General features: G+C 69.7%; 104 protein-coding genes, 2 tRNA genes and 1 pseudogene (2 of these 107 cut by a window edge). 57 read left to right on the top strand and 50 right to left on the bottom strand.

Annotation, left to right across the window (positions count from 1 at the left end):
• The 3 genes in view from AC07V5_RS20005 to AC07V5_RS19995 are tightly spaced (at most 7 nt apart) and all read left to right on the top strand, a layout consistent with a single transcriptional unit that may run on beyond the window.
• On the top strand, positions 1-1,617 hold the 3' portion of the coding sequence (locus AC07V5_RS20005) for a hypothetical protein (protein WP_495117464.1). It extends 762 nt beyond the left edge of the window; the window shows 1,617 of its 2,379 coding nt (coding positions 763-2,379); its start codon lies off the left edge, out of view; the stop codon is at positions 1,615-1,617.
• A 7-nt stretch (positions 1,618-1,624) separates the two neighbouring features.
• Positions 1,625-1,942 (top strand): DUF1360 domain-containing protein, encoded by a 318-nt coding sequence (locus AC07V5_RS20000; RefSeq protein WP_495117463.1) that lies wholly within the window; start codon positions 1,625-1,627, stop codon positions 1,940-1,942.
• Position 1,943: 1 nt separating this feature from the next.
• On the top strand, positions 1,944-2,195 hold the full coding sequence (locus AC07V5_RS19995) for a hypothetical protein (RefSeq protein WP_495117462.1): 252 nt from the start codon (positions 1,944-1,946) through the stop codon (positions 2,193-2,195).
• Positions 2,196-2,206: 11 nt separating this feature from the next.
• On the opposite strand, the gene AC07V5_RS19990 is transcribed toward AC07V5_RS19995, so the two are convergent.
• The 6 genes from AC07V5_RS19990 to AC07V5_RS19965 all read right to left on the bottom strand — a co-directional run bounded on the left by AC07V5_RS19990 (position 2,207) and on the right by AC07V5_RS19965 (position 13,289).
• The gene (locus AC07V5_RS19990) at positions 2,207-4,018 is read right to left on the bottom strand and encodes a putative bifunctional diguanylate cyclase/phosphodiesterase (protein ID WP_495117461.1); all 1,812 of its coding nucleotides are present in this window, start codon (positions 4,016-4,018) and stop codon (positions 2,207-2,209) included.
• On the bottom strand, positions 4,015-4,581 hold the full coding sequence (locus AC07V5_RS19985) for a YfiR family protein (RefSeq protein WP_495117460.1): 567 nt from the start codon (positions 4,579-4,581) through the stop codon (positions 4,015-4,017). Before AC07V5_RS19985 ends, AC07V5_RS19990 begins: the two co-directional genes overlap by 4 nt.
• A gap of 8 nt (positions 4,582-4,589) precedes the next feature.
• On the bottom strand, positions 4,590-6,557 hold the full coding sequence (locus AC07V5_RS19980; protein ID WP_495117459.1) for a TonB-dependent receptor plug domain-containing protein: 1,968 nt from the start codon (positions 6,555-6,557) through the stop codon (positions 4,590-4,592).
• Positions 6,558-6,675: 118 nt separating this feature from the next.
• Positions 6,676-9,621, bottom strand: a complete 2,946-nt coding sequence (locus AC07V5_RS19975; RefSeq protein ID WP_495117458.1) for an EAL domain-containing protein — start codon at positions 9,619-9,621, stop codon at positions 6,676-6,678.
• On the bottom strand, positions 9,618-10,229 hold the full coding sequence (locus tag AC07V5_RS19970) for a FecR family protein (protein WP_495117457.1): 612 nt from the start codon (positions 10,227-10,229) through the stop codon (positions 9,618-9,620). The genes AC07V5_RS19975 and AC07V5_RS19970 overlap by 4 nt, the downstream gene beginning before the upstream one ends.
• Positions 10,230-10,238: 9 nt before the next feature.
• A complete protein-coding gene (locus AC07V5_RS19965) occupies positions 10,239-13,289 on the bottom strand; it encodes a CHAT domain-containing protein (protein ID WP_495117456.1) in 3,051 nt (1,016 codons plus the stop codon).
• 135 nt (positions 13,290-13,424) lie between these two features.
• Between AC07V5_RS19965 and AC07V5_RS19960 the strand changes: the two genes are divergently transcribed.
• Positions 13,425-13,697, top strand: coding sequence for a hypothetical protein (locus tag AC07V5_RS19960; RefSeq protein WP_495117455.1), 273 nt, complete (start codon positions 13,425-13,427; stop codon positions 13,695-13,697).
• On the opposite strand, the gene AC07V5_RS19955 is transcribed toward AC07V5_RS19960, so the two are convergent.
• The gene (locus AC07V5_RS19955; RefSeq protein WP_495117454.1) at positions 13,688-14,878 is read right to left on the bottom strand and encodes an MFS transporter; all 1,191 of its coding nucleotides are present in this window, start codon (positions 14,876-14,878) and stop codon (positions 13,688-13,690) included. The two genes, AC07V5_RS19960 and AC07V5_RS19955, sit on opposite strands and share 10 nt — an antisense overlap.
• Entirely contained in the window at positions 14,875-16,254 is a 1,380-nt protein-coding gene (locus AC07V5_RS19950; RefSeq protein WP_495117453.1) for a DNA recombination protein RmuC, read from the bottom strand. Before AC07V5_RS19950 ends, AC07V5_RS19955 begins: the two co-directional genes overlap by 4 nt.
• Before the next feature lie 103 nt (positions 16,255-16,357).
• Between AC07V5_RS19950 and AC07V5_RS19945 the strand changes: the two genes are divergently transcribed.
• Entirely contained in the window at positions 16,358-17,869 is a 1,512-nt protein-coding gene (locus tag AC07V5_RS19945) for an FAD-binding oxidoreductase (protein WP_495117452.1), read from the top strand.
• Here AC07V5_RS19945 and AC07V5_RS19940 read toward each other — a convergent pair.
• The 5 genes from AC07V5_RS19940 to AC07V5_RS19920 are packed head-to-tail and all read right to left on the bottom strand — an operon-like array spanning position 17,866 to position 22,127.
• Entirely contained in the window at positions 17,866-18,666 is an 801-nt protein-coding gene (locus tag AC07V5_RS19940) for a hypothetical protein (protein ID WP_495117451.1), read from the bottom strand. The two genes, AC07V5_RS19945 and AC07V5_RS19940, sit on opposite strands and share 4 nt — an antisense overlap.
• Entirely contained in the window at positions 18,663-19,646 is a 984-nt protein-coding gene (locus tag AC07V5_RS19935) for a 2-hydroxyacid dehydrogenase (RefSeq protein WP_495117450.1), read from the bottom strand. The genes AC07V5_RS19940 and AC07V5_RS19935 overlap by 4 nt, the downstream gene beginning before the upstream one ends.
• Positions 19,634-20,977: a sodium:proton antiporter gene (locus AC07V5_RS19930; RefSeq protein ID WP_495117449.1), complete on the bottom strand. Its 1,344-nt coding sequence runs from the start codon at positions 20,975-20,977 to the stop codon at positions 19,634-19,636. Before AC07V5_RS19930 ends, AC07V5_RS19935 begins: the two co-directional genes overlap by 13 nt.
• A complete protein-coding gene (locus AC07V5_RS19925; protein WP_495117448.1) occupies positions 20,977-21,690 on the bottom strand; it encodes a nitroreductase in 714 nt (237 codons plus the stop codon). The genes AC07V5_RS19930 and AC07V5_RS19925 overlap by 1 nt, the downstream gene beginning before the upstream one ends.
• Positions 21,687-22,127: an acyl-CoA thioesterase gene (locus AC07V5_RS19920; protein WP_495117447.1), complete on the bottom strand. Its 441-nt coding sequence runs from the start codon at positions 22,125-22,127 to the stop codon at positions 21,687-21,689. Before AC07V5_RS19920 ends, AC07V5_RS19925 begins: the two co-directional genes overlap by 4 nt.
• A 134-nt stretch (positions 22,128-22,261) precedes the next feature.
• Here AC07V5_RS19920 and AC07V5_RS19915 point away from each other — a divergent pair, with 134 nt between their 5' ends.
• The gene (locus AC07V5_RS19915; RefSeq protein WP_495117446.1) at positions 22,262-22,732 is read left to right on the top strand and encodes a cache domain-containing protein; all 471 of its coding nucleotides are present in this window, start codon (positions 22,262-22,264) and stop codon (positions 22,730-22,732) included.
• 55 nt (positions 22,733-22,787) lie between these two features.
• Positions 22,788-24,323, top strand: coding sequence for a methyl-accepting chemotaxis protein (locus AC07V5_RS19910; RefSeq protein ID WP_495117445.1), 1,536 nt, complete (start codon positions 22,788-22,790; stop codon positions 24,321-24,323).
• Here AC07V5_RS19910 and AC07V5_RS19905 read toward each other — a convergent pair.
• On the bottom strand, positions 24,301-25,236 hold the full coding sequence (locus AC07V5_RS19905; protein ID WP_495117444.1) for a histone deacetylase family protein: 936 nt from the start codon (positions 25,234-25,236) through the stop codon (positions 24,301-24,303). The genes AC07V5_RS19910 and AC07V5_RS19905 overlap by 23 nt on opposite strands.
• Positions 25,237-25,406: 170 nt before the next feature.
• Here AC07V5_RS19905 and AC07V5_RS19900 point away from each other — a divergent pair, with 170 nt between their 5' ends.
• A complete protein-coding gene (locus AC07V5_RS19900) occupies positions 25,407-25,961 on the top strand; it encodes a phasin family protein (RefSeq protein ID WP_495117443.1) in 555 nt (184 codons plus the stop codon).
• 60 nt (positions 25,962-26,021) lie between these two features.
• On the opposite strand, the gene AC07V5_RS19895 is transcribed toward AC07V5_RS19900, so the two are convergent.
• Positions 26,022-26,903 (bottom strand): NAD(P)/FAD-dependent oxidoreductase, encoded by an 882-nt coding sequence (locus AC07V5_RS19895; RefSeq protein ID WP_495117442.1) that lies wholly within the window; start codon positions 26,901-26,903, stop codon positions 26,022-26,024.
• Positions 26,893-27,354, bottom strand: a complete 462-nt coding sequence (locus tag AC07V5_RS19890; protein WP_495117441.1) for an RrF2 family transcriptional regulator — start codon at positions 27,352-27,354, stop codon at positions 26,893-26,895. The genes AC07V5_RS19895 and AC07V5_RS19890 overlap by 11 nt, the downstream gene beginning before the upstream one ends.
• Positions 27,355-27,553: 199 nt before the next feature.
• On the opposite strand from AC07V5_RS19890, the gene AC07V5_RS19885 reads away from it, so the two are divergent.
• The 5 genes from AC07V5_RS19885 to AC07V5_RS19865 are packed head-to-tail and all read left to right on the top strand — an operon-like array spanning position 27,554 to position 31,877.
• A complete protein-coding gene (locus tag AC07V5_RS19885) occupies positions 27,554-28,267 on the top strand; it encodes a LiaI-LiaF-like domain-containing protein (protein WP_495117440.1) in 714 nt (237 codons plus the stop codon).
• A gap of 12 nt (positions 28,268-28,279) precedes the next feature.
• Entirely contained in the window at positions 28,280-29,341 is a 1,062-nt protein-coding gene (locus AC07V5_RS19880; protein WP_495117439.1) for a sensor histidine kinase, read from the top strand.
• Positions 29,338-30,063: a LytR/AlgR family response regulator transcription factor gene (locus AC07V5_RS19875; RefSeq protein WP_495117438.1), complete on the top strand. Its 726-nt coding sequence runs from the start codon at positions 29,338-29,340 to the stop codon at positions 30,061-30,063. The genes AC07V5_RS19880 and AC07V5_RS19875 overlap by 4 nt, the downstream gene beginning before the upstream one ends.
• Positions 30,064-30,120: 57 nt before the next feature.
• Positions 30,121-31,032 carry a YihY/virulence factor BrkB family protein gene (locus tag AC07V5_RS19870; protein ID WP_495117437.1) on the top strand — a complete coding sequence of 304 codons (912 nt, stop codon included), beginning with the start codon at positions 30,121-30,123 and terminating at the stop codon, positions 31,030-31,032.
• Positions 31,029-31,877 (top strand): alpha/beta hydrolase, encoded by an 849-nt coding sequence (locus tag AC07V5_RS19865; protein WP_495117436.1) that lies wholly within the window; start codon positions 31,029-31,031, stop codon positions 31,875-31,877. Before AC07V5_RS19870 ends, AC07V5_RS19865 begins: the two co-directional genes overlap by 4 nt.
• Here the strand turns inward: AC07V5_RS19865 and AC07V5_RS19860 are convergent.
• The 3 genes from AC07V5_RS19860 to AC07V5_RS19850 are packed head-to-tail and all read right to left on the bottom strand — an operon-like array spanning position 31,855 to position 33,904.
• The gene (locus AC07V5_RS19860; RefSeq protein WP_495117435.1) at positions 31,855-32,490 is read right to left on the bottom strand and encodes an LON peptidase substrate-binding domain-containing protein; all 636 of its coding nucleotides are present in this window, start codon (positions 32,488-32,490) and stop codon (positions 31,855-31,857) included. The two genes, AC07V5_RS19865 and AC07V5_RS19860, sit on opposite strands and share 23 nt — an antisense overlap.
• Before the next feature lie 4 nt (positions 32,491-32,494).
• Positions 32,495-33,427 carry a patatin-like phospholipase family protein gene (locus tag AC07V5_RS19855; protein WP_495117434.1) on the bottom strand — a complete coding sequence of 311 codons (933 nt, stop codon included), beginning with the start codon at positions 33,425-33,427 and terminating at the stop codon, positions 32,495-32,497.
• A gap of 51 nt (positions 33,428-33,478) precedes the next feature.
• Entirely contained in the window at positions 33,479-33,904 is a 426-nt protein-coding gene (locus AC07V5_RS19850; protein ID WP_495117433.1) for an Lrp/AsnC family transcriptional regulator, read from the bottom strand.
• A gap of 134 nt (positions 33,905-34,038) precedes the next feature.
• On the opposite strand from AC07V5_RS19850, the gene ocd reads away from it, so the two are divergent.
• Entirely contained in the window at positions 34,039-35,076 is a 1,038-nt protein-coding gene (gene ocd, locus AC07V5_RS19845; protein WP_495117432.1) for an ornithine cyclodeaminase, read from the top strand.
• A gap of 90 nt (positions 35,077-35,166) precedes the next feature.
• Positions 35,167-36,084 (top strand): DUF4399 domain-containing protein, encoded by a 918-nt coding sequence (locus AC07V5_RS19840; RefSeq protein WP_495117431.1) that lies wholly within the window; start codon positions 35,167-35,169, stop codon positions 36,082-36,084.
• A 3-nt stretch (positions 36,085-36,087) separates the two neighbouring features.
• On the opposite strand, the gene AC07V5_RS19835 is transcribed toward AC07V5_RS19840, so the two are convergent.
• Positions 36,088-39,018, bottom strand: coding sequence for an HD domain-containing phosphohydrolase (locus AC07V5_RS19835; RefSeq protein ID WP_495117430.1), 2,931 nt, complete (start codon positions 39,016-39,018; stop codon positions 36,088-36,090).
• Positions 39,019-39,233: 215 nt separating this feature from the next.
• Here AC07V5_RS19835 and AC07V5_RS19830 point away from each other — a divergent pair, with 215 nt between their 5' ends.
• From AC07V5_RS19830 to AC07V5_RS19745, 18 genes and pseudogenes are all read left to right on the top strand, one after another.
• The gene (locus AC07V5_RS19830) at positions 39,234-39,779 is read left to right on the top strand and encodes an outer membrane beta-barrel protein (RefSeq protein WP_495117429.1); all 546 of its coding nucleotides are present in this window, start codon (positions 39,234-39,236) and stop codon (positions 39,777-39,779) included.
• Between the two features lie 297 nt (positions 39,780-40,076).
• Positions 40,077-40,541, top strand: a pseudogene (locus AC07V5_RS19825) (outer membrane beta-barrel protein); the annotation flags it as partial.
• Positions 40,542-40,602: 61 nt separating this feature from the next.
• Positions 40,603-41,526 (top strand): DNA-binding protein YbiB, encoded by a 924-nt coding sequence (gene ybiB / locus AC07V5_RS19820; RefSeq protein ID WP_495117428.1) that lies wholly within the window; start codon positions 40,603-40,605, stop codon positions 41,524-41,526.
• A gap of 89 nt (positions 41,527-41,615) precedes the next feature.
• Positions 41,616-42,413 carry a sulfite exporter TauE/SafE family protein gene (locus tag AC07V5_RS19815; protein WP_495117427.1) on the top strand — a complete coding sequence of 266 codons (798 nt, stop codon included), beginning with the start codon at positions 41,616-41,618 and terminating at the stop codon, positions 42,411-42,413.
• Between the two features lie 2 nt (positions 42,414-42,415).
• Complete coding sequence (locus AC07V5_RS19810) at positions 42,416-44,131, top strand: nitrite/sulfite reductase (protein WP_495117426.1); 1,716 nt, start codon at positions 42,416-42,418, stop codon at positions 44,129-44,131.
• A 3-nt stretch (positions 44,132-44,134) separates the two neighbouring features.
• Positions 44,135-44,629 (top strand): DUF934 domain-containing protein, encoded by a 495-nt coding sequence (locus AC07V5_RS19805; protein WP_495117425.1) that lies wholly within the window; start codon positions 44,135-44,137, stop codon positions 44,627-44,629.
• A complete protein-coding gene (locus AC07V5_RS19800; protein WP_495117424.1) occupies positions 44,626-45,384 on the top strand; it encodes a phosphoadenylyl-sulfate reductase in 759 nt (252 codons plus the stop codon). The genes AC07V5_RS19805 and AC07V5_RS19800 overlap by 4 nt, the downstream gene beginning before the upstream one ends.
• Positions 45,381-46,346, top strand: a complete 966-nt coding sequence (gene cysD / locus AC07V5_RS19795) for a sulfate adenylyltransferase subunit CysD (protein WP_495117423.1) — start codon at positions 45,381-45,383, stop codon at positions 46,344-46,346. The genes AC07V5_RS19800 and cysD overlap by 4 nt, the downstream gene beginning before the upstream one ends.
• Positions 46,346-47,635 (top strand): sulfate adenylyltransferase subunit 1, encoded by a 1,290-nt coding sequence (locus AC07V5_RS19790; RefSeq protein WP_495117422.1) that lies wholly within the window; start codon positions 46,346-46,348, stop codon positions 47,633-47,635. Before cysD ends, AC07V5_RS19790 begins: the two co-directional genes overlap by 1 nt.
• Positions 47,635-48,426 (top strand): uroporphyrinogen-III C-methyltransferase, encoded by a 792-nt coding sequence (gene cobA, locus AC07V5_RS19785; protein WP_495117421.1) that lies wholly within the window; start codon positions 47,635-47,637, stop codon positions 48,424-48,426. Before AC07V5_RS19790 ends, cobA begins: the two co-directional genes overlap by 1 nt.
• Positions 48,423-48,746, top strand: a complete 324-nt coding sequence (gene fdxA / locus AC07V5_RS19780) for a ferredoxin FdxA (protein ID WP_495117420.1) — start codon at positions 48,423-48,425, stop codon at positions 48,744-48,746. Before cobA ends, fdxA begins: the two co-directional genes overlap by 4 nt.
• Positions 48,747-48,759: 13 nt before the next feature.
• On the top strand, positions 48,760-49,845 hold the full coding sequence (locus AC07V5_RS19775; RefSeq protein ID WP_495117419.1) for an NAD(P)/FAD-dependent oxidoreductase: 1,086 nt from the start codon (positions 48,760-48,762) through the stop codon (positions 49,843-49,845).
• A 252-nt stretch (positions 49,846-50,097) separates the two neighbouring features.
• Positions 50,098-52,224: a TonB-dependent siderophore receptor gene (locus tag AC07V5_RS19770; protein ID WP_495117418.1), complete on the top strand. Its 2,127-nt coding sequence runs from the start codon at positions 50,098-50,100 to the stop codon at positions 52,222-52,224.
• 37 nt (positions 52,225-52,261) lie between these two features.
• A tRNA-Asn gene (locus AC07V5_RS19765) sits at positions 52,262-52,337 on the top strand.
• A gap of 54 nt (positions 52,338-52,391) precedes the next feature.
• A tRNA-Asn gene (locus AC07V5_RS19760) sits at positions 52,392-52,467 on the top strand.
• 96 nt (positions 52,468-52,563) lie between these two features.
• Positions 52,564-53,124, top strand: a complete 561-nt coding sequence (locus tag AC07V5_RS19755) for a hypothetical protein (RefSeq protein WP_495117417.1) — start codon at positions 52,564-52,566, stop codon at positions 53,122-53,124.
• A 231-nt stretch (positions 53,125-53,355) separates the two neighbouring features.
• A complete protein-coding gene (locus AC07V5_RS19750) occupies positions 53,356-53,700 on the top strand; it encodes a zinc ribbon domain-containing protein YjdM (RefSeq protein ID WP_495117416.1) in 345 nt (114 codons plus the stop codon).
• 43 nt (positions 53,701-53,743) lie between these two features.
• Positions 53,744-55,045 carry a leucine-rich repeat-containing protein kinase family protein gene (locus AC07V5_RS19745; RefSeq protein ID WP_495117415.1) on the top strand — a complete coding sequence of 434 codons (1,302 nt, stop codon included), beginning with the start codon at positions 53,744-53,746 and terminating at the stop codon, positions 55,043-55,045.
• Here the strand turns inward: AC07V5_RS19745 and AC07V5_RS19740 are convergent, their stop codons facing one another.
• Entirely contained in the window at positions 55,046-58,285 is a 3,240-nt protein-coding gene (locus AC07V5_RS19740; protein WP_495117414.1) for a di-heme oxidoredictase family protein, read from the bottom strand.
• A gap of 159 nt (positions 58,286-58,444) precedes the next feature.
• Between AC07V5_RS19740 and AC07V5_RS19735 the strand changes: the two genes are divergently transcribed.
• Together AC07V5_RS19735 and AC07V5_RS19730 are read left to right on the top strand one after the other, a co-directional pair.
• Positions 58,445-59,914, top strand: coding sequence for an aminotransferase-like domain-containing protein (locus AC07V5_RS19735; RefSeq protein ID WP_495117413.1), 1,470 nt, complete (start codon positions 58,445-58,447; stop codon positions 59,912-59,914).
• Between the two features lie 58 nt (positions 59,915-59,972).
• Entirely contained in the window at positions 59,973-61,370 is a 1,398-nt protein-coding gene (locus AC07V5_RS19730; RefSeq protein ID WP_495117412.1) for a B12-binding domain-containing radical SAM protein, read from the top strand.
• Here the strand turns inward: AC07V5_RS19730 and AC07V5_RS19725 are convergent.
• Entirely contained in the window at positions 61,360-62,379 is a 1,020-nt protein-coding gene (locus AC07V5_RS19725; protein ID WP_495117411.1) for a phosphoenolpyruvate carboxykinase (ATP), read from the bottom strand. The genes AC07V5_RS19730 and AC07V5_RS19725 overlap by 11 nt on opposite strands.
• An 11-nt stretch (positions 62,380-62,390) precedes the next feature.
• Here AC07V5_RS19725 and AC07V5_RS19720 point away from each other — a divergent pair, with 11 nt between their 5' ends.
• Positions 62,391-63,647 (top strand): nucleotidyltransferase family protein, encoded by a 1,257-nt coding sequence (locus AC07V5_RS19720; RefSeq protein ID WP_495117410.1) that lies wholly within the window; start codon positions 62,391-62,393, stop codon positions 63,645-63,647.
• On the opposite strand, the gene AC07V5_RS19715 is transcribed toward AC07V5_RS19720, so the two are convergent.
• Complete coding sequence (locus tag AC07V5_RS19715; RefSeq protein WP_495117409.1) at positions 63,623-64,723, bottom strand: glycosyltransferase family 4 protein; 1,101 nt, start codon at positions 64,721-64,723, stop codon at positions 63,623-63,625. The genes AC07V5_RS19720 and AC07V5_RS19715 overlap by 25 nt on opposite strands.
• Positions 64,724-64,737: 14 nt before the next feature.
• On the opposite strand from AC07V5_RS19715, the gene AC07V5_RS19710 reads away from it, so the two are divergent.
• Positions 64,738-65,553: a class I SAM-dependent methyltransferase gene (locus tag AC07V5_RS19710; RefSeq protein WP_495117408.1), complete on the top strand. Its 816-nt coding sequence runs from the start codon at positions 64,738-64,740 to the stop codon at positions 65,551-65,553.
• Here AC07V5_RS19710 and AC07V5_RS19705 read toward each other — a convergent pair.
• The 11 genes from AC07V5_RS19705 to AC07V5_RS19655 all read right to left on the bottom strand — a co-directional run bounded on the left by AC07V5_RS19705 (position 65,514) and on the right by AC07V5_RS19655 (position 75,745).
• Entirely contained in the window at positions 65,514-66,929 is a 1,416-nt protein-coding gene (locus AC07V5_RS19705; RefSeq protein ID WP_495117407.1) for an oligosaccharide flippase family protein, read from the bottom strand. The genes AC07V5_RS19710 and AC07V5_RS19705 overlap by 40 nt on opposite strands.
• The gene (locus AC07V5_RS19700) at positions 66,926-68,023 is read right to left on the bottom strand and encodes a glycosyltransferase family 4 protein (protein ID WP_495117406.1); all 1,098 of its coding nucleotides are present in this window, start codon (positions 68,021-68,023) and stop codon (positions 66,926-66,928) included. Before AC07V5_RS19700 ends, AC07V5_RS19705 begins: the two co-directional genes overlap by 4 nt.
• Positions 68,024-68,034: 11 nt before the next feature.
• Entirely contained in the window at positions 68,035-69,210 is a 1,176-nt protein-coding gene (locus tag AC07V5_RS19695) for an amidohydrolase family protein (RefSeq protein ID WP_495117405.1), read from the bottom strand.
• Positions 69,207-70,208 (bottom strand): radical SAM protein, encoded by a 1,002-nt coding sequence (locus tag AC07V5_RS19690; protein WP_495117404.1) that lies wholly within the window; start codon positions 70,206-70,208, stop codon positions 69,207-69,209. The genes AC07V5_RS19695 and AC07V5_RS19690 overlap by 4 nt, the downstream gene beginning before the upstream one ends.
• Complete coding sequence (locus tag AC07V5_RS19685; RefSeq protein ID WP_495117403.1) at positions 70,195-71,277, bottom strand: hypothetical protein; 1,083 nt, start codon at positions 71,275-71,277, stop codon at positions 70,195-70,197. The genes AC07V5_RS19690 and AC07V5_RS19685 overlap by 14 nt, the downstream gene beginning before the upstream one ends.
• Positions 71,274-71,717, bottom strand: a complete 444-nt coding sequence (locus AC07V5_RS19680) for a hypothetical protein (protein WP_495117402.1) — start codon at positions 71,715-71,717, stop codon at positions 71,274-71,276. Before AC07V5_RS19680 ends, AC07V5_RS19685 begins: the two co-directional genes overlap by 4 nt.
• Positions 71,718-71,796: 79 nt before the next feature.
• A complete protein-coding gene (locus AC07V5_RS19675) occupies positions 71,797-72,561 on the bottom strand; it encodes an alpha/beta fold hydrolase (RefSeq protein WP_495117401.1) in 765 nt (254 codons plus the stop codon).
• A gap of 49 nt (positions 72,562-72,610) precedes the next feature.
• Positions 72,611-73,318, bottom strand: coding sequence for a TorF family putative porin (locus AC07V5_RS19670; protein WP_495117400.1), 708 nt, complete (start codon positions 73,316-73,318; stop codon positions 72,611-72,613).
• Entirely contained in the window at positions 73,318-74,520 is a 1,203-nt protein-coding gene (locus AC07V5_RS19665) for a S8 family peptidase (RefSeq protein WP_495117399.1), read from the bottom strand. Before AC07V5_RS19665 ends, AC07V5_RS19670 begins: the two co-directional genes overlap by 1 nt.
• Complete coding sequence (locus AC07V5_RS19660; protein WP_495117398.1) at positions 74,517-75,128, bottom strand: zf-HC2 domain-containing protein; 612 nt, start codon at positions 75,126-75,128, stop codon at positions 74,517-74,519. Before AC07V5_RS19660 ends, AC07V5_RS19665 begins: the two co-directional genes overlap by 4 nt.
• Positions 75,128-75,745: an RNA polymerase sigma factor gene (locus tag AC07V5_RS19655; RefSeq protein WP_495117397.1), complete on the bottom strand. Its 618-nt coding sequence runs from the start codon at positions 75,743-75,745 to the stop codon at positions 75,128-75,130. Before AC07V5_RS19655 ends, AC07V5_RS19660 begins: the two co-directional genes overlap by 1 nt.
• A gap of 82 nt (positions 75,746-75,827) precedes the next feature.
• On the opposite strand from AC07V5_RS19655, the gene AC07V5_RS19650 reads away from it, so the two are divergent.
• Genes AC07V5_RS19650 through AC07V5_RS19630 form a run of 5 tightly spaced genes read left to right on the top strand, consistent with a single transcriptional unit; the run spans position 75,828 to position 80,256 of the window.
• Positions 75,828-77,003, top strand: coding sequence for an MlaE family ABC transporter permease (locus AC07V5_RS19650; protein ID WP_495117396.1), 1,176 nt, complete (start codon positions 75,828-75,830; stop codon positions 77,001-77,003).
• Positions 77,004-77,855 carry an ABC transporter ATP-binding protein gene (locus AC07V5_RS19645; RefSeq protein ID WP_495117395.1) on the top strand — a complete coding sequence of 284 codons (852 nt, stop codon included), beginning with the start codon at positions 77,004-77,006 and terminating at the stop codon, positions 77,853-77,855. It begins immediately after the preceding gene.
• A gap of 5 nt (positions 77,856-77,860) precedes the next feature.
• Positions 77,861-78,826: an MlaD family protein gene (locus AC07V5_RS19640; protein WP_495117394.1), complete on the top strand. Its 966-nt coding sequence runs from the start codon at positions 77,861-77,863 to the stop codon at positions 78,824-78,826.
• Complete coding sequence (locus AC07V5_RS19635) at positions 78,823-79,401, top strand: ABC-type transport auxiliary lipoprotein family protein (protein ID WP_495117393.1); 579 nt, start codon at positions 78,823-78,825, stop codon at positions 79,399-79,401. Before AC07V5_RS19640 ends, AC07V5_RS19635 begins: the two co-directional genes overlap by 4 nt.
• A gap of 33 nt (positions 79,402-79,434) precedes the next feature.
• Positions 79,435-80,256, top strand: a complete 822-nt coding sequence (locus tag AC07V5_RS19630; protein WP_495117392.1) for an alpha/beta hydrolase — start codon at positions 79,435-79,437, stop codon at positions 80,254-80,256.
• Between the two features lies 1 nt (position 80,257).
• Here the strand turns inward: AC07V5_RS19630 and AC07V5_RS19625 are convergent, their stop codons facing one another.
• The 5 genes from AC07V5_RS19625 to AC07V5_RS19605 are packed head-to-tail and all read right to left on the bottom strand — an operon-like array spanning position 80,258 to position 84,300.
• The gene (locus tag AC07V5_RS19625) at positions 80,258-81,016 is read right to left on the bottom strand and encodes a PEP-CTERM sorting domain-containing protein (RefSeq protein ID WP_495117391.1); all 759 of its coding nucleotides are present in this window, start codon (positions 81,014-81,016) and stop codon (positions 80,258-80,260) included.
• A 27-nt stretch (positions 81,017-81,043) separates the two neighbouring features.
• Positions 81,044-82,015: an alpha-ketoacid dehydrogenase subunit beta gene (locus AC07V5_RS19620; protein WP_495117390.1), complete on the bottom strand. Its 972-nt coding sequence runs from the start codon at positions 82,013-82,015 to the stop codon at positions 81,044-81,046.
• An 11-nt stretch (positions 82,016-82,026) separates the two neighbouring features.
• Positions 82,027-82,962: a thiamine pyrophosphate-dependent dehydrogenase E1 component subunit alpha gene (locus AC07V5_RS19615; protein ID WP_495117389.1), complete on the bottom strand. Its 936-nt coding sequence runs from the start codon at positions 82,960-82,962 to the stop codon at positions 82,027-82,029.
• A gap of 10 nt (positions 82,963-82,972) precedes the next feature.
• Positions 82,973-83,173: a hypothetical protein gene (locus AC07V5_RS19610; protein ID WP_495117388.1), complete on the bottom strand. Its 201-nt coding sequence runs from the start codon at positions 83,171-83,173 to the stop codon at positions 82,973-82,975.
• Between the two features lie 11 nt (positions 83,174-83,184).
• The gene (locus AC07V5_RS19605) at positions 83,185-84,300 is read right to left on the bottom strand and encodes a hypothetical protein (protein ID WP_495117387.1); all 1,116 of its coding nucleotides are present in this window, start codon (positions 84,298-84,300) and stop codon (positions 83,185-83,187) included.
• 239 nt (positions 84,301-84,539) lie between these two features.
• On the opposite strand from AC07V5_RS19605, the gene AC07V5_RS19600 reads away from it, so the two are divergent.
• From AC07V5_RS19600 to AC07V5_RS19590, 3 genes are all read left to right on the top strand, one after another.
• The gene (locus AC07V5_RS19600; RefSeq protein WP_495117386.1) at positions 84,540-85,022 is read left to right on the top strand and encodes a hypothetical protein; all 483 of its coding nucleotides are present in this window, start codon (positions 84,540-84,542) and stop codon (positions 85,020-85,022) included.
• Positions 85,019-86,398, top strand: coding sequence for a GAF domain-containing protein (locus AC07V5_RS19595; RefSeq protein ID WP_495117385.1), 1,380 nt, complete (start codon positions 85,019-85,021; stop codon positions 86,396-86,398). The genes AC07V5_RS19600 and AC07V5_RS19595 overlap by 4 nt, the downstream gene beginning before the upstream one ends.
• Positions 86,399-86,473: 75 nt before the next feature.
• Complete coding sequence (locus AC07V5_RS19590; RefSeq protein WP_495117384.1) at positions 86,474-87,220, top strand: substrate-binding periplasmic protein; 747 nt, start codon at positions 86,474-86,476, stop codon at positions 87,218-87,220.
• A 3-nt stretch (positions 87,221-87,223) separates the two neighbouring features.
• Here AC07V5_RS19590 and AC07V5_RS19585 read toward each other — a convergent pair whose 3' ends face one another.
• The 5 genes from AC07V5_RS19585 to AC07V5_RS19565 form a co-directional block, all read right to left on the bottom strand.
• On the bottom strand, positions 87,224-88,318 hold the full coding sequence (locus AC07V5_RS19585) for a zinc metalloprotease (RefSeq protein WP_495117383.1): 1,095 nt from the start codon (positions 88,316-88,318) through the stop codon (positions 87,224-87,226).
• A 124-nt stretch (positions 88,319-88,442) separates the two neighbouring features.
• Entirely contained in the window at positions 88,443-88,829 is a 387-nt protein-coding gene (locus tag AC07V5_RS19580) for a RidA family protein (RefSeq protein WP_495117382.1), read from the bottom strand.
• Positions 88,826-90,775: an amidohydrolase family protein gene (locus tag AC07V5_RS19575; protein WP_495117381.1), complete on the bottom strand. Its 1,950-nt coding sequence runs from the start codon at positions 90,773-90,775 to the stop codon at positions 88,826-88,828. Before AC07V5_RS19575 ends, AC07V5_RS19580 begins: the two co-directional genes overlap by 4 nt.
• Positions 90,772-91,833: a dipeptidase gene (locus AC07V5_RS19570; protein WP_495117380.1), complete on the bottom strand. Its 1,062-nt coding sequence runs from the start codon at positions 91,831-91,833 to the stop codon at positions 90,772-90,774. The genes AC07V5_RS19575 and AC07V5_RS19570 overlap by 4 nt, the downstream gene beginning before the upstream one ends.
• The gene (locus tag AC07V5_RS19565; RefSeq protein ID WP_495117379.1) at positions 91,830-93,107 is read right to left on the bottom strand and encodes an MFS transporter; all 1,278 of its coding nucleotides are present in this window, start codon (positions 93,105-93,107) and stop codon (positions 91,830-91,832) included. The genes AC07V5_RS19570 and AC07V5_RS19565 overlap by 4 nt, the downstream gene beginning before the upstream one ends.
• Before the next feature lie 56 nt (positions 93,108-93,163).
• Between AC07V5_RS19565 and AC07V5_RS19560 the strand changes: the two genes are divergently transcribed.
• Positions 93,164-93,808 carry a TetR/AcrR family transcriptional regulator gene (locus AC07V5_RS19560; protein ID WP_495117378.1) on the top strand — a complete coding sequence of 215 codons (645 nt, stop codon included), beginning with the start codon at positions 93,164-93,166 and terminating at the stop codon, positions 93,806-93,808.
• Between the two features lie 69 nt (positions 93,809-93,877).
• Here the strand turns inward: AC07V5_RS19560 and AC07V5_RS19555 are convergent, their stop codons facing one another.
• On the bottom strand, positions 93,878-94,645 hold the full coding sequence (locus AC07V5_RS19555) for a PEP-CTERM sorting domain-containing protein (protein ID WP_495117377.1): 768 nt from the start codon (positions 94,643-94,645) through the stop codon (positions 93,878-93,880).
• Between the two features lie 215 nt (positions 94,646-94,860).
• Between AC07V5_RS19555 and AC07V5_RS19550 the strand changes: the two genes are divergently transcribed.
• The 6 genes from AC07V5_RS19550 to AC07V5_RS19525 are packed head-to-tail and all read left to right on the top strand — an operon-like array spanning position 94,861 to position 101,522.
• The gene (locus AC07V5_RS19550; protein ID WP_495117376.1) at positions 94,861-95,817 is read left to right on the top strand and encodes a sugar kinase; all 957 of its coding nucleotides are present in this window, start codon (positions 94,861-94,863) and stop codon (positions 95,815-95,817) included.
• Between the two features lie 5 nt (positions 95,818-95,822).
• Positions 95,823-97,145 (top strand): pectate lyase family protein, encoded by a 1,323-nt coding sequence (locus AC07V5_RS19545; protein WP_495117375.1) that lies wholly within the window; start codon positions 95,823-95,825, stop codon positions 97,143-97,145.
• A complete protein-coding gene (locus AC07V5_RS19540) occupies positions 97,142-98,752 on the top strand; it encodes a family 43 glycosylhydrolase (protein ID WP_495117374.1) in 1,611 nt (536 codons plus the stop codon). Before AC07V5_RS19545 ends, AC07V5_RS19540 begins: the two co-directional genes overlap by 4 nt.
• Positions 98,753-98,765: 13 nt before the next feature.
• Positions 98,766-99,725, top strand: coding sequence for a TRAP transporter substrate-binding protein (locus tag AC07V5_RS19535; protein ID WP_495117373.1), 960 nt, complete (start codon positions 98,766-98,768; stop codon positions 99,723-99,725).
• Positions 99,722-100,216 (top strand): TRAP transporter small permease, encoded by a 495-nt coding sequence (locus tag AC07V5_RS19530; RefSeq protein ID WP_495117372.1) that lies wholly within the window; start codon positions 99,722-99,724, stop codon positions 100,214-100,216. Before AC07V5_RS19535 ends, AC07V5_RS19530 begins: the two co-directional genes overlap by 4 nt.
• Before the next feature lie 10 nt (positions 100,217-100,226).
• Entirely contained in the window at positions 100,227-101,522 is a 1,296-nt protein-coding gene (locus AC07V5_RS19525; RefSeq protein WP_495118013.1) for a TRAP transporter large permease, read from the top strand.
• Here AC07V5_RS19525 and AC07V5_RS19520 read toward each other — a convergent pair.
• Positions 101,519-102,286 carry a substrate-binding periplasmic protein gene (locus AC07V5_RS19520; protein WP_495117371.1) on the bottom strand — a complete coding sequence of 256 codons (768 nt, stop codon included), beginning with the start codon at positions 102,284-102,286 and terminating at the stop codon, positions 101,519-101,521. The two genes, AC07V5_RS19525 and AC07V5_RS19520, sit on opposite strands and share 4 nt — an antisense overlap.
• 86 nt (positions 102,287-102,372) lie before the next feature.
• Here AC07V5_RS19520 and AC07V5_RS19515 point away from each other — a divergent pair, with 86 nt between their 5' ends.
• The 5 genes from AC07V5_RS19515 (at position 102,373) to AC07V5_RS19495 (ending at position 105,172) form a co-directional block, all read left to right on the top strand.
• Positions 102,373-103,473 (top strand): dienelactone hydrolase family protein, encoded by a 1,101-nt coding sequence (locus tag AC07V5_RS19515; protein ID WP_495117370.1) that lies wholly within the window; start codon positions 102,373-102,375, stop codon positions 103,471-103,473.
• A 114-nt stretch (positions 103,474-103,587) separates the two neighbouring features.
• Complete coding sequence (locus AC07V5_RS19510; protein ID WP_495117369.1) at positions 103,588-104,004, top strand: hypothetical protein; 417 nt, start codon at positions 103,588-103,590, stop codon at positions 104,002-104,004.
• Positions 104,005-104,101: 97 nt separating this feature from the next.
• Entirely contained in the window at positions 104,102-104,416 is a 315-nt protein-coding gene (locus AC07V5_RS19505) for a hypothetical protein (RefSeq protein WP_495117368.1), read from the top strand.
• An 87-nt stretch (positions 104,417-104,503) separates the two neighbouring features.
• Positions 104,504-104,818 (top strand): divalent-cation tolerance protein CutA, encoded by a 315-nt coding sequence (cutA, locus tag AC07V5_RS19500; RefSeq protein ID WP_495117367.1) that lies wholly within the window; start codon positions 104,504-104,506, stop codon positions 104,816-104,818.
• A 27-nt stretch (positions 104,819-104,845) separates the two neighbouring features.
• Positions 104,846-105,172, top strand: a complete 327-nt coding sequence (locus AC07V5_RS19495) for a cupin domain-containing protein (RefSeq protein WP_495117366.1) — start codon at positions 104,846-104,848, stop codon at positions 105,170-105,172.
• A 1-nt stretch (position 105,173) separates the two neighbouring features.
• Here the strand turns inward: AC07V5_RS19495 and AC07V5_RS19490 are convergent, their stop codons facing one another.
• The 4 genes from AC07V5_RS19490 to AC07V5_RS19475 all read right to left on the bottom strand — a co-directional run.
• The gene (locus AC07V5_RS19490) at positions 105,174-105,926 is read right to left on the bottom strand and encodes a rhamnogalacturonan acetylesterase (protein ID WP_495117365.1); all 753 of its coding nucleotides are present in this window, start codon (positions 105,924-105,926) and stop codon (positions 105,174-105,176) included.
• Complete coding sequence (locus AC07V5_RS19485; protein ID WP_495117364.1) at positions 105,923-107,257, bottom strand: pectate lyase family protein; 1,335 nt, start codon at positions 107,255-107,257, stop codon at positions 105,923-105,925. The genes AC07V5_RS19490 and AC07V5_RS19485 overlap by 4 nt, the downstream gene beginning before the upstream one ends.
• Positions 107,258-107,259: 2 nt before the next feature.
• Complete coding sequence (locus AC07V5_RS19480) at positions 107,260-110,157, bottom strand: TonB-dependent receptor domain-containing protein (protein WP_495117363.1); 2,898 nt, start codon at positions 110,155-110,157, stop codon at positions 107,260-107,262.
• A gap of 68 nt (positions 110,158-110,225) precedes the next feature.
• Positions 110,226-110,698: the end of a pectinesterase family protein gene (locus tag AC07V5_RS19475; RefSeq protein ID WP_495117362.1), read on the bottom strand. It continues 2,338 nt past the right edge of the window; the window shows 473 of its 2,811 coding nt (coding positions 2,339-2,811); its start codon lies off the right edge, out of view; it ends in the stop codon at positions 110,226-110,228.

Below are 110,698 nucleotides of genomic sequence, written 5' to 3'. Positions count from 1 at the left end.
TGGTGCCTGTGCGCCATCCGCTTCGGCTGCTGCCTGGCGCGCGCCCGCAACCTGCGCGACGTGTTCCGCTGCCTGCGCAGCTACCGCGCCTGCCTGCGCCGCTGCCAGCGGCCGCTGCACTGCGCGCTCACGGCCCCAAGCGGCTGCGTGCGCGGCGAGACCGACATCCTGCCCGGCCGCATCCTGGAGCCCGTGCATGGCGATGCCGAGGGCAGCAACTTCGGCCACTACCTTATCGAGGTACGCAGCCCCGGCGGCAACCTGCTCAGCGGCTGCGTGGTCTACCCCAACAACCTGGCCCTGCCCGACGTGGCGGCCACCCAGGGCAACTTCTCGGTATCGGGCGGCACGCTGGGCTGGGTGGACACGCGCAAGTGCGCGGTCGATGCCGGCATCGAGCTGCTCACGTCCACCACCTTCACGCTGACGCTGCGCGTCTTCGCCAGCAACGGCGCCGAGTTGCAGCCGCCCTGCACGGGCAGCTTCTCGCTGTCGGTCAACGAGGTCTACATCAAGCGCGTCAGCTCGCCCTGGTCGGTGGACTACACCAACCCCGCCGAGCCGCTGCGCGCCAGCGACAGCGCGGCGGCCGTGCTGTCAACCATCGGCGGCGGCATGCATGTGCGCGGCGCGGCCAACATCTACGGCTGCCTGGGCGAAAAGATCCGCGAGTACACGATCTGGGCCATCCCCGACCCGACGTTCAGCGAGCCCCAGCCCGCACCGTTCACCCCCATCGTGCCCGGCGGCAGCTGGCGCCTCGTGACGCACATCGAGTTCAACCCGATGAGCATCGCCCAGCCCAGCGGCCCGCCCATCAACTACACGGCCGACCAGGTGCGCAGCAGCAACGTGCTGGACGGCGACCCCACGCCCAGCGTGCTCACCAACGTGTGGAGCGCGCGCAGCGAATGCATCTGCGTGCACATCGACTCCATCAACTTCTGCACCTGCTGGAACGTGCCGTCGCTGGCGCCCAGTGCCTTCGACAGCAACAGCCTGCCCAAGCAGGACCCGCCCAACCAGCAGGGTGCCACGGGCAAGTTCAGCTTCCTGCTGCAGGTCATCGACACGGCCGGCAACACCTACTACGACATCCAACGCGCGTGGGTGGACAACGAGCCCATCCAGGCCAACATCGTCGGCATCGGCAACCAGGCGCCCTGCTCGGACATGTACACGCAGACCCCCGAAGGAGTCTTCAAGACCGTCGACATCCGCGGCTACGCCTGGGACCAGTACATCGACCGCGGCGACCTCAGCGCGCCAACGAGCAACAACTTCGACAGCTACCAGGTGCGCTTCGTCAAGCAGGGCGCGGTGTCACCGCTGGTGATGCTGATCAACTCCACCAACACCGTGCCGGCCCGCGCAGCGGTGCTGCCGGCCGAGAGCCTGTCCACCGGCACGCTCACGCCGTGGAACCTGCAGGTGCTGGACGCCGCCAGCAACCCGCTCGGCCTGCCGGGCGACCAGCTGCTCGGCCCGGGCGAAGCCTGCGTCTACAACGTCATCCTGGAGGCCTGGGACAAGACCGTCGTCAACGAGGGCACCGTGCACTACTCGGGCTGGGTGCTGTTCCCGATCAAGATCATCAACGGGCCGGAGCCCGTCTGAGATGAGCATGAGCTGGGACGAGCTGGGCTTCTGGCCGAGGCTGGTTCTGGCCGTGCTCGCGGCCTGGCGGCTGACGCATCTGCTCGCGGCCGAGGACGGGCCCTTTGGCCTGGTGCTGAAGCTGCGAGCACGTCTTGGCAACAGCGTGTGGGGGCAGTTGATGGACTGCCCCTACTGCGTGTCGCTGTGGGTCGCCCTGCCGCTGGCACTGCTGCTGGCCACCGACTGGCTCGGCTGGGCCTTGAGCGTGCTGGCACTGTCGGGCGCCGTCTGCATCATCGAAGCCGGGCTGGACGCCCGCGCCTCGCGGCACAAGGAGAACTGACATGGGATGTTGCGGACAAGGCCGGGCTGCGCTGCGCCAGGCCATGAACACGTCACCAGCGACGGCACGCGCCGCAGCCGGGCCGGCCGAGCGGCGGGTGCTGGTGCATTACCGGGCCAGTGCGCCGGTGGTCGTGCGGGGTGTGGCGAGCGGGCGGCTGTATGAGTTCGATGCGCGCCAGCCGACGCTCTATGTCGCTGAAGGGGATGCGGCGGCGCTGCTGAGGTCGAGGTGGTTTGAGCGGCAGGATTGAGGCCGCGCGAACTACTTCACCACGAGCAATGCCGGCACTTCCTCCGGTGGCACGGGGCGGCAGAAGCCGAAGCCCTGCATGAGGTCGCAGTCCATGGCGATCAGGGCCGCCTCGTCCGCCGGCAGCTCGACACCCTCGGCGACGACGAGCATGTGCATCGCATGCGCCACGCGCACCATCGACTCGACCAGCGTGTACGAGTCAGCATTGCTCGACAGCCCATGCACGAACAGCCGGTCGATCTTGAGCTTGCGGCAGCGGATGCGGCGCAGATAGGCCAGCGAGCTGTAGCCGGTGCCGAAGTCGTCGATGGCCAGGCCGTAGCCCAGGCCCTGCAGCGTGAAGACGAAGGAGTCGGGCTTGTCGATGTCTTCGAAGCCCGCGCTTTCGGTCAGCTCGAACTCGACTTCATCCGGGCCCAGCTGCAGCGTCCTGAGCTGCTGCAGGAAGCGATCGCGATGCTGGGCCTTGCGGCACTGCTCCCAGGACAGGTTGATCGACACGACGGGGTATTTCACACCGAGGTTCTTCCACGCATCCAGGTCACGGCGCAACACGGCCAGCAGCGCCAGGCCAAGGTCGACGATGAGGCCCGAGCTCTCGGCCACGGGAATGAACTCCGCCGGAGACACCCAGCCCCGCACGGGATGCCGCCAGCGCGCCAACGCCTCCATGCCCAGCACGCGGCGCTGAGCGTCGTACTGCGGCTGATAGGCCAGGCAGAACTGGCCCTGCGCCAGGGCCACCAGCATGTCGTGCTCCAGCGCCAGCCGCGAGCGCAGGGATTCGCCGATCTGCGGTGTGAACAGCTGGAAGCTGTCCTTGCCGAGTTGCTTGGCGTGGCGCATCGCCGCGTCGGCGCAGCGCATGGCCTCGCTCGCGTCCTGCGCGTGCTCGGGCAGGGAGGCAGCGCCCACGCAGACATGCAGGGGCAGCCAGTGGCCGTCGTAGGACACCGGCCGGGTCAGCTCGGTCTGCAGCAGCGCGACGTGGGCGCGCAACGCCTCGCCCTCCAGGCGCGGCGTCAGCAGCATCGCGAACTCGTCGGCCGACAGGCGCGCCACCTGGTCCCCCTGCCGGCACAGCAGACGCAGGCGCTGGCTGACCGCCTGCAGGACGGCGTCGCCGGCGGCGTGGCGGTGCTGGTCGTTGATCTGCTTGAAGTCGTCCAGGTCAAGGATCAGCAGCGTGGAAGCCTGCTGATGCTGCAGCGCGCGCTCCAGCAGGCCGCGCATGTGCTCGCGATTGGGCAGGTCGGTCAGCGCGTCGAAGCGGGCGATGTAGCGGGTGCGGCGCTCCACCTCCTTCATCTGCACGCGCAGGCGCTTGGACATCCACCAGGCCAGGCCCGCTGTCGCCAGCAGCGTGCCCAGCGTGGCAGCCAGGAAGCGGCCCAGGTCCATCCACATCGGCAGGCGACTGGCCTCGATGGCCAGCAGGCCGACCTCGCGCCCGTCGGCCATCACCGGCACCTCGACCTTCGCGATGCCCGCCACGTCATGCAGCCACAGGCGGTCGGCCGGCGGGCGGGAGAACTGGGTGAAGGCGCTGCCGTCGTTCTTCAGCAGCCTGGCGTGAACGATGGCCGGACTCTGCTGCAACGCCAGCAGGCTCTCGCTGGCGTCGCTGCGACTGTCGAAGACCATGGCCGCGGACACCGTCTGCGCGACGATGCTGGCCTGCGTGCGCAGGTCCTCGTGCTGGCGATCCAGAAGCCGCCAGTACTGCAACAGGCTCAGCACCAGGGCGAAGGCCAGCAAGGCCGCCAGCGCGATCATGAGTTCGCGCAGGCGGTCGAAGGCGTCGATGTATCTCGGCTTCATGGGGCGGCTGTCTGGTGCCGCACATAGCGGGCCAGCCTCAGCAACTTGGTGCTGACGGTGAGCCCGCCGCGGCGGGCGGCGTCGAGGTCCACGTCGAAGACGATGCGGCCGTCCTCGACCTGCAGGTTGATCATCGCGCCCTGGTCGAACATCAAGGCCACGTCGGACACGACAAGCACGGGCAGGTCGGCGACCTGCTGCCGCAGGCCGGCCAGCGGGGCCGGCAGGTAGAGCAGATGGCAACTGGCCAGCGAGTCGCCACGGCCCAGGTGGCGCACGTCGACGGTGAGCTGCCGGATGGGCCGGCCGGCCAGCCCCTGCAATGCACCCGCCATGCGCCCCTCCCCCAGCGTGCACAGCTGCAGGCCGCGGCCCGGCAGCTCTCGCTCGGCCGGCCAGGTCACGAACATCAGCACACGGTAGACGACCTCTGCCTTCAGCGCCTCGGGGCTGCTGCCCTGCGCAAAGGCCGGCCGGGCAAGCGACAGGCCGGCCGCCAGCGCACAGCCGGCGAGCCATCGCCAGCGCGTGCTGTGGGTCGGGGCTGCCTTCTGCCAGGGCATGCTGTTGCTCAGAGCGTGATGCGCCAGTCCAGGCGCCAGGTACGGGCCGGCTGGGGAATGGCACTCAACGGGGTGTCAGGTGTCGACGGATCGAGGTTGCGGTGGTCCAGCGCGTTGTTCACGTGCAGGGACAGGCTCTGGCGTTCGTCGACGCGGTAGCGGAGGTGGGCGTTGAGGCCGACGGTGGTCGGCACCTCCACCCGGCCCAGGCGCGGGCCGAGCAGATGCCATTCGAGGCCCAACTGCATGCCTTTGTACTGCGGCGACACGAGATGCCCCTTCACCATCCAGGTCGGCGCGTTGCTCAACCTCTCGCCGCTCTCGTTGCGGGCGTCCATCCAGGAGGCGCTGGCGCGCCACAGCCAGCCATCGCTGGCGCGCTGCTCCACGCCCAGGTCCACGCCGCGCAGCCTGACGCGGCCGACGTTGCGGTACTGCACCACCGCGTCAGGCTCGTTCGTCAGCGGCACCAGCTCGATCAATCGGTTCATGCGCGTGTAGTAGGCGTTGGCGCTGAGCGCCTGGCCGCCGTGCAGCAGGTATTCCCAGGCCGCTTCGGCCGAGTTGAGGCGCTCGGGCTTCAGGCTCGTGTTGCTCACCTGGGAGATGCCGCCGTCGTCGTAGAAGCGCTCGTAGAGGTTGGGGGTGCGGAAGGACTGCGCCCACATCAACTTGAAGGACTCGCGCTCGTCCGGGCGAAAGGCCAGCACGGCACGCGGCGATGCAGCGAGCGAAAAACCACCCACGTGATCCAGGCGCAGGCCGGTGGTCAGGTGCAGCGTCGACGACAGCCGCCATTGGTCCTGCGCGTAGACAGCCGCAGAGTGCTGGTTCACGCGGGAATCCAGGCTGACCTGGTAGGGCTCGACGTCGTAGTTGCGCTGCACGCCATAGGGCGAGGTGCGCAACTCCGCGCCCACCATCACCTGATGGTTGAGCAGGCCGCGCCACTGCATGCGGCCTTCCAGCGTCGTCCATTGCGCGTAGGCCACGTCCTTGTTGATGCGCTCGGGAGACGGGCCGAACACATAGCGGCCCCGGAAGTCATAGCCCGCGACGTTGAGCCTGACCGTGCGGCGCACGTCGCCTTGCCAGTCGTCGTCGTAGGCCACTTCGCCAAGGACCAGGCTGTCGCTGTAGTGGGTGCCCGGCGCACCGGCCACCGTGCCGTAAGGGGCGGTGGGGGCGTCCTTGTCGCGGCGCACCGCGTTGAGCGAGACGCGCCAGGCGCCGTTGCGGTACTTGGCGAGCAGCGCGGCCTGTCGCTCGCCGTCCAGGCCGCGCACCCAGCCATCGGGCGTGCCCAGCTCCGGCAGATAGAGGTCGGCGCCCGCGGTGCTTTGCAGATTGACGCCAACGAAGAGATCGCCGCCGGCAGCTGAAGCCGCGCCGTAGTGCATCTCGACGCGGCGCTGGCCCAGCTGCCCCACGCTGCCCTGCGCGGTCAGGCCCCGCGCATCGGCACCGTTCAGCGTGACGACGTTGACAACGCCCAGCAGCGCATTGCTGCCATACACCGAGGAGCCGGGGCCATGGACGAGCTCCACCCGCTTGACCCACTCCGCGACCATCGGCAGCTCCAGCTGCGGCAGCCCCTGGTCATAGATGGCGTCGTTCACCCGCTGGCCATCGATGGCCATCAACACACGCGAGCTGTAGTCGCCCGGGCGATTGAAACCGCGCAGCCCCAGCGAGCTGTAGGTTCGGGAGTTGCCGAGGTAGACGCCCGGCAGGCGGGCCAGTTGATCGCCCACCGTCTGGTGCCCCAGCGCGTCGGATTCCTCACGCTCAAGCACGCTCACCGATGCCGGGGCGTCCATCAGGCTCTGGGCGAAGCGCGAGGGGCCCTGCACTTCCCGTTTCAGAAGCGCTTCGAGCGCCTTGTCATCGGCGGATTCCGGGGCAGGGGCGGCGTGAGCCGCGAGAGTCAGGGCCAGCGAGGTGAACCAGGCTGGCGCAAATATGCGGCTTTTCACGATTTCGGTCGCCGTCGCGGGAAGACGGCCGAGGGGAAACGGAGCGGCCAGCTTAGCTTCGGCGAGCGCCGAAGTCGCTGTCACATGTCACGCTGACCGGGCATTCAACAGCATCGTCTCAGCGCCGCCACGGTGCACTGCGGATCGCTTCCGTCGCCAGCGCCTCTGGCAGCGCTTTCGCGAACAACCACCCCTGCCCGACCTGCACGCCCAGCTGCTCCAGCAGCGCGGCCTGCTTCTCGTCCTCGACGCCTTCGGCCAGCGTCTGCTTGCCCAGCGCCAACGCCAGGCCGACGATGGTGCGCACGATCTCTTGCGCCTCGCGGCCGGCGGCCAGGCGGATGACGAAGCTGCGGTCGACCTTCAGCGTGTCGAACGGGAAGCGGTGCAGATAGGCCAGCGACGAGTAGCCGGTGCCGAAGTCGTCGATGCTGAGCTTGAAGCCCATGCGCGCCAGCTCCTGCAGCACCTCGGCGCTGCGCTGAGGGTTGGCCATGGCCATGCTCTCGGTTACCTCCAGCTTGAGGCGGTGCGTGGGCACATCGCCCAGGGCCGCGAGCGTGGCGCGGGCGTCGGCCAGCAGTTCGAGGTCGCGTTCCAGCTGCACGCCCGACAGGTTGACAGCCACCTCGCCGGTAAAGCCCAGGCGCTGCCAACGCCTCAGCTGGCCCGCGGCCTCCAGCAGCGCCCAGCGGCCGATGGCGCAGATCTGGCCGCTAGCTTCGGCCACCGGGATGAAGTCGCCCGGCATGATCAGCCCACGCTCGGGGTGGCGCCAGCGGATCAGCGCCTCGAAGCCGAGCAGCGCTCGATCTGACAGGCGCACAAAGGGCTGGTAGTGCAGCTCGAACTCGGTGCCGTTGGCCAGGGCCGCGTCGATGGCATCCCGCAGCCAGCGGCGTGACTGCTCGACGAGTTGCTCCGCCGGGTCGAACTCATGCATGTGGCCAGGCCCACCGGCCTTGGCGCGGGCCAGGGCGCCTTCGGCGGCCGTCAGCAGTTCGTCGGCCGTGGCCGGGCCGTGGCGGCGCTGGGACCAGGCAATGCCGGCCGTGAGCTGCAGCATCGGCATGGCGACGTTGAACGGTTGCTGCAGCAGGCCCTGCACGCCACGCGCCAGCTCGGCGGCGCTGTCGCCGCCGGCCAGCAGCAGGGCGAATTGGTCGGGCCCCATGCGGGCGACGAGATGACGCGCACCGAAGGCCGACTTGAGCCGCGCGCCCAGCTCGGTCAGCACCGTGTCGCCCACGACCGGCCCGTGGGTTTCGTTCAGCGCGCGAAAGCCGTCCAGGCCCAGCAGCAGCAGCCCGGTCTCGGGCGCCGGCACACCGGTCAGCAGCTGCGTGAGCTGCTCGCGGAAGAGCACGCGGTTGGCCAGGCCGGTGAGGCGGTCGTGCAGGGCGTCGAAGCTGATCTGGCGCTGCAGGCGCTGGCTCTCGGAGATGTCGGTCAGCGAGCCGGCCATGCGCACCGGCTTGCCGTCTTCACGCACCGCCAGGCCCCGCGCCAGCAACCAGCGCTCCTGCCCGCCCTGGTTGAAATGCAGCACGTAGTGGAACTGCAGGCTTTTGCCCTCGAGGTGGGCCTGCAGCTCGGCGTCGAAGGCAGCGCGCGCGGCGGGCTCCAGCGGCTGGGTCCAGGCCCGGATGGCGTGGCCCGCCTCGGCGGCGGACAGGCTCATCAGCGCCAGCCAGCGCGGCGAGTAGTAGACCTCGCCCGTCGTCAGGTCCCAGTCCCACAGGCCGTCGTTGGCACCCTGGGCCGCGAGGGCATAGCGCTGTTCACTGGCGGCCAGGCGTCGGGCTGCGTCACGGCGCTGGCTCTGCTCGATGCCGGCACGCAGCGCGCTGCCGCCCAGCGTCGCGACGGCCAGGGCCAGCAGCGGCGGCGCCAGCCAGAAGACGAAGTACCGGCTCTCGAAGGCCCACTGCGCGGCACCGAGCAGCGCCAGCACACCCAGGACGATCAGCGCCAGCGCCAAGCCCAGCGGCAGGCGCGCCAGCAGCAGCACCGCCGCCAGCGGCAGCAGCAGCACGGCGGCCAGCTCGGCCGCACCGCCCCAGGCCGGGCGCACGAGGCTGCGGCCGGTGAGCAGGTTGTCGGTGACGGTAGCAATGCGCTCCATGCCGGGCAGGCGGGCGTCGAAGGGCGACGGCAGGTGGTCGCCCGCCGCCAGGGCCGACACGCCGATGACGGCAATGTGGCCGCGCAGGCGGGAGGGGTCGACCTTGCCGCCCAGCAACTCGGCCAGGCCCACGCTCTCGAACGGGCTCTGCGGGCCACCCCGGCCGTAGTAGTTGACGCTGGTGCGGGACAGTTCGTCCAACGGCAGCGCCAGCGCTTCGCCAACGCTGACCTCGGCACCGAAGCGGGCACGGGCCTGACGCCAGTCGGCACCGCGCGCGAAAGCGGCCAGGCGCAGCGGCAGCGAGGGGTAGACCTCGCCGTCCAGGCGCAGCACGGGTAGGTCGCGGCGGATGCTGCCGTCGCTGCCGGGCCGCACGCTGATGTGGCCCAGAGCCGCGGCGGCCTCGGCGAGGCCCGCCTCCGGCGCGATGAGGCGGGCCGGCCGGTAGTAGCCCTCGCTGCGTTCCAGCGCGGCATCGCCCTCGTAGCGCAGCAGCGCCTGGGCCAGCACCGGGGCCGGTACGGCGGTGGCCTTGCCCTCGTCGGGCAGGGAGAAGGGGATCAGCACGCAGGCGCAGGCCTTCATGGCGGCCCCCAGCGCGGCGCTGCTCTCGGGCGTGCCGCCCCCCGGCAGCAGCAGGATGTCCAGCGCCACGGCGCGCGCGCCGCCAGCATGCAGGGCCTGCACGGCGCGAGCCAGGTCGGTGCGGTCGGGCACGCGGCCACCCAGGGCCTCGAAGGCGTCGTCGTCCACCCGCACCAGCAGCAGCGGCAGCTCTCTGCCCGGCGCCAGCGGGCCACGCCACATCGTGCGCCAGTCCTGCAGCCAGTGGTCGGGCCGCTCCAGCGCCGGGATGTCAGCCCGCCAGGCCGCCATGGCCAGGCCCAGCAGCGCCGCCGCCAGCGCGATCAGCAGATAGCCGAGGCGGGACCTCAATCCAGTGACCCCAGTCGCTGCTCGACGCGCTGCACTCTCTCCGCCGTCCAGGCCACGGGGGCGCCGCACTGGCCGGCGTCGCAGCGGGTGCCGTTCAGCCCCTTGGCCAGGCGCACCGGCTGGCGCGGCTTGATGCCGCGGGTCTGCGGGCCGGCGGGCTCGACGTCGACCTCGCCGGTCTTCACGTGCACGGCGGTGGCGCGGTCGTCACCGAACTCGACGCTGAACTCGGTGCCGCGCACGGCCGTCACGGCGTTGGGCGTGCGGACCTTCCAGCTGCCGCCGGCCGCCGGCGTCACGCGCTGGCCGATGAGGCCAAGCTCGAGCAGCAATTCGGCCTCACGCGGCTTGGCCGCTCCGGCGCTGAAGGCTTCAATGCGCAGCTGGCTTTTGTCGGCCAGCACAAGAACGGAGCCGTCAAGGAACTTCAGCCGCACGCGGCCTGAGGCGCCCGTGCGCAGCGTGGCGCCAACGTCGAGCTTGTCGCCCACGGCCAGCGCCGGGCCGTCCACGCGCTGGGCCTCGCCGCTCACGGCCATGACCTCGCAAGCCTGCTGGGCAAAGGTCGCGGAGCTCAACAGGGCAAGGGACAAGACCAGGGACTTCATGACCATCTCCTACCGGCTCGGATCACCAAAGAGCGCGTATCCCGCCCAGTAGAACGGATGCGCCCAGCGCCCGCCACCGAGTTGTCCCTCGATCATCCCTACTTGAGCCATGCGCAGCGCCTCCGCGCGCGGCGCCTTGGCCGAAAAGGTGGCGGCCGTCAGCGCGGCGGCCGACGAAGTCTCGACCGCCCAGTGCGTGGCCAGCACCGAGCGGCTGCCGGCGAAGAAGAAGCCGCGCACCAAGCCCGACATGGCCGCCCCGCCCTGCTCGCCCGCGGCCGTGTTGCAGGCCGACAGCAGCACGGCCTGGGCGTTCAGGCGCAGCGTCAGCACGTCGTCGAGTTCGAGCAGCGGTGACGCGGCTGCATCCTTGCCCGGCGCGAGGGCCAGGGCGGGCTTGGACACGCCAGGCAGCTCGCCTGGCATCAGCCCATGCGTGGCAAAGGCGACGACGCGGCGGTCTTGCAGCGGTGCGGCCAGCACGGCCTCGCGCGTGGCGGCGGCGCCGAGCAGCAGGTCGGCCTGCGCATTGGCACCGAGGGCCTTGGCCAGCGCGTTCAGCTCGGTGCGGGTTTCGGGCAGCGGCGGGATGTCGCCATAGCTGAAGCCCCAGGCAGCGTCGTACTTGGTCGCACCGCTGCCGAGCGCTACGCGGCCGGCCTTGGCGTTGGACTTGAACAGCGGGTCGCCCACGCCGAACAGCGCCTTGGCCGCCAGCGGCTGCGCGGCCGCACGGCGCAGCGCGAACAGCGCACCGGCCGAGGGCAGCTGCGTGACTGCCATGCGGCGCGCGACGAAGGCGCCGGGCTCGGGCGAGGTCAACGCGGCAGCGAAGGGCATGGCCGCGAGCGCGCCGTCGGCCGCAACCAGCAGGCTCTTCACATCGGCACCCGGCTGCAGCGGCGCGACGAGCTCGCGCCAGACCTCGTGTAGGCCGGCAATCACCGGCGCTTGCAGGGTCGGCGCGCGGCCCGTGCTCAGGTCCAGCGCGGTACGAATCTGCGCGACCTTGTCGGCCCAGGCAGCGCGGCCTATTGCCGAGGCAGCAAAGCGCGTCGGCGCGCCGGGCGAGACCCACCAGGCCAGCGTCGCGCCGTCGAGCGGCTGTACGACGAGCAGGGCCTCGCCCGGGCCCAGCAGCTTCTGCAGCGCGGCTGGCGAAGGCAGCGGCGGCGTGACGAGGTCGGCCCACGCCGGGTAGGCCTTGGCCACGCGTTCGCGCTGCGCCGTCAGGGCTTCGCGTGCGGCCTGGGCCTGCTCGCGCTGCTGGCGCACCTGCTCACGCACGGCGGCGAGTTCGTCCGCCAAGGCCTTCTGCCGCTTCTTGCGTTCGGCCTCGGGCAGGGCTTTCAGTTCGGCCTTGATCTCGTCGCTGCTGTTGCGGCGGCGCACGCGGTCTTCGTCAGCGAGCTGAGCGGCCAGCGCGCCGTTGCGGGAGCTGGCTGCGGCGCGCAAGTTGGCCTCGGCGTCCAGCATGTCGCGCAGCGCCGGCGTGGCGGCCAGCACGCGCGCCGTCGCGTCGGTCAGCGCGCGGTGGGCGGCGCCGGTTTGCATGCGGTCGGCCACCTGCATGGCGCGGTCGGTCCATGCCGGCTCCAGTGGGTCGCCACGCAGCGCGCGCACGGCAATCTCGCGCAGGAACTCGTCGAAGGCCAGGCCCAGCACAAAGCCGCGCGCGCCGGACAGGTCCAGGTCCTGCCAGCCACCGGGGTTGTCGAGCACGGCCGCAAACAACGGCTGGTAGTCGCTCCAGGCGCCGGCCATGTCGCCCTTGAGCAGGCGCACCAGCGCGCGCACGCCGGCAGCCTCCTGCGTCTGCGGGTGGGCTTCGCCGTACAGGCGCAGGCGGTAGCGGTGGATGCGCTCGACGATGTCCAGCGCCTCATCGGTGCGGCCGTTCTTGGCCGCCAGCAAGGCGCGCAGCCGCCAGTCGCTGGCGCGCTCGCGGGCCAGGCTGTCGGCCGGCAGGCTGCCAAGGAACTCGTTGTAGAAGGCATCGGCCTCGGGCCAGCGGCGCAGGCCGATCAGCGCCCTCACCTGCTCCTGGCGCGCCAGCCAGCGTGTGTGGCTGGCCGGGCTGGCGCCGGCGCGCTGCAGCATGTCGTCGGCGCGCTGGCCGTTCTCCAGGCCCGCCTCGTACTGGCGCGCCGCCACCTGGGCCTGGCCGAGCCGGTAGCTCCAGCGTGCACCCAGGGCGTCGCTCAACTGACCCGCCCGCCACAGCGCGAGGTTGCCCTGCGCGACCTGGATGGCCTCGGGCGCGCGGCCGTGGCGCACGAGGGCGTAGGTCAGCATGCCCTGGGAACCGTCGTACCAGCCGTAGGCGTCTTGCACGGCGGGATCGCGCGGCGGGCGCTGGCCGCCGCCAGGAAGTTTGCGTGCTTCCTCCACGCCCTTCCGCGCCAGCCGCACGGCCTCGCGCAGCGTGGCCACGGCATCACCCAGCCGCCCCTCCCAACGCTCGATCTCGGAGCGCACCTGCAGATGGTCCACACGCAGCCGCAGCATGGCGGCTGGGTCGCGATCTCCCAGCGACTCCTGCGCCTGCTTCACCAAGCTCTGCGCACGCGACCACATGCGCTCCATCACCGAACGGTCGCGCGCCTGGGCCAGCGCGTAGACATGGCGCAACGCGGCGGCAGCGCGGGTGGGCAGGCTCAGCGTGGTGTCGCTGGCAAAAGCATCAGCTGCGGCCATGGACTTGCCCGAGCTGCCCCAGATGAATTCGGCGCTGAGGTACTGGCGTATCCAGATCTCGCCGCCCGGCTGGTTGCGACCCAGCGTGGCGAGTTCGGCCAGCAACTCGACGTAGCGGCCACGCTGCTCCAGCGCCTGGGCCGCGCGCGCTTGTTGCTGCAGCAACGCGTAGCGCGCAGCGGGCTCGGCGGGCAACGGCTGGGCAAGCAGACGTTCGGCCTCGGCCGCGGGCATGACGACGACGGGCGCATCGCCCGGGTCTTCATCGTCGACCTGAGCGCGCAGCGGCTGAGTCGCCAACAGCGCCAGCAACATCAAGCCCAGCCATGCAGCCGCACGCAACCTGCTTCGTGTGCCCTCCATCCCTGCCCTCCTGGCGTCGATGCTAGGCGGCGCACGCGCGCCGGCGCAAGCACGCAAGCCCGGGGGCCGACCAGGCTCAAGCTCAGGCCGCCAAAGGTCGATAAGCTGAAGGAAAGCCGTTCACACCCACCCGCCATGAGCACCGCCCTGTCCGCCATCGCCTCCGGCTCGTCCGGTGCCTTGCAGGCCGAACTGCAGAAGGCGCAGCGTGAACTGTCGGCCTGCGTGAACTGCGACAGCGCGAAGACTTCGTCGGGCCAGACGCACATCGCGACGCTGCGGGCCCAGGTGCAGGGCATCGAGCAGCGCATGGAAAAGACGGGCCAGGCCGAGGTTCCACAGGCTGCTGCAACGCCGGCCATGCCCGCGCTGTCCCCACTCGGCAACTTCCTCGACGTCTACGCCTGAGAAGCAGGCTCGCGCAACCGCCGCGCCGGCCACTGCGCCAGCAGCAGCAGCGAGGCCATCAGCCACATCGGCGCCACCAGCGCCGTGGCAGCAGCAAGGATGCCGAAGCCGGCTGGCATGGCCACCGTCGCACCGTTGACCGTCAGCATGCGCAGGCCCAAGGCCTGGCCATGGCGGTCGGGCGGCGTCACGTGGTGCAGCATGGCCAGGATCATGGGCTGCACCGAGCCCAGCGCAATGCCCAGCACCGCCGAGCCGCACATCAGGCCGACCGTGCCGGGCAGCCAGGCATAGGCCATGAAGGTCAGCATCGCCACGACCATCGCGGTGCGCAGCGCCTTCACCTCGTCGAGGTCATCGGCAAAGCGCACGATGGCCAGGCGCACGCAGGTGGCCGCGGCCGCGAAGCTGCCCAGCACGATGCCGATGCTGACCGCCGACAGGCCGCGCGAATGGCCCACCACCGGCACGACGAAGCTGTGAGCATCCCAGCAGGCCGACAGCACGAGGTTGACGAGGATGAGGCGGCGGAAGGCCGGCAGCCGGAACAGCTGCCAGGCGGCGCGCTCGCGAAAGCTCTTGGTCAGCGGCTCCGGCAGATGGCGTGGCACCTTTTGCGCCAGCGCCCAGGCCAGCAGCGGCAGCAGGGCGGCGAAGCCGAAGGCGGCCGTCATGCCGATGTGGTCGATCAGCAGGCCCGCGATGACGGGCGCCAGCGCGTTGGACAGCGCCGGCCCGAGGGCCATCCAGCTGAAGATGCGCTTGAGCTCGCCGGGCTCGTCGGCCATCAGCCCGGCCTCGCGCTGCATGGCCACGGCCGCCACCGCAACGGCGCCGCCGCACAGCAGGCAGCCGGTGGCAATGGCCCAGAGCTGCTGCACCGTCAGCGCCAGCAAGGCGCCAACGCCGGCCATGATGACGCCCATGCCGACCGGGCGGTGAAAGCCATGCCGGTCCGCCAGCCGCCCGGCCCACAGCGACAAGCCGATGGGCGCGACGGCGAAGAGGCTCAGCAGCAGGCCCACCGAGGCCTCGCCGTAGCCGCGGTTCAGCACCCAGAGGCTGGCGGTCACGCGCGTGACGGCCATGCAGGCGTGCACGCAGATCAGCGTGGCGATGAGCCACACGAAGGCATGGCGCAGGCTCTTGGGATGGGGCGTGCGCTCGGTCGTTGGGCTCACTCGGCGTCCTCGGCCAGGTCGCCCAGCTTGTCGAGTTGCAGCAGTTGCTTGGCCGCGTCGTCAGGCATCGCCTCCACGCTCTTGAGCTTGCGCGTCATCTGGCGCGTGCGGGTCTCGGCCAGATCGATGGTGTTGCTGGCTTCTTCGAGCTTTTTCTTCGTCTTGGCCAGCACCTCGCCGAACTTGCCGAACTCGGTCTTGACGGCGCCCAGCACCTCCCAGACCTCGGCCGAGCGCTTCTCCAGCGCCAGCGTGCGAAAGCCCATCTGCAGGCTGGTCAGCGTGGCCAGCAGCGTGGTGGGGCCGCAGAGCATGACCTTGTGTTCGCGCTGCAGGCTCTCCACCAGGCCCGGGCGGCGCAGCGCCTCGGCGTAGAGACCCTCGGTCGGCACGAAGAGGATGCCGAAGTCGGTCGTGTGCGGCGGGGCGATGTATTTCTCGCGGATGGTGCGCGCCTCCAGCCGCAGCCGCATCTCGATGGCCTTGGCCGAGGCCTCGGCGGCCACGGGGTCGCCCTTTTCCTGCGCATCGAGCAGGCGCTCGTAGTCTTCACGCGGAAACTTGGCGTCGATGGGCAGCCACAGCGGCTGGCCGTCGTCGCGCTGGCCGGGCAGCTTGATCGCGAACTCCACGCGCTCGGCCGAGCTGGGCAGCGTCGCCACGTTGGCTGCGTACTGCTCGGGCGTGAACACCTGCTCCAGCAGGCCCGCCAGCTGCACCTCGCCGAAGATGCCGCGCGTCTTCACGTTGGTCAGCACGCGGTTGAGCGAGCCCACGTCGCGCGCCAGGTTCTGCATCTCGCCCAAGCCCTTGTGCACCTGCTCCAGGCGCTCGGCCACCTGCTTGAAGCTCTCGCCCAGGCGCTGCTCCAGCGTGGCGTGCAGCTTCTCGTCCACCGTGGCGCGCATCTGCTCGAGCTTCTTCTCGTTGTCCTGCTGGATGCTGGTCAGGCGCAGCTCCACCGTGTGGCGCAGTTCGGCAAAGCGTTGCTCGTTGCCCAGGGACATGGCCTGCAGCTGCTCGCGCATGCCGTCGGCCAGGCGCTGCATGGATTCGGTCAGGTTCTGCGCGCTGCGCTGCGCTGCGGCGTCCTGGGCCTCGCGCGCGGCGAGGGCCTGCTGCGCGAGCGACTGGTTGCTGCCCTGCAGTCCTTGCGTCAGCACCTGCTGGAACTGGGCCAGGCCCTGCAACAGCTCCTGGCGGGTGGAGCTGCCGCTGCGGCCCAGCTCATCGCGCAGTTCGCGCTCCAGCCTTTCGTTGCTCTGCAGCAGCTCCGGCGGCACGCCGGTTTGAGGTTTCTGGCGAGCCCAGATCAACACCAGCAGGACAAGGATCAGGGCCAGCAGGCCCAGCAGCAACACGTCGATCAGGCTCATGTCCGGCATTGTCGCCCGGGGCGGCATTCCCCTTATTGGTATCTCATTGGCATCGCATAAAGTAGGCGTTTGGTCTTTTATTGGTATTAATCGGGAGACATTGATGGACAGACGGCAGTTCCTGGCCCTGGGCGGCGCAAGCGCGCTGGCCGGATGCGGCGGTGGCGGCAGCGCGACGGCCCCTGCCCCTGCCCCGGCCCCCACGCCAGCACCGCCGCCAGCACCGGCCGGCCCCGACTGGAGCGCCCTGTCCCGCCAGATGCAGGGCGAGCTGCTGCTGCCCGCACAGACCGATTTCGACCGCGTGCGCCGCGTCGCCAACGCCCGCTACGACGGCGTGCAGCCGCAAGCCATTGCGCGCTGCGCCAGTGCCGCCGACGTCGCCTCGGCGCTGGGCTTTGCGCAGGCGCAAAAGCTCGCCTTCACGGCGCGCAGCGGCGGCCACAGCTACCTGGGCGCCAGCGGTGGTGCCGGCCTCGTCATCGACGTCGGCGCGATAGACAGCGTGGTGCTGGACGGCGAGCGCGCCACCGTGGGCGCCGGCGCAAAGCTGACGGATGTCTACGACAGCCTCATCACCGCCGGCCGCTGCATCCCCTCGGGCAGCTGCGTCAGCGTGGGCATTGCCGGCATCACGCTGGGCGGCGGCGTGGGCGTGCTGGACCGGGCCTACGGCCTGTCCTGCGACGCGCTGCTGGCGGCCCGCGTCGTCACGGCCGATGGCCAGCAACTGGACTGCAGCGCGACGCAGCGGCCAGACCTGTTCTGGGCGCTGCGCGGCGGCGGTGGTGGCCAGGTCGGCATCGTCACATCGCTGACCTTTCAAACCCACGCGGCCGAGGCGCTGACGCAGTTCGGCGCCAGCTTCACGCTGGCCGAGCTGCCCGCCGTGCTGAGCGCCTGGCAGGCCTGGCCGCAGACCTTGCCGGACCGCATCTGGTCGCAGCTCGCGCTGTCCAGCCAGGGCGCCTATCTGTGGGGCATCGCCATCGGCGACGCAGCCTTTGTGCAGCAGCACTGGCATGCCCTGCTCGCCCGCATCGGCCGCACGCCGCCCGATGCCCTGGCGCTGCAGGCGCGCAGCTACCGCGACGTGATGCTGGGCAGTTGCGCGGCGCTGACCCGCGCGCAATGCCATCTGCCCAGCCAGAACGCCAGCGGCCAGCTCGGGCGCGCCGCGATGGCGGCCAGTTCAGATTTCTTCGACAACCCGCTGGACGCTGCCGGCATCGCTGCGCTCGGCCAGGCCTTGCAGCAGCGCCGTGACAGCGGCCGTGCCGGCGCCGTGCTGTTGAACCTGATGGGCGGCGCGGCAGGCCGCGTGGCGGCGGATGCAACGGCCTTCCCGCATCGCCGTGCCCTCTTCAGCGCGCAATACCTGGCCGAGTACCAGGCCGGCACGGCAGCCGCCACGCTGGACGAGGCCGCCACCTGGACCCACGGCATGCGCACGACGATGCAGCCCTGGAGCAGCGGCGGCGCCTACGTGAACTACCTGGACGGCCTGCTCGACAAGCCGACCGAGGCCTACTACGGCGCCAACCTCGCGCGGCTGCGGCAAGTGAAGCAGGCCTACGACCCTGCGGGGGTCTTCAAGGCGTTGCCGAGCCTTTAGTTGCTGACCAACCCGGCAACCGCCTTGGGCAGCTCGGCCTCGATCAAGGCCTCCAGCGCCTTCACGCGCTGCTCGGCCGTCGTCGCGGCCCAGGGGTTGGCGGCGGCCGCCCGATCCACCGGCAGGCGGGCTGCCACGGCGAGCGACTGCTCGCGCTTGAGCTTGAGGTCGCTGAGGTCGATCAGCGCGACGCGGATGGACACATAGGGCGCGAACACCGGCAAGCCGCCCTGGCCATCGAAGCTGATCTGGCCGCTGGGGCGCTGGTCCAGCACGAAGCCGGGGCCTTCCAGCGTTGCGAGGATGCGGCCCGGCAACGACGCCGCCAGCGCCGGCTCCTGGCGGCTGCGTGTGACGAGCAGCAGCTTGGCCGCGCCGCTCTGGCGCACCGCCTCGCCGAGCTTGCCGGGCAGGCTGAGCCTGCCATCGACGAAGAGGTTGGCCGGGTCGCCGAAGAGGCTGCGCGTCGTCGACGTGTAGAGCTTGACGTCGCGGTCCTTGCCCGACGCCTTGACGGCAGCATCCAGCGCCTGCAGCACCGCGTTGTCCAGGCCACCCGAGGGCGAGGCCGTCCAATCGCCGGACTGCACGGTGTCGCCACGCGCCGGGTTCAGGCTGATGAGCTGCACGTTGTCGCCGAGCAGGGACAGGGCCGCGAACTTGTTGGCGTCACGCGGCGTCTTGTCTTCCACCACAGGCGCGGGCGGCGGCGGTGCGATGCCCTTGTTCTTCTGGCCGAAGGCGAGAGCAGGCAGCAGCGGCAGGAGGGCAAGCAGGCAGATCAGGCGGCGGTTCATGCGGGAATGACTTCGGGGTTCAGCGGCGTGAGGGGCTTCGCGGCGGTCAGTGCGGCGACGAGGTTGTCGGCCGCAAGATGGGCCATGGCCAGGCGGGTGGGCATGGTGGCGCTGGCGATGTGGGGGGTGAGGACGACGTTGGGCAGGGTCAGCAGCGCAGGGTTCACACGCGGTTCGCCCTCGAAGACGTCCAGGCCGGCGGCGGCGATGCGGTTGTCGCGCAGCGCAGCGGCCAGCGCATCCTCGTCGACGATGCCGCCGCGGGCGATGTTGATCAGCGTCGCCGTGGGCTTCATCAGCGCGATCTCGGGTGCGGCGATACAGTGGTGCGATTCGGCGGAATACGGCAGCACGAGGATGAGGTGATCGGCTTGGCGCAGCAGCTCGTCCTTGGAGACATAGCGCGCGCTGAGCTCGGCTTCGGTGTCTGCGGCCAGGCGCGAGCGGTTGTGATAGATCACGTTCATGCCGAAGCCGAAGCGGCCGCGGCGCGCGATGGCCTGCCCGATGCGGCCCATGCCGAGGATGCCCAGCGTGGCGCCATGCACGTCGGAGCCGGCCAGGAAGTCCCAGGCCCAGCTCTTCCAGCGGCCGTCGCGCAGCAGGCGCTCGCCCTCGCTCATGCGCCGCGCCGTGGCCATCAGCAGCGCAAAGCCGAAGTCGGCCGTGGACTCGGTCAGCACGTCGGGCGTGTTGGTGACGAGCACGCGGCGCGCCGTGCAGGCAGCCAGGTCAATGTGGTTGTAGCCCACGCTCATCGTGCAGACGGCGCGCAGGTCGGGGCAGGCGTCCAGCAGTTCGGCCGTGATGCGCTCGGTGCCGGTGATGTAGGCGCCGACCTTGCCCTGCAGCCGCGTGCGCAGCTCGTCGGGGCTCAGCGGGGACTCGCCCTGATGGAAGTCCACATCGAACCGAGCCGAGAGCTTTTGCACCACGTCCGCCGGCGCCCGGCGGGCTATCAAGACTTTCAACGCATCCATATCCACGCCATGACGAAAAGTAGAGGCAGCAGCACCGCGCCGGACCAGAGCAGATAGCCACCGAAGCTCGGCATCTTGACACCTCGCTCCTCGGCGATCGCCTTGACCATGAAATTGGGGGCATTGCCGATGTAGGTCATCGCGCCCATGAAAACGGCGCCGCCGGAGATGGCGGCCAGCACCGGCGCGCCTTCGCTCATCAACTGGGCCGCATTGCCGCCGGCGAGGTTGAAGAAGGCGAGATAGGTGGGCGCGTTGTCCAGCACGGAGGACAGGCCTCCGGTCAGCCAGAAGTAGGCAGCCGGCGAGGGTTGGCCATCAGCGCCCGTCAGCAGCGCCGCCAGCGGCGCGAACACGCCGGCCGGGCCAGCCTTGAGCATGGCGATGACGGGCACCATCGTCAGGAAGATGGCGATGAAGAGCTTGGCCACCTCCAGCATCGGTGCCCAGGAGAACCGGTTCTTCTCGCGCACGCCGGCGGGTGTCAGCCACAGGGATGCGGCCGTCACGCCGACGAGGCCCAGGTCGCGCACCAGGGCCTGCAGCGGCAGTGGCGTGCCCCAGAGGTCGAAAACGATGCCGGGCTTCCAGGTGCCGCTCATCAGCACGAGGCCGACGGCCGCGGCCAGCGGCAGCAGGTTGATGGCGCCTTCCAGGCCGAACCGTGGCGCGTCGGGCGTGGGGTCGGCCGGCGTGATGCCTTCCTTGCGATAGAGCCAGGTGTCGATGGCCCAGAACACAGCCAGCAGGCTGGCAAGCAGGAAGAGCGTCTCAGGCAGCAGATGGCCGGCCGTCCAGAAGAAGCTGACGCCTTGCAGGAAGCCCAGGAAGAGGGGCGGGTCGCCCAGCGGCGTCAGCGAACCGCCGACATTGCTGACGATGAAGATGAAGAAGATGACGACGTGGGCGTTGTGGCGGCGGTTGTCGTTGGCGCGGATCAGCGGGCGGATCAGCAGCATGGACGCGCCCGTCGTGCCCATGACGCTGGCCAGCACGGCGCCGATCAGCATCAGCCCGGCATTCAACGCCGGGCTGCCATGCAGATTGCCGCGGATGAAGATGCCGCCGGCCGCTGTGTACAGCGCGCCAAGCAGGATGGTGAAGGGCAGGTATTCCTCGATCAGCGTGTGCACCAGCACGCCACCCGTGGCCGCTGCACCGAAGGCCAGGGTGAAGGGCAGCAGCAGCACCAGCGTCCAGCCCGCGGCAATCTTGCCGAAGTGGTGATGCCAGAAGGCCGGTGCGGCCAGCGGCATCACGGCGATGGACAGCAGCAGGCCCGCGAAGGGCGCGGCCCAGGCCAGGCCGAGTTCGGCGCCTTGCAGCGCCATCAGTCTTCGAGGAAGCGAGCGAACTCGGCCACCGGCGTGCGCTCGGTGACGAGGCTGTTCTCGACGGCGTTCGGGTCGGCATAGCCCATGGACATGCCGCAAACGACCATCTGCTCGCTGCCCAGCTGCAACTCCTCGGAGATGACGCGGTGGAACTGCGTGAACGCCGCCTGCGGGCAGGTGTGCAGGCCGCGCGCGCGGGCCGCCACCATGATGTTCTGCAGGAACATGCCGTAGTCCAGCCACGAGCCCTGCTGCATGACACGGTCGATGGTGAACATCAAGCCCACAGGCGCGTCGAAGAAGATGAAGTTGCGGCCATGCTGGTGCTGCATGCGCGCCTTGTCGGTCTTGGCGATGCCCAGCAGCCCGTAGAGATCCCAGCCCACCTTGCGGCGGCGGTCGATGTAGGGGCTGCGCCATTCGGTGGGGTAGTAGGCGTACTCCTCCTTGTGGCTGGCGTTCTGCTCGGGGTCGAGGTAGGCGGCCTGGATGCGGCCGGCCACGCGCTTGAGCGCCGCGCCCGTCATCACATGCACCTGCCAGGGCTGGGTGTTCGTGCCCGAGGGCGCCCAGGAGGCGACTTCGAGGATGTCCTCGACGGTCTGGCGCGGCACCGGCGTGGGCAGGAAGGCGCGCAGCGAGTGCCGGGTCTTGATGGCGGCGTCGACCGCGGCGGTCTGCTCGGGCGTCGGCTGGACGAATCGGCTCATGGTGTGAGGGCTTTCAAGGCGTGGAGATAAGCGGCGGGCAACTCGGCCACCGGGCGGCGGTTGTCGCGGTCAACATAGACGTGCACGAAATGACCCCGCGCGGCGCAGGTGGCGGCGCCTTCGGCGAACAGGCCGATCTCGTAGCGCACGCTGGAGCGGCCTTGCTGGGCCACGCGCACACCGGCCTCGATGCGCTGCGGGAAGGCCAGGGACTCGAAGAAGTTGCAGTGCGTCTCCACGACCAGGCCGATGACCTCGCCGCCGTGGATGTCGAGCGCACCGGCCTCGATGAGCAGGCTGTTCACGGCCGTGTCGAAGAGGCTGTAGTACACGACGTTGTTCAGGTGGCCGTAGGCGTCGTTGTCCATCCACCGCGTCGTCAGGGGCACGAAGCGGGGGTAGGCCTCGCGGCCATCGGGCTGGGGGCGGGTCGTCATGGGCGCATTCTCCATGCAGCCCGTTGTGCTCGGGTTTGGGAGCGAATGCGGCATATGCACTTGCACGATCTGTTTTTTGGGAGCGACACTGGGCCGTTAGACAACGATTTCACAACGGCTGGCAAGGAGCTCGCATGAACCGATACCCGGGAAATGGTCTCGTAGGTTTTGCATTTGCACTGGCGGCCGTCTTCGGCACCCAGGCCGCACTGGCCGACAACGCGACCAAGGACGACGCAGTCGCCACCGTCAAGAAGGCCGTGACCTTCATCAAGGCCAACGGCAAGGACAAGGCCTATGCCGCGATCACGGCCAAGGACCCGCAGTTCGTGAAGGCCGACCTCTACATCGTCGTCTACGGCATGGACGGCAAATGCCTGGCCCATGGCGCCAACGAGAAACAGGTCGGCCGCGACCTGATCGACCTCAAGGACATCGACGGCAAGCCCTTCATCCGCGAGCGCGTCGAGCTGGGCAAGTCGAGCCCCAAGGGTTTCTGGCAGGACTACAAGTTCACCAACCCGGCGACGAAGAAGATCGAGCCCAAGCAGATGTATTGCGAGCGCCTGGAAGACACCATCGTGTGCGGCGGCATCTACAAGTAGGGCAGCGCATGGCTGGCCGCCGGCCCGCGCCGGTACAGACTCCTGAAGGGTGCCGATGAAGCTGGCTTCAAAGATGTTGTTGCCGCCGATGGTGGCGTTGGCGGTGGTGCTGGTCATCGGCCTGGGCAGCACGCTGCTGTCGCTGCGCGAGGTGGTCGCGTCCAACGAAGCGGGCCAGCAGCGCAACGAGGTCTTCATGACCATGGTGGCCGTGCAGACCCAGGTGGGCGAGATGCATGGCGGCGTGTTCCGCACCATCGCACTGATCGCCTCGCTGGACGACGCCAAGGTGAAGTCTCTGCGCGGCCAGTTGAAGACCCAGATCGAGGGTGTGTCGCGCACGCTGACGCTCCTGGCCGACATGCCGGGCACGCCGGCCGAGACCGACAGCATCGTCAAGTCCGCCCTGCCCCTGCTGCAGGCCTATCTGAGCAAGGCCGATGGCGCCATCGACCTGGCCTCGGTCGACCCCAACACCGGCATCGCGGCCATGCAGGATGCCGAGGCCCGCTACAAGGAGGTGGCCACGCTGATCGGCAAGGTCGTGCAGAGCATGAGCGTCGAGCAGCAGGCCGCCGCTGAGTCGCAACAAGCCCATGCACGCCAGCGCGCCTGGATCGTTGCGCTGGTCTCGCTGCTGGCGGCCGCTGCCGGCATGGGGCTGCTGCTGATCAACCAGCGCAAGATCGCGGCCGACGTCAACGCGTCGCTGTCGCTGGCTGAAGCCGTTGCCGCCGGCGACCTGACCCAGCGCGCCGCGCCCATGGGCCAGGACGAGCTGGCCGGCCTGATGCGCGCGCTGAACCAGATGTGCGAGCAGCTCGGAACGACGGTCAGCGAGGTCATGTTGGTGGCCGACTCCATCCGCACCGCGTCCGCCGAGATCGCGTCGGGCAACCAGGACCTGAGCCAGCGCACCGAGCAGACGGCCTCCAGCCTCGAGATCACCAGCTCGTCCATGGCGCAGCTGACCGGCACCGTGCGGCAAAGCGCCGACAACGCGCAGACGGCCAACCAGCTCGCGACGACTGCAGCGACCGTGGCTCACCGCGGTGGCAGCGTCGTGCAGCAGGTGGTGGACACGATGAACGACATCGCGTCGTCGTCCAAGCGCATCGCCGACATCATCGGCGTCATCGACGACATCGCCTTCCAGACCAACATCCTGGCGCTGAATGCGGCCGTCGAGGCGGCCCGTGCCGGCGAGCAGGGCCGCGGCTTCGCCGTCGTGGCCGGTGAGGTGCGCAGCTTGGCAGGCCGCAGCGCCGCGGCGGCCAAGGAGATCAAGACACTGATCGGCGCCAGCGTGGAGCGCGTCGAATCGGGCGCCCGCCTCGTGCAGGACGCCGGTTCGACTATGACCGACATCGTCGGCGCCGTGCAGCGCGTGACCGACATCATGGGCGACATCAGCACCAGCGCCGATGCCCAGAGCCGCGGCATCGACGACGTCACGAAGGCGGTGACCCAGGTCGACGACATGACGCAGCAGAACGCCGCCCTCGTCGAGGAAAGCGCGGCGGCCGCGGAGTCGCTGCGCGAGCAGGCCCAGCGGCTGGCCCAGGTGGTCAGCCAGTTCCGCGTTCGCTAGCCCACGCGGCCCAAGACTCGGCCGCCAGGTTCAGCGTGTTGACCTGCACGGCGACCGTCGTCGCCAGGTCACTCCCATAGCCACCGGCCATGCTCAGCGCGACCGGGATCCGCCGCTCGTACAGCGCGTTCAGCACGCGGCGGTCGCGCTCGGCCAGCCCTTCGTAGCTCAGCTTCAGCCGCCCCAGCCGGTCGCCCTCGTGAGGGTCGGCACCGGCGAGATAGAACACGAGCGCCGGCTCGCAACGCTGCCACACCTCGGTCAGCGCCAGGTCCAGCGCCGCCAGGTAGTCGGCGTCGCCACAGCCATCCGGCAGACCCACGTCGAGGTTGCTCTCCTCCTTGCGGAAAGGGAAGTTGCGCGCCCCGTGCATGGAGAAGGTGAATACCGAGTCGTCGTCGCGAAAGATGGCCGCCGTGCCGTTGCCCTGGTGCACGTCCAGGTCGATGACCAGCACCTTGAGCGTGCTGCGGTGCTCGCGGGACCACTCGGCCTGCATCAACCTCGCGGCCACGGCCACGTCGTTGAAGACGCAGTAGCCCGAGCCCTTGTCGGCGTAGGCGTGGTGGGTGCCGCCGGCCATGTTGGCGGCCACGCCCTCCTGCAGCGCCGCGCGCGCGGCTGCGATGCTGGCGCCGACCGACCGCTGCGAGCGCTCGGCCATCGACGGGCTCCACGGGAAACCGATCTCGCGCTGCTCGGCTGCGCTCAGCCGCCCCAGCAGCACCGCGTCGACATAGTCCTGCGTGTGGACCAGCGCCAGCTCGCCCTCGGTCGCGGCCGGCGCCGGCTGCATGCGCAGCAACCCCGGCTCACGCTCGAAATGCTCCCGCAATAAACGGTACTTAGATTGCGGGAAGCGATGCCCCGGCGGCAGAGCCAGGCTGTGGGCGTCGGAGTGAAAGGCCAGCATGGCCGCCACGATAGCTTTGAGGGCTTCCTGACGTCCGACACCCCTAATTTGTTGCACTGCACAAAAAAGTTCTTGCAATTCGCCGCCAGACCCCTATCATTCAGTCCATGTTGCAGTGCAGCAAAAGAAGCACAGCAAACGGTTCAACCACCTGAAATCGGAGTAACACCATGCTGACCGCTGAACAAGTCCTCGCCGCCCACAAGGCCAATGTCGAAACCCTCTTCGGCCTGACGAACAAGGCGTTCGAAGGCGTCGAGAAGCTCGTCGAGCTGAACCTGCAAGTCGCCAAGACCGCGCTGAGCGAAGCTGCCGACACGACCGCCGCTGCGCTGTCCGTCAAGGACGCACAAGAGCTGCTGTCCCTGCAAGCCGCCCTGCTGCAGCCGACCGCCGAGAAGGCCGCTTCCTACAGCCGCCACATCTACGACATCGCCTCCAGCACCGGCGCCGAAGTCGCCAAGGCCGCTGAAGCCCAGTTCGCCGACGTGCAACAGAAGTTCGCTTCTGTCGTCGACAACGCCGCCAAGAACGCCCCGGCCGGCACCGAAAACGCCGTCGCCCTGGTGAAGTCGGCTGTTGCCGCTGCCAACAACGCGTTCGAGTCGGTCCAGAAGGCCACCAAGCAAGCTGTCGAAGTGGCCGAAGCCAACTTCCAAGCTGCCACCACGCAAGCCGTCAAGGCTTCGCAAACGGCTACCCGCGCCTCCAAGCGCGCTGCCTAAGCCCTCAGGCTTCTGCCTCGAAAAGCCCGGTGCACTGCACCGGGCTTTTTTCATTTCGAGTCAGAAACCGGGGATCAGCGAGCGGTGAGCGGCGGCGCCCGTCATCGCCCCGTCGCCGACCACGATAGCCACATTCGCGAACGCCATCGCTGCATCACCGCAGGCAAACACCCCGGGCACCGAGGTTTCCATCATCGTGCGGCGCAGATAGGGCCCGGCCGGCCCCTGCTCGAACTCGCAGCCCAGATGCTCGGCCAGCGGGCTGGCCATGCGCGTGCGCGTTGCCGTGAACAGCCCGGCCAGCGCCACACGGCGCCCGTCCGCCAACTCCACCGTCGCCGCGCCGGTGATGCGCGCAATCGGCACGGCCTCGACCGTGACACCGCGCGCAGCCAGCGCCCGCGTCTGCTCGGCATCGGGCTCGAAAGCACCGTTGAGGAAGAAGGTCGTGGGGCCCCAGTCCGGCAGCATCAGCGCGTGGTGCATCGACAGCGGGCTGCTGGCCAACACGCCGATGGCGCCCTCGTCCAGCTCGTAGCCATGGCAGTAGGGGCAGTGGAAGACGGTCTTGCCCCACCGCTCCGCAAGACCTTCAACCGCGGGCAACTCGTCGACGACACCGGTCGCCAACACCAGGCGGCGCGCCTGCAGCGTGTCGCGGCCGACATCGACCTCGAAGCCTTCGCCCCGCCGGCGCGCTTGGGCAGCCAAACCTTCGTGCCAGCTCACGTTCGGGTAGGCCAGTAGCTGCGCCTTCGCGGCCCCCACGATGTCGCCCGGCGGCCGGCCGTCCTGGCCGAGGAAGCCGTGCGAAGCATCGACAAAGCGGTTGCGCCGCTGGCCAGCATCGACGACGGCGACGCGCCGGCGCGCACGCGCAAGCTGCAGCGCAGCGGACAGGCCGGCAAAACTGCCGCCGATGACGAGGGCATCAAACATCATGGGTCAGGTCCTTGATTGACAGGCCGCGCGCCAACATGCCGCGGTGGAAGTCCTCAGCCAGCACGGACAGCTTCACGCCGTGCAGGCGCGCCACCAGCAGCGCCTCGGCCTCCGCATACGCCGCGCCCAGTGCCGTGTTGACGGCCTGCTCGACGAGGCAGCTTGACTGCTCGTCGCGCAGCCCGGCGGCCAGGAAGGGCGGCGCACCGAGCGCCGCATGCACATCGCCCAGCGTCATTGCCGACAGCGGGCAGCCCAGCACCCAGCCGCCCCCGTGGCCCTTGGCCGACGCGACGAAGCCCGCCTTGCGCAGCCCCGCCATCAGCCGCCGCACGACGACCGGGTTGGTGTTCATCGCCCGCGCCAGCATCTCGGACGTCGCAGGAGCCTGGGTCTCGGCCATGTGCAGCAGCATGTGCAGCACGCCGGAGAGCTTGCCGTCTCGTTTCATGTAACTATATTAGTTCCATGATTCAACATGGCGCACGCCGCCTCCCGTTCACCCCTGAGGCCGCCAGGGCTTTGAACCCCCTGCCCGTTCGCGAATGCCGCCGTCGATTCGTCGGCTGCCTGCGTCGATTCGCCGAATCGGCGCGGCGCAGCGTGCGGCGCGCGTGTCTACTTGCGGCATCGCTTCCCCCGCACCCACCATGAGACACCACTCCATCCACCGCCACGCCGGTCAGCGCATCGTCTTCGGCCTGAGCGTCATCGGCATCGGCACGCTGGCCTTGCTGGACAACCTGGGCCTCTTCGGCATGCCGCTTCTGCGCACCTTCTGGCCGATGGTGCTGGTGCTGTTCGGCCTCAGCCGCATCTTCTGGCACCGCCATGCCGGCGGCTGGCTGTTCGGCGTGGCCCTCGTCATCGCCGGCCTGGCCATGACGGCACACCACCTCGACCTCGTCCACATCCGGCTGCGCGACTGGTGGCCGGTCTTCATCATCCTGGCCGGGCTGTCCATCCTGCTGCGCGGCGTCTTCCCGGGCTACCGTCAACAGGCCGGCCTGCCGGCACCGTCGACGCTGGACCATGGCGACCGCATCGCCATCGACGCCAGCTTCAGCGCCATCAACCAGCAGAACGATTCGCGCAGCTTCAAGGGCGGCCGCATCGACGTGACCTTCGGCGGCGTGGAGCTGGACCTGCGCCAGGCCGTCATCGACGGCCCCGAGGCGGTGCTGGAGATCTCGGCCCGCTTCAGCGGCGTCCAGTTGCGCGTGCCGCGTGAATGGCAGGTGGTGGTCAACATCGCGCCCACGCTGGGCGGCGTCGACGACAAGACCGTGCCGCCGATGAATCCCACCCAGCGCCTGGTACTGCGCGGCGACGCGGTGTTCGGCGGCGTCGAAGTCAAGAACTAAGCCCAGCGCTCGGTGCACCCGCTGCTGACCCACTGGCGCGGCCTGGCCGGCTATCTGGCGGCCGCGCTGCTGGCTGGCCTGGCGCTGGCGGGCGCGCTCGCGGCGCTGGGCCTGGCATCGCTGGGCTGGGCACTCGCCTGGGCGGCGCCCGTCACCGTCGTGCTGGCCTTCCCGGCGCTGTCGGTCTACTACGTCTGCCGCGCCCGCCCTTTCGGGCCGGGCCGCTGGCTGGTGGCCATCGCGTCACGCGCGGCAGCCGTCGTGCTGCTGGCCGGCGCCGCCCTCCCCTTGGCCGCGGCCTGGAACACGGTGGGCCTGGCGCTGGGCCACGAGCCCGGCCTGGTCAGCCTGCCCCCTGCCGCATGGGCCCTGGGCTTCGCCGCCTGCCTGGGCCTCTTCCTGCTGGCCGTGCTCGCGCACGACGTGTTGATCGCCGTCGAGGCCACGCAAGCTGCGGCGCTGCGCGAGGCCGAGGCCCGGCTGCTGGCGCGGGACATGGAGCTGCAACTGCTGCGCCTGCAGATCGACCCGCATTTCCTGTTCAACAGCCTGAACTCCATCAGCGCACTGACCAGCTTCGACCCGGCCGCCGCGCGGCAGATGAGCATCGATCTGGCCCAGTTCTTCCGCCAGACCCTGGCCCTGGCCAGCCGCGAGCGCATCAGCCTGGCGGACGAGCTCGAGCTCATCGGCCACTACCTCGCCATCGAGCGCCAGCGCCTGGGCGACAAGCTGCGCAGCACCATCGACGCGCCGATCGCAGCCCTGCCCGCGCTGCTGCCGCCGCTGACGCTTCAGCCGCTGGTGGAGAACGCGCTCAAGCACGGCCTGCGCTCGCTGGACGACGGCGGCCTGCTGGAGATCCAGGCCCTGGTGCGAGACGGTTGGCTGCACCTGGCCGTGCGCAACCCCGTGCCCGCAGAGCCGGCCCGCGAGCCTGGCCTCGGCCAGGGCCTGCGCCACCTGCGCGAGCGCCTTGCCGCCCAATACCGCGACCGTGCGCGGGTGCACTGGGGTGCCACGCCCGACGGCTTCGCGGTCGAGATCAGCCTGCCTTTCGAAACATCGCCATGACCCTGCGTGCCCTCATTGCCGACGACGAAATCCTGGCCCGCCGCCTGCTGCGCGAGTTCCTCGGCGCCCATGCCGACATCGAGATCTGTGCCGAGGCCGAGAACGGTCTGGACGCCGCTCGCGCGATCACCGAGCTGCAGCCCGACCTCGTCTTCCTCGACATCCAGATGCCACGCCTGACCGGCCTGGAGGTGCTGGAGCTGACCGGCCGGCGCGACGGCGTCGTCTTCACGACGGCGCACGACCAGCACGCCCTGCGCGCCTTCGAGCTGCACGCGGTGGACTACCTGCTCAAGCCCTTCAACCAGGCGCGCTTCGACACGGCGCTGGAACGCGCCCGCCGCCTGCTCGGCCAGGCCCAGCCCGGCCTGGAGACCTTGGTGGCGCCGCAGGCCGCGCTGACCCGCATCCTCGTGCGCGACGGCAACGGCGGCATGCAGGTGCTGGCCGTCGACGCCATCGACCACATCGAGGCCCAGGCCGACAACGTCGCCTTCCACAGCGCCGGCCGCGAGCACCTCAAGGCCCAGCGCATCTCCGAGCTGGAAGCGCGGCTGGACCCGACCCGCTTTGTGCGCGTGCACCGCTCCTTCATCATCAACCTCACCGCGCTGCAGGCGCTGGAAAAGACCGACAGCGACGCCCACGTTGCGCGCATGAAGAACGGCAAGCGCATCCCGGTGAGCCGCAGCGGCTACGACAAGCTGCGCGCCGTTCTGTGAGCGTCTGAGCGCTCCAGTCCTACACGCTCTGCCTGCGCCGGCGGCCAGACTGGCGGCATGCGCTGGCTTGACCCGATCCGACCGCTGGGCCGCGTGCTGCGGCTGACCTTCGACGGCTTCCTGGACAACCGCGGCCCGCGCATGGGCGCGGCGCTGGCCTACTACACGCTGTTCTCGCTGGCGCCACTGCTGCTCATCGTCGTGTCCGTGGCCGGCCTGGTCTGGGGCGGCGAGGCGGTACGCGGCGAACTCTTCGACCAGCTCGCCACGCTGCTCGGCGCCGCGGCCGCGTCGACGGTGGAGAGCATGCTGAAGACGGTGGCCTGGCCGGCCGGCGGCTGGTTCAACACGGTGCTGGGGCTGGGTTTGATGCTGGTCGGCGCGACAACGATGTTCGCCGAGCTGCAGGACGCCCTCGACACCATCTGGCGCGTGCCGGCGCGGCCCATGCAGGGCTGGCTGAACTGGCTGCGCGCGCGGCTGCTGAGCTTCGGCGTCATCCTGGGCCTGAGCTTTCTGGTGCTCGTGTCGCTGCTGCTGGACGCCGTGATGTCGGCCGCCCAGACCTGGTGGCGGCCCTGGTTCGGCGACTGGCTGCGCATCGCCGCCCTCGCCAACACCCTCGTCAGCCAAGGGCTGGTCGTCGCCGTGTTCGCGCTGATCTTCAAGTGGATGCCGCGCGCGCGCATCGCCTGGCGCGACGTGCTGCTCGGCGCCCTCGTCACGACGGGCCTGTTTGCGCTGGGCCGCTACGGCATCGGCGCCTATCTGCAACGCAGCGGTGTGGCCTCGGGCTTTGGCGCGGCGGCCTCGGTGGTGGCGCTGCTGGTGTGGGTGTATTTCTCCGCGCAGATCCTGCTGATCGGCGCCGAGTTCACCTGGGCCTATGCCCGCGTGCTCGGTTCACGACGGGAAGACGAGCAAGCTCGTGCAAACTTGCGGCCCGACTTCCAGCCTCCGACGCGATGACCACCACCACGACAGACGACGGCCTCAAGCTCCATCTCCGCCACTGGCCCGCAACAACGTCAGGGGCGGCGCCCGTGCGCGGCCAGCTGCTCATCGTTCACGGCCTGGGCGAGCACATCGAGCGCTATGCCCACGTCGCCGCGGCGCTGAACACCGCAGGCTGGGACGTGCATGGCTGGGACCACCGCGGCCACGGCCACAGCGAGGGCCGCAAGGGCGACATCCCCGAGCACGACGCGCTGCTGCGGGACACAGCCCGGGTGATTGACGCGGTACGCAAGCCCGCCGGCTCGGGGCAGCGCTTCGTGCTGCTCGGCCACAGCCTGGGCGGCCTCATCGCCGCGCGCTTTGCGGCCGAGGCGCTGACGCCCCAGCCCGCCGCATGGAGCCGGCCGCTCGACGGCCTCGTGCTGTCTTCGCCGGCCCTGGACGCTGGCCTGAGCAGCGCCCAGAAGCTCGCGCTGGCGCTGGCCGAGACGCTGGCGCCCGGCCTGGCCGTCAGCAACGGCCTCAAGCCGGAATGGATCTGCCGCGACCCCGCCGTCGTGAAGGCCTACGCCACCGACCCGCTGGTGCACGACCGCATCACGGCGCGGCTGACACGCTTCATCGTCGATGCCGGTGCCCGCGTCATCGGCGACGCGCCGCGCTGGGCCGTGCCGACGCTGCTGATGTGGGCGGGCGCCGACCGCTGCGTCGCCCCGCGCGGCAGCGAGGCCTTTGCGGCCGCCGCGCCGGCCAACGTCGTCGCCACCAAACTGTGGCCCGGCTTTGCGCACGAGATCTTCAACGAGCCCGAGAAGGCCGACGTACTGACGACGCTCACGAACTGGCTGAACGCCTGATCGCGTCCAGCCTGTCGACGACAAGTTCAAGCCTGAGCAACGGGTTGTCCATCGCCATCAGCCGTTGACGCTCAGCCAGCGGCATGGGCAGCAGGCCCGCCCAGCGGTTGGCCAGCCAGCCGGCATCTTCCCAATGGTGGGGCGGCTGGATGGGCAGATCGGCGGCAGCGGTGCGCTCGGCCCAGCCGGCCAGCAAGTCCTTCAACTGCCGGGCCGCCATGCGCAGATCGTCGGGCACAGGCACCTCGGCATCGTCGGCCAGCAGCTCCATCTGGCCCACCCAGAGGCCGTGGCTGAGGCAGCGCCTTTGCAGCAGCCGAAAACGCTGCGTGCCTCGCGTGCGGATGTGGATCAGCCCCGGCTGCTCGTGCTCGAAATGCTCGATGCGCGCCAGCGTGCCGATGTCGTGAAAACTCTCCCGCTGGAAGCCTTCGCCGTCGCGCCGCCTGACCTCCTCGCCCTCGGTCAGCGCAACAACGCCAAACGGCAGGCCCTGCGCATGGCAGCGCCGCACCATGTCGAGATAGCGCGGCTCGAAGATGTGCAGCGGCAGAACACCGCCGGGGAAGAGCACCGAGCGCAGGGGGAACAGCGGCGTCTCGGTGTTGTCCACGGTGTCAGCGCGTTTTCTCGGCGATGCGCTGCCGCAGGATGGGCAGCATGGCCTGCATCGCCTCGCGGCCGGCCTGCACGGCGCGGCGCCGGGCCGTGAAGTCGGCACTGCCAACGCCGTCCAGCTTGGGCCGGATGACGACGTCCGCCTCTCGCAGCTCGAACATGTTGATGCTGCGCCCCATGATGGAGAAGGTCTGCATCAGCATGCGGAAGGCGTCGCCGGGCGGGTCCTTCTCGGGCGGCGAGGTGATGTCGACGGCGACGACGAACTGCGCGCCCATCTCCTTCGCGAACCGCACCGGCACGGGCGACACGAGGCCGCCGTCGACGAACTCGCGCTGGCCGATGCGCACCGGCTGGAACACGGCCGGCACGGCACTCGATGCACGCACGGCCGTGCCGGTGTCGCCGCTGCGGAACAGGATGGACGACCCGTCGGACAGGTCCGTGGCGATGATGCCCAGCGGCAGCGCCATCTGCTCGATGTTCTTGCCGCCGGTCTTGTCGCGGATGAAGCGCGCCAGCGCCTCGCCACGGATCAGGCCGCGCAGCGGGAACGACCAGTCGGTGATGGCCCCTTCGTCCATCGTCTCCGCCAGCGTCTGCATCTCCTTGCCGCTCTTGCCCGAGGCGTAGAGCGACGCGACCAGGCTGCCGGCCGATGTGCCGGCGACGAGGTCGACCTTGATGCCGTTCTCCTCCAGCACCTGGATGACGCCGATGTGCGCAAAGCCGCGCGCCGCGCCACCGCCCAGGGCCAAGCCGATGCGTGGCGGCTTCGGCGCGGGCTTGATGAAGGGTGGTGGCGGCTCGGGCGGCGTGGGGGCGACGACGACCGGGGGCTGGGGCGGCTGGCTTGGCAGCACGGAGCAACCGGCCAGGGCAACAAGGGAGGCCACGAGCCAGGCGCGGCGGATCAGCAAGGCAGGAGTCATGTCGGAAGCGAAGAAGCGCGGCGCACGATAACCGAGCTGCAGCACGGAGCGTCAGCTCAGCTTGTAGCTTTGCAGATGGATGGAGGTCTCGGTGCCGGCAATGCCCTTGATGAGGCGCACGCGCTCCAGCACGTCGGCCAGTTCCTGCAGGCTGGAGCTGCGGATCTCGGCCAGCAGGTCCCAGCGGCCATTGGTGTCGAAGAGGCCGCTGATGCCGGGCTCGCCCAGCAGGATGGAGACGACCTCGCGCGTGCGGTTGCCCTCCACCGTGATGCTCATCCAGGCGGTGATCTGGTTGGGCACCGAGTCGGGCCGCAGGCGCACCGTGTAGCCGGTGATGACGCCGCCATCCTCCAGCCGTGCGATGCGGTTGGTGACCGTGCCGCGCGACACCTTGAGCTTGGCCGCGAGCGTGGCCACGCTGGCACGGGCATCGGTGCGCAGCAGGGCGAGGAGTTGCTGGTCTAGTGTGTCCATTTTGATCAATATGGCAATTTCTACTGCCATTTTGCCAAATTGCCATGCAATACATGGCAGGAGTTGAGCTTCTGTTTGGCAGGCAGCCCCGAAAGAATCACTCCCAAGCCTTTCAAACACCGCCAGGAGACCTCATGACCACCGTCCTCACCACCCAAGACGTCGCCCGAATCGTTCAGCGCGTGGGACTTCCTGATTTACTTCGCCGCCTCGTCAGCTACCTCGAAGCGGACTACCTGCGCTGGGCCGAATTCGACAAGACGCCCCGCGTCGCCGCCCACTCGCCGGACGGTGTCATCGAGCTGATGCCCATCGCCGACGCCAGCCTGTACAGCTTCAAATACGTCAACGGCCACCCCAAAAACCACCGCTTCGGCCTGCCGACCGTGATGGCCTTTGGCGTGCTCGCCGATGTGGACACCGGCACCCCCGCCCTGCTGTCCGAGCTGACGCTGACCACCGCGATGCGCACCGCCGCCACGTCGGTGATGGTCGCCAAGCGCATGGCCCGCCCCGACAGCCGCGTGATGGCCCTGATCGGCAACGGCGCCCAGAGCGAGTTCCAGGCCCTGGCCTTCCACCACCTGCTGGGCATCAACGAGCTGCGCCTGTTCGACATCGACCCCGCCGCCACGGCCAAGCTCGTGCGCCACCTGCAGGGCACGCCGGGCCTGACGCTGACGGTGTGCGGCAGCACCGCCGAAGCCGTGCGCGGCGCCGACATCATCACCACCGTGACGGCCGACAAGGCCAACGCCACCATCCTGACGCCGGACATGATCGAGCCCGGCCAGCACATCAACGGCGTCGGCGGCGACTGCCCCGGCAAGACCGAGCTGCACCGCGGCGTGCTGGAGATGGCGCGCGTCATCTGCGAGTTCGAGCCGCAGTCGCGCATCGAAGGCGACATGCAGCAGATGCCCGCCGACTTCCCCGTCACCGAGTTCTGGCGCGTGCTGGCCGGGCAGGCGGCGGGCCGCGAGTCGTCGAGCCAGGTCACCGTCTTCGATTCGGTCGGCTTCGCACTGGAAGACTTCTCGGCGCTGCGCCTGCTGCGCGACGTGAGCACGCAGCTGGGCCTGGGCGCCCCGCTGGACCTGATCCCGCAGATGGCCGACCCGAAGGACTTGTTCGGCGAACTGCACCTGAGCCAGCAACTGCAAGCCGCCTGAACGAGGTCAGGGCACGTCACCACTTTTCACGACGTCCCGGGCTTGCGCCCACCCTCACAATCGACTCACATGTCGACGGAGGGGTGGTGCATGGGTTCTTTCACTCATCAAGTCTGTCGCGGCCGCTGGCTGCTCTGGGCCTTCGGCCTTGCTCCAGCCTGGGCCGCCGCCGAGGGCCTGCCCTCCGACCCGCTGGAGCGCCAGTGCTGGCTGGCGCACACGGCCCAGCGCACCGCGGTCGACCTGCGCGAGCCGGTCTCGGTGCACTTCAGCAACCTGAAGAGCGGCTACCGCGTGCGCACACCCTTCTGGGTCGAGTTCGGCATACGCGGCATGGGCGTCATCCCGGCGGGCAACAAGAACGAGAAGGCCGGGCACCACCACATCCTCATCGACACGCCGCTGCCGCGCGACCACACGGCGCCCATCCCCTTCTCCGACACGCACAAGCATTTCGGCAAGGGCCAGACCGGCACCGAGATCAACCTGCCCCCAGGGCGGCACACGCTGCGCCTGCTGTTCGCCGACCACGCCCACAAGCCCTACTTCGTGTTCAGCAACGAGATCTCTGTCGAGGTCACGGGCAAGCGCAGCGAGCCGGGCCCGAAGGTGCTGCCGGGTAACGACTTCCGCGAAAGCTGCGAAGCCTGGTACCAGGACGCCCGCGCCACGCCTCGGGTGGCCGCAGGCAGGGAGGTGTACGTGAAGAACCTGCGCGACGAGGAGCTGGTGTCCAGCCCCTTCACGCTGTCGCTCGGTGTGCTGGGCGCGGGCCTGGGCGTGGCGCCGGCGGGCACCGAGATCAAGGACACCGGCCACCTGCGCCTCGCCTTCAACCAGAAGGGCAACACCGTGCAGCGCCAGACGCTCTCCGACGGCCGCACCGAGGCCATCATCGACCTGCCGCTGGGCGACTATGACGTCGTCGTGTCACTGCACGACGGCGCGGGCAACCAGTTGCTCAAGGGCACGCCCGTCAAGTTCAGCGTGAATCGCCATGACCGTTAGGCTTCATAGGTAAGTCGTCACGTCTTCCACGTCGATCAGCTCCGCCGGCATGAAGCGCCGCGCGTAGGCCATGCAGGTGCCCGAGCGCAGGAAGAGCTCGAACAATTCGGCGTCCAGATGGCCCTCGCGCACCATGCGGCTGAGGATGCCCAACGCCTCGGACAGCGGCTTGCCGGGCTTGTAGGGCCGGTCGTCGGCCGTCAGCGCCTCGAAGACATCGGCAACCGCCATCATGCGAGCCTGCGGGCTCATCTGCTCGCGCGTCAGGCCGCGCGGGTAGCCCTTGCCGTCCATGCGCTCGTGGTGGCCGCCGGCGATCTCGGGCACGTTGCTCAGATGCTTGGGGAATGGCAACTCGGCCAGCATCTTCAGCGTCTGCACGATGTGCTCGTTGATCTTGTAGCGCTCTTCCTCCGTCAGCGTGCCGCGCGACACGACGAGGTTGTGCAGCTCACCGCGGTTGTACAGATGCTCGGGCTGGGCCATGCGGAAGCCCCAACGGTTGCCCTCGCCCAGCTTCTCCTGCGCCGGCCGCGGCACGACGTGCTCGGCCCGGTCGGCCAGCAGGCGCTCGGGTGCCGGCAGCGGCGGGCGCGGCCGCGACAGGCGGCGGGCCTCGTCGACCGACAGGCCCAGGCTGTCGTCCAGCGTGCGCTGCCAGCGCCGCGCGCCGATCCGCTGCAGCCGTTCAACGCGCTCGGGGCTGAGGAACTCGCCGCCCTGGTTGGCCGTGGCCACGAAGGCGTAGTCGGCATCCAGCGCCGCCAGCGCCTCGGCAGCGTCGGCACGGGCCAACGCCGCGCCCTCGGCCCCGAGCCGCTGCTCCAGCTTCTCGATCAGCACGTCGCGCTTGAGCACCTCGAAGCGGGTACGGACCTCGTGGATGCGGTTGTAAAGCGTCTCCAGCTTGGTGGCCTTGTCGACGACGTACTCGGGCGTCGTGACCTTGCCGCAGTCGTGCAGCCAGGCGGCAATGTGCAAGGCCTCCCACTCGTCGGCGTTCATCGCGAAGCCGGCGTAAGGCCCTTCGGTGGCGTTGCAGGCCGCCTCGGCCAGCATGCGGGCCAGCTCGGGCACACGCTGGCAGTGGCCGCCCGTGTAGGGGCTCTTGGCGTCGATCGCGCCGGCAACGAGCTGGATGAAGCTCTCCAGCAGCTCCTTGCGCGCGCGCAGCAGCAGATGGTTGTCGATGGCCAGGGCCGCCGTGCCCGACAGCGCGCGCACGAAGGCCACGCGCGCCGCGCCCAGGGGCTGGGCCTGGCCCTGGGCCGGTAGCGAGAAGCTCAGCGTCAGCGTGCCGATGGTCTCGTCCTGGCGGTTCTTCAGCGGCAGCGACAGCAGCCGCAGCCTGGAGGCGCTGAGGCCCGCGAACAGCGGCTCATAGGCCTTGAGATGGCTCGGGTCGTCCCAGCTCAGGTCGGTCTCGATCGGCCCGTTCGCACGCAGTGCCAGCACCGGCGCGGCAATGCTGTCGGGCGCCTTCAGGTCCCAGGTCAGGCCGGCGCGCGGCGCCGTCTCGCCAAGCAGGCGCGTGGCCGCCGGCTGCAGCTGGCTGCCGTCGGCGGACAGCAGGTGCACCGCGCCGCCACTGGCCCCGGCCACCGCGATGGTCTCGCGCAGGATGCGGTCCAGCAGCGTGTCGAAATCGCGCTCGGCGCTGAGCGCGCCGCTGATGTCGAGGAAGCGCCGCAGCGAATGCTTCATCGCCGTCATCGCCAGTCCCAGGCGGTCCACCTCGCGGATCAGGCTGCGCTTCGGGTCGGGCCAGTCGAACTCGAAATGCCGGATGGCCTCGGCCTGGCGAGCCAGCTGGCGCAGCGGCCGCGAGACGCGGTCTGCCAGCAGGTGCACGACGGGCAGCAGCAACAGCATCAGGCCCAGCGAGATGTAGAAGCCGTGCCGACGGCTCTCGATCTGGAAGGCCTGCAGCTCCTCGCGCGGCGCCGCCATCAAGAGCGTCAGCCCCGCGCCGGCCTCGCCGCTGGCCGCCGCCAGCGGCAGGGCATGGGCCACCCACTCCCGGCCGGCCACCTCCTGCACCGGGGCCAGTCGGCCCTCGGCATCGCGGCGCGCCCACAGCTCGCGCATCACGGGCGACGCGACTTCAACGACCTTGGGCAGCGCCTTGGCCGCCCCCGTCTGGCCCTGGGCCTGGCGGCGCGCCTGGGCGACCAGATCGCCGTTCGCAGTGGCGATCAGCAGCTCGGCGGACGGGCTGATCTGCGGCCGCGCCAGCATGGCGCCCAGGGCCTGCAGGCTGACGTCTGCACCAACGACCGCGCCGCCGCGGGCCTCAGCCAGCGTCACGCCGGGCTCTCCGGTCGTGAAGAAGACGTAGGGCTCGGACTGCACTGCCTGGCCCTCGCCCGCCCGCCGCGCCAGCTCGTACCAGGGCCGGGTGCGCGGATCGAACTCGTAGTCAGGTCGATCCAGCCGCTGCAGCTCGTGCAGGTTGGCGTCGAAGAAGCGGTAGCTGCCGCGCGGCGCGGCGCCGTCGCGGTCCACGCTCTGCAGGCCGTAGACGGCATCGGCCGGTGCGCCCATGCGGCCGCGCGTGGCCGCGTCACTCAGGCGGCGCAGCAGGAAGAAGGAGCCGCGCGCCGTGCCCACGTAAACCGCGGACACCGAGGTGTTGCTGCGCAGTGCCGCCGCGAACTGGGGCAGCGCCGCCAGGCGTTCGGCCTCGCTGCCCACCCGGCCCAGGGCACCCGAGGCCAGCAGCGCCACGCTGACCCGCGCCGGCCGCAGCTCGTTCTCGACCGTGGCGGCCGCCTCGCGCCCGATGCGCTTGGCCGCCGCACCGGCCTGCTGCAGCATCAGCGCGTCGCTGCGCGAGCGCTCGTGCAGCAGCAGGGCGCCGTACACCAACGTCACGAGGCCGATCATCAACACGCTCAGCGTGATGTAGAGCGTCTTGGGCTTGAAGAAGGTCATGCGCACCAGGGTCGGACCGAGTTGCGAGCCAGTATCCCGCGCGGGTTGAAGGAAAACTTGCTTTCAGTTACCCGATCGCGACTCCAGCAAGGCGTCGCACCGGCACGACAAGGCCGTGCGTAACGGCCCAGCCCCACCACTAGCATGTGCGCCGCCCCGCGGGGGCCGACGGGGCGATGGGCCCCGCATCCAGAAAAAGACAAGGGAGAGTTCCTATGAAAAAACAAGCCGTCCTTCTCGCCGCCGGGCTCGCAGCGGCCGCCGCGCAGGCCCAGGTCTACGTCACCGTGGCAGGTGGCACGTCGCAACTGAACATGGACTGCGCCAACACGACCTCGTGCGACTCCAGCGGCAACGGCATGAAGCTGACCGGCGGCTACGACCTGGGCAACGGCTTCAGCCTGGAGGCGGGTTTCATCAGCTTCGGCAAGTTCCGCGCCACGGTCAGCAATGTGGATCTGTCGGCCAAGCCAACCGCCTTCACGCTGGGCGGCGCCTTCGCCTTGCCCCTGACCGGCGCCCTGGGCTTGAACGCCCGCCTTGGCGTTGCGCAGGTGAAGACCAAGCTCGGCGCGGAATCTGGCCCGGCTCGCGCCTCCGACTCCGAGAGCAAGGCCAAGGCCTATGCCGGCGTCGGCTTGACCTATGTGCTCGGCAAGACGGCCAAGTTCGAGTTCGGTGCCGACTCGACGGAATCTGAATTCGCCGGCGAGAAGGGCGCGGTGCGGCTGTTCTCCCTGGGGCTGACCGTCGCTTTCTGAATTTCGCGTTCTGACTGGCGCTCAGACCATCCTCGGCCCGGCCAAGCACCGTCTGACGGCCATATTCACCTGAGCCCGATTCCCATGACAGCGGACCCGGGATGGCACGCATATCGCAGTTAGCATGCGGGCCGCCTCAAGAAGGCGCCGCGGGCCGGCCACACCGGCCGGCCCATCCATCAAGAGAAAACAGGAAAGATTCTCATGAAGAAGCAAGCCATCATCCTGGCCGCACTTCTGGCTGCCACAACAGCCCACGCCGATCAACCCGCCCATGCCTAAGTCGGCGTAGCCGCCGGCTTCACGCACATGGGCATCGACTGCACGGGTTCGACGTCCTGCGACAAGAGCGACACGGGCGGCAAGCTGGTCGGCGGCTACAACTTCGGCAACGGTTTCGGCCTGGAAGCCGGCTATGTCAGCTTCGGCAAGGGCAGCGGCGCCGACGCCACCTCCTCCGCCACGATCAAGCCCACTGCCATCACGCTGGGCGGCGTCTTCTCGCTGCCGCTGAGCAATGAATGGGGGATGAACGTCCGCCTGGGCGCAGCCCGGGTGAAGAGCAAGGTCGACATCCGGTTCGGCGCGGCACGCGCAACGGAATCCCAGACGCGGACCAAGGTCTACGCCGGCGTCGGCCTGACCTACGCCCTCAGCCAGTCGGTCAAGCTGGAGTTGGCCCTGGACTCGACCCAAGGCCAGATCGCCGGCGAGAAGGGCACGCTGCAGCTCGTCACGGTCGGCGCGACCTTCGCGTTCTGATCCCGCGCGACTCAGCGCCAAGGCCGCCTTGTGCGGCCTTGGTCGTTTCTACACTCGCGCCATGAACTACGCACCGTTGATCAAGGAACTGGGCCGCGGCGCTCGGGGGGCGCGCGACCTGAACCGCGAGCAGGCCGAGGCGCTCTTCGGCGAGATGCTGGACGGCCGGGTGCCCGACATGGAGCTGGGCGCCATGCTGATCGCGCTGCGCGTGAAGGGCGAAAGCGCCGACGAGGTGGCCGGCTTCCTGGCCGCCATGCAGGCCCGCACGGCGGCACTGGTTGCGCCCGCAGGGCCGCGCACGGTCCTGCTGCCCAGCTTCAACGGCGCCCGCAAGCAGGCCAACCTGATGCCGCTGGTGGCGCAGTTGCTGGCCCGCGAAGGCGTGCCGGTGCTGATCTTCGGCCGCCATGACTTCGACAGCCGCCACAGCCCCTTCGAGCTGCTGGACGCCCTGGGCCTGCCGGCGAGTGACAGCCTTGCCGATGCCGAACAGCGGCTGGCACGCGACAGATTGGCCGTCCTGCCTTTGCAAATCCTCAACCCTGGCTTGAACGCCTTGATGGCCCTGCGCCCCCGCCTGGGGGTGCGCAACAGCTCGCACAGCCTGGCCAAGCTGCTCGACCCCTTCCCCACCGGCCGCGGCGTGCGCGTCGTCGCCGTGACCCACCCCGAGTACCTCGACAGCATGGGCGCCGCCCTGCCCGGCCTGACAGTGGGCGGCGGCCGGGCCCTGCTGATGCGCGCCAGCGAGGGCGAGGCCTATGCCCATCTGCGCCGCAAGGCCCATCTGATCGGCTTCCAGGACGGCCAGACCGCGCCGTTGCACCCGGCCGACACCACCGACCTGGACTGGCCGCTGTCGCCCGCCTGCGCGCCAGCCGAGAACGCGGCGCTGATCCGCGCCATGCTGGACGGCATGGAAACGGTGCCGCCCCGCATCGCCGAGCAGGTCGCCGCACTGCGCGATCTCGCCACAAACTGAAGTTGCTTATTCGGCCTGGGCATATAGCCCGAAGAATTAAATAGTTCTGCCGCACCGCAACATTCCCTAGAGTCGCGCCCTCGGGTGGCATGGGGCTGCCCCATGGAGTGATTTGGGTGCTGGACGGAATTGCGATTGCTAGCGGATTGGGCGTCGGCCTCATCGTCGGGATCACCGGCGTGGGCGGCGGCTCGCTGATGACGCCGCTGCTGCTGTCCGTCTTCCGCCTGAGCCCGGCCGTGGCCATCGGCACCGACCTGTGGTTTGCCGCGCTGACCAAGATGAGCGGCTCCGTTGCCCACGCCCGCCACGGCCACGTGAACTGGTCCATCGTGCGCCGGCTGCTGGCCGGCTCCATCCCGGCCTCCGTCGCCACCATCGCGCTGATGCACCTGACCGGCATCACCAAGGGCTGGGCCCAGGCGCTGACGCTCACGCTGGGCATTGCGCTGCTGCTGACGGCCGGCGTGGTGGCCTTCAAGCAAAGCTGGCAGGCGCTGGGCCTGAAGCTGGAGCGCTGGATTCCAGAATCGCGCAAGCCGGCACTCACCGTCGCGTCGGGCCTGCTGCTGGGCGTGCTGGTGTCGCTGTCGTCCATCGGCGCCGGCGCCATCGGTGCGACGCTGATCCTGCTGATCTATCCCCGCATGAAGGCCCGCGATATCGTCGGTACCGACATCGCCCACGCCGTTCCGCTGACGCTGGTGGCTGGCATAGGCCACGCCAGCCTTGGCAACGTCAACTGGGAACTGCTCGTGTCCCTGCTCATCGGCTCCCTGCCCGGCATCTGGCTGGGCGCCCAACTGACCCGCCGCCTGCCCGATGGCGTGGTGCGCAGCCTGCTCTGCGCGTCACTGCTGATGGCCGGATGGAAAGTGATCCACTGACTATGTACCGCTACACCGACTTCGACCGCCGCTTCGTCCACGCCCGCGCTGCGCAGTACCGCGACCAGCTCGAGCGCCACCTGAGTGGCCAGCTCGGCACCGACGACTTCCGCGCGCTGCGCCTGCAGAACGGCTGGTACATCCAGCGCCATGCGCCCATGCTGCGCGTGGCCGTGCCGTACGGCGAGCTGTCCTCGCTGCAACTGCGCCAACTCGCCAAGATCGCCCGCGAGTACGACCGCCAGCCCGACGGCCCCTTCGCCGGCCAGGGCGGCTACGGCCACTTCACGACGCGGCAGAACCTGCAATACAACTGGATCCCACTGAAGGACAGCGCCACCGTCATGGAGCTGCTGGCCGACGTGGACATGCACGGCATCCAGACCAGTGGCAACTGCATCCGCAACATCACCAGCGACGCCTTCGCCGGCATCGCGCCCGATGAACTGGTCGACCCGCGCCCCTACGCCGAGATCCTGCGCCAGTGGAGCACGCTGCACCCCGAGTTCGCCCACCTGCCGCGCAAGTTCAAGATCGCCGTCAGCGGCGCCCTGGAAGACCGCGCAGCCATCGGCTGGCATGACATCGGCCTGCAGCTGAAGAAGAACGCAGCCGGCGAAGTCGGCTTCCAGGTGCTGGTGGGTGGCGGCATGGGCCGCACGCCCATCCCGGGCGTCGAGATCAACGCTTTCGTGCCCTGGCAGCAGATCCTCGTCTACATCGAGGCCATCGTGCGCTGCTACAACCTGGCCGGCCGGCGCGACAACCTCTACAAGGCCCGCATCAAGATCCTCGTCAAGGCCGAGGGCCAGAAGTTCTTCGACGCCGTCAACGAGGAATTCAAGCGCATCCTGGCCGACGACCCGGCCGGCCATGAGCAGATCATTCCGCAGGCCGAGCTGGACCGCGTGGCAGCCTGCTTCGTGGACCCGAACGGCGTGAAGCCCGAGGCCGCCGTGTCGCTGGACGAGAGCGACCCGGCCTTCGCCCGCTGGCTCTCGCGCAATGTGCACGGCCACCGCCTGAGCGGCTACCGCGCCGTCACGCTGAGCCTCAAGCGCGTGGGCATCGCCCCCGGCGACACCTCGGCCGACGTGATGGACACCGCCGCCGCGCTGGCCGAGCAGTTCAGCCAGGGCGAGCTGCGCGTCACGCACCGCCAGAACCTGGTGCTGCCCTGGGTGCGTGAGGCCGACCTGGCCGAGCTGTTCCAGGCCGCCCGTGCCGCCGGCTTCGCCACACCCAACGCCGGCCTGCTGACCGACCAGATCGCCTGCCCCGGCGGCGACTTCTGCGCGCTGGCCAACGCCCGCTCGCTGCCGCTGGCCGCCGAGATCGCCGAGCGGTATCAGGATCAGGACGAGCTCGAAGAGCTCGGCGAGATCGACCTGCACATCAGCGGCTGCATCAACTCCTGCGGCCACCACCACAGCGGCCACATCGGCATCCTCGGCGTCGACAAGGACGGCGACGAGTGGTACCAGTTGACGCTGGGCGGCAGCGACGGCTCCACGCTGTCGGGCACCACGGTGCCGGGCAAGGTCATCGGCCCGAGCTTTGCGGCCGACGAGATAGCCGACGCCATCGACGCCGTCATCGAGACCTTCAAGCGCGAGCGCCAGGCGGGCGAGCATTTCATCGACGCCGTCAAGCGCCTGGGCCTCGACCCCTTCAAGACCGCCGCCAACGCCGTGCGGGTTTCGACCGCGAAGGCATAAGCCATGAAGTTCATCAACGCCTCCACCTGCCCCTGGCAGCATGCCGTCGGTGAAGACGGCCCCAAGCCCGATCCGGATCCGGCGCCCAACCGCCTGCTGAGCCTGGAGCAATGGCATGCCGTGAAGACCCGCTGGCCCGCGAACACGCCGGTCGCCATCGAGTTCCCGAACGATGCCGACATCAACCAGCTCGCGCCCGACCTGGGCCGCATCGCCGTCATCGTGCTGGACTTCCCGAAGTGGACCGACGGCCGCGCCTACAGCCAGGCTCACATCCTGCGCATCCGCCACAAGTTCAAGGGCGCCATCCGCGCCCGCGGCGAAGTGCTGGTCGACATGATGCAGCTGCTGGCCCGCACCGGCTTCGACGAAGTCGTGATGCGCGGTGACCAGTCCAAGGCCGCAGCGCAGAAGGCACTGGACCTGTTCGCGGAGGTGGGCTTCTATCAAGGCGACGTGGCTGAGACGCGGCCGTGGTTCCTCAGGAGCGCCGCGTGAGTGACGAAGTCAGCAGCCTGCCCTGGGCCGCCGCGCCCGCGGCCGGCAATGCCATCGGCCTGTACGCGAAGTGGACGCCGGCGCTGGACGCCAAGATCGACGCCGCGCTGCAACGCCTGCGCGACGCCAGCATCGAGCATGGCGACGGCCTCGTGCAGAGCAGCAGCCTGGGCGTGGAAGACATGGTCATCACCGACCTGATCGCCCGCACCCAGTTGCCCATCGCCATCTCGACGCTGGACACCGGCAAGCTGCACGCCGAGACGCTGGCCCTGATCCCGCGCATCGCCGAGCGCTACGGCCGCGAGGTCGAGGTCTTCAAGCCCGCGGCCGACGCCGTCATCCAGTTCGTCCGCAAGGAGGGCGAGGAGGCGATGTACAAGAGCATCGAGCTGCGCAAGGCCTGCTGCGGCCTGCGCAAGATGGAGCCGCTGGGCCGCATGCTCAAAGGCCGCAGCGCCTGGATCACCGGCCTGCGCCGCGAGCAATCGGGCGCACGCGGAGACGTGGCGTTCGACGAAGACGACGGCAACAACCGCCGCAAGATCAGCCCCATCGCCGACTGGACCTGGGCCGAGGTCTGGGCCTATGTCCAGAAATACGACGTCCCCTACAACCCGCTGCATGACCAGTTCATGCCCAGCATCGGCTGCGCGCCGTGCACCCGAGCCATTGCTGTGGGTGAGGACTTCCGCGCCGGACGCTGGTGGTGGGAGGACAGTTCCAAAGAGTGCGGCCTGCACGCGAAATCATGAATGCTGCTGTGAAACCCGAACAACTCATCGCCGACGTCGACCACGCCCACCTGGATGCGCTGGAAGAGGAAGCCATCTTCATCCTGCGCGAGGTGGCGGCCAGCTTCGAGCGCCCCGCCCTGCTCTTCTCCGGCGGCAAGGACAGCTGCGTCGTGCTGCGCCTGGCCGAGAAGGCCTTCAAGATGAAGAACGCGGCGCACCCGAGCGGCTACTCAGGCCACCTGCCCTTCCCGCTGGTGCACATCGACACCGGCCACAACTTCCCCGAGGTCATCACCTTCCGTGACCAGCGCGTGGCGGACATGGGCGAGCGCCTGATCGTCGGCCATCTGGAAGACTCCATCGCCAAGGGCACCATCCGCCTGAGCCACCCGCTGGAAAGCCGCAACGGCCACCAGACGGTGACGCTGCTGGAGACCATCGAGGAGCACAAGTTCGACGTGCTCATCGGTGGCGCCCGCCGCGACGAGGAAAAGGCACGCGCCAAGGAGCGCATCTTCAGCCACCGCGACAGCTTCGGCCAATGGCAGCCCAAGGAGCAGCGCCCCGAGCTGTGGACGCTGTTCAACACGCGCATCCGCCCGGGCGAGCATTTCCGCTGCTTCCCCATCAGCAACTGGACCGAGCTGGACGTGTGGCTCTACATCGCCCGCGAGAACATCCCGCTGCCGCAGATGTACTTCGCGCACGAGCGCCAGGTCATCCGCCGCAAGGGCCTGCTGGTGCCGTTGACCGACGTGACACCGCCCGAACCCGGCGAGATCGTCGAGACAGCTCAGGTGCGCTTCCGCACCGTGGGCGACATGACCTGCACCTGCCCGGTCGAGAGCCCCGCCGCCAACGCAAGCGAGGTCGTGGCCGAGACGCTGACCGTGACCGTGAGTGAGCGCGGCGCCACCCGCATGGACGACCGCACGAGTGAAGCTTCCATGGAGAAGCGCAAGAAGGAAGGGTATTTCTGATGAAGGCGCTGCGATTCCTCACGGCCGGCTCCGTTGACGACGGCAAGAGCACGCTGATCGGCCGCCTGCTGTTCGACGGCCAGGCCATCCTGGCAGACCAGCTCGACACGCTGGAGCGCCGCGCCGCCGGCCGCCCCATCGACCTGAGCCTGCTGACCGATGGCCTGGAGGCCGAGCGCGAGCAAGGCATCACCATCGACGTGGCCTACCGCTACTTCGCCACCAAGACGCGCAAGTTCATCATTGCCGACGCCCCCGGCCATGAGCAGTACACGCGCAACATGGTCACGGCCGCCGCCGGCTCTGACGCCGCCGTCGTGCTGGTGGACATCACCAAGCTGGACCTGACCGAAGCCGAAGTCACGCTGCTGCCGCAGACCCGCCGCCACTCGCTGCTGGCCCAGCTGCTGCGCGTGCCCAGCATCGTCTTCGCCATCAACAAGATCGATGCGCTGGATGACGCCGGTGCGGGCTTTGCAAAGGTCAAGACGGCGCTGGACAAGTTCGCCGCCGCCGCCGGCCTGAACGTAGCGGCCACCGTGCCGGTCAGCGCACTGCGGGGCGACAACGTCACCCAGCCGCTGGACGCACCCTGGTGGAACGGCGAGAGCCTGCTGCAAGTGCTGGAGCGCCTGCCCACGCTGAGCGAGCGCGCCGATGCGCCGCTGAGCCTGCCTGTGCAATACGTGCAGAAGGACGCCTACCAATCCAAGGGCACCGGCGTGCAGCCACGCGTGCTGTGGGGCCGCATCGCCCACGGTGCCGTGAAGGCCGGCGACACCATCGAGGTGCTGCCGTCCAAGCAGACAGCTGTCGTTGCCGAAGTGCGCCTGGCCGGTGAGGCCGTCGCCAGCGCCGAAGCCGGCGACTCGGCCGGCCTGGTGCTGGACCGCCAGCTGGATGTGAGCCGCGGCGACTGGATCGTCACGCCCGGCTCGGCCACGGCCACCAAGACCTTCCCGGCCACGCTGGCCTGGCTGGACACCGAAGCCGCCAAGCCCGGCCGCAAATACTGGGTGCGCCATGGCAACCGCTGGGTGCAGGCCCGCATCTCGGCCATCGACTCGGTGCTGGACATCAACACCCTTCAGCCGCAGGACGCCCACGAGCTGCCCGTCAACACCATCGGCCGCGTGCAGATGGAGGTGCAGCACGAGCTGCCGGTCGAGCCCTTCGTGGACAACCGCGTCGGTGGCGCCCTGATCGTTGTCGACCCCGCCAGCCACCGCACAAGCGGCGCGCTGCTGGTGGACGTGCCAGCCGCCGCGCCGGCGGAAGAGGCCTGGTGATGAGCCAAGGTCGTGTGATCTTCGTCAGCGCCGGCCCCGGCGCCGCCGACCTGATCACGCTGCGCGGCGCCCGTGCGCTGTCGCAAGCCGACATCGTGCTCGCCGACGCGTTGGCCGACCCGGCCCTGCGCGAGCTGGCACCCAACGCCCGCTGGATCTCCGTTGGCAAGCGCGGCTTCGAGCATTCGGCCAAGCAGACCGAGATCAACGCGCTGCTCGTCAAGGCCGCGCAGGAGCATGCCCTCGTCGTGCGCCTGAAGGGCGGCGACGCCAGCGTCTTCGGCCGCCTGGAGGAAGAGCTGATTGCCCTGGCCGAAGCCGGCATCGCCAGCGAAGTCGTCCCCGGCGTTACCGCAGCGCTGGCCGCCGCCGCCCAGGCCCAACGCCCGCTGACCCGGCGCGGCCGCGGCCGCAGCGTGGCGCTGACCACGGCCATGACCGAAGCCGGCGAACTGCGCGCCGCCCTGAGTGCCGACACCGAAGTCTTCTACATGGCCGGCCGCCAGCTTAGCGGCCTGAGCCGCCAGTTGCTGGCCGCCGGCTGGGCGCCAGACACCCCCACCCTCGTCGTCAGCCGCGCCGGCTGCGCCGATGCCATCACCAGCGAGCACACCCTGGCCGACCTTGCTCGCGCGGCCCTGCTGCACCGCAGCCGCCCCACCGTCGTCACCGTCGGGACAGGCGCCAGCGCCGTCTGCGGCCAGGATCAGATGCCGCCGCCGACTAAAATCGCCGATTCGCCCGAAACATTGCCCACCCAGGCGCCCATCACCTCCCCGAGCTGCCCATGACCCACGTCGTCACCGAAGCCTGCATCCGCTGCAAATACACCGACTGCGTCGACGTCTGCCCGGTCGACTGCTTCCGCGAAGGCCCGAACTTCCTGACCATCGACCCGGACGAGTGCATCGACTGCGCGGTCTGCATCCCCGAGTGCCCGGTCAACGCCATCCTGCCGGAGGAAGACGTGCCCGGAGATCAGATCCACATGATCAAGCTCAACGCCGACCTGGCCAAGCACTGGCCCAGCATCACCAAGCGCAAGGCCGCGCTGCCCGATGCCGACGACTGGAAAGACAAGACGGGCAAGCTGCCCGAGCTGATCCGCTGAACCTTCTCGTCTCATGACGGCAGTAGCTATCAGGCCCGACGCCATCGAGACCGACGCCGTCATCGTCGGGGCCGGCCCAGTCGGCCTTTTCCAGGTCTTCGAGCTGGGCCTGCTGGAGATCAAGGCCCACATCATCGACAGCCTGGCCTACCCCGGTGGCCAGTGCATCGAGCTGTACCCGGACAAGCCCATCTACGACATCCCGGCTGTGCCCATGTGCACCGGCAAGGAGTTGACCGACAACCTGCTCAAGCAGATCGAGCCGTTCGGCGCGACCTTCCACCTGGGGCAGGAAGTGACGACGGTGCTGAAGCAGGACGACGCCCGGTTCCTGATCGAGACCAGCAAGGGCACGCAGCTCCTCACCAAGACCGTCTTCATCGCCGGCGGTGTCGGCAGCTTCCAGCCGCGCACGCTGAAGGTCGACGGCGTCGAGAAATACGACGGCGAGCAGATCCACTACCGCGTCAAGAGCCCGAACCAGTTCGCTGGCAAGAACCTGCTCATCATTGGCGGTGGCGACTCGGCACTGGACTGGGCCTTGAACTTCTGCGCCGGCCACGCCGACGGCAACCCGCACAAGGCCGAGAGCGTCATCCTCGTGCACCGCCGCGATGGCTTCCGCGCCGCGCCGGCCAGCGTCGCGAAGATGCGGGAACTCTGCGACGCGATGGAGATGCAATTCATCGTCGGCCAGGCCACCGGCATCGACGAAGAGGACGGCAAGCTCACGGGCTTGAAGATCACCGGCAACGACGGCATCACGCGCGTCGTGCCCTGCGACCAGGTGCTGGCCTTCTTTGGCCTTTCGCCGAAGCTCGGCCCCATCGCCGAATGGGGCCTGGCGCTGGAGCGCAAGCAGGTCGTCGTCGACACCGAGAAGTTCGAAACCAGCGTGCCGGGCATCTTTGCCGTCGGCGACGTGAACACCTACCCAGGCAAGAAGAAGCTCATCCTGAGTGGCTTCCACGAGACCGCGCTGGCGGCTTTCGGCGCCGCGCCCTATGTCTTCCCGGACAAGCGCGTGCATCTGCAATACACGACGACCAGCCCCAAGCTGCACAAGGTCTTGGGTGTGGAGTCACCGGTGTTCGACTGAAGCGCCACACTTGTCTAGACAACGGCCCGCCTCCCGCGGGCCGTTTGCTTTTAAAATGCACCCTACCGCCGGCCTTGGGCCGGCGGCTCTTCGCTAGGGGTGTTGATGGCTGCGGCCACCGACTGAGACAGTCCCTTTGAACCTGACTGAGGTAATCCTCGCGCAGGGAAGCACGCTGAAAGCCCAGGCCGAATCTTCGTCTCCCGCCCCTGGGCTCTGTCGTTTGCCGACCTGCCATCGCTTTGCAATCCGATGGCAACTCACACTTTTTCCCGCTCCACGCTCGGCGCCGCCGCAGCTCTCTTCCTTGCCGGCTTGGCCGGTGCCCAGACATTGCCTCAGGTCAGCGTGACCGGCAAGGCCACCGAGGCTGCGCCCGGCCTCACCGGCTTCAGCGATCCGCCGGCCAAGCTGCCCATGCAGGCCGTCAGCCTGTCGGCCGAGCGCCTGGCAGACCTGGGCATCACGCAGTTCTCGGGCATCACCAAGCTCGATGCATCTGTCTCCGACAGCTACAACGCCGTCGGCTACTGGTCGCAGCTCAAGGTGCGTGGCTTCGATCTCGACAACCGCTTCAACCTGCGCCGCGACGGCCTGCCCATCAGCGGCGAGACCGCGCTGTCGCTGGCCAACAAGGCCGCCGTCGAGGTGCTCAAGGGCAGCTCCGGCATGCAGGCAGGCACCAGTGCACCGGCCGGCCTCGTCAACCTCGTCGTCAAGCGCCCGCTGGCTGAGGACGCGACAACGCTGGTGCTTGGCGCCATCCAGGGCGGCACCGTGCAAGCGAGCGTCGACCACTCGCAGCGCCTGGGCGCGAACCGCGAGTTCGGCCTGCGCGTGAACGTCGCCGCTGCTCACCTCGACCCGACGCTGCGCAGCAGCAAAGGCAACTCGCACACCGCCGCGCTGGCGGCCGACTGGCGCGTGAGCCCCGGCACGCTGGTCGAGGCCGAGATCGAGGTCAACCGCCAGAGCCAGCCCAGCCAGCAGGGCTTCAGCCTGCTGGGCAACCGCCTGCCGGACCCGCACGCCGTCGACCCCAACATCAACCTCAACAACCAGCCCTGGAGCCAGCCGGTCGTGTTCGACAACACGCACGCGTCGCTACGCGTTCAGCACAAGCTGGCCGGCGAATGGCGGGCCCAGGCGGCGCTGGGCATCCAGCGCCTGCGCACAGACGACCGCCTGGCCTACGCCTACGGTTGCAGCGCGGCCGACGGCAGCTACTACGCTGACCGCTTCTGCCCCGATGGCACCTACGACCTCTACGACTTCCGCAGCGAAAACGAGCACCGCGACACGACGGCGCTGGACATCTCCGCCAGCGGGCCCGTGCAGATCGCCGGCCTGCGCCACGACCTGACCGTCGGCGGCCTCACCAGCCAGTTCAAGAGCCGCTTCCAGCGCCAGGCCTACAACTACGCCGGCACCGGCAAGATCGACGGCAGCGCCGTCACCGGCGCCCAGCCCGACCTGACCGACGAGAACACCAACCGCGACGAACGCAGCAACGAGCTCTACCTGCGCGACCGCGTGGCTCTCGGCGCCGACACCAGCGCCTGGCTGGGCCTGCGCCACACGCGCCTGCACCGCGAGAGCGTGCGCACCGATGGCTCGCGTGCGACCGACTATTCGCAAGGCGTCACGACACCCTGGCTGGCGCTCAGCCACGCCATCACCGCCGACTGGCTGGCCTACGCGAGCTGGGGCCAGGGCGTCGAGAGCGAGGTCACGCCCAACCGCTCGCGCTACAAGAACGCCGGCCAGGCCCTGCCCGCACTGAAAAGCCGCCAGATCGAAGCCGGCCTGAAGACGGGCACCCAGCGCGTCGAAGGCGCATTGACCGTCTTCGACATCCGCCGCCCGCTGTGGCGTGACATCGGCAGCTGCGACGTCGCGCTGAGCTGCGAACGCGTCGCCGATGGCTACGCCCGTCATCGCGGCATCGAGGCCAGCGCCGACCTGAAGTGGGGCGGTGGCGGCCTGTTCGCCAGTGCCACACGCCTGCGCGCACGCCGTGAGGGCAGCGCAGACGCCAGCCTCAACGGCCTCGTGCCGCCCAACGTGCCGCAAACCACGCTCAAGGCCCAGCTCCGCCAGGACCTGCTGCCCGGCCTGCAAGCCCAGCTCGGCCTGCTGCACGAAGGCAGCCGCTTCGCAACGCCTGACAACAGCATCCCCGTGCCCGCCTGGACCGTGGCCGACGCCGGCCTGCGCTACACCCAGGGCGTGGGCAACCAGACCTGGATCTGGCGCGCCACGGTCGACAACCTCACCAACCGCCGCGCCTGGCGCGAGTCGCCCTGGCAGTACGAGCACAGCTACCTCTACCCCCTCGCACCGCGGACTTTCCGCACGAGCTTGGAGATCCGTCTGTGAAGCCATCCAAAGAACTGCTATAGTCACGGGCTCTGTTTCCTCGATAGCTCAGTCGGTAGAGCGCCGGACTGTTAATCCGTAGGTCCCTGGTTCGAGCCCAGGTCGGGGAGCCAACAGAAAACCCAAGACGCATGACGCAACCGCTTGTCATGCCGATATAGAACTTTTCCTCGATAGCTCAGTCGGTAGAGCGCCGGACTGTTAATCCGTAGGTCCCTGGTTCGAGCCCAGGTCGGGGAGCCAAATCAAGCCTCATTCGCGAAAGCGGGTGGGGCTTTTTTCTTGCTTGCGCGCCAATTCTGTCGCTAGCCTCTAGCGCGACAATTTGGACATCGCCACATGCTGGAGCGGCAAGAGATGCCCTACGAGATTTCAGATCACAAGCATCGTTACGCAGCCTGGACCGCCGGTAGAGCGTCTTCAACATCGAGCCTATGCAGATTTGAAGTCAATCAAGCGCAGCAAATATTGGAAGAGATTGGGCTACATAAACTGATCGGCGATCTGGATCTTCTCCCGCCAGCCAGCAAAATTGATGATGCGCATCGGGCTTGGCGGACGGCTGCTATCGCTTCAGCCGAGCGTTTGGGCATTCAAGGATTCACGCATGGTGTTGCTGCCAAGCTGATCAACATCTACGTCAAAGGCGCGCTCGTTTGCGCTGGCCACCATTCCCACCCGACGGTGGCTGCTCTTCACCCGCCGATTGATAGCGTTCTACTCGATGAGCTCTACGCGAAGAGCGAAGGTGTCTTGAAGGAGGCCTGGGGCCGGGCGCGGCGCGCAAGGTGGTCCAAGTTCACATCGGAGCAGTACGAGGAAGTTATCGCTGCGGTGCGCCTGAAGATGGGTAACCGCCCGCTATGGGAGATTGAGGAACACTGGCAAGGGTTCCAATAATCAGGTGCCCTTCAAGCGTCGTATGTCGGAGTGGCTGCCATGATCCTCATGCTGCGAGGTGCTACTGCGCTGAATTGATCATGCGCCGCTGGAACACATCTACGGACTCCTGGTTCGACCATGGACTGTTAATCCGTAGGTCCCTGCTTCGAGCCCAGGCCGACGAACTAAATCAAGCCTCATTCGCGGAAGCGGATGGGGATTTTTCTTTACCGCCCAAGCACCGCCGTCATGACCGCCCTGCCCCCTTGCCCCAAGTGCCGGTCCGCCTACACGTACAAGGATGGCGACCAGCTCATCTGCCCCGAGTGCGGCCACGAGTGGCTCGCCCAGAGCGCGGTTGCGGTTGCTGCAGACGAAGCTCGCGTCATCCGTGACGCGGTAGGCAATGTGCTGCAGGACGGCGACACGGTGACCGTCATCAAGGATCTCAAGATCAAGGGCTCGTCCCTCGTGGTCAAGCTCGGCACCAAGGTCAAGAACATCCGCCTGACCGAAGGCGACCACGACATCGACTGCAAGATCGACGGCGTGGGCGCCATGGGCTTGAAGTCGGAGTTCGTGAAGAAGGCGTGATGCGCGCACCCTTCCCACCGAGATCCAGACCGAGAGCCTTGTCTTGAACACCTTGGAGCGACTTCGAGCCGGCGAGCTGCATGGCGCGCGGCGCCTGACCCTGAAGGCTGGCCTGCGCCAGTTGCCGCAAGAGGTCTACGCCCTGGCCGACACGCTGGAAGTGCTGGACCTCTCCGGCAATGAGTTCGACGAACTACCCGACGACCTCGCACGCCTGCATCAACTGCGCATCCTGTTCTGCTCCAACAACCGATTCACACGGCTGCCCGAGACACTGGGCGAGTGCCGTTCGCTGGAGATGGTGGGCTTCAAGGCCAACCGTATCGTCGAGGTGCCGGCAGCCGCGTTACCGGAGCGCCTGCGGTGGCTCATCCTGACGGACAACTGCATCGAGACACTGCCAGACGCACTGGGTAGGCGCCCGACGTTGCAGAAGATGGCTTTGGCGGGCAACCGCCTGCTTGCGCTGCCGGCCAGCATGGCAGCCTGCGAGCGGCTGGAGTTGCTGCGCATCTCGGCCAACCGCTTTGAAGGCCTGCCCGACTGGCTGCTCACGCTACCGCGGCTGACATGGCTGGCCTACGGCGGCAACCCGTTCAGTGCAGCGCAAGAGGCTGGCGCGCTCGCACAGGCGGCGCTGCCCCACGTGCCCTGGGCGGCACTCGACGTGCAGGCCCTGCTCGGCGAAGGCGCGTCCGGCCATATCTACCGGGCTGCACATGTGGATGGGTCCGCGGTTGCGCTGAAGGTGTTCAAAGGCGAGGTCACCAGCGACGGGCTGCCCGCCACCGAGCTGGCCGCTTGCCTGCAGGCGGGCGACCACGCCGCGCTGATCCCAGCCCTCGGCCACCTCGACGGCCACCCCGCAGGTGCCAAGGGCCTGCTGATGCCGCTGGTCGGGCCGGAGTTCCGCCCACTCGCCGGGCCGCCCAGCTTCGTGTCTTGCACGCGGGACGTCTACGACCCCACGCTGCAGCTCACCGCCCACGCTGCACGGTCCATGGCCGCGAGCGTGGCCAGCGCGCTGGCCCACCTGCATGACCGCGGCCTCACGCATGGCGATCTGTACGCCCACAACCTGCTGCACGACGGCCAGGGCCAGGTGCGCCTGGGTGACTTCGGCGCCGCTTCTTTCCTCGGCAGCGTGCCGCCTCAGCAGGCGGCACGGCTTCAGGCGCTGGATGTCCGCGCCGTGGGGTGTCTGCTGGAGGAATTGCAAGCCTGCTGCAACGACCCGACCCATGCGCTGGCCCCGCTAGCCGCGGCCTGCATGAGCGACGACGTGGACAGCCGGCCCAGCGCGCAGGCCGTAGCCCAGGCGCTGGCAGGCTTGCTCCCTGGCTGATCAGAGCGACTTCAAGAACGCCAGCATCGCCTCCCGATCCGCCTTCGGCATCGCCTCGAAGCGCTGCCTCGACTTCTCGCCCTCCCCGCCGTGCCACAGGATGGCCTCGGTCAGGTTGCGGGCGCGGCCGTCGTGCAGGTAGCCCACCTTGGCGCTGTTGCCCATCACCTTGTCGGTGTAGCCGATGCCCCAGAGCGGCGCGGTGCGCCACAGGCTGCCCTTGGCCTGGCCTTCAATGAAGCTGTCCGCCAGGCCCGCACCCATGTCGTGCAGCAGCAGGTCGCTGTAGGGCTTGATGGTCTGGTTGCGCAGTTCGGCGAACAGATGGCCCGGGCCGGTCTTCATGGACGCCGTGTGGCAGGCCGTGCAGCGGGCGTCGCTGAAGAGCCTGGCGCCGGCGCTGACCTGCACCGAGTCGACGCGGTGCTCGTCCAGCGGCGCCACGCCCTTGGGGAAGCCGCTGGCCAGGCTGCGCTGCGCCGGCACGCCGATGAGGGCGAGGTAGCGCGACACGGATTGCAGATCGGCCTCGGAGATGCCGGCATCGACCTTGCCCGATGAGCAGGCCAGAGGCCCGCTGTTGCAGGCGCGGCTCGGGTAGACCGGTGACGTGACGGCCATGTCCTGCAGCAGCGCCGCCGCGGCCTGGTGGCGCAGCGAGACCTTGGACGCCTTCCAGCCGAAGCGGCCCAGGCGCACGGCGCCTGTCTCCGGGTCGAAGACGTAGTTGGGCACGCCCACCACGCCGTCGGCATCCGGCGCGGTGCGGGCGCGGGCCAGGATGTCGGCCTCGGGCACGGCTTCGAGCAGGCCGGTGCCGATCATGGGCTGAGCCGCGCGCAGCGACCACACCGCAGGCACCGGGCCGTCGAAGGCGAGCTTGGGCTTGCGCAGTTCCACCGCGGTGCCGTCTGCCAGCTTGACGGACTGGGCGTCAAAGCCGGCCACGCGAACGCCGGTGCCCCAGTCCTGCGGCGTGCCGGTGGGGCCTTGCGCATTCATCTGGATGGACGTGCCGTAGCGCGAGTGCGGCAGCTGCTGCCCGTTGGCATCCAGCATCGCGGCGCGCACGGACATCGCGTCCAGCTTCTGGTTGACGGCAAACGGCGCCGGGCTGCGGCCGTTGTTGACGTGGCAGGCGATGCAGGCCGACTGGTTGAAGCGCGTGCCTTGCAGGCCGACGGCCGCGGTGTAGCGGTCGTTGCCGGGCTCGTTGTGGTCGCCGGTCGTGAAGTTGGTGTGGATGAGGCGACGGCCCTCGACGAAGCGCTGCATGTTCTGCATGCCGGCGTGGTTGTGCGGCTGCTGGAACATGAAGAGGCCGTTGTCGGAGTAGTTGTACGACACCGAGCCGTCGCCGCCCGACAGCGTGGCTGCCGGCAGCGGTGCGTTCATCAGCCGCGGCTGCACGCCGTAGGACGGGCGCAGGCCCACACCCACCACGTAGGTCCACTCACCCGCGTAGTAGCGGATGCCGCCGTTGTCGCCGATGGCCTGCATGGCCTGGGTCGTCGAGAAGAAGGACGGCGACACCTCGATGACGTCACCGACGACCAGCGCCCGGCCCGGCACGCTCTTGCCGTTGGGCAGGCCGTCTGCACCCAGGTCACCGTGGCCGGGGTAGCCGTTCACGGTCAGGCTGCAGCCGTTGTTCAGCAGGTTGGCGCTCGCCAGCCTGCCGTTGGGCGGGTAGGCCACGGGCGGGCAGATCGTCAGGCTCTTGTCGGCCAGCTCGCCGGGGTTCATCCAGCCATAGCCGGTCACGCCGGGCCGGTCGAAGGCGCGGAACCAGGCCACGCCGCCGGGCAACTGCGGCTGCGTGAAGTACTGGTTGACCTTGAGCGTCGGCTTCGTCACACCGGCCACGCGGCTGTTGTCGATGACCTCGAAGCCCCAGGTGCGGTTCTTGAAGTACTGGGGCACGAAGGTGAGGAAGTTGCCCGGGCCTTGGTCGACCGGGTTGCCGAGGGCGTCCACCGTCTCGTTGGGGCCGTACCCGATCTCGTTCCAGTCCTCGCCGCGCTCGCGGCCATGGCGGGCCAGGCCGCGCACGCCAAAGCGCGTGACGAGGCTGCCATCGGGCAGCGTGAACTGCAGCGACTCGATGGGCTCCGCGCTCGTCGGCAGGGGCACGAGGCCCGTGCCGCTGGCCGGGAATTTGATGGCCGAGGTGGCGACATCGGCCAGCGTGTTGTCACTGCCCGGCGACTTGAACTCGGCCTCGAACAGCGAATAGCCGTACTGGGTCGCGCGCGCCACGCCCTGCAGGCGGAGGTAGCGTGCATTCGCGCCGAGGTTGAAGAACTCCTCGGTGCCGCCGCGCCCGTTGCTGACATGGCGCAACTCGGTCCAGGTCTGGCCGTCGTCGGACACGCGCAGCGAGTACTCCTTGCCGTAGGCGTTCTCCCAGGTCAGCTTCAAATAGCCGACCGCCGTCTTGGCGCCGAAGTCGAACTGGATCCACGCCCCGTCTTCAAACGTGCTGGCCCAACGCGTACCCGGCTTGCCGTCGATGGCCTGCAGGGCGCCGTTGCCAGCGTTTTCCACCGCAGAAGACGTGGCCGTCACCGGCTTGACCGCGACACCCGGCTGGCCGGGAACGGGCGCCGGAGCGGGCGCGGGGCTGGGTGCGGGGGCCGGGGCAGGCGCTGGCGCGGGGGATGGCGCAGGCGCGGGTGCAGGGGCCACGCCCGAGAAGGCCTGGATTTCGAAGATGGAGTAACCGTAGCCCGAAGAGCGCTTGATGCCCTTCATGCGCAGGTAGCGGCCTTGGCCCGACAGGCCTGTCCAGTCCTCGCTGCCGCCCTGGCTGTTGGCGACGGTCTTGATCGTCGTCCAGTTGGCGCCGTCGCCGGACACCTGCAGCTCGTACTGCGTCGCGTGCGCGCGCTCCCAGTCGATGTGCACGCGGCTGATCGTCACCGTGCTGCCGTAGTCCAGCACCAGGAACTGGTCGTCGCTGAAGCCGCTGCTCCAGCGCGAGTTGTCGTCATGGTCGATGGCCTTGGCCGGGCCGAGGTCGTCGCGCTCTGACGAACTCGCCGTCACGTTGACAGGCGTCAGCGCCGCCTCCGATTCGCCCGCGCTTGCGGCCAGGGCCTTGGCCGTCGGACCGGCCTCGTTGCTCTGCGCCGATGGCTGGGCGGTATCGCCCGAACCGCCGCCGCAGGCCGCGACCAGCAGCGTCACGGCAAACGGCAGGCCGAAGGTTGAAAGATTGCGTAATCCGTGTCGCTTCATGGGTCCTCCTCGAGGTTGTTCGATAGAGGCCCGCCTAAGATGACATCGTCGTCATCGACGGCGGCAGGCCCGCGTGAGATGACCCGCATGCTGCCCAGACCCCCTAATTCGGTCGTGGGCCAATTCAGCTGTCACACACCAAACCAATTCGAGTTCCGCTTGCGCCGCGCCGCTGAACATTCCCTGGCCCTGAGCCCTCGCCCTGTCGGCGTCACGCTGCAGCAATGGCTGCACGCGGCCCTTTGCGAAGCGATGCGCGACGGCCGTCTGCCACCAGGCAGCCGGCTGCCAACCAGCCGCAGCCTGGCCCGCGACCACGGCCTGTCGCGCTCCACTGTCACCGCAGTCTTTGAGCGACTTCTTGCTGACGGTTACATCTCAGCCCGCGTCGGCCGCGGCAGCTTTGTCGCGCCCCAGCCCGTGCTGGCGTCTGCTGTAGAAGAAGGCGCGCGCGCCCTCGCCCTCGCGCCAGCGCTGTCACGCCGCGGCCGGCAGATGGCGGCCGCCGGCGCCGAGGTGATGCGCCACAACGGCCCGCTGCCGCGCACCTTCGAGGCCGACCGCATCGACCCCGCCCTCTTCCCCGCTACCACCTGGGCGCGCCTGGCCGCCAAGCGCGCCCGCTGGCATGAACTGCGCATGCCGCAAGGCCCCGAATGGCAAGGCCTGGCACCGCTGCGCGAGGTGCTGGCCCAGCAGCTCGCGCTGACGCGCGGCATCCGTTGCGAGGCCGAGCAGATCGTCGTCGTGCCCGGCGCACGGCAGGCCATCGACCTGCTCGCCCGCCTGCTGCTCAACCCTGGCGAAGAGGCCTGGCTCGAAGACCCCGGCTCCCCCGCCGTGCAGGCCCTGCTCACCGCCGCCGGCGCGCGCACCGTGGCCGTGCCGGTGGACGAGCAAGGCCTGTGCGTCGACGCCGCCATCCGCGCCGCGCCGCGCGCCCGCCTGGCCTGCACGGCGGCCGCCTCGCAGATGCCGCTGGGCCGGCCCCTGTCTGCCGCGCGCCGCCTAGCCCTGCTCGCCTGGGCGCGCTCGGCCGGCGCGTACATCATCGACAAAGACCGCGACGGCGATTTCATCTTCGACGGCGGCGCCACCGAGGCGCTCAAGGCCGCCGACGACGCCGACTGCGTCATCCACCTCGGCAGCCTCGCCTTCAGCCTGGCGCCCTGCCTGCGCCTGGCCTATCTCGTGCTGCCGCGCCGCCTCGTCGAGCCCTTCTGCGCCGCGCTGGCCCTGACCCAGGCGCAGCCCTCGCTGCTGGACCAGGCCGTGCTGCACGACTTCATCGCCGACGGCCACTGGGCCCGCCATCTGCGCCAGCTGCGCAGCGTCTACGGCGCCCGCGCCGAAGCCCTGCGCCATGGCCTGGACAAGCACTTCGGCCGCTGGCTGCAACTGGCGCCCACCCAGCGCGGCCTGAGCGTGACGGCCTGGCTGCCCGCCGCCACGCGCGATGCCGACGTCGCCGCCCGCGCGGCCGCCGCCGGCATCACGGTCGCGCCACTGGCCGCCTACCGGCTGCAGCATCCCGCGCCGCCGGGCCTGCGCCTGGGCTTCGCGGCCTTCTCCGAGGCCAGCATCCGCGGCGGCATCCACAAGCTCGCCGCCGCGCTCGAACGCGCCTGATTGAACCCGCCGGCCGCGGGCCGGCACACACGCCCTGACTCCATGCCTAGGAGAAGGCGTGCTCTCCATCCTGGTCGGCCACAGTTTCTTTTTGCGCTTCGACGCCAAGCAGTTCGAACGCGCCAAGCCCTACCCCCCGCTCGCGACGCTGCAGGTTGCCGCGCTGCTGCGCCGCCTCGGCCATGAGGTCGCCCTCTTCGACGCGATGTTGGCCGCCGGCACGCAGGACTTCGACGCCAGCCTCGCCACCACGCGGCCCGAGGTCGTGCTGCTCTACGAGGACAACTACAACTACCTCAGCAAGATGTGCCTGGCCAAGATGCGCGAGGCCGCCTGCACGATGATCGCCAGCGCCCGCCGCGCCGGTGCGCGTGTCATCGTGGCCGGCTCCGACGCCAGCGACGCGCCCGAGGTCTACCAGCGCGCCGGCGCCGACGTCGTTCTGCGCGGCGAGGGCCTGGACGTGCTGCCCGCGCTGCTGCGCCGCCTTGAGGGCCAGCCCGCGCTGGCCGGGGCCGACCTCGTCGCCGGGCTGGAGCAACCCATCAGCCTGCCGCGCCACGAGTCCGCCGAGCTCGAAGCTCCCGCCGCCTGGGACCTCGTCGACATCGAGCGCTACCGCGCCACCTGGGTCGCCGCCCACGGCCACTTCAGCCTCAACATGGCCGCGTCCAAGGGCTGCTCCTTCCGCTGCGCCTGGTGCGCCAAACCCATCTGGGGCCAGCGCTACCAGCAGCGCAGCGCCGCCGCCGTGGCGGCCGAGATGGTCGAGCTGAAAGCCCGCTTCGCGCCCGACCACATCTGGTTCGCCGACGACATCTTCGGTTTCCGCGCCGACTGGGTGCAACGCTTCGCGGCCGAGCTGGACCGGCTGGGCGGCGGCATCCCCTTCTCCATCCAGACCCGCGCCGACCTGACCACCGAGGCCATGGCCAGCGCCCTGGCCGACGCCGGCTGCCGCGAGGCCTGGATAGGCGCCGAGAGCGGCAGCCAGCAGGTGCTGGACGCGATGAACAAGGGCACCACGGTGGACGAGATCCTGCAGGCCCGCCAGCACCTGCAGGCCGCGGGCGTGCGCGTGGGCTTCTTCATCCAGCTCGGCTACCTCGGCGAGGGCCTGCCCGAGCTGCTGCAGACGCGTCATCTCATCGAAGAAGCCCAACCCGACGACATCGGCGTCAGCGTCTCCTACCCGCTGCCGGGCACGCGCTTTCACGAGCAGGTCAAGGCCCAGCTCGGCGCCAAGACGCACTGGGACGACAGCGGCGACCTGGCCATGATGTTCCGCGGCACGTTCGGCACCGAGGTCTACCGCGCGGTGCGCGACCTGCTGCACGCCCAGGTCGACCTCGGCCGGCTGGACCTGCAGGCGCGGCGCCGCGCGGGCGCCGAGATCAAGCGCCGCTGGGCCAGCTTGATCGACAGCCTCAGCCCCGCCACCGCCATCAGCCCATGAGCAGCCCTCGCAAGGCCGCGGCACCCTCGCTCGGATGAGCCCCCCGCTTCATCACCCAGCCATGCAGCCCGCTGCAACCTTCGACGAACTCGGCCCACCCGGGCTGCCCAATGGCATAGGCCTGGTCGATGTGCAGGCGCTCCACCATGTCGTCAGCCGCCAGCGGCTGCAACAGCTCACCGCCACCGGCAGGCTCGGGCGACGTGAACACCAGGTGTTCAAGCCGCAGTGGTTCCGCTGCGAGCCTGGCCCACCCGCTGCGCAGGTCCAGCTCGTATTTCTCGACGCCGCTGCGCCGGCGAATCACCGGCGACGCTTCGGTGCGCGCTCGCAGGGTCGCATCGTCGATCCAGGCCTGCGCATCGAAGCGCAGGTGCAGAAAGTTCGCGACGCCCGTCACTCGCATGCCGCGCGGCTCGACGAAGCTCGCGTCCTCGGTCAGGAAGTCCAGGCCCTGCTGCATCGCGTGCAGCGTCAACGTCGACTTGCCGGCACCGCTCACGCCCATCAGCAGCGCGGCGGCGCCGTTCGCGCCCACGCAGCCGGCATGCAAGGCCACCAGCCCCTGCGTGCGGGCGGCCAGCTGGAAAACGGCGAACTCGATGAGCTCGTAGCGCGCGTGGTACGGGAAGCCCAGCATCGCCCGCGACAGCTGCACGACGGCCCGCCCGGTCTCGGGGCTGATCAGCACGAGGTTGTGCGCATCGGCCGCCGCGCCCACCAAGCCTGCGCCGCCCAGCATGCACGGCTTGGGGGGCTCGACACCGAAGTCTGCATCTCCCTGGGCCAGCCGCAATTCGATCCGCAACAGCGGCCCCGGCACGTCCAGCGCATGCACGGGCAGGTCGCGGTAGGCGTCGTCGACGAGGGCGAGCAGTTCGGGGCTATCGCTGAGAAATTCGAAGGACGCGCCGAGCAGGCTGAACTTGCGGCTCAACGCCAGGGGCGCGTGCTCGCTGAATGGGTCTGCGATCCGACGCGGATCGGCTTGCCAGGTTTTGGATGTCATGGAGAAACGTGGTGAAAGAGTTCGATACCCCATTGCCGAAGGCCTCGGTCACACGGGCCGCATTGCGGGAGACGACGAATCGCCTCGCCGCCGAACTGGCCGCGCCGACCGACGGTGCGCCGGACTGGAATGACTTTGAATGGCGCGCCGCCATGGCCGCATCGGTGATGCACGGCATCAGCGGCCTGCTTGCCGGCCGGCTGCGCTGGCAGGGTCCGCCGGCTTGGACAGCCTTCCTGGCTGAGCAGCTCGACCAGAGCCGCCGGCGTGAACGGCGCGCAACAGAGCTGCTGGCCCGACTGGACCGCTCGGCACGCGAGGCCGGCCTGCCCCTGCTGGCGATGAAGGGATCGGCGCTGCTGGCGCTCGGCGTCTATGCACCGGGCGAGCGGCCGATGAGCGACGTGGACCTGCTGGCCCACCCCGGCGACATGGCGGCCGCCGACAGCCTCATCGCCGCCAACGGCTATGCGCTGGACATCGCGAAGCGCCGCCACCGCGCTTACGAGCCGCTCGGGCAAGGCCCCGACCGCGCCTTCGGCGAACACGAGGACAACCCGACCAAGATCGAACTGCACGACGCCGTGCGCGAGCCGCTGCCCCTGCATGAGGTGGACATCACGGCCGACCTGCTGCCACCCGCCGCCGCGCCGGGGCTGAACGCCTACGCCAGCACCGCCGCGCTGATGCGCCATCTGCTGCTGCATGCGGCCGGCAACATCTGCAACCGCTGCGTGCGGTTGATCCAGTTGCACGACATCGCCCTGCTCGGCGCCCGCCTGGATGCCGCCGCCTGGCACGAGGCCCTGGCACCGGCCTCCGACGATCGGCCGGCCTGGTGGGCCGTGCCGCCGTTGCTGCTGGCGCAGCGGCTCTTCCCCGCCGCGCTGCCTGAAGCCCTCCTCGCGCAGGCGCTGGCCTCCGCCATCGCCGCTTGCCCGCCCGGCCTGCGCCGCAGCATGGCAGCCCGCGGCCTGGCCGAGTGCTCGCTGTCGCATCTGGACATCCCCATGCTGCCGGGCATCGAATGGTCGCAAACCAGCGGTGAGGCCCTGCAGTTCGCCTGGCGACGCCTGCACCCCGCGCGCGAGGACGGGGTCGCCACGCCGGAGATGCTTAGCCGCCAGCATTCGCTGGCCGGTTCGGCGTGGACGCGCCAGCCGCGCTGGCTGAAGGCGTTGAGCTTCCTGCGCGGCGCGCCACCGCGGGTGCAGACGCTGTACAACTTGCATCGCGCCCTCGCCTACCGGCCCAGCAGCTCGGCATAGAGCTGCTCGAACTGTGCATGGCAATGATCCGCATCTTCAGTCACCGCTCGGCGCTGGGCCTCGCACGCCAGCCGCAGCCGCAACGCCTCGTCGGCCGCCACGCGCGCGATCAGCAGGGCCAGCCCGGGTGCGTCGCCCGGAGCAACGGCAAGGGCCGCATCGGGCGCCCATTCCGCCAGGTGGCCGACGGCCGTTCCCACGCTCGGCACGCCCAGCACCGCGGCCTCCAGCACGGCCAGCGGACCGGCCTCATGACGCGAGGTGATCACGTGCAGATGCGCCTGCGCCAGCAAGGGCTGCAACTCGGCCTGTGTCATGAAGCCGTGAAAGCGCACACGCGGGGCAACGCCCAGGCGCCCCGCCAAAGCCTGCACCTCGCCGTTCAAGGTGTCTTCGCCGATGACGTCCAGCTCCACCCCTGGCACCAGCGCCAGCGCCTGCAGCAGGCAGGCCTGGTCCTTGACCCGGTTCAGGCTGGCGACCTGCACGAGGCGCAGGGCTTCGCCCGCCACACGCGGCTGTGGCTCACGCGGCGCCCAGACGTCGAGATCCACGCCCAGCGGCAACCGGCGGCCTCGGTGGTCCAGTGCGGCGAGTTGATCCAGCACGGGCTGGCTGGCCGCCGTCAGCGCATCGGCGCCGCGCAGCACCCAGGCCTCGCGCACGCGGCCCCGCAGGCCCAGTCGGCCGCCGTAGCCGATGTCGTGCAGCGCCGCCAGTTCACCGCCCGCGACATGCACCGCGCTGCGCAGGCCCAGCAGCCTGGCGGCCGCAACGGCCACGGCGCCACTGACGCCCGACCAGATCGACTGCACGAGGTCGAAGCGACCCCGGCGATGCTCCTGCACGATCGCCGCCACGGCGCGCAGCTGGCTCAGCGCCACGCGCCGGCCGCCCATGTTGTGCACGCGTGCGCCGCACAGCCACCACTCGCCGGCCTGTGCCTCCTGGCGCAACGCGAAGACATGCACCTCATGTCGCGCGGCCAGCCGCTTCAGCAAGGCCAGAAGCGCCGGCACCACCCTCACCTCGCCCGAGCGGTCCACGCCGCCGGGCACCACCACCGCGATCTTCAAGAAGCATCCTCCCCATGAACACCCGGACCCGTTTGCTGGACACCCAAGAGGCCTTCGACAGCGTCGCCGCCGACTACGACGGCCCGCGCGGCAACAACACCGCCATCCAGGACATGCGCGACGAGATGTGGCGCTGGCTGGCGCGCAGCTTCGCGCCCGGCAGCCGTCTCATCGACCTGGGCTGCGGCACCGGGCTGGACGCCGTGCACCTCGCGGCCCAGGGCCATCACGTCACCGCGACGGACTGGTCCGAGCGCATGGTGGAGCGCACGCGCGAACGCGCCCGTGAGGCCGGCTTGGCGGTGGACGCCCGCGCCATCGGCGCCCACGAGCTGCAGCGCCTCGAAGGCGATGCCACCTTCGACGGCGCCTACTCCAACCTCGGCCCGCTGAACTGCGTGCCCGACCTCGGCGCCGTGGCCGCTGAATGCGCCCGCCTCGTCAAGCCCGGCGGGCGCCTCGTCTTCACCGTCATCGGCCGCTACTGCCCGTGGGAGGTTGCCCACTACGCCCGCCAACGCCGCTGGGCCCGCGCCGGCATCCGCTTCGCACGCGACACGGTGGCCGTCGGCATGAACGGCCGCACGATCTGGACGCGTTACTACACGCCCGCCGAGTTCTACGCCGCCTTCGCACAGCACTTCGAGCTCGAGGTGCAGCGCGGCCTGTGCGTCTTCGTGCCGCCGCCCTACCTGACCTGGCTGGCCGAACGCCACCCGCGCTGGCACCAGCGGCTGTGGGCGCTGGACCGCCGCGTGGCCGGCTGGCCGGGCATCAACAGGCTGGGCGATCATTTCCTGCTCGTCATGCGGCGGCGCGCCAGCAGCTGAACCAGCTCGTCGAGCAACGGATGGCCGGCCCAGCGCAGAGCTGCCAGCCAGGCCAGCGGCGCGAGCGTCAGCGGCACGACCAACACGGCCAGCGTGGCCAGCGCACTGCCGCTCACCGCGCCGAGCAGCGCCCGCGGTGATTGGCCCAGATGCCGCGCCGCCAGCCAGGCCTGCAGCGGCAGCGCCGCGAACGCCGCCGCGCACAAGGCCCAGGCGAAGGCGGCGAGGCTGCCGTCGAACCATGCCAGGCCGAAGGCGAGGCGGCACAGCAGCGTCACGGCCGTCGGCCCCGCCGCCAGCCCAGGCCGGCCCACGGCCGCCAGCGCGGCACCCAGCTGCGCGAACGCCAGCCCCAGGGCCGCCGCCAAGGCCAGCGGCAGCACGGCTGAGGTGCAATCAGCCCAGGCCGGGCCATAGAGCAGGTGCACCAGGGGCTCGCGGTAGGCCACGGTCAGCGCCAGCAGCGGCCAGCCCGCGCCCGTGAGCAAGGCCGTTGCACGCCGCAGCGCCGGCTCCAGCGCCTGCCCGCCTGCGTGTCGCCCGGCCAGCACCGGCAGCGCGCCAAAGCTCAGGGCGTGCCCGGCCAAGGCCTGCAGCAACCCGACGGTGGCCTGCGCACGCCCGAGCAGGCCCACCTGGCGCGCCGTGCCGAGCTGGCCCAGCCACAGGTCAGGCAGCACGCCGTTGAGGCCGTTCAGCAAGCTCGCCAGCAGCGCGCCGAGGCCGAAACGCAGCACCTCGGCCCAGCCTCGCCACGAAGGCTTCCAGGCCCAGCCCTGCGCCGGCCTCAGCAGCGCATGGGCCAGGTTGCACACGAGGATGTTGGCCACCAGCGCCCAGGCCAGGCCGAGGGCGCCCCAGCCACTGGTGGACAGCGCGAGGGCGACGCCCGCATGGCTCAGCGTGCCGATGCGCGACACGAAGGCGATGCGCGCCGCGGCCAACTCGCGCAGCTGCAGCGCGGCCATGACGGTGCCGAACGGCGACAGCAGCAGGCCCAGCGACAGCACCTGCAGCAGCGGCACCAGGCCGGGCTGGGAAAACTGCCGTGCCAGCGGCGCGGCCAGCAGCCACAAGGCCGCCATGCCGATCGCGGTCGTGGCCGCGAGCAGGCCGATGCAGGCGGAGAAGCGCGTCTGCGTCAGCTCGGGTTCGCGCTGCAGATAGGCCGACACGCCGGCATCGCGCAGCAGCTGGGCGACGCTGAACACGGCCAGGGCCAGCGCGTACAACCCCAGCTCGGCCGGCTGCAGCAGCCGCGCGAGCACCAGGCCCAGCAGGAAGCGCGTGGCGACGCCGCCGGTGGACGACGCCAGGTTGACGAGGAAGGCCCGCCGGAAATCGACGGCCGCCGGTGCCAGGACGAAGCTGTTCATGCCGCAAGCAAGTCGTCGTAGGCCGCCACCAGCCGGCGGCCCAGCACCTCGGCCGAGCAGTGCGAGTCGAAGCGCGCGCGGGCCAGCGCACGCCGCTGCGCGGAGGGCAACGCGGCCAGCGCCACGATGGCTTCGGCCAGCTGCGCCGCATCGCCCGCGGGCCAGAGCTGCGCGGCCGCGCAACCGCCGGCCAGCGCGCGGAAGGACGGGATGTCGGTCACCGCCAGCCCCAGCCCGCAGGCCAGGGCCTCGACGACGCTGTAGCCGGTCGCTTCGCGGTGGCTGCCCTGCACGAGGATGTCGGCCGCCGCCATCAGCGCCTCGATGCGCGCATGCGGCTGGACGCCGAGCAGATGCACACGGCCGGCCAGCAGCGGGTCACGCATGCGCTCGCGCACGGCGTCGTACAGCGGCGCGCGGCCGTAGCAGAGCCAGAGCTGCAAGCCGGGCAGGCGCTGCGCGGCCAGGGCCACGCCGTCAAGCACGGTCAGCGGGTCCTTGTTGTCGTCCAGGTGCGCCACCCACAGCAAGCAGGGGTCGCCGCCCAGGCCGGTGGCGCCACGCGCTGCGGCCTGCTCGCGCAATGCAAAGCCGCAACTCGAACCCGGCACCTCGTAGACCCGCGTGCCGGCGGAGATGAGGCCACGGCGGCGGAAGGGCAGCGCCTGCTCGCGCGCGCAGAACATCAGGCCGCGTGCCGTCGTCAGCGCGCGCCGCCAGGCCGGCCAATGCCAGGGCCGCGGCGGCGCATCGGCACGGTCCTGCAGCACGATGGGCCGCCCCGGCGCCAGTGCGGCCAGCGCCCTCACCTCCCGCACGAAACCCAGGCCCTGCACGTGCAGCACCTGGGGCCGCAGGCGCTCGAACAGTTCGGCCAGGCGAGCAGGCTCGCTGTCGCAGGGAAGGAAGTGATAGTCGATGCCGCCCTGGCGCAGCAGCCGCACCTCGGCGCTGGCCTGCACGACGCTGACATCGGCACCCGCGCCGGCCGCGGCTTCGGCCAGTTGGTGCAACGTGGCCCAGTCCTGCAACAGGCGCTCAGGCGCCCGGCCCTGCGGGTCCCGGTGAAAGCAGATCTGCGCCACCCTGACCATGGCAGCCTCCTTCACGGCCCTACGGTGCAGGCCACCGCGTCCCGCGACACCTCCAGGCCGGGCTCGCGCAGCGGCATCGCCAGCAGCTGGTCGACGAGATGCCGCGCCAGCGCCTTGGGCCGGCCGTCGACGCGCACCGGCACGAGGCCGAGCGCTTCGCCCAGGTCGGCGTCGGCATAGAGAGGCCGGCCCGCGACGACGACGAGGCGCAGGTCGGCCCGCGTCGCGCCGGCCAGGGGCAGGCCCGCCGGCAGCGCAACCAGGTCGGCGCGCAGGCCGGGTTCGAGCCGGCCGCGGTCGTGCAGGCGCAGCAGGCGCGCGGCGTCTTGCGTGACCCAGGCTTCCAGGCGCTCGTCGCTCCAGCCGGCCAGCTCCCGCGCTAAGGCCAGTTCGGCGAGCAGGTCCCGCCCGCCGCTGATGCGCGAGTCGCTGCCAAGCAGCAAACGGCCCTGCTCGAATAGCCAGCCGGGGTCCAGCGTGCGGCCGAACAGATGCAGGTTGGAGCCGGGGCACCAGATGAGGCCGGCGCCGGCGTCGACGAGGCGGCGCTGTTGGCTGGTGCTCAACGCCAGGCCATGCACGAGCAGCGTGTCGGGGCCGATGCAGCCGAGCGCCTCGAGGCGGTCGAACTCCAGTGCCGCGGCCGTGTCGACACCTTCGGCCGCGTGGATGATCCACGGCCGGCCGCGCCGGGCCGTCCATTGGGCAGTCTGCACGGCCTCTTCGCCATCCAGCGCGAGCGAATGCGACCAGCCCCCCAGTTCGGGCACGTCGACCGGGAAATCCGCATCGCCGAGCACCGCGTCGCGCGGGTCGTGGTGGGCCACCGTCGTCACGCCGCTGAGCAGGTTCTTCAGCCCGCCGGCAAGCAGGCGCTGCGCGCGCGGTGCGGCCCGATGCGCCAGCAGCTGCGGATCGGTGGACAGGCGCGGCGTGATGTCCGCGATCCACTCGCTCGCGTTGCGGTAGGTGGCGCGGAACTTCAATCGCGGCAGCGTGGCATTGAGCTGCAGGTGGTCATGGGCGTTGATGAGGCCCGGCAGCACGCGGGTGCCGGCGAGGTCGAGGCGGGCACCGCCGGTGCCGCTGGCAATGCGGCCGCCCGCCATGCACAGGTTCAGCGCCTTGCCCTCGCCGTCGACCGCATTGATGAGGCTCAGCGCCCGTTCGTTGGCCAGGGTGCTCATGCTGGGAACCACTTGGCGCAGACACAGTGCCGGCACTCGGGCCGCTCGCCCGCGCGGATGTGGGCGCGCAGGCGGCGATGGGCCGGCGCATTCAATGCTTCGGCCAGGCCGGCATCACCGATCCGGCCGTTGCCGGCAATGAAGAAGCAGGGCCGCAGGCCGCCATCGGCCTCGATGACGGCCGAGTGCTCGGGCGCGTTGCAGCGCACCGGCGGCGGCTCGCCGAGGCCCAGCCGCGCCCGGTAGTGGGCGTGGATGCGGCGCAGCTTGACCGGCGCTTCGGCGATGAAGCCACTGGTGAAATCGGCGGCATGCTCGCGCTCCAGCGCATCCAGCGCCTGGGCCAACACGGGCAGGTCGTCCACCCGCAACGCGACGCCGTCGACCGGCTCGCCGTGGCGGCCAAAGGCTTCGGCATGGTTGACGTCGGCGGCGAGGAAGGAGATGCCGGCCACGCCCAGCTTGTGCGCAAGCATCACGAGATCACCCAGCTCACCCGCGTTGCCCCGCTGCACCGTCACGCGCAGGCTCACCACCATGCCTTCGCGCACCGCGGCACGGATGCCCGCACAGACGGCCTCGAAGGCGTCCAGGCCGCGGATGCCGGCATAGCTCGCCGCGGTGCTGCCGTCCAGTGACACGGTGACCTGATCGAACAGCCGCGCAACCTCCGCGGCATGCTTGGCCAAAGCAAGGCCGGCCGTCAGCAGCCACAGCTTCAGGCCGCGAGCGCGCAGCAGCGCCGCGATCTCGGCCCATTGCGGATGCAGCAACGGCTCGCCACCCGAGATGAGGACGGTCTGCGTGCCCAGCTCGCCCAGCCCCGGCAACAGCCGCTGCACGGTCGCCAGATCGATGTCGCGCCGCCCGTGGCGCCAGTAGTCGCAGCTCACGCAGCGAGAGTTGCAGCGCTCGGTCAGGTAGAGCGTCGCCAGCGGCAGCCGTGTGATGGCTTCCGCCAGTGCAATTGGCCTCTCGATGACGCTAGAACATGCCATGCAGCTCGACAAAGCTCTGCCGCCGGTTGTCGACCGCGTTCTGCGGGATGCCGCCGAACTTGCGCCAGCCCGCGCGCAGCTGCACGAAGGCAATGGGCGTGTATTCGTAGACGAGGCTGTAGCGCACCTTGTTGTCGTGGGCCACTCGGCGGTCGGGGTCGAGGAACTCGCTGGTCAGCTTCAGGTTGTGGCCCTGCTGCACCAGCCAGTTGGCCTCCAGCAAGGTGGCGAGCTGGCGGCGCTTGCCTTCGGGGTAGCCGCCATCACTGACCATGTCGATCTCGGCCAGCCAGGCCACCGGCCCGGTCGTCGTGCCGGCGAAGAGGCCGTAGGCCTGGCGGCTCCCTGCCGTCGACTTGACCTGCGCGGCAGCGGCGCCAACACGGCCCCAGGGCTGCATCCAGATGGCCTGGGCCGTCGTCTGGTGCCCGTTGGAGTTGCCGGTGTTGCCGGGGCCGTTGCTGCGCACAAGCTGGACGGACCATTCATCGCTCTCGTGCCCCAGCTCCAGGCCCTTGTCGGGCACCGTCATGCTGACGCCGCTCAGCTGGCGCACAAAGGCCAGGCTGTCCTGCAGCCGCCAACCGAAGGGCAGGTAGAACTGGCCGGCCTTGGCATACCAACCCAGCCCCGGCGTCTGCAGGCGCACGTAGGCCTCCTGGCGCTCGGCCTTGCCGGGCGCAACCTGCTGGTCGAGGTAGGCGCCGAGATAGTCCTTGATGAGTTGAACGTCGGCGTAAAGCCGCACCTGCTCGGTGCCGCCAACGCTGCGCGTGGGCTGGCCCGAGACCGAGGTGCGCGTCGTCGCGGTGCGCAGGTCGCCGCCCAGGCGCAGGCGGTCATCCAGCAGCGAGCCGTTCCAGCCCTGCAGCGCATCAGGCAGTGCGTTGCCCGGGATGACGCCTTGGGCAAAGGCATTGCCGACCGCATTGCGCAAGCCACCGCCGGTGGGGTTCACGTGGCAGGCCACGCACTTGAGGCCGCTGCGGATGGCGAGATAGGGCTCGGCACCAGCGCTTGAGAACAGCAGCGCGAAGGCCAGGCCGAGAAGCAGTCGTGCGGCCTTCATTTCTGCGCTCCGTTGTTGATCCATTGGCGAATGAGCCCGATGGTCTGGGCGTCAAGATAAGGCCCGCCAAGCGGCATGCGCGCGCCGACGGCCTGGTGGCCTTCGAGCTTGTGGATCAGGTAGCTGTTGTCCGCATCGCCCGGCTTCACGCGCATGAGCGCAGGCACGCCGCCGCTGGACACGCCCACCAGCATCGAGAAGCTGTTGTTCGCATCCAGCCGCAGGCCGCGCGGTGCGGCAGCACCGGCGTGGCAGCCCGTGCAGACGGGCGTGAACACATGCGACTGGATGGAGCTGAAGCTGGCCGTCATCGGCCCGCTCGGGTCGTCACCCTCGCCGAGCGGACGGCCGTTCGCGTCCAGCCCCGCACCGCTGCCGCCGCCGCAGCCCGCGATCAACGCGGCCACGGCGCCCGAGGCGCCCCAAAACAATCTCGACATCCTCATCGTCAGCCCTTGGTTGGTTCTCACTGCGCCGTGAGTGCCAGCCCGCAGGGCGCGGGTTCAAGGTGCGATGAAGCTAGGGAGAGCCGAGGAAGCGTTCGATCTCCGTCAGGGCGCCGTCGTGGCTGCAGAGTTCGAAGTGGTTCGCGCCCGGGATCTCGACATAACGCCCGAGCGGCAGGCTCTGCGCGAGGTGCGGCCCGCGGCCGAGGACGGGGTCGAGTTCGCCGCTGACCACCAAGACCGGCGCGGTCACGGACCGCAGCGCCTCGGGCGGGCAAGCCGGGTAGGACGCCTGCAATGCCGCCAGCGCCGCGACGCGATCGCCACCCACCTTGACGGCGAACGTCCAGTAGGTCGACACATGCGTGGGCAGGTCGGCCGGGAAGCTCTCGCGCGCCAGGGCCTGCTGGAGCTGCAAGCCCACGACATCGATCGTGTAGGGCGGGAGGCCGATCAGGCCGTCGCCGGTGGCGATCAACACGCTGGGACCGAAGCGATCGGGCGTGCGCCGCAGCAGATCGAGGGCGATGACGCTGCCTAGCGAATAGCCGACAAGCGAGGCCTGGTCATGGCCCAGATGATCGAGCAGGGCCAGCGCGTCGCCAGCCAAAGCTTCGGTGCCGTAGGCCGCAGGGTCGTGGGGCTTGTCGCTGCGGCCATGGCCGCGGAAGTCCATACCGATGACCTGGCAGCCGGCACGCGTCAGGCGCTCGATCCAACCCCAGGCGCCGAAGTTGCCGGCAAAGCTGACCGTCACGCCATGCAACAGCAGCACGGGCCGCCCCGTGCCGTGGACTTCGTAAGCGATGCGGTAGCCGTCGCGTTCGATATGCGCCATGCCGTCCTCCCAGAAGGTGGATTCGATGCCAGGCGCCCGACCCCGTCAATCAGAAGGCTGTGGTCAAGCTCAGCACCACCGTGCGGCGGCGTGTCGCATCCGTCCAGGTGTAGGGCCCGCCGCGGCCGGCTGCCATCCAGGCGAGTTGCAGATCGCTGCTCGCGCCCAGTTGCCAGGAAGCGCCCAGGCGCAGGTCCAGGCGTGTCGCGCCACGCAGATCGGCATAGGGCGAGACCTGCCCTCCCCAGCCATGCAGCAGGCCGACATGGCCTAACGCCGCCACGCCCGGCACCAGCGGCCAGCGCAGGTTGAACTCCGCGTAGAGGCTGCGCTGGCCGATGCCGTAGTAGTCGGGCGACACATAGGCGCGCAGATTCCAGCGCTCACCCATCAGGCCGGCATAGACCTCCTGATAGTCGTAGCTCGACACGTTCTCGTAGGCGTGGGCCACGATGCCGGCCTCGCCGTCCAGGCCCGGCGCCAGCTCGATGACACGGCCGCCGTAGACCTGCAGCGTGGCGCCACGGCGCTGGGTGAAGCGGGCATGTGCCAGCTGCGCGCCGGCATACCAGCCGGCGTTGCCGTCCCAGGCCAGGCCAAGCTGGGCACTCGGCCGATTGCTGCTGTACGACATGCCGCGCTCACGCGCATCCGTCTGCACGGACAGCGTGCCGCCAACATCCGCGCGCACGTCGGCCGCGCCGGCCAGCAGTGCGGCGATCAACGTCGTCAATCGGGCCAGGCTCGGGAGAGGCATCAGTCCGGAGTTTGCCCCAGCGCCTTGCAATTCGGGCCACGCGTGCCGGCATGGCGGGCCAGCGTCGCGCAGCTGTCGATGCGGCCCTGGGCCGCGGTGACGAGGGCCGTCTTCAGGGCGAGCGTTCCCTGCGTGCCATCGAGTTCACGCACCAGCGCCAGCAACCCCGCGGCATGCGCGGCCGCGAAGGACGACCCCGACACCACCGACCAGCCGCCGCCCGCGGCCGTGCTCGGCACGTCGCGCCCCGGCGCGATCACGGCGCCCGTGGGCAGCGGCGGCGCACTGCCGACGACGAGCACGCCCGGGTGATTGGCCGGGAACGGCCCGCCGCTGCTCGGCAATGCCGCGACGACGCTGGCACCGCGCGCCTGTGCCTGGTCCAGCAGCAGGGCCAGCAGCCTGTCGTCCGGCCCGCCCAGGCTCATGTTGATGATGTGGGCGCCTTGCTGGATGGCCGCGTACAAAGCCTTGGCCAGGCCGAGGCTGGTGCACAGGGTCTGCTCCTGCGGTGCCTGCCAGCAGGCGCGCAGGGCCAGCAGCCGGGCCTGCGGCGCGATGCCGGCAATGCCCGCGCCGTTGTCGGCCCGCGCCGCGATGATGCCGGCCACCGCCGTGCCATGGCCCTCGGCCGGCGGCGGGCGGTCGTCGACGAAGTTCTGGTTGAAGACGACCTGGCCGGCCAGGTCCGGGTGCTGAGCCTCGACGCCGCTGTCGACGACGGCCACGCGCACCCCGCGGCCCGTGGCCAGCTTGTGCAGCTCGGCCAGATGCCACTGCCGCGCAGCCGGTTGGGCCGCGTAAAGGGGCTCCTGCTCACTGCCCTGGCCACGGTAAAGGCCGACGGGCTGGGCCCAGGCCACGCGCCGGTCCTCGGCCACGGCGCGGGCGGCTTCAGCGGATGTCCGCCCATCGCCCTCGGGCAGCCGCATGACGAAGCAGTCCACACCAGCCAGCGGCATGGCCCATTCGCTGCGCATCTCCAGCTTGTGCGCCTGGGCCAGCGCCTCGGCTGTCTGCTGGCGTGACTGCCGGCCCACGCCTTCGCCGTAGGTGCCGGCATAGCTGCCATCAGGCCGGTAGTGGGCCTTGGGCAGTTGCAGCATCACGAGGACCTGGCGCTGGGCCTCCTCGGCCTGGGCGAGCGCCGGGCTGCCGAAACAGCTCAACAGCAGCGCCAACAGGCTCAGCCAGACCTTCATCGCGCCGGCCCCGGTTGCAGCGGCTCGGCCATCGCGACGATGGGCGCCGTGCGCAAGGCCGCCAGGCCGCGGGCGTCGACGCGCAGCAGCCAGGCGCCGGTCTCGGTCGGCCCGGCAACGACACCTGCGTTCTTGGCCTGCAACAACTCGCGCACCGCCTTCTCGGTGGTGCCGGGCTTGAACATCACCAGGGCGTCCGCCACCACCGGCGCACTACCGGCAGCCGACAGGCCCTGATAAGCCGGCTCGCTCGGGTGCGGCATCAGCAAAAGCACCAGCAACAGCGCAACGGCGGCGCCTTGCAGGCCCAGGGCCCAGGGAACCCAGCGCGGCGCGGCGGCAGCCTTGCGCTTGGGCGGGTCCATCAGCGCATGCATCCTGGCCAGGCCCGCCTCCACGTCACCGCCCTCGGGCAGCGCGCCGGCCACGCTCAGCAGCGTCTGCATGGGCTGCTCGGCGGCCAGCTCGTTGCGGCAGGCCTGGCAATGCAGCAGATGGTGCTGCACCTGGCCCGTTTCGCTCTCGCCCAGCTGGCCGCGTGCGTACCAGGGCAGCAAGGCTTGCACGGCAGCATGCTCGTCATGTTCCATCGGGACAACCACACTCATCACAGTTCTCCGTGCCCGGCGAGATCGTCGAGCAACAAGCGCAGGCGGCGCCGCGCGTAAAACATCCGCGTCTTCACGGTCTCTGCCGGGCAGCCGACCACTTCGGCGATCTCGGCATAGGCCATGTCGTGGAAATAGCAGAGCTCCACGACGGCCCGGTGCTCGGGCGACAGGTCCGCCATCGCTCCCCGCAGCCGCCCGCGCAGCTGCTCCAGGCCCAGCCGCTGCTCCGGCCCGGGGCCGGTGTCGGCCGGCTCGTCCACCGCTTCGGCGTCCACGGCCAGGTCCTGCCGGCTCAGCGCCTTCAGCGCCTTGCGGTAGGCGATGCCGAAGATCCAGGTCGACAGCTTGCTGCGCCCGTCGAAGCTGTCGGCGCGCTGCCAGACCACCATCATGGTGTCGTTCAGCACCTCTTCCAGGGCGTCAGCCTGGCGCATCATGTGCCCCAGAAAGCGCGACAACCGCGGGTAGTAGAGGCGGTACAGGGCGTCGAATTCAGCCCGCTGGCCACGCTTGACGCCGTCCAGCAGCGCCAGTTCCAGGCACTCGGCAGCCGGCCCGCGGCCATCCGCCGGGGCGTCCTCGCGCTTTTTTCTGACGTTGAGCCACTTCAACATGGGGTCCTTGGTTGCGCGTGTGTACCTGCCGGGCGCAAGAAGGTTCAAACCGATGTTAGCCAGGGGCGCTATCGTTGCACCCATGAGCGACGCTGGCGCCCTGCCCCTGCAAACCCGAACCCCGGACTGGGCAGGCGAGCCGTCCGAGGCCAGCGCCGACACCCCGCCCCGGCTGGAGGCCGGCGGCGCCCGGGAATGGCGGGTCAGCGGCGACTGGACGGTGCTGGCCCTGCGCGAGCGCTATGTCGAGTTCCGCCAGCGCATTGCCGCCGCCGTGGCCGACACGCCGGACGCGCTGTGGGATTTGCGGGCCCTGGGCCGGCTGGACACCGCCGGCGCGCTGACGCTGTGGCAGGGTTGGGGCCTGAAACCCCCCGGCCGGCTGCTGTGGCTGCCCGAGCACGTGACGCTGTTCTCGCAGTTCATGCAGCCCGGCGCCCTGCCCAAGCGCAAGCGCCGCATCGGCCCCGGGCTGGAGCTGGCCAGCCTGAAGCTGCTGGCCTTCGCTCGCCACGGCGTCGACATCGTCGCCCTCGTCGGCCGCCTGCTGCTGGACTTCATCCACGTGCTGCGCCACCCCTCGCTGATCGGCTGGCGTGAAATCTCGGCCAATGTCTTTCGCACCGGTGCCCAGGCGCTGCCGATCACGGCGCTGGTGGGCTTCCTGGTGGGGCTGACGCTGTCCTACCTGATCTCCAAGCAGCTCAAGACCTACGGCGCCGACATCTTCGTCATCAACATCCTCGGCCTGGCCGTGATGCGCGAGCTGGGGCCGCTGCTGGCGGCCATCATCGTGGCCGGCCGCTCGGGCTCGGCGATGACGGCGCAGATCGGCGTCATGCGCGTGACCCAGGAGCTGGATGCGCTGTCCGTCATGGGCATCTCGCACACGGTGCGCCTGGTGCTGCCCAAGGTGGTGGCGCTGGCCATCTCCCTGCCGCTGGTGGCGCTGTGGACGAGCGGCCTGATGCTGCTGGGCGGCATGGCGGCCGCCCGCGCGCAACTGGGGCTGGACCCGCTGCAGTTCCTGCACATCCTGCCCACCGTCATCGAGCCGGCCAACCTCTGGCTGGGCTGGAGCAAGTCCATCATCTTCGGCGGCCTGATCGCGCTGCTGGCCTGCCATTTCGGGCTGCGCGTGAAGCCCAACACCGAGAGCCTGGGCCAGGCCGTCACGCAGTCGGTGGTCACGGCCATCACGCTGGTCATCGTCGTGGATGCGATCTTTGCGGTGCTCTTCTCCGAGGTGGGTATCTGAATGAGCGACAAGCCTGAACCCATCATCGAAGTCGACAACGTGACGACGGCCTTCGATGGCCACGTCATCCACCGCAACCTCAACCTGACCGTGCATCGCGGCGAGGTGGTGGCCCTCATCGGTGGCTCGGGTTCTGGCAAGACGACGCTGCTGCGCCTGCTGCTCGGCCTGGAGGTGCCGCAGGCCGGCAGCGTGAAGATCTTCGGCCACCCGCTGGGCCGCTGCGCCGCGCGCGACCTGGAGCGCGTGCGCTACCGCTGGGGCGTGCTGTTCCAGGCCGGCGCGCTGTTCTCGGCGCTGAGCGTGTTCGACAACGTCGCGCTGCCGCTGCGTGAGTTGAAAAGCGTGCCGCCCGATCTGGTCAAACCGCTGGTCATGCTCAAGCTGGCCCAGGTTGGCCTCAAGCCCGAAGACGCACTGAAGCGCCCGGCCGAGCTGTCGGGCGGCATGGTCAAGCGCGTGTCGCTGGCGCGGGCCCTCATCCTCGACCCGCAGCTGCTCTTCCTGGACGAGCCCACCGCCGGCCTGGACCCGGACAGCGCCAAGCAGTTCGTCAAGCTGCTGCGGCGCCTCCGCCAGGAGCTGGGGCTGACCGTCGTCATGGTCACGCATGACGTGGACACCCTCTTCGCCGTCGTCGACCGCGTTGCCGTGCTGGCCGACCAGCACATCATTGCCTGCGGCCCGCTGGCCGAGGTCGCGCGGCTGCCGCATCACTTCGTGCGCAACTTCTTCCTCGGCCATGTCGAGCGTTGCGCGGAGGAGGATGTGAGGCGCTTCCGCCTCAGCCTCGATGACACCAGCGACGATGGCGGCGTGCCTGCGGTCTTGCGCGAGGAAGCCAACGTTTAGAGCCTATGGAAAACAAAGCCCACGCCCTCGCCGCCGGCCTCTTTTTGCTGCTGCTCAGCCTCGCGCTCGCGGCCAGCGTCGCCTGGTTCCAGGGTGACCGCACCGAGCGCGTGCGCTACACCGTCGTCGCGCGCACCGGCGTGCCGGGGCTGAACCTGAAGGCGCCCGTCAAGCTGCGCGGCGTGGAGGTCGGCTATGTCGAGAGCATCGCCTTCGACGCGACCGACCCGCGCCAGATCCTCGTCGGCATCGCCGTCGACGCGGCCGCACCCGTGTCGGCCACCACCTATGCCCAGCTCGGCCTGCAGGGCGTCACCGGCCTGTCCTTCGTCGGCCTGGAGGAAGCCGACCCCAAGGGCACGCTGCAGCGCGCCGCGCCGGGCGCCCGCCTGGCGCTGCGGCCCACGCTGCTGGACCGCCTGGCCGAGAGCGGCCCCGGCCTCGTTGCCGGCTTTGCCGAAACAGCCGTGCGGCTGAACGCCCTGCTCAGCGACGACAACCGCGCGCAGCTCGGCCGCACGCTGGCCGAATTGCAGCAGGCTGCCGGCGACACCAGCCGGCTGATGGCTGCGCTGCAGCCCGGCGCGCGCGAACTGCCCGGCCTGCTCAAGGATGCCGACGCCGCCACCCAGCGCGCCGATGCCGCGCTGAAGCGCATCGAGGCCCTGGCGGCCGACGGCCAGCAACTCGCGCAGGAGCTGAGGTCGCGCGTCGCCGTGTTGGAGCGCCTGGACGCCGCCGCCGCCCAGGTGCAGGCCACCAGCCGCAACCTCGAACTCGCGCTGGTGGGCGACACACCGCCCCGCTCGCGCCCCGTGCTGGCCGACATCTCGGCCGCCAGCCGCAGCGTGGAGCGCGCCGCCAACGACCTGGGCGACCAGCCGCAAAGCCTGCTCTTCGGCCGCGGCGCCCAGCCACCCGGGCCCGGCGAGGCCGGCTTTGCAGAGCGACTGAAGACGGGCACCAAATGAGATCCAGCCTCACCCTGCTCGCCGCCGCCCTGTTGCTGAGCGCCTGTTCCCTGGCCCCGACAGCGCCCGCCCGGGCCGTCTACGACCTCGGGCCCGCTCCCTCGGTGGCCACCCCCGGCGGCGCCATCGCCTGGCGCGTGGCCGACGTGACCGCCGCCCCGTCGCTCGGCGGCGATGGCATCGCCTACCGCCTCGCCTTCCAGCAGGCCCAGCGCCTGGAGCACTACCGGGACAGCCTCTGGGCTGCGCCGCCCGCCGCGCTGCTGACGCAACGCCTGCGCGAACAGCTCGCCACGCCGCCAGCTTGCGCCGGCCGGCCCGCGGCGCTGCTGGCCGTGAACCTCGACGAGTTCGAACAGGTCTTCACCAGCGCGACGAGCAGCCAGGTCGTGCTGCGCCTGCATGCCACGCTGTGGCCGGCAGGCGCGAGCGGCCCGGCCCTGCAGCAGCACTGGCGGCTCGAACGCCCCGCCGCCACGCCCGACGCACCGGGCGCGGTGCACGCGCTGGCGCAAGCCGTGGACGACGTGCTGCCCCAGCTCGCCAGCTGGCTGGCGGCCTCGGCCTGCCGCTGAATCCGCGGTGCGGCCGGCCGCGTAGCTGCAACGATGAAGCCCTCCCGACGTTTCTGGACCCGCCTCGCCCTGGCCGGGGTGCTGTTGCCCACGGTGGCCTGGTCGGCCGCAACGGCGGCGCTGTGGTTGAAGCAGGAGAGCCTGCTCTTTCATCCCGAGCCGCTGCCGGCGGACGCTCGCCTGGCCACCGAGCCCGATGTGCACGAGCGCTTCGTCGACGTGCCCGGCGCACGGCTGTCGGTGCTGGAGCTGCGCCTGCCCGAGCCGCGCGGCGTCGTCTTTTTCCTGCACGGCAATGCGGGCAATCTGCAGACCTGGTTCACCAACACGGACTTCTACCGCCGCGCCGGCTTCGACCTCGTCATGCCCGACTACCGCGGCTTCGGCAAGAGCACGGGCCGCATCGAGAGCGAGGCCCAGTTGCATGCCGACGTGGCCGACGTCTGGCGCGACATCGCGCCGCGCTATGCCGGCAAGCGCATCGTCATCTACGGGCGGTCGCTGGGCACGGGCCTGGCGGCCGAGCTGGCCACCACCGTGCAGCCCGACCTGACGGTGCTCGTGTCGCCTTACGCCAGCATCGTCGGCCTGGCGCGCGAGCACTACCCCTGGCTGCCACCGCAGGCCGTGCGCTACCCGCTGCGAACCGACCTGGCCGTGCCCCGCCTGCGCAGCGCGCTGCTGCTGGTGCATGGCGACCACGACGAGGTCATTCCCTTCGGCGAGAGCGGCAAGCTGCAGGCTGCGGCACCGCAAGCGCGGCTGGCGCGCATCGCCGGCGGCGGCCACAACGATCTGCAGCAGTTGCCGGACTACCGGCAGGTGGTGGCCGCGGCCCTCGCGGCGCTGCGCTGATTCAGGTGCGGCGGCGAAGCAACAGCAGGCCGGCCAGGCCACAGGCCAACAGCAGCGCGCTGCCCGGCTCGGGCACGGCCGAGGTCATGAACTGGCCGGAGGCTGAGCTGGTGGTCACGCCTGCCGGCAGGGTCCAGTTGAAGTGCAGCGTGTTGCCGAAGTCGGCGCTGGCGTTCGGGCTGCCGGCATAGGGCAGCGCCACGGCCGAGGTGTAGAGCTCAGCAAAGATGAAGACCTGGGTGTCGCCCAGCGGGATGGCCAGGTCGTCGCCCAGCACCGTGGTGCCCGAATGCAGCGTCATCGACGGCGCGTAGACATCCAGGCGATTGAGGAAGTCGGCATGGGCATAGCCGACGTAGAAGCGCGCCGAGGCCTGAGAGTTCCCGGGAGTCAGCGTGCCATCGATGCTGACGCTGAGCTGGGCCAGGCCAAGGTTCTGGCCGTTGTGGAAGGTCACCGTGTCCCAGTAGCGGGCCACCGAGTTGGCGCCCGTCTGGGCGTGGCAGCCCGGGCACGGCGTGGCGCTGGACGCCGCATGCAGGGTGCCGTCGCCCAACCCCGCCATGGCCCAGGCGTAGGAGTACTTGTAGTACGACGGCGTGTTGGCCATGGCCGAGAAACTGCCTTCGCCGCCGCTGCGGACGCCGCCCGTGGTGCCGGCATAGCTACCGTAGTTCGGCGTGGCGGCCTGGGCCGGCGCCACGGCCAGCAGGGTGGCGCTGGCCAGGGCCAGCGCGAGGGTGATCGAGGTCTTGTTCATTGCGTTCTCCGGTTCAAAAAGGGAAGTTCAAGGGATCAGCGGAAGGTCTTGCAGCAGGGCCCGCGCGCGCGCTGCGATCTGGTCGGGCTGGGGCACGGCCGCCTGTTTCAGGGGCCAGCTGGCCAGGGCCGGGTGGTCGGGGCCGGTCAGGCGCTGGGGCGGCGCTTTCAACCGGCCCCAAGACTGCTCAGCCACGACGGCACACAGCTCGGCGGCCAGGCCGCACAGGCCGCTGGCCTCGGTCACGCACAGCAGCCGGCCGGTCTTGCGCACCGACGCGAGCACCGTGGCCGCGTCCAGCGGCTTGAGGCTGCGCAGGTCGATGACCTCGGCCTCCAGCCCTTCGGCCTGCAAGGTCTGCGCGGCGGCAAGACAGTGGCCCACCGTCTTGCCGTAGCCCACCAGCGTCAGCGCGTCGCCGCGGCGGCGCAGCGCGGCGCGGCCAAGCGGCAGGCGATGTTCTCCATCAGGCACCTCGCCGGGTTGATGCAGCAGCGCGGTGTCGCTGAACAGCAGGCTGGGCCGGGGCTCCTGCAGCGCGCTGCCCAGCAGGCCAGCGGCGTCGGCCGGCGTGCTGGGCATCAGCACCTGCAGGCCCGGCACGTGCACGAACAGCGCTTCGAGGTTGTGGTGGTGGTGGCCGCCGGCGGTGCGGCCGGCGCCGGCCTGGGCCAGCAGCACGAGCGGGAACTCGAACTGGCCGCCACTCAGGGCGCCCAGCTTGCCAGCGCTGTTCACGAGGGCATCCATGGCCAGCATCAGGAAGGGCGAGCACAGCAGGTCCACGACCGGGCGCAGACCCATGGCCGCGGCGCCCACGGCACAGCCGACGATGCTGGCCTCGGCCAGCGGCGTGTTGCGCACGCGCTCGGCGCCGAAGGCGGCCAGCAGCCCGGGGTTCTGCGTGGCCACGCCTGCGCCGAGGAAGATCACGCGCTCGTCGGCCGCCATCTCGCGGTGCAAGGCCGCGATCAATGCTTGCTGGCAGTTCATCTGCATGTCGTTCCCCTTCAGGCCACCTGGGGCCAGGGCGCCGCAAGGGCTGCGGCATGGGCTTGGGTGATGCGTTCGCGCACCTGGGCCTCGCGCCGGGCCAGGCCGTCGGCGTCGAGCAGGCCTTGCTCGATGAGGTGGCGTGCCTGGCGCTGGATGGGGTCGCGCGCCAGCCATTGCGCGTGCTCGGCGGTGCAGACATAGGCCTGGTCGTCAGGCTCCAAATGGCCGCGCTGGCGGTAAGTCGTCAGCTCCAGCAGGCGCGGCCGGCCGCTGGCGCGGATGGCGGCCACGGCCCGCAGCGCGCTGGCGTGCACGGCCTCCACGTCGTTGCCGTCCACCACCTCGGCCACCAGGCCATGGCCCTGCATCCAGTCGGCCACGTGCTCGCAGGGCATGGTTTCGCGGCGGTGCACATAAGCCTGCCACTGGTTGTTCTCGCAGACGAACAGCAGCGGCAGCCGCCACGTGACGGCCAGGTTCACGGCCTCGTGAAAGATGCCCTGGCAGGCCGCGCCATCGCCGAAGAAGACGGCCGTGATGCCCTCGGGCTGTGCCCCCAGCTTTTGCGCCAGCGCCACGCCCGGCGCCAGCGACAGCCCGCCGCCAACGCTGGTGGGCGTCAGCACCACGCCCAGCGATTTGATGGAAATGTGCAGCGCACCCGAATGCCCGCCGCAGTAGCCCGTGGCACGGCCCAGCACCTCGGCGAACAGGCGCTCGGGGTCGGCACCGCGCGCCAGCAGGTGGCCGGCGCTGCGGTGGTGGGTCAGCAGCCGGTCCTGGGCCCGAAGCGCGCCGACGACGCCAACAGCGCAGGCCTCCTGGCCCACCGAGGTGCAGGTGCCGGGTTGGCTGGGCGAGGTGGTGGTGGCGAGCTGCTGCTCGTAGGCGCGGATGAGCAGCATGGCGTCCAGGCGGGCCAGCGCAGCGGCGGTGGAGACCTCGTGCATGGCGCCCGCCTCAGCCGGCCAGGCTGCCGGCCGAGCCCTGGGGGAGGCCGAAGCAGGTGGACGGGTCCAGCGTGCAGAAGACATTGCTGCGGGGCGCCGGGCCACGCAGCGGCGCCGGCTCGGCCAGGCGTGGTGCGGCGGCATCGCGGCGCGCAGCGGGTGAGACGGGCGCGGCATCGGCGCGCGGCGGGGTGATGAGCGGGTGGGTCATAACGCGGTCCTTCAGTTCAGCAGCGTGGCGAGAGCGGCCAAATCCAGCGCGGCGACGGCGTCGCGCATCGGTTGGGCGTAGGCGGGGTTGTTGGGATGGCTGCTGGCGCAGACGGTCAGCAGCTGGACGCGGCTGCGGTTGTGGCCGTCCCAAGGGAAGGCGGGGTCGAGCTTGACGAGGCGCTTCAGCGGCCGGCCCGCATCGCCCGGCCCGGGCAGGCGGTGGCGGCCGTTGCCCAGGCGGTAGGGCTCGGCGAGCTGCGCTGCGTCCATCGTGGCCCGCGTGGCGCGCAGCTCGTTCAGCTCGTCGACAAGGCTCTGGCGGCCACGCACCAACTGGGTGTGGTGGCTGGTCTCACCCTCCTTGCGCTGGCGGGCTGCCAGCAACAGGGCGTCGGCCGCCTTGGCGTTCTGCGCGCGAACCTGCTCGGCCTTGCGCTCGGCGGCGGCCAGATCGAAGGGCTGCAACGCGCGCTCGTGGCGGCGGTCCCAGTCAACGAGCTTGCGCTGCTGCTCGCGCTCGAAGTAGGCCAGCATCTCGCCGACCGTGACGGGCACCCAGGGCAGGCGGCGCTCGGACGCGATGACGGCGCAGCCGCGGAAGACCGGCCAGCCCTGCATAGGGTCGCCGCGCTCGCCTTCGAGGTAGGCGCTGAGCTGCTCGTCATGGGCCCAGCGGTTCAGCGTCGTCAGCGGCGAGTTGATGAAGACGCTGAAGCCGGCGCGGGGGCCGATGCGCTCAGCGGCCTGGGTGTGGATGTCGCAACCCTGGCCTGTCCAGGTCTTGGGCCCGAAGCCCTGGGCGTGCAGGACGGCCTCGCGCGGGCGGCGACCGGGCTCGTCGGAGTCCATCACCTGGCGGGTCATGCGCAATCGCACATCGGGCAGCGCCAGCAGGCCGGGGTTGTGGCGGGCCTGGGCCTCGAAGCGGTCCATGGCCGCATGCAGCGGGCGCAGCGACGGGTGGTCGACACGCAGGCCGTCGTTGGTGATGGGTTCGGCCACCGAGGCTGCCCAGCAGTTGGACTCCGCACGCACGGCGCCGGCGGCCACTAGCAGCGCAAGCAACGCCAGCAGCAGCAGCGGCGCGGCCACTGGCCAGGCGTTCGTTGCGGGACAAGGATTCATGGCGGGTTCTCAGGTTTGGGCCAAGGCTCCGCCACGCCGGGGCGCAATGGGCTCCGGCCTGTCGTGGGCTTTGGGGGTTCGGCGGTGGCGCCGGTGTCATTCCGGCATGGGCTGTACTTTGGTGGGCCCGAGCCCGGCGCGCTGCTAGGAGTCGGCTAAGTGCTTGTTAAGTCTTTGCTAACCCCGCCGCATGCCGCGGTCTGCCTATCATTCGGAGCCGCCCCACTCACTGCCCCACCTTGCCCCAACTCCCGCCCGACTGGGCCGCCCACCTGGAGAGCGGCGTCTCGCACCGTCTTGGCAGCAGCCATGCCGACGGCCAGCCCGAGATTTGCCGCGGGCTGGCCGCGCAGGTGCTGGCCGATGGCCGCGTCGAGGTGCTGCTGGCGGCCGACATCGGCCAGAGCCTGCTGGCCGCCGCGCAGGCCAGCGGCCGCATCGCCTACGTGGCCGCGCAGCCGGGCAGCCACCGCACGCTGCACGTGAAAGGCCTGGACGCCGAGGTCTTTGCCGCAACCACCGCTCACACCCCGCTGTTCGAGCGCTGCCGGGAACGCTTCATCGCCCAGGTGGCGCCCTACGGCTTCACGCGCGAATCCATCATGGCGATCTGGTACGACCTGGACGTGCAGCGCCTGGCCGGCGTTCGCTTCACGCCCAGCGGCGCCTGGGACCAGACCCCCGGCCCCGGCGCCGGCCAAGCCGTGGACTTGATGCCATGAACGACACGACAACTCCCCAAGCCGAGCGCCGGGCGCTCAAGCTGCGCGACGTGCGCCGCCTGCTCGAAGGCGTCATCCCGCCGGCCATGTGCACGGTGGCGGCAGACGGCATGCCACACGTCAACTACCTGTCGCACGCCGAGTACATCGACGACGAGCATGTCGCGCTGACCTACCAGTTCCTCAACCGCAGCCGCGCCAACGTGCTGGCCACCGGCCGTGTGGCGCTGAGCGTGGAGGACCCGATCACCGGCGTCTCGGTGCTGCTGCAGCTGCGCTATGAGCGCACCGACACCGAAGGCCCGGTGTTCGAGCGCCTGCGCGCCAAGCTCGCCGGTATCGCCGCGCAGACCGGCATGGAGAAGGTCTTCCACCTGCGCGGCGCCGACGTCTACCGCGTCGAGTCCCTGCGCAAGCTCGACCCCGTGCATCCGCTGCCAGGGCTGACGCCGCGCTGCGACCTCGCCGCAGGTGTGCGGCACTTGAGCGAGCAGCTGGCCGAGGCTGCCGACCTGCGCAGCCTGCTGCAGGCCTTCACCGATGGCCTGCAGCGCGAGCTGCGCATCACGCACGCCATCGTCTGGTTGCTGGACGAGCAGCGCCAGGGCCTCTACACGCTCGCCAGCATCGGCTACGAGCAGGCCGGCAGCGGCGCCGAGCTGCCGCTTGTCGAGGCCGGCCTCGCGGGTGTTGCGCTGCGCGAGAACGTGCCCATCCGCATCGGCCACATGAGCCAGATGTACAGCTACGGCATGTCCTGGCGCGCCAAGGCCGAGCAACTGGGCCTGCAGGCAGCCATGGCCGACACCATCCCCCTGCCCGGCCTGGCCGCGCCGCGCAGCCAGCTCGCCGTGCCGCTGCGCGCACGCGGACGCACGGTGGGCGCGCTGCTGGTGGAGAGCGAGAACGACCAGTTCTTCAGCTATGACGACGAGGACGCGCTGACGGCCGTCTGCGCCCAGCTTGCGCAAGGGATGGCGTCGCTGCGCACGGCGGAGCTGGTGGAAGAGCCGGTGGCTGCGCCTCCTGCGGCCGGGCATGCAGCTGGCAGTGCACTGCGCGTGCGCCACTACCCGCGCGACCACAGCGTCTTCGTCAACGACCAATACCTCATCAAGGGCGTGGCCGGCGCCATCATCGCCAAGCTCGTGCGCGACCAGATCGACACCGGCCGCGAGGCCTTCAGCACGCGCGAGCTGCGCCTGGCCGGCGGCGACCTGCGCCTGCCCGAGGTGCAGGACAACCTCGGCGTGCGCCTGCTGCTGCTGGAGCGCCGCCTGGCCGAACGCGACTTCGGCCTGCACATCGAGCGCGCCGGGCGAGGCCAGTACCGGCTCGTGGCCGATGGCCCGCTGAGCCTGGCGACAGAGAGTTAGCTTGCGCGACCGGCCCTCCGTGCGCTAACTTCGCGGCAGAGCGCCATCAGCGCGCTCGCCACCAGGGGGTGGGACATGGACTTGGCTCGCACAGGGCCTGCGCAAGCCGCCACCAGGCGCCGGCTGCTCGCCGCCGCACTGGTCAGCTTGGCCGCACCCCGGGCCTTGGCGCTGGAGACCCTTGTCGTCACGGCGGTCAACAAGACCGGCGGCAGTGCCGTGGCAGCCCGGCTGTTGACCGAGATCTACCGCCGCGCCGGCCTGAGCCTGCAGATCGACGTGCTGCCACCGCCGCGTGCCAGCCTGATGACGCTGTCCGACAAGGCCGACGGCGAGCTGATCCGCATCGCGAGCTATGGCCAGATCTACCCTCAGCTGGTGCGCGTGGACCCGAGCTTCTACCGCGTCAGCGTGCGTGCCTATTCGCTACCCGCACGCAGTGCCAGCGTGCAGACACGCGACGATCTGCGGCACTACTCGGTGGGGTCCATCCGCGGCATGGTCTACGTGCAGGAGCTGACCGAGAACCATCCCGCGCTGACGCTGACGCAGAGCCCACCTCAACTCTTTCGCATGCTGGTGGCCGGGCGGCTCGACGTTGCGATCTCCACCACGCTGTCGGCCCAGTCGGCCATGGCCAGCCTGGGTGTCAAGGAACTGGACACCTCACCCGACCTTGCGCGCTTCGACCTCCACCACTACCTGCACATCCGCCACAAGGACCTCGCCCCGCGCATCGGCGACGTCATCCGCCGCATGCGCGACAGCGGTGAGCTGGAGCAGCTGGCGGCCCAGTACGAGGCCGCCGCGCTGCGCGAGTGAAGCTCAGGTGGCCATCAACGATGTCACGCCCGTCTGCCCCGGCTGGTAGAGCCGCAGGCGCACGTGATAGCGCCGCCCCGCGAAGAGCTTGTAGGTGATGCTGGCATTGCGTTCCTCGCCGCTGTCGTCATCGGCGGCCAGGAAGCGGGCCGTGCCGGCCACGTCCTCGAACAGGCCCAGCAGCGTGTCCGACGCGCCCTTGGTGGCGATGGTGTACTTGCGTGACTCGGTGGGCTTGAACAGGTAGTCCACCTGCTGCCCGGCTGCCAGGGTCACGGACACGGCCTTGAAGGCCTCCAGCACGGGCGGCTGCGCCGCCAGCGCCGGGTACCACTTCAGCACCCAGGCCTTGTCGGCCTTGGACAGCTTGCCGGGCGGCACGAGGCCGTTGACGTCGTATTTCTCGGGCTCGTCGATCAGGCCGGGCTCGAACTCGTACTCCATGATGGAGTCGGGGTCCCAGGTCGAACCCTGCACCTGGGCGGTGTCGAGCTTCTCCAGGATGTTGTGGAAGGTGGTCGCACGCGTCCAGCTGTTGGGCGGCTTGCCCAGCGAGGTGTAGACGGCCTCCTCGTGCCACTTGATGCCAGCGAAGGGGTTCTGGTGCTCGTGCTCCATGCCCAGCACATGGCCCAGCTCATGCAGCGCCGTGCCGCGGCCGTAGGTCGTGGTCAGGTCCCAGCCGTAGACGGTGGTGGGCTCGTTGGTAGGCACGCGCAGCACGTCGCGGCCCACGGCGGAAGCCGAGCTGCCCTCGGCCTCGGAGTAGCCGATGCGGACCTCGGCTTCGCTGAGCTGGGTCACCTCCTGGAACACCAGGCCGACACCCACGGCCTTCCATTCGGCGAAGGCGGCGCGCACCGCGTCGGCCTGCTTCTTGGGCACGGCGTAGCGCGAGGTGCCCTTGAAGAAGCAGTAGTGCATGACGGTGCCGTTCAGCCACTTGCCACCGGAGTTGAGGATGGCACGTGCGCGGCGCGGGTCGTTGGCAACCAGCGCCGGCAGCGTCGGCTTGATGCGCGGCGGCGTGCTGCAGAGTGGCTTGGGTGCGGGGCGCGCGACCTGCTTCGAATCGCCCTGCTTGCGAGTGCTTGCCATGGGTTGCCTCCGGCGAGTGGTGCTGCCGATCGCAGCGGTGCAACCAGCATGAACCGGGCGCCGCCGCGGACCAACAACAAACTTGAGGAAGACCCCTAGGTTGTCGCCCGCCGTCAGCCCGCCATCAGCCCGCCGCGATGCACTCGATCTCGACGCGTGCGCCCAGCGCCAGGCCGTTGCAGCCCAGCGCGCTGCGCGCCGGCAGCGGCGTGCTGCCGAAGAACTCGCGGTAGACCTCGTTGAAGGCCGGCCAGTCGGCCATGTCGGCCAGCATGACGGTGCAGCGCACGAGGTGCTGCAGGTCCAGCCCCTGGCCACGCAGCACGGTGCGGATGTTCTCCAGCGTCTGCCGCGCCTCGGCGCGCAGGCCGCCATCGACGAGCTTCAACTGGCCCGGCACGTTGCCCAACTGGCCGGAGAGATAGAGCATGTTGCCGACGCGCACGCCCTCGGGAAACGGCACCGTAGCCGGCACGACCTGGCCGCTGTTGAAACGTTCGATCTGACTCATCGTGGGCTCATCCCCATGGCTTGTTCGAGGGCAGCGGGGTCGAAGACCTGGCCGCCCTTGATGGTGCGGTGGACGCGGCGGATGTCGCTCATCCGCTGCAGCGGGTCGCCGTCGACGAGGATCATGTCGGCCAGCTTGCCCGGCGTGATCGTGCCGCGGTCTTTCTCGACACCGAGCACGCGCGCCGGCACCAGCGTGGCAATGCGCAGCACCTCAGCGTTGGCGATGCCGGCCTGCGCGTACAGCTCCAGCTCGCGGTGCAGGCTGTAGCCGGAGAAGCCGTCGCTGCCCGGCATGATGGTGACGCCGCCATCGTGCAGGCTTTTCAGCATGCGCAGCAGGCCCGGCAGAGCCTGGGCGTAGATGGCCTCCTTGCCGGCGGGCACAGCGACGGCGCCGGACAGCTGGCGGCGCTTCACCACGGTCGGGAAGCGCTGCACCACCGGCCGCAGCGCCGGCGCGGCAAGCGCAGGCTCGCCGGAGAACAGGCCTTCCAGCACCACCATGGTCGGGTCCAGCACGGTCTGGTGCTGGCGCAGGAAGCCGACGAACTCGGCGAAGCGGCCGTCCTTGAAGTCGAACTGCGCGAGCCGGTCGGCCAGCACCGTGTAGCGGTCGCGGGTGCGCGTGTCCTTAACGTCGGGGAAGAAGTTCAGCAGGATGAAGTTCAGGTGCTGGATCTCATCGGCACCGGCCTCGACGAAGGCACGTGCGTAAGTAAAGGCCGGAACATGGCCGCTGACGCGCAGGCCGCGTTCATGCGCGCGGTCTGCCACGGTGGACACGAGCGTCGGGCTGAAGGACGAGTAGATCTTGACCTGGGCGTAGCCGCGGTCGGCGTACCAGTCCACCGCGGCGCGGGCCTTCTCGGGCGTGTCGACCTTCACGTCGGTCGGGCCGGCGAGCGGGCCGATGCCTTCGATGATGCCGGCGAGCGTCACACGCGGGCCCAACTCCGTGCCGGCGTCGAAGCGCTTCACGCGCGCCAGCATGGGCAGGTTGTCGTTGGCCATGTCGCGCGCGCTCGTCACGCCGGCGATCAGGTCGAACACGCCGTGCACGTCGGCGAAATGCTGGTGCACATCCCACAGGCCCGGCATCAGGAAGCGGCCGGCGGCGTCCATCACCTCGGCATCGGCCGGCGCATCCACGTCGGCATCGGGGCCCACGCGCACGATGCGCTCGCCGCGGATCAGCACGCTGGTGCCCGCCCGCGCGCTCAGGGAGACGGGGTCGAACAGGCGTGCGTTGCGGATCAGCAGCGCGCCCTTGGGGCTGTGCGTTTGCTGCTGCGCCAGGCGCGCATGCCAGGCCTCGGCCGCGGCTTGCTGGGCGGCCTGCAGCTTGGGCAAGACCGGCAGCGTCGCCGCCTCCAGCACCTCGAACCAGTCGTCGATGACGCCAGCCGTCTCGCCCTTGTCGTCCAGCCACACGGGCACCGGCGTGAACTCGATGCCGCTGATGCGGTACATCGTCAGCTTGCCCAGCGTGTCGCCCTGCTCCAGCCAGGCCTCGCCGGCGGGCAGCAGCCTGAGCCTGCGGCCGGGCGCCTTCAGCAGCGCACGCGTCAGCACACCCATGAACTCGGGCGGTGGGTTGGCGGGCAGGTAGAAGCCGGACTCGCGCGTCTCGCCCGTCTCGATGCGATTGCTCCAGCGCGCCAGGCCGGCAGCATCGCGGCCAAAGCGCTCGCTGAACTCGACTTTCCAGTAGTCGTTGCCCTTGGCCTCGTAGCTGAGCGGCAGGCCGCGCGCATCGAGCTGCCAGCGCGCCTGGATGACGTCGCCGCGACCGCGGTCATTGAAGCGGTAGTCGGCTGCAGTGACACCGGGCTCGGGGTTCGTCAGCGTCTGCGTACCGGCCGGGTTGCCGTGGATCTGGACCTGGTCGTCGCGCGCGCAGGCAGTGCCGACGACGAAAGCAAGAGCAACGATGAGGGACTTCATTGCCAGGCCTCGTCCATCACACGGCGGAAGTTGCCGCCGAGGATCTTGTCGATGCGCGCCGCGCCGTGGCCGCGCGCCGCCAGCAACTGGGCCAGCTCGATGAACTGCATCGGGCCGCAGAGGTCGGGTAGGAAAAGGCTCACGTCCGGCGTCTCGCCCGGCGCACCGATGCCCATGCTGCGGCGCAGCTCGGTCTCGGCCGCAAGGCTGGCGCGGTAGGCCGCCATGTCGTCGATGGCCGTCGTGCCGCCGTCGGTGCCCAGGCCGACATGGTTTTCGCCGCAGACGTGGATCGCGTGCTCCAAGTGCGTGATCAGGTCAGACGCCAGCGGCTGGCCGGCCAGGCGCAGATAGGGCATGAAGTAGAGGCCGAAGACACCGCCCTTGTCGGCCAGCAGGCGCAGCTCGGCGTCGCTCTTGTTGCGCGGGTGGTCGGCCACCGCGCGGCAGCCGCTGTGCGTGATGGCCAGCGGCCGGCGCGCGATGCGCAGCGTGTCCAGGCAGGTCTGCTCGCTGCTGTGGCTGAGGTCGACGAGCACGCTCTCGGCCTGCAGCCGCTCGACGATCTCGGCGCCGAAGCCGCTCAGGCCGGTGTCGTCAGGCACCGTCGCACCGCAGCCCACGGCGTTGCGGCCGTTGTAGGTGAGCTGGATGACGCGCACGCCGAGGTTGGCGAACAGCGCGACGCGGTCGGCATTGCTGCCCAGCATCTCGGTGTTCTGGAAGCCGTAGATGACACCGATCTGGCCGGCCGCATGCGCGGCGTCGATGTCCGCCGCCGTGTGCACCTTGCGCAGCGCCGCGGGCCGGGCGCGAATGAAGGCATCCCAGCTGGCAATGTCGCCCACCGTCGCCTCGAAAGGCTCGCCGCTGCCGGCCACATGGCCCAGCGTGATGTTGACGGCCGTGAGGCCGGCCGCGCGGGCGTCGTCCAGCGAGCGAGCGTCGACGTTCTGGCCGGTGCTCGTGTAGGCCATGACATTGCGGTCGCCGGCGCTGGGTTGAAGGCGCAGGTTCGGGTTGTCGAGGACACCCAGGGCGTTGATGACGAGGTTCATGATGATTTGGGTTTCAACAGGGGCAACAACAGCAGGCAGCTCAGGCCCACCAGGGCATCCACGCCCAGCGTGGCGGCGTAGCCCCAGTGTTTGACGGCGTAGCCCTGCCAGACGACGCTGTAGGTGATGGACAGGTTGGTGAGCGCCATGTACGCCGCGAACTGCGTGGCCGCCACGGCGGGCTGGGTGATGCCCATGAAGAGGGCCACGCGCGCGCCGTAGATGAAGCCGAACAGCAGGTGGTAGACGAGGACGGCCGCAAAGAAGGCCGTCACCAGCGCCGCCGGTGCGGCCTGGCCCGGCGCCCAGCCGTGGCGCTGCAGCTCGGCCATCAGGTAGACGCCCGGCAGGCTCAGCAGCAGCACGTAGACGGCCATCGCGCGGCGCAGGTTCACGCGATCAGACAGCCAGCCGCCCACGATGCAGGTCACGGCCGTGGCCGCCTGCGAGGCCGTGGCCAGCCAGCCGATCTGCTCGTTGGACAGGCCCAAGTCCACGGCCAGGTTGGCCTGCAGCCCGCGCGACAGCGCCATCGCCGCGATGGGCAGCAGGCCGAACACCAGGCCGGCAAAGGCCAGGCGCGAGCCCAGCAGCGCCCGCAGCGCTTCGCGCAGGAACGCAGCGACCTCATGCGCCACGACCGAGAGCTTGGCGGACCTGCGTTCGGCCGGGGCATGCGCATCCTCGCGCATCGGCAGCACGACCAGGCCCATCACCGCCAGGATGGCCAGCGCGAGCAGGACGATGCTGGCATCGAAGCCGATGCGGCCGATCAGCAGCAGCGCACCGCCGCCCCCGATCAGCACGCCCAGGGACTGGCCGCCAAACATCATGCCGCTGGCGAAGGCGCGCTCATGCTCGGGCAGCGTCGTCACGGCCAGCGCGTCGACCGCCACGTCCTGCACGGCGCCGAACAGGTTGTGCACGACGAGCACCGCCGTGAAGAGGCCGAGCTGAGTGGACATGTCCAGGCTGGTCAGCGCCAGCAGCGTCAGCACCATCATCAGCTGCGCGCAGAGGATCCAGCCGCGCCGTGGCCCGAGGCGGCGCGAAGCGATCAGGTCGACGAAGGGCCCATAGGCCCACTTGAAGGCCCAGGGCAGCAGCACGAAGCCGAGGAAGGCGCCGATCTCGGGCGTGCCCACGCCCTGGCGGCGCAGCTGGGTCGCCACGGTCGTCATCGCGAAACCGATGGGCAGGCCCTCGGTCAGGTACATCAGGAAGAACGCCGCGATGCGCCCTTTGCGGGACGCCAGCAGATTCGGCAGTCGCATCGTTCCTCCGTTGGACCCGACATCCGGGTCGGAAACGATTCTAGAATTTCGTTCTAATGAACAAGCCCCGTGGTTCTACTGCCCTGGATGCCGTGCTGGCGCAGGCCTGGCCCGGCGAGCGCGGCGCCAGCCGGCGCGCCGTGCTGCGCCATGCGCTGACCTGCTTCAACGCCACCGGCATCGAGGCCGCCACCATCGAGGACCTGCGCAGCGGCAGCGGCCAGAGCGTGGGCACGATCTACCACCACTTCCGCAACAAGGAGGGCGTGGCCGCGGCGCTGTTCTTCGCCGGCTTCGACGACCAGAGCCGCGCGATTGCCGAGCGCACCGCCGCCACGCCGGACGCGCATGCCATGGTGGCAGCGCTGGTGGCGGCCTACGTGGACTGGGTGACGGCCCAGCCCGAGCTGGCGGCTTTTCTATTCATGGCGCGCGAGACCATCGCCCAGGGGCCGCATGGCAACGAGCTGCGCGAACGGCTGGAGGCGCGCTACGCACCCATCGACGCCCGCCTGGCCGAAGGCGTGCGCGCCGGCCTCATCAACGAGCTGCCCAGCGAACTCATCCCCGCGCTGGTGCTGGGCGGTGCGGAGTCCTACTGCCGCGGCTGGCTCGCCGGGCGGCGCCACGCCAAACCCACGGCCTATGCCGGGCTGCTGGCCGAGGCGGCCTGGCGCAGCATTGCAGCGCCGGCCGGCTGAGCCAAACAAAAGCCCCGAACGTCAGCGACGCCGGGGCTTGTTCTCAAGGCGCCCACGGCGCCACAGCTCTCAGAACGCGCGTCGGCGGGTAGCGGCCAAGCCGACCAGGGCTGCAGCGACCAGCAGCAGCGAGCCAGGCTCGGGCAAGGGGAGCGGCAGGCCACGCGTAACGACGACGAGTTGCGTGCCATTGGTCGGCGCGGTGCCGGCGCCGTTGAAGTAGCGGGTATCGCCGACCGTGCCCGAGGCGTCTTGAGCGCCGACCGTCAGCAGGCCGCCACTTCCTGCCGTCACCCCGCTGTAGACAAAGCTGATGTCCTCACCCGGGTGCGTGTCGGTGTTGACGCCGATCCAGGCCTCGAAGGTATTGGTGCCGGAGCCATCGGCGTTTGCCACATGGTCCCAATCGACAACGATCCACGTGTCCGAGCCATCGGTCAACGCGGCGACCCTGATGCTGCCGCCAGCAGTCGGATTGAGGTCGCTCCAGAAGGGTGCCAGCATGTTGTGCGGCGCGGCCCCACTGGGCAAGGCTGTATTCACGGACTGGACGTCTGCCGACGTGCCACCGCCGATGACGATGTAGCCATTGCTGACGACGCCGATCTGGCTCCAGCTCTGACCACCAAAGCTGAAGCTCGGCACGTTGAAGTTGATGATGGTTTCATCACCCATGCCCGCGAGCGGAGGGACACCGAACAGAGACAGGCCCAGATACCCCCCAGCAGGCGATACGCCCGGGCTGACGATGACGGCAGCCGCCTGGGCGCCCGCGCTGACCAAGGCGACGACCAACACGGCCATGATTTGGTGGACGATCCGCTTCAAGTGAGTCATGAGACGCTCCGACAGTTGGAGCCTCGCTGAAAGCAACTTACACGCCGCGTGCGGCAAGTGCTTGTCGCAATGGCGCTTTCCGTTGGAATACCAAGGACGGGCGGCAGGGCTGTAAGGCGGGCCGACAGCTCCTGATCCCTCCCAGGGGTAAACCATGGGCCAATAAATGAACCAGCTAAGCTATCTTTATTGAACCGCTGTTTCATTTTTAGATCGTGACCCCTTCCACTGCGCCCGGCCACCGGCCGGTGTCGATTGCTGCCCTGGGCGAATGCATGCTGGAGCTGCAAGGCCAGGCCTTCGGCCAACTGCGCCAGAGCTTCGGCGGCGACACGCTGAACACCGCCGTCTACCTGGCCCGCTGCGGCGGCCCGGCGCTGCGGGTGCATTACGCAACGGCGCTGGGCGATGACAGCCTCAGCACCGGCCTCGTGGAGCGCTGGGCGGCGGAGGGTGTGCAGACAGGCCTGGTGCAGCGCCTGCCCGGGCGGCTGCCGGGGCTCTACCTGATCGAGCTGGACGAAGGCGGCGAGCGGCGCTTTCACTACTGGCGCGGCCAGGCGGCGGCGCGGTCCTATTTCGACACCGCCGCCACGGCGCTGGAGGATCAGGCCGACGCGCTGGACGCCCTCTATCTGTCGGGCATCAGCCTGGCCATCCTGCCGCCGGCCGGCCGGGAGCGCGTGCTGGCGCTGATGACGCGCATGCGCGCCAACGGCAAGGTCGTCGCCTTCGACAACAACTTCCGCCCGCGGCTGTGGGACTCCGCGGCCGATGCGCGCTACTGGTATGGCCGTGCCTTCGCCGCGTCGACCGTGGCCTTGATCACCGCCGACGACCACCAGGCCCTGCACGGCCTGCCCGACCTGGCCTCCGCCGTCAGCGCGGCCCAGGCGCTGCCGGTGGACGAGATTGCCATCAAGCGCGGCGCGCTGTCTGCCATCGTCGGCGGCAGCGGTGCCTGGCAGGAGGTGGCCACCGAGACCGTGCCGCGCGTCGTCGACACGACGGCCGCCGGTGACTCCTTCGCCGCCGGCTACCTCAGCCAGCGCCTGCGCGGCACCGCGCCCGCCGAGGCCGCGGCCTTCGGCAACCGGCTCGCGGCCCGGGTCATCCAACATCCCGGCGCGCTGATCCCGCGTGAGGCCATGCAAGACCTTCTCCAAGGCTGAACCCCATGCGAACCCTCTGGACCCTGGCGCTGACCGCCACCGTCGGCCTGTGCCACGCCGAGGGCAACGCACCTCTGCACCCCGCCACCTACGTGCACGCCGGCTGGGCGCAAACCACCGGCGGCCAGGGCGGCAAGATCATCCGCGTGACAACGCTGGCCACAGACGGCCCGGGCAGCCTGAAAGCGGCGCTGGACACACCCGGCCCGCGCATCGTCGTCTTCGAGGTGGGCGGTGTCATCGACCTGGGCGGCAAGAGCTGGAAGCTGCGTGAAGGCAAGGTCACCATCGCCGGCCAGACGGCGCCCGACCCCGGCATCACCCTCGTCAAGGGCGAGCTGGAGGTGTTCGCCCGGGACGTGATCCTGCAGCACATCAGCATCCGCCCCGGTGCCTACGGGCGGCCCAAGCGCAGCGGCAACGACCACGACGGCCTGTCCACCTCCGACGGCGCGGCGCGCGTCATCGTGGACCACTGCAGCTTCTCCTGGGCCACCGACGAAAACCTGTCGGCCGGCGGCAAGCGCTTCAACGGCGCCACGCCGGCCGACTGGCGCGAGAGCACCTCGCACGCCCTCACCTACAGCCACAACCTCATCTACGAGGGCCTGGGCGAGGCGGTGCACATCAAGGGCGACCACAGCAAGGGCAGCCTCATCCACGACAACGTCTCGCAGATCCTGCTGCTGGGCAATGTCTACGCGTCCAACCGCGAGCGCAACGCGCTGTTCAAGGGCGGCGTGTGGGGCGCGATGGTCAACAACCTGATCTACAACCCCGGCGCACGCGCCGTGCACTACAACCTGATCGCCCACGAGTGGGTCGGCCAGCCCTACCAGACCGGCAAGATCACGCTGGCCGGCAACGTCTACCGCGCCGGCCCCGGCACGGTACTGGGCCTGCCGCTGTTCACGCTGGGCGGCGTGGGCGATGTGCAGCTCTTCGAGCAGGACAACATGGCGGTCGACCGCAACGGCCTGCCGCTGCCCCTCACCGGCCGCTACACCACCAGCCCCGCGCAGATCATTCCGACGCGCGAGCCCTATCTGCCGCCCGGCCTGACATGGCTGGCCCCACGCGAGCTGGAGCGCCTGCTGCCGCTTTACGTCGGCTCGCGGCCCTGGGCGCGCGACCCGCTGGACTTCAAGCAACTGTCCGACATCGCCGAGGACCGCGGCACGCTCATCGACGACGAGACCCAGAACAACCCCGACGGCCTGCCCAGGCGCAAGGCCACGCAGCGTGCGTTTGTGGAGACCGACTGGAACCTGACCGACATGAGTCCCAAGGCCGGTTGGCAATCGCTGTTCACTCAGGTCTCGAAATGAGTTTGCTACGCCGCGAGCTGCTTGCATTGCTTGCGGCGCCTCCGGCCTTCGCTGCCCCTGATTGCAGCGATGCGCCAGGCCAGCCTTATCTGCCACCGTGCAAACCGTGGCCGAAGGGCATCGAAGGCCAGCGCAAGGCCGACATGGGCGATGGCAACTACGTCAACCCGGTGTTGGCCGGCGACCGCCCCGACCCCACGGTGCTGAAGGACGGCAGCGACTACTACCTGACCCACTCCAGCTTCGAGGCCGTGCCGGGGCTGCTGATCTGGCACTCGCGCGACCTCGTCAACTGGCAGCCGGTGGCCAACGCGCTGAACGAGGCCGTCGGCAGCGTCTGGGCGCCGGACCTGTGCAAGCACGGCGGTCGCTACTACCTCTACCTGCCGGTCAAGGCCGCGCCGAACGACATCCTCGTCACCTGGGCCGACCGCATTGAAGGGCCTTGGTCCAAGCCCGTGGCCCTTGGGTTGTCCAAGCACATCGACCCGACGCATGTCGCCGGCGAAGACGGTCAGCGCTGGCTCTACCTGAGCGGCGGCGACCGCGTGCGCCTCAGCGCCGACGGCCTCAAGGTCGCCGGCCCCATCGAGCATGTCTACGACCCCTGGCGCTATCCCGAAGACTGGGACGTCGAGAGCTTCTCGCCCGAGGGCCCCAAGATGCTGCGCCACGGCGGCTGGTGGCACATGCTGCTGGCCGTGGGCGGCACGGCCGGGCCGCCGACCGGGCACATGGTCATCGCCGCGCGCAGCCGCACGCTGGAGGGCCCCTGGGAGCAGGCGCCGCACAACCCGCTGATGCGCACACGTTCGCCACGCGAACGCTGGTGGTCGCGCGGGCATGGCAGCCTGGTGCAGGGGCCGGACGGCGGCTGGTGGATGCTGTATCACGGCTACGAGAACAGCTTTCACACGCTGGGCCGCCAGATGCTGCTGGCGCCAGCGCGCTTCAGCGTCGATGGCTGGTTCCATGTCGATGCTGATGATGGCGTGCCTCTGCCCATGCCCGCCAGCCCCAAGGGCGGCAAGGCGCTGCCACATGGGCTGGCCCTGTCGGACGACTTTGCGGGCAGCACGCTGAAGGCCCACTGGCAGTTCCTTAGCGGCAGCGGCCAGATGCCCCGCGCCCGCGTGGCCGGCGGCAAGCTGCACCTCACCGCCACCCCTGGCAAGGGCCCGGGCGAAAGCGCACCGCTGGGCTTCATCCAGGGCGACCCGGCCTTCGAGCTGGAGTTCGACCTCGAGGTCGACGAAGGCGTGCAGGCCGGCGTCGTTATGTTCTACAGCGCCAAGCTGTACGCCGGCATGGGCGCCAACGCCCGCAGCTTCCAGCTGCACCGCTACGGGCAGGACATCCGCGCCGTGCCCAAGCCCACCGGCATCGCGCGCAGGATGCAGCTCAAGCTGCGCTGCGTGCGCCACGTGCTCACCCTCTTCAGCCGCGCCGACGCAAGCCAAGCCTGGGCCAAGTTCCCGGTGCAGATGGACGTCAGCGGCTACCACCACAACACGGCAGGCGGTTTCGCCAGCCTGCGCCCGGCGATCTACGCTGCGGGCCAGGGCGAAGCACGCTTCTCGAACCTGCGCTATCGCGCCCTCGACTGAAGGAGACAACCCCATGAAGACCCGACTCACACTGATCGCCGCGCTGCTCATCAGCCCCGCCCTGCAAGCCCTGGAGCTGAAATCGGCCGACGTGCACAACAGCGACGACTACCCCACCGTCGCCGCCGTCAAGCACCTGGGCCAGGTGCTGGCCAAGAGCAGCGGCGGCGCGCTCACCGTCAAGGTCTTCAACAAGGGTGCGCTGGGCAGCGAGAAAGAGACTGTCGACCAGGTCAAGCTCGGCGCGCTGGCGATGACGCGCGTGAACCTCGGCCAGTTGACGGCCATGTGCCCCAAGACACTGGTGCCCGCCCTGCCCTTCCTGTTCCGCGACACGGCCCACATGCGCAAGGCCTACGACGGCGCGCCGGGCGATGAAATCCTCAAGGGCTGCGAGCACCAGGGCATGGTGGGCCTGGCGCTGTACGACTCGGGCTCCCGCTCCGTCTACGCGCGCAAGCCCATCAAGACGCTGGCCGACATGAAGGGTCTGAAGATCCGCGTGCAGCAAACCGACCTGTGGGTGGCCGCCATGACGGCACTGGGCGCCAACCCCTCGCCCATGCCCATCGGCGAGGTCTACACGGGGCTCAAGACCGGCCTCATCGACGCGGCCGAGAACAACGTGCCGAGCTACGACGGTTTTCGCCACATGGAGGCGGCGAAGTTCTACAGCCGCACCGAACACGCGATGACGCCGGAAGGCCTGTTCATCAGCAAGAAGATCTGGGACAAGCTGACGCCCGACCAGCAGAAGCAGCTGCGCGAAGCCGCCAAGGCCTCGGTGCCCGTCGAGCGCGAGCTCTGGGACGCCCAGGAAGCCAAGGCGCTTGCCGCGGCCAAGGCGGCCGGTGCGCAGTTCATCGACGTCGACCGCGAAGCCTTCCGCCAGGCCGTGCAGCCGGTCATCGCCAAGTTCGTCAACACGCCCGAGCTGCAGGCCCTGGTCAAGTCCATCCAGGACGTGAAATGAGCGGCTATACCAAGCTCTGCGCGGCCCTGTCGCGCTGGTCGCTGCGCACGGCGGTGCTGGGGCTGGTGGTGCTCGTCGTGTGCGTGCAATGGCAAGTGATAGGCCGCTACCTGCTGAACGACTCGCCGACCTGGACGGAGCCCTTCGCACTGCTGCTGGTGCTCTACATCACGGCGCTGGCCGTGGCAGTGGGCGTGCGCGACGCGGGCCACCTGGGCATGGAGTCCCTCGTCGTGCTGCTGCCCAAGGGCGCGCAGCGCGTGGCCGAGGCGGCCATCCATGTCTGCGTGCTCGTCTTCGCCGTGCTGATGGCCATGGCCGGCTGGGAATGGCTGACGCTGAAATGGGCCGAGCCCAAGCCCATGCTGGGCGTGCCCGAGGGGCTGGACTATCTGCCGCTGGTGATCGCCGGCGCGCTCATCGTGTTGTTCTGCATCGAGCATCTGATCGCGCTGTGGCGCGGCCATGAAGTTCAAGAAGCTGGGGTCTGACGTGGAAGGCATGGAACTTTGGGTCATGTGCGGCAGCTTCGTGCTGCTGCTGCTCCTGGGCGTGCCGGTGGCGTTTGCCATCGGGCTGTCCTCCGTCGCCACCGTGCTGGCCGCCGACCTGCCGATGGCCATCGTCTTCCAGAAGATGGTGGGCGGCATGCAGGTGTTCAGCTTCCTGGCGATTCCGTTCTTCATCTTTGCCGGCGAGCTGATGCTGCACGGCGGCATTGCGGAGCGCATCGTCAACTTCGCCAACCGGCTGGTGGGCCATGTGCGCGGCGGCCTGGGCATGAGCAACGTGCTGGGCTGCACGCTGTTCGGCGGCGTGGCTGGCTCACCGCTGGCCGACGTGTCGGCCATGGGCTCGGTGATGATTCCGTTGATGAAGCGCGAGGGCTATGACGCTGACTACGCGGTCAACGTCACCACGCACGCCGCGCTGGTGGGCGCACTGATGCCCACCTCGCACAACCTCATCATCTACGTGCTGGCCACCGCCGGCATCGCGGCGGTGAGCGTGTTCAACCTCATCCTGGCCTGCCTGATCCCGGCCCTGCTGCTGACGCTGTCCAACCTCGCCGCCGCCTACGGCGTGGCCCGCAAGCGTGGCTACCCCACACACGGCGCCTTCCCTGGCTGGCAGGCGGTGTTCGCGGCCTTCATGGCGGCGCTGCCGGGGCTCTTCGTCATCGTCATCATCCTGGGCGGCATCCTCAGCGGCGTGTTCACGGCCACCGAGTCGGCCGCCACGGCCGTGTGCTGGGCGCTGATCGTCACGGGCGTGGTCTACCGGTCGCTCTCCTGGCGCGGCTTCCTGGAGGCCTGCGCCAAGGCCTGCAAGACCACCGGCGTCGTGCTGCTGCTGATCGGCATCTCGGCCGCCTTCGGCTACTTCATGGCGCTGTACGAGGTGCCGCAGAAGACCGGCGAATGGCTGGAGCAGCTCAGCGGCAACAGGCCCTGGGCCATCTTCCTGTGGGTGAACGTGCTGCTGTTCCTGCTCGGCACCTTCCTCGACATGGCGGCCACCATCCTGATCTGCACGCCCATCTTCCTGCCCATCTGCATGAAGGCCGGCATGGACCCGACGCAGTTCGGTGTCGTCATGCTGCTGAACTGCGCGCTGGGTCTGAACACCCCGCCCGTGGGCAGCACGCAGTTCGTCGGCTGCGCGATCGGCGGTGTGTCGGTCGGGCAGGTGATGCGATCCATCGCGCCCTTCTACGGCGCGCTGCTGGCCACGCTGCTGGCCGTCACCTACATCCCGGCGCTGTCGATGGCGTTGCCGAAATGGGTGGGCGGCTAAAGCCCCGGATAGCGGGCCAGCACCTGAGCCCAGGCCGGCTGTTGACGCGCCCGCAGCAGGCCTTGGTTGAGGCGCTGCACCAGGTCCGGCCGCTGCGCGAGCAGGCGGCGCGACACCATCAGGTGCACGGGGCTGACCATCAAGTCCAGCGCCACCACCACCCCCTCGCCCGGCGACCGGGCGGCGCGGTAGAGGGTGGTGACCGGGTCTTCAAGGACGTAGTCCACCCGCCGGCCGCGCAGCGCAGACAGCGTCAGGTCGTTGGCATACAGCGGCACCAGCAGCTGGCGCAGCGCCGGGTCGTCCAGCTCCTGCCGAACATGGGCCGGCACCGTGGAGCCCCGGATGATGCCCACGCGCAGACCGCGGCCCTTGAGCTCGGCCAGCGCTTTCAGCGCCGGCGCGCCGCCCGCCAGCGCCATCAACGCCACGCGCTCCTGGCGGTAGGCCTGGGTGTATTCCGCAAAGACCTCGCGCTCCGGCGAGTGCGTAGCGCCCGCCACCAGGTCCAGCTCGCCCTGCGCCAGGTCCGACAGCTGGCGCGCCCAGGGCAGGTTCAGCCATCGCAGCCGCTCGCCGGCCGCCAGTGCGATGAGTTCGATCAACTCGATGTCCAGCCCCTCGGGCCCGGGCGCGGCGCGCATCTGGAACGGGGGGAAGTCGCCCCAGCCGATGCGCAGCGGCGCCGCGGTTTCGGCCCGCGCGGTTTGCCCCAGCTGCGCCAGGGGCAGCAAGGCAATCAGGTCGCGGCGGTTGAGGCTCATGCGGGAGACACTGGCAAAAGGCAGTCGGGCTGCCTTGTGCGTTGGACTCTCGCACAAGCCAGTGCGCACGTACCCTGGGGCCGACCATGAGTCGCGCCCGCCGCCAACTCCTGGCGCTGCTGCTGGCCAGCGCCGCCCTGCCGTCCACCGCACAGCGGCTGGACGACACCCTGGCCCGCCTGCAGCGCAACTGGCGGCCTCGCCTGGCCTGGCGGCCCGACCCGGGCTGGCGCACCGAAGCACTCGCCACCGCGCGCCGGCTGATGCTGCAGCCCGGCGATGACGGCAACGGCTTCGCGACCGAAGTGCAGAGTGAGGAAGACCGCGGCAGCCACACCGCGCAGGCGCTGACGCTGCGCGGCGCCCTTGGCGACCACGTACCGGCCCTCTATCTGCGCCCCAAAGGCCCTGGCCCCCACCCCGCCGTCGTCGTCATGCACGACCACGGCGCGCGCTTCGACATCGGCAAGGAAAAGCTCATCCGCCCGCTGGCATCCGCGCGCCCGGCAGTGCACGAATCCGCCCAGGCCTGGGTGCAGCGCTACTACGGCGGCAGCTTTGTCGGCGACACGCTGGTGGACGCCGGCTTCGCCGTGCTGGCCATCGACGCCCTCGGCTGGAGCGATCGCGGCCGCACCGGTTTCGTCAAGGACGACCAGCAGGCCCTGGCCAACCACCTGCTGCAGCTCGGCCACAGCTGGGCCGGCGTGATCGCCAGCGACGACCTGCGCTCGCACCGCTGGCTGCGCGAACGGCCTGAGATCGATGCCAAACGCGTAGCGGTGCTGGGTTTTTCAATGGGTGCCTTCCGCGCCTGGCAGCTGGCCGCCGTCAGCGAGCAGGTCTCGGCCTGTGTCGCGGCACACTGGATGTGCACCCGCGAGGGCTTGCTGCGCGCCGGTGAGCACACGCTGCAGGGGCAATCGGCCTTCAGCATGGCGCACCCGGGGCTGGCGGCGGAGCTGGACCACCCCGACGTGGCCGCGCTGATCGCGCCGAGGCCGCTGATGCTGTTCGGGTCCAACGACGACAAGCTCTTCCCGTGGGATGCGGCGCAGCAGGCGTGGGCGCAGCTGGCCAAGGCCTGGGGGCGGGGCAGCCGCTTCAACACGCGAGCGACGGCGGGCGGCCATCGCTTCGACCTCGACCAACAACGCGCCGCCGTGGCGTGGCTGGCCAGCCTGTAGCACTGGCGGCCGGTGAAGCGATGCCGCCCGTTGGCGAGTTTTCACCTCCGTGGCCTGCGGCCGGATCAGGCTTTGTTGGCATAGTGCCGCGAACACCACCCAGCAAACCGGTACATGAAGCACTTGAACCACCGCGGGTCCGCCTTCTTGCTGGCCCTGACCGTCGTGCTGGCTGTGCTGATGCTGCTGTCCGCCCTGGGCATCAGCGGCGACTGGAAGCCCAAGACCACGCCCTTCCGGCTCGTGAACGAGCCCTTCATCGGGTGGGCGCTGCTCATCGTGCTCAGCGCTGGTCTGGTGCTGATCCACGTTGGCGATGAACTGGCTCAATGCGTAGGCGCTCTGGTCTTCGGAGGCGTGACCGTTGGCCTGGCGCTGGTCAGCGTCTTTTTCTGGGACACCATCCTCGGCGTCCTTCTCGTCAATGCCGCGGCACCCGTACTGCGCTCAGCCTCACTGGCGCTCAAGTCCATGACGCCACTAGGCAGCGCCAACGCGGCCTCGAAGCAGCGGGCCGCCCGCGCCGGTTGAGCACCTGCCGACGGGTACACCCGTCCCCACAAGCACGATGGCGCCCGGCGCAATGCGGCGCCACACTCTCGCTGAACCAAGCTCACCCACCGCCGCCATGAACGAACTGCTCGCCGCCTACCGCTACACGACCAACAACTACGCCCAGATCGAGGGCAGCAAGGTCTGTGGCTGCTGCAACTGTGTCGCCATGTTCGGCCCCGACGAGATCGTCGGCTGGACGGGCCTGACGGTGCAGAACATGGACGACCCCAAGGCCCTCAACGAGCAGACCGCCATGTGCCCGCGATGCGGCTCTGAGGCCGTGCTGGGCGACGGCTGCGGCTTTCCGATCAATGCGAACTTCCTGGCGCGGATGAACGAGGCGTGGTTTCAGCGGACGATGATCCACAGGCCGGCGGCGAAGAAATGACGATCACGACTCCCGCTTAGTACATCGGCGCGGAAGCCATGGAGCGCTTTTCTCAGCACGAAGCACCCTGATGCGAGTGAAGCACCCATGGATGTCCTCGCCGTCTTCACCACCGTAGGCAGCCAAGACCAGGCCGATGCCCTCGCCCGTACCGCCGTCGAGCAGCACCTTGCCGCCTGCGTGCAAACGGAATCCATTCGCAGCACCTACCGCTGGCAGGGCGAGGTCGTCTGCGAGCCCGAGGTCCGGCTGATGTTCAAGACCAGCCGCGCACGCTATCCGGCCCTCGAGGCGCTGCTGCTTGAGCTGCACCCTTACGAGCTGCCGGCGATCTTTGCGCTCCCAGTGGTCGGGGCGACACCCGAGTACCTGACCTGGCTGCGCGAATCGCTGTCGGCCTGAAACCGCACGAAGCGCATACTTGCTGCCATGGCCATCCCGCATGCCACGCCCGGTCAAGCCATCGATATCCGCCCCGGCGCCGCCGACCCTGACGGCGCGCGGACGGTGGCGCTGTTCAAGTCGCGCGACCTGGAGGTCATGCGCCTCGTGCTGCCCGCCGGCAAGGCAGTGCCGCCGCACAAGGTGGCGTATGAGATCACCATCCAGTGCATCTCCGGCGCATTGGCCGTGACGACCGATGCCGGCCGCCATCAGTTGCAGGCGGGCCAGTTGCTCTATCTGGAGCGGGAGGCTGTGCACGACGTGCTGGCGCTCGAGGACGCCATGGCTCTCGTGACCGTCGTGCTGCCCTGACTCACTTCTCGAGCGTGCGCGCCATGGCCAGTTCCGGTCTGAGCTTCAGCAGCCCCTCCATCACTTGCTCCGAGAACAGCGCCGCGCCCTTGGGGCCCAAGTGGGTGCGATCAAAGCGCGGCGGTGCCTCCGCCAGCGTGTCGGCCGCGGGCTGGCCCATGGCGGCAACCGCGGCGTGGCTGATGGCGTTCAGGTCCAGTACCGGCACGCCCTGCTCGGCGCCCACCTTGATGACGGCCTCTGCCCAGGGGCGAAGGTCGTTGGGCAGTTCACCGTCCTTGAAGGTCCGGCGCGTCAGCGGCGTGATCAGCAGCACCTCGGCGCCGGCGGCCTTCACGTCCTTCACGTAGCCCGTCATGTTGGGCCCGAACTCCGTGGCGAGGTCCGTCGAGCGGCCAGGCTTGCCGGGCTGGTCGTTGTGGCCGAACTGGATCAGCACCAGGGTCTTCTGCCTGCTGGCACCGCCCTCGCCCAGCAGGGTCAGCACCGTGGCCCACAGGCCCTCGGCGCGGAAGCTCATGCTGGAGCGGCCACCGCGCGCGAGGTTGATGCATGCCACCTGCTGGAAGCGGGCGCACAGCGCGTTGCCATAGCCGCTGCGCGGCGCCATCGTCGAGTCTCCGACGAGGATGAGGCGCGGGCCGGTGGCAACGTTGGCGGTGGTTTCACCTTTCGGCGCGGACGCGGCGGGTGACGGCGTCTGGGCCGTGGCGGAAGCGGCGAGCAACGCCGCCAGAAGCAGGAGTGTCTTCATGTGAGAGCGGGCCAGCCGGCTTTGGGGCTCATGTCGTCGAGGTTCCAGTCCTCGGGCTTGAAGGTGCGCTGCGTCGGCGCATGGCGCGGGTAGCCGAGGGCGTTCTCGACTTCGGAGTCGATCAGCTTGCCCTTGCCCTGCGCCATGTCCGCCAGCAGCTTCGCATCCAGCGGGTCACGCGCCCAGGGGCGTGCGCCGACGAGGGGCGGCAGTTCGCGGGCCAGTGAGGCGGCCGGGCGCAACGGCGGCTGGTTCGGCGGCAGATAGGCCTGGCTGGCGACGATCAACTTGGCCGTCGTCGTCGCGTTGCGGCCCAGCAGCGGGGCCGGCGCACCCAGCGCGTCATGGGCGATGTTGTCGGCCATGTAGAGCTCCAGGTCGCCCTGGCCCAGCAGCATGAAGAAAGGCGTGCCCGCTACCGTGCTGGGGCCGTGGCGCAGCGCGTTGCCGACGAGCGTCAGCTTGCCGGTCTGCCAGGGCTGGCCTTCCCACTCGTTGGCGAGCAGGTTGTAGTGCACGGCCCGGTCGCCCGGGTTGAACACGTAGTTGTTGACCATGGCGCCATGCGCACCGCCCTTGAAGAGCGCGTTGCGCTGGCGGTTGGACACGTAGACGTTGCCGTAGATCAGCACGGCGGTCGTGTTGTCGTGGATCAGCGAGCCCTTGCTGTGCTCGCCCTTCACATGCACCGAGTTGCCCAGGCCCTCGTAGATGAGGTTGTGGCTGTAGGTGATGCGGTGCGACGTGGCCTCGCGCCATTGCTCAACGCTCTTGCCGCCATCGAAGCGCGGGCCACTGGCGGACAGGTTCTCGTCGGTGGCCCAGGAGAAGCTGCAGTGGTCGACGATGACGTCGTGGGCGTCGCCCAGCGTCGAGATGCCGTCCTGGTCGCCGCCGCCCTTCTTGGGCCGGCCGAACTCGCCGGGGCGGAATGTCAGGTGCTGGATGACGACGTCATGCGTCGAGATCATCGTCTCGGCCTTGATGATGCTGACGCCGGGGTCGGGCGCCGTCTGGCCGGCCAGCGTCAGGAAGGGCTGCGTGATCTTGAGCGGCTGGCCGCCCATGTCGATGACGCCACCCACCTCGAAGACGACGATGCGCGGGCCGCTGGCCTCGATCGCCTCCTTCAGGCTGCCGGGGCCGGACGCTGCCAGCGTCGTCACCTTGATGACGCGCCCACCGCGACCGCCCTGGGTGGACGTCCAGCCGCGGGTGACGATGCCGGCGTGCGAAGGAGTCTGGGCCGCGGCTGGCAGCCAGCCGGCGAGACCCAGCCCGCCGCCCGCGGCCAGCAGGCCGCGACGGCGCAGGGAATGAAGCTTGCTCATGCTCAGAACGTGTAGTCGGCCGTCACCTTGTACGCCCGGCCCAGCACATCGGCCAGGCTGGTGATGTAGCCGGTGTAGATGGTGTTGGACGTGACCGGCGGCGACGCGTTGGTGATGTTGTTGACTGCCAGGCTGAGCTTGAGCCCCTTGAAGCCCGAGTAGGCGAGGCTCGCCCCGTACTGGCTGTAGGGGCTGACACGCGTGAGCGTGGAGCCGGCACGCGGCGTGAGGTCGGTCAGCGCGGTGCTGTAGCGCACCGAGACCAGGCCCGACCACGGGCCGTTGCGCAAGCCCACCGAGGCCGTGTGCTTCCAGCGCGGGTTGATCTGGGGCATGCCGGCCAGGCCGGAGTTCACGCCGGCGCCGCCGTAACGCGCGTCGTTGGTGATGATGCCGACATTGCTCAGCACCTCGCCGTTCTTCTCGGCGCTGAAGCGGTAGCTCTCGTAGTAGGTGCCGTCCAGCATGAAGCTCGCCTGGCCGATGGGCGTGGCTACGCGGTACATCACGGACAGGTCCAGGCCACGGATGCTGGTGTCACCGCGGTTGGCCTGGCTGGCGACGATGTAGTCGATGGTGCCGTCGGCCTTGCGGATGATGTTGGTCACGTACTTGGCCGGCTGCTGCTGCACCTCGGCAATGGCCACGGCGCCGAGCATGTCGGTCAGCTTGATACCCCAGTAGTCCGCCGTGATCAGCAGGCCCTTGGTGGGCTCCAGCGCCATGCCCAGCGTCCAGCCCTTGGACTTCTCGGGCTTGAGGAAGCTGTTGTCGGGCGACTTGGTCCAGTAGTTCATGACGACATTGCAGACCTGGTCGCGCGTGTAGCCGGCCACCGGCGTGCCGGTGTTGGCCACGGTGGGCGTCGGGCTGGGGCACAGCACCGGGTCGTCCATGGTCTGGGTGCGCACCTCGGGCGTGGGGTTCTGGATGTCCATGATGGACGGTGCGCGGAAGCCCGTGTTGGCCGAAGCGCGCAGCACCAGCTCGTCCAGCGCCTGGTAGCGGGCCGACAGCTTGGGGTTGACCGTCGTCGTGTTGAGGTCGCTGTAGCTGTCCGAGCGCACCGCGGCATTCAGGCTCAGGCTGCGCGTGACGGGCGCGTCCACTTCGATGACGGCCGACTTGATGTCGCGCTTCAGCTTGCGGGACACGCCCACCGGCGTCTCGCCGACGAGGTCGTGCTTGGTGACGTTGCCGAAGGAATCGATGGCCAGCGTGCCGTTGGCATTCTTGGCGACGTAGTCCAGCGGTGCGGCCTCAACCTTGGCCGAATCACGGCGCAGCTCGCCCGACAGGGCCACCATCAGCGGGCCGCCGGACAGCTCCATCAGCGAGCGCGTCAGCGTCGCGTCCACGCTCTGGTTGTACGCGCGGTTGATGCGGTAGCTGTAGTCGCTCGCCTCGATGCTCTTCAGGTACTCCAGGCCAGCGGCGTCCTGCAGGCCGAAGGGATTGAGGATGCCATTGGTGAAACCTTCCTGCGCCTTGGAATAAAGGATGTAGCCGGCGCCGGCACGCGTGTCGCGCAGGGAGCGGCCGTAGTTCAGGCCCACGCGGTAGTCGAAGCCGGCCACGGTGCCTTCGGCGCTGAGCACCAGGCGATCGTTGCTCTGCTCGTCGTTGCGGTAGGCCGAGCCGAGTTCGGCCGGGCCCCAGACGAAGAAGATCGTCCGGTTGTTCATGTTCAGCGTGCTGACGGTGCCGGGCGTCTTGGTCGCGTCGATGAACATCGCCGGCGAGTTGGCGCCGGTGTTGCTGCCCACCACCTGCATGGCCGGCGTGATGCCCTTGCCGGGGTAGAACTTGCTCGTCGCCGGCATGCTGTAGGTGGTGGCCGGCGCAGTGGCGCCAGGCACCTGCATGCCACGGTACTTCTGCACGTTGAACTTGGAGTGCAGGCCTTCCAGCGTCAGCGAGTGGTCGTTGTTGATCTTCCAGCTCAGCTTGCCGAAGACGTTGGTGATCTCGCTGCCGTCGGTGATGGCGTCGTAGTAGTTCGGGTTCCGGTAGCAGCCGGCGTTGCCATAGGTGGCCGGCGTGGCCACGCTGCCGGCGCCCAGCGTGGGCAGCGAGTAAGGCGCCGCGCAGCCGGTCGCGAAGGCCGGGTTGTAGTTGGAGTTGGCGGCCGCCGTGAAGCCGAAGTTGGCCGTGGGGCTGGGGTTCTTGTTGTCGGGCACCAGGCCCAGGCCCATGGCCGACAGCACCGAGTAGTCGTACAGCTCCGGCCGGTCGATCTTGAACAGCGCCGACTTGCGCTGATGGTCCAGCGACAGATAGGCATTCCAGCCGTCGGCATTGAGGTCCCCCATGCCCACGATGGCGCCGATGGCCTTGGTCTCGCCGCCGCCGGAATGCTCGGGCTGGTTCCACTCCGCCTTCACGCGCGCACCCTTGTAGGTGTTGAAGGTCCAGAAGTTCTGCACGCCACCGATGGCGTCGGAGCCGTAGATGGATGAGGCGCCGTCGCGCAGCGTCTCGGCGCGGTCCAGCGCCATGCGCGGGATGACGCTGACCGAGACGTACTGGTCCTGCAGCGGCTCGTTGGCCATGCGCCGGCCGTTCAGCAGCGTCAGCGTGCGCATGGGGCCCAAGCCACGCAGATTGAGCATCGGCCCCGCGGCGCCGCTGTTGGTGCCCAGGGACAGCGACTGCGGCATCTCCAGCACCAGGTCTTTCAACTCCGTATGGCCGCGCGCCTCCAGCTCCTCGGACTTGATCACCGACACCGGCAACGCCGTCTCGCCCGCCAGCCGCTTGATGGAAGAGCCGGTGATCTGGATGCGTTCCAGGGTTGCGGGAGCGTCGGCGGTCTGGGCCTGGGCCGAAGCCATCAGGCTCAGCACGGCGCTGGCGCACAGGGTCAGGCGGGTGCGGGCTTGCAGGGGTTTGATGCTCATGATGTCTCCTCAGGTTCTTTTGCGTTGCGTCTCGGTCGGGCCCACCGGGGTGCCGGCGGGCCGCCGCTTCAGGGTGCGGGCACCCAGCCGCCGGGCGCGCCGGTGGCGATGGTCGAGTTCTGGAAAATCTCGGCGCGCGTCGTCAGGCCGGTGGCCGAGCCGAGCTGCTTGGCGAGCTGCAGATTGGTGGCCACGTTGTTGACCTTGACCGAGGCCACGCCAAGCCGCGCGCTGACGTCCAGCGGCGTGCCTGACAGGTCTGTGCTGCCGAACTCGCGCCAGCCCGCCGCATCCGTCGTCGTGCCATCGGCCGTGCCGGCCCAGGGCGGCGGGTTGCTGCCGCAACTGCCGGTGCCCGCACCCGTCTTGCTCGTGCCGGTGCCCACGCACCAGCCCGCGGGCAGGATGTGCGAGCCCATCCGGGTGTTCACGAAGGCGATGTTGTCGGTGTAGGTCGTCGCCGTGGTGCCTCCGCTGCGGGCGAGGTAGGCCTGCGTCACGCCGGGGTCGGCGGTCAGCGCGCTGTTCAGGAAGACGAAGC

It is taken from the genome of Roseateles sp. GW821-FHT02E12 (genome assembly GCF_059421665.1).
The sequence above is the reverse complement of the archived record's forward strand: the minus strand, read 5'-3'. Positions and strand labels throughout refer to the sequence as shown.

Coding starts and splice junctions, on each gene's coding strand:
- AC07V5_RS20000 (WP_495117463.1), top strand. CDS start 1,625: ATGAGCTGGGACGAGCTGGGCTTCTGGCCGAGGCTGGTTCTGGCCGTG.
- AC07V5_RS19995 (WP_495117462.1), top strand. CDS start 1,944: ATGGGATGTTGCGGACAAGGCCGGGCTGCGCTGCGCCAGGCCATGAAC.
- AC07V5_RS19990 (WP_495117461.1), bottom strand. CDS start 4,018: ATGAAGCCGAGATACATCGACGCCTTCGACCGCCTGCGCGAACTCATG.
- AC07V5_RS19985 (WP_495117460.1), bottom strand. CDS start 4,581: ATGCCCTGGCAGAAGGCAGCCCCGACCCACAGCACGCGCTGGCGATGG.
- AC07V5_RS19970 (WP_495117457.1), bottom strand. CDS start 10,229: ATGAAGTCCCTGGTCTTGTCCCTTGCCCTGTTGAGCTCCGCGACCTTT.
- AC07V5_RS19965 (WP_495117456.1), bottom strand. CDS start 13,289: ATGGAGGGCACACGAAGCAGGTTGCGTGCGGCTGCATGGCTGGGCTTG.
- AC07V5_RS19960 (WP_495117455.1), top strand. CDS start 13,425: ATGAGCACCGCCCTGTCCGCCATCGCCTCCGGCTCGTCCGGTGCCTTG.
- AC07V5_RS19950 (WP_495117453.1), bottom strand. CDS start 16,254: ATGAGCCTGATCGACGTGTTGCTGCTGGGCCTGCTGGCCCTGATCCTT.
- AC07V5_RS19945 (WP_495117452.1), top strand. CDS start 16,358: ATGGACAGACGGCAGTTCCTGGCCCTGGGCGGCGCAAGCGCGCTGGCC.
- AC07V5_RS19940 (WP_495117451.1), bottom strand. CDS start 18,666: ATGAACCGCCGCCTGATCTGCCTGCTTGCCCTCCTGCCGCTGCTGCCT.
- AC07V5_RS19935 (WP_495117450.1), bottom strand. CDS start 19,646: ATGGATGCGTTGAAAGTCTTGATAGCCCGCCGGGCGCCGGCGGACGTG.
- AC07V5_RS19930 (WP_495117449.1), bottom strand. CDS start 20,977: ATGGCGCTGCAAGGCGCCGAACTCGGCCTGGCCTGGGCCGCGCCCTTC.
- AC07V5_RS19925 (WP_495117448.1), bottom strand. CDS start 21,690: ATGAGCCGATTCGTCCAGCCGACGCCCGAGCAGACCGCCGCGGTCGAC.
- AC07V5_RS19920 (WP_495117447.1), bottom strand. CDS start 22,127: ATGACGACCCGCCCCCAGCCCGATGGCCGCGAGGCCTACCCCCGCTTC.
- AC07V5_RS19915 (WP_495117446.1), top strand. CDS start 22,262: ATGAACCGATACCCGGGAAATGGTCTCGTAGGTTTTGCATTTGCACTG.
- AC07V5_RS19910 (WP_495117445.1), top strand. CDS start 22,788: ATGAAGCTGGCTTCAAAGATGTTGTTGCCGCCGATGGTGGCGTTGGCG.
- AC07V5_RS19905 (WP_495117444.1), bottom strand. CDS start 25,236: ATGCTGGCCTTTCACTCCGACGCCCACAGCCTGGCTCTGCCGCCGGGG.
- AC07V5_RS19900 (WP_495117443.1), top strand. CDS start 25,407: ATGCTGACCGCTGAACAAGTCCTCGCCGCCCACAAGGCCAATGTCGAA.
- AC07V5_RS19895 (WP_495117442.1), bottom strand. CDS start 26,903: ATGATGTTTGATGCCCTCGTCATCGGCGGCAGTTTTGCCGGCCTGTCC.
- AC07V5_RS19890 (WP_495117441.1), bottom strand. CDS start 27,354: ATGAAACGAGACGGCAAGCTCTCCGGCGTGCTGCACATGCTGCTGCAC.
- AC07V5_RS19885 (WP_495117440.1), top strand. CDS start 27,554: ATGAGACACCACTCCATCCACCGCCACGCCGGTCAGCGCATCGTCTTC.
- AC07V5_RS19875 (WP_495117438.1), top strand. CDS start 29,338: ATGACCCTGCGTGCCCTCATTGCCGACGACGAAATCCTGGCCCGCCGC.
- AC07V5_RS19870 (WP_495117437.1), top strand. CDS start 30,121: ATGCGCTGGCTTGACCCGATCCGACCGCTGGGCCGCGTGCTGCGGCTG.
- AC07V5_RS19865 (WP_495117436.1), top strand. CDS start 31,029: ATGACCACCACCACGACAGACGACGGCCTCAAGCTCCATCTCCGCCAC.
- AC07V5_RS19855 (WP_495117434.1), bottom strand. CDS start 33,427: ATGACTCCTGCCTTGCTGATCCGCCGCGCCTGGCTCGTGGCCTCCCTT.
- AC07V5_RS19850 (WP_495117433.1), bottom strand. CDS start 33,904: ATGGACACACTAGACCAGCAACTCCTCGCCCTGCTGCGCACCGATGCC.
- ocd (WP_495117432.1), top strand. CDS start 34,039: ATGACCACCGTCCTCACCACCCAAGACGTCGCCCGAATCGTTCAGCGC.
- AC07V5_RS19840 (WP_495117431.1), top strand. CDS start 35,167: ATGGGTTCTTTCACTCATCAAGTCTGTCGCGGCCGCTGGCTGCTCTGG.
- AC07V5_RS19835 (WP_495117430.1), bottom strand. CDS start 39,018: ATGACCTTCTTCAAGCCCAAGACGCTCTACATCACGCTGAGCGTGTTG.
- AC07V5_RS19830 (WP_495117429.1), top strand. CDS start 39,234: ATGAAAAAACAAGCCGTCCTTCTCGCCGCCGGGCTCGCAGCGGCCGCC.
- ybiB (WP_495117428.1), top strand. CDS start 40,603: ATGAACTACGCACCGTTGATCAAGGAACTGGGCCGCGGCGCTCGGGGG.
- AC07V5_RS19815 (WP_495117427.1), top strand. CDS start 41,616: ATGGGGCTGCCCCATGGAGTGATTTGGGTGCTGGACGGAATTGCGATT.
- AC07V5_RS19810 (WP_495117426.1), top strand. CDS start 42,416: ATGTACCGCTACACCGACTTCGACCGCCGCTTCGTCCACGCCCGCGCT.
- AC07V5_RS19805 (WP_495117425.1), top strand. CDS start 44,135: ATGAAGTTCATCAACGCCTCCACCTGCCCCTGGCAGCATGCCGTCGGT.
- cysD (WP_495117423.1), top strand. CDS start 45,381: ATGAATGCTGCTGTGAAACCCGAACAACTCATCGCCGACGTCGACCAC.
- AC07V5_RS19790 (WP_495117422.1), top strand. CDS start 46,346: ATGAAGGCGCTGCGATTCCTCACGGCCGGCTCCGTTGACGACGGCAAG.
- cobA (WP_495117421.1), top strand. CDS start 47,635: ATGAGCCAAGGTCGTGTGATCTTCGTCAGCGCCGGCCCCGGCGCCGCC.
- fdxA (WP_495117420.1), top strand. CDS start 48,423: ATGACCCACGTCGTCACCGAAGCCTGCATCCGCTGCAAATACACCGAC.
- AC07V5_RS19775 (WP_495117419.1), top strand. CDS start 48,760: ATGACGGCAGTAGCTATCAGGCCCGACGCCATCGAGACCGACGCCGTC.
- AC07V5_RS19770 (WP_495117418.1), top strand. CDS start 50,098: ATGGCAACTCACACTTTTTCCCGCTCCACGCTCGGCGCCGCCGCAGCT.
- AC07V5_RS19755 (WP_495117417.1), top strand. CDS start 52,564: ATGCTGGAGCGGCAAGAGATGCCCTACGAGATTTCAGATCACAAGCAT.
- AC07V5_RS19750 (WP_495117416.1), top strand. CDS start 53,356: ATGACCGCCCTGCCCCCTTGCCCCAAGTGCCGGTCCGCCTACACGTAC.
- AC07V5_RS19740 (WP_495117414.1), bottom strand. CDS start 58,285: ATGAAGCGACACGGATTACGCAATCTTTCAACCTTCGGCCTGCCGTTT.
- AC07V5_RS19725 (WP_495117411.1), bottom strand. CDS start 62,379: ATGACATCCAAAACCTGGCAAGCCGATCCGCGTCGGATCGCAGACCCA.
- AC07V5_RS19710 (WP_495117408.1), top strand. CDS start 64,738: ATGAACACCCGGACCCGTTTGCTGGACACCCAAGAGGCCTTCGACAGC.
- AC07V5_RS19705 (WP_495117407.1), bottom strand. CDS start 66,929: ATGAACAGCTTCGTCCTGGCACCGGCGGCCGTCGATTTCCGGCGGGCC.
- AC07V5_RS19700 (WP_495117406.1), bottom strand. CDS start 68,023: ATGGTCAGGGTGGCGCAGATCTGCTTTCACCGGGACCCGCAGGGCCGG.
- AC07V5_RS19695 (WP_495117405.1), bottom strand. CDS start 69,210: ATGAGCACCCTGGCCAACGAACGGGCGCTGAGCCTCATCAATGCGGTC.
- AC07V5_RS19690 (WP_495117404.1), bottom strand. CDS start 70,208: ATGGCATGTTCTAGCGTCATCGAGAGGCCAATTGCACTGGCGGAAGCC.
- AC07V5_RS19685 (WP_495117403.1), bottom strand. CDS start 71,277: ATGAAGGCCGCACGACTGCTTCTCGGCCTGGCCTTCGCGCTGCTGTTC.
- AC07V5_RS19680 (WP_495117402.1), bottom strand. CDS start 71,717: ATGTCGAGATTGTTTTGGGGCGCCTCGGGCGCCGTGGCCGCGTTGATC.
- AC07V5_RS19675 (WP_495117401.1), bottom strand. CDS start 72,561: ATGGCGCATATCGAACGCGACGGCTACCGCATCGCTTACGAAGTCCAC.
- AC07V5_RS19670 (WP_495117400.1), bottom strand. CDS start 73,318: ATGCCTCTCCCGAGCCTGGCCCGATTGACGACGTTGATCGCCGCACTG.
- AC07V5_RS19665 (WP_495117399.1), bottom strand. CDS start 74,520: ATGAAGGTCTGGCTGAGCCTGTTGGCGCTGCTGTTGAGCTGTTTCGGC.
- AC07V5_RS19660 (WP_495117398.1), bottom strand. CDS start 75,128: ATGAGTGTGGTTGTCCCGATGGAACATGACGAGCATGCTGCCGTGCAA.
- AC07V5_RS19655 (WP_495117397.1), bottom strand. CDS start 75,745: ATGTTGAAGTGGCTCAACGTCAGAAAAAAGCGCGAGGACGCCCCGGCG.
- AC07V5_RS19650 (WP_495117396.1), top strand. CDS start 75,828: ATGAGCGACGCTGGCGCCCTGCCCCTGCAAACCCGAACCCCGGACTGG.
- AC07V5_RS19645 (WP_495117395.1), top strand. CDS start 77,004: ATGAGCGACAAGCCTGAACCCATCATCGAAGTCGACAACGTGACGACG.
- AC07V5_RS19640 (WP_495117394.1), top strand. CDS start 77,861: ATGGAAAACAAAGCCCACGCCCTCGCCGCCGGCCTCTTTTTGCTGCTG.
- AC07V5_RS19635 (WP_495117393.1), top strand. CDS start 78,823: ATGAGATCCAGCCTCACCCTGCTCGCCGCCGCCCTGTTGCTGAGCGCC.
- AC07V5_RS19630 (WP_495117392.1), top strand. CDS start 79,435: ATGAAGCCCTCCCGACGTTTCTGGACCCGCCTCGCCCTGGCCGGGGTG.
- AC07V5_RS19625 (WP_495117391.1), bottom strand. CDS start 81,016: ATGAACAAGACCTCGATCACCCTCGCGCTGGCCCTGGCCAGCGCCACC.
- AC07V5_RS19620 (WP_495117390.1), bottom strand. CDS start 82,015: ATGCAGATGAACTGCCAGCAAGCATTGATCGCGGCCTTGCACCGCGAG.
- AC07V5_RS19615 (WP_495117389.1), bottom strand. CDS start 82,962: ATGCACGAGGTCTCCACCGCCGCTGCGCTGGCCCGCCTGGACGCCATG.
- AC07V5_RS19610 (WP_495117388.1), bottom strand. CDS start 83,173: ATGACCCACCCGCTCATCACCCCGCCGCGCGCCGATGCCGCGCCCGTC.
- AC07V5_RS19605 (WP_495117387.1), bottom strand. CDS start 84,300: ATGAATCCTTGTCCCGCAACGAACGCCTGGCCAGTGGCCGCGCCGCTG.
- AC07V5_RS19595 (WP_495117385.1), top strand. CDS start 85,019: ATGAACGACACGACAACTCCCCAAGCCGAGCGCCGGGCGCTCAAGCTG.
- AC07V5_RS19590 (WP_495117384.1), top strand. CDS start 86,474: ATGGACTTGGCTCGCACAGGGCCTGCGCAAGCCGCCACCAGGCGCCGG.
- AC07V5_RS19585 (WP_495117383.1), bottom strand. CDS start 88,318: ATGGCAAGCACTCGCAAGCAGGGCGATTCGAAGCAGGTCGCGCGCCCC.
- AC07V5_RS19580 (WP_495117382.1), bottom strand. CDS start 88,829: ATGAGTCAGATCGAACGTTTCAACAGCGGCCAGGTCGTGCCGGCTACG.
- AC07V5_RS19575 (WP_495117381.1), bottom strand. CDS start 90,775: ATGAAGTCCCTCATCGTTGCTCTTGCTTTCGTCGTCGGCACTGCCTGC.
- AC07V5_RS19570 (WP_495117380.1), bottom strand. CDS start 91,833: ATGAACCTCGTCATCAACGCCCTGGGTGTCCTCGACAACCCGAACCTG.
- AC07V5_RS19565 (WP_495117379.1), bottom strand. CDS start 93,107: ATGCGACTGCCGAATCTGCTGGCGTCCCGCAAAGGGCGCATCGCGGCG.
- AC07V5_RS19560 (WP_495117378.1), top strand. CDS start 93,164: ATGAACAAGCCCCGTGGTTCTACTGCCCTGGATGCCGTGCTGGCGCAG.
- AC07V5_RS19555 (WP_495117377.1), bottom strand. CDS start 94,645: ATGACTCACTTGAAGCGGATCGTCCACCAAATCATGGCCGTGTTGGTC.
- AC07V5_RS19545 (WP_495117375.1), top strand. CDS start 95,823: ATGCGAACCCTCTGGACCCTGGCGCTGACCGCCACCGTCGGCCTGTGC.
- AC07V5_RS19540 (WP_495117374.1), top strand. CDS start 97,142: ATGAGTTTGCTACGCCGCGAGCTGCTTGCATTGCTTGCGGCGCCTCCG.
- AC07V5_RS19535 (WP_495117373.1), top strand. CDS start 98,766: ATGAAGACCCGACTCACACTGATCGCCGCGCTGCTCATCAGCCCCGCC.
- AC07V5_RS19530 (WP_495117372.1), top strand. CDS start 99,722: ATGAGCGGCTATACCAAGCTCTGCGCGGCCCTGTCGCGCTGGTCGCTG.
- AC07V5_RS19525 (WP_495118013.1), top strand. CDS start 100,227: ATGGAACTTTGGGTCATGTGCGGCAGCTTCGTGCTGCTGCTGCTCCTG.
- AC07V5_RS19520 (WP_495117371.1), bottom strand. CDS start 102,286: ATGAGCCTCAACCGCCGCGACCTGATTGCCTTGCTGCCCCTGGCGCAG.
- AC07V5_RS19515 (WP_495117370.1), top strand. CDS start 102,373: ATGAGTCGCGCCCGCCGCCAACTCCTGGCGCTGCTGCTGGCCAGCGCC.
- AC07V5_RS19510 (WP_495117369.1), top strand. CDS start 103,588: ATGAAGCACTTGAACCACCGCGGGTCCGCCTTCTTGCTGGCCCTGACC.
- AC07V5_RS19505 (WP_495117368.1), top strand. CDS start 104,102: ATGAACGAACTGCTCGCCGCCTACCGCTACACGACCAACAACTACGCC.
- cutA (WP_495117367.1), top strand. CDS start 104,504: ATGGATGTCCTCGCCGTCTTCACCACCGTAGGCAGCCAAGACCAGGCC.
- AC07V5_RS19495 (WP_495117366.1), top strand. CDS start 104,846: ATGGCCATCCCGCATGCCACGCCCGGTCAAGCCATCGATATCCGCCCC.
- AC07V5_RS19490 (WP_495117365.1), bottom strand. CDS start 105,926: ATGAAGACACTCCTGCTTCTGGCGGCGTTGCTCGCCGCTTCCGCCACG.
- AC07V5_RS19485 (WP_495117364.1), bottom strand. CDS start 107,257: ATGAGCAAGCTTCATTCCCTGCGCCGTCGCGGCCTGCTGGCCGCGGGC.
- AC07V5_RS19480 (WP_495117363.1), bottom strand. CDS start 110,157: ATGAGCATCAAACCCCTGCAAGCCCGCACCCGCCTGACCCTGTGCGCC.